The following is a 114244-nucleotide window of genomic DNA, read 5'->3' on the forward strand; positions in this document are numbered from 1 at the left end:
TGCGAGCGGAGGAGGCGGGTGCCGATCTCATTACCTTGCATCTACGCGAGGATCGGCGTCACATTCAGGATGCCGACGTCTTTGCGTTAAGGCCGTTGTTGCGCACCCGAATGAATCTGGAGTGCGCAATCACGCAGGAGATGTTGGAAATCGCTTGTAAGGTTTTGCCCCAGGATGTTTGTCTTGTGCCCGAGAAGCGCACTGAGCTCACGACTGAGGGTGGTCTCGATGTCGTGACGGGACATGTAGCCGTGAAGGCCGCAGTGGACCAATTGCAAGCAGACGGTATCCGTGTTTCGCTTTTTATTGACCCGGACCCTGCCCAAATTCAGGCCGCAGTCGATGTTGGGGCCAGTGTCATTGAACTGCATACTGGTGCCTACGCAGAGGCCTCAAATGCAGCGGTTGTAGCGCACGAGTTATCTCGCCTGCGCAGTGCGATTGCTGTTGCCGTCAAGCTCGGATTACGTGTGAATGCAGGGCATGGATTACATCTTGGAAACGTTGACGCAATCGCTGCAATGCCAGGACTCGCCGAACTGAATATTGGGCATGCGATTGTGGCGCAAGCAGTTTTTGATGGTTGGGAGCCAACCATACGCAATTTCAAGGCTCGTATGGTGCAGGCGTATTTACAAGCGCAACGTGCTGGCGTCGCTTCAGCTGCCGCGCATTAGTTAGGAGCTCTTGTGTCTGCAATTGCGGGTATCGGTACGGACTTGATCAAGATGGCACGCATCGAGCAAGCATGGCTGCGTCACCCTGACCGCTTTCCCAGAAAAATTCTAGGCCTTGAGGAGTTGCGTGTTTTCAACGCGCGCTCCTTACGTGATCGCTCGCGTGGCGTGCGTTATCTGGCCACACGATTTGCTGCTAAGGAGGCTTTTTCTAAAGCAGTTGGCTTAGGCATGCGCAGCCCGATGTGGTGGACACGGATGCAGACACTCAACGCGCCGGGTGGACGACCTGTTGTCGTCTTGGCTGAGCCCTTGGCGAGTTGGTACGCTGAACGTTTTGGTGTAGCTCACGTGTCGTTGACCGACGAGTCTGAATACGGTGCAGCGTACGTCGTCGTTGAATCGCGCGGCAATCCGGACATCTCTGTCTCTTCCCTTTTAGATTGATTTTTTCAAAGGCTAATTTTCCGATGACTTCTACAACGACCCAGCGTACACAAACAACGAGCCTTGGTCCTCTTATGGTCGATGTTCAAGGTTATGTGCTAACCGTTGCTGAGAAAAAGCGTTTGTTAAATCCACTCGTCGGGGGCGTCATCCTTTTTGCTCGTAATTACAAAGATCGGGCACAACTGACAGCATTAACTCGCAGCATCCATGCGCTACGTAGGCCAGCGCTGTTGATCGCGGTGGATCATGAAGGTGGTCGAGTACAGCGTTTTCGTACGGATGGCTTTACGACGTTGCCGAGTATGCGAAAGTTAGGTGAACTCTGGATGGAACAACCGCTTGAAGCGATGCGTAAGGCGACCGATGTGGGTTATGTGTTGGCGTCTGAACTGCGGGCTTGTGGCGTAGATTTAAGTTTCACGCCGGTGCTTGATTTAGATTACGGCGAAAGCACGGTGATTGGCGATCGCTCCTTTCATCGTGATCCCCGTGTCGTTGCGATGCTGGCGAGGGCATTGTCGCAAGGCTTGTCGTTTGCTGGAATGTCGTCGTGTGGAAAACACTTTCCGGGCCATGGCGCAGTTGCAGCGGATTCTCATCATGAAATCCCCCTTGACCACCGTACGCTCAAGCAGATCATGACCGAGGATGCTGCCCCCTATGATTGGCTAGGTGATCAAGTCATCGCCTCTGTCATGCCTGCGCATGTTATTTACAGCAAGGTCGATAGCAAGCCCGCTGGATTTTCTGCCAAATGGATTCAAGAGATTTTGCGCACCAAACTCAAATACGATGGGGTCGTTTTCTCTGATGACCTCACCATGGAAGGTGCTGCCGTTGCCGGCGACATTCATGCCCGCGCGCAAGCAGCGTTGCAGGCGGGCTGTGATATGGCCTTGGTGTGCAACCGCCCTGACTTGGCTGATGAATTGCTTGCTCGACTGCGCTGGAAATCGCCCGCGGTATCTGTCGCACGTATTCAACGCTTGATGTCAGGGTCAGTCGCGCCCGACTGGAAGGGCCTTCAGCGCCTACCCGCCTATCAGCAGGCGCTTGTTTCGGTTCGCGCACTCAATGAGCGAAGCTGAATCTAGCGCCTTCGATATCAAAGCCTATTTGGCGAAACTGCCGCATTTGCCCGGCGTGTATCGCCACATCGATGCGTCTGACGAAGTGCTCTATGTTGGTAAGGCACGTGATTTAAAAAAACGGGTGGCCTCGTATTTTCAAAAGACCCCATCGAGTCCCCGCATTGGTCATATGGTGGCGCGCGTTGTCCGTATTGAAGTTACGGTCACGCGCTCAGAGGCCGAGGCGCTGATCCTTGAAAACAATTTAATCAAGTCGCTTCGTCCGCGCTACAACATTTTATTTCGCGACGATAAGTCGTATCCCTACTTGATGTTGTCGGGGCATGCGTCTCCACGCATCGCGTACTACCGAGGTTCAACACAAAAGAAGGGCCAGTTTTTTGGTCCGTATCCGAATGCGTGGGCAGTTCGCGAGACTATACAAATTCTACAGAAAGTGTTTCGACTTCGTACCTGTGAAGATACGGTTTTTGCAAACCGTTCGCGTCCGTGCTTATTGCATCAAATCGGCCGGTGCTCTGCGCCGTGCGTCAATGAGATCAGCCCCGAGCGCTACAGTCAAGACGCAGAACGTGCTGCGCGGTTTTTAGGCGGTGAGACTCAGGAGATCATGGGTGACATCGAGCAGCGCATGCAAGCGGCGTCTGCGGCGTTAGAGTTTGAACAGGCAGCCATGTTGCGTGATCAGATGGGTGCGCTCGCCAAAGTGTTGCATCAGCAAACCATGGAGGACACCGATCACGGCGACACCGACATCATTGCTATTGTTGCCTCAGGGGGGCGCGTCTGCGTCAATCTCGCGATGGTCCGTGGCGGGCGGCATCTGGGAGATCGGGCTTTTTTCCCGACACACACAGACGGTGATTCGCTGTCCGATGTGCTCGAAGTGTTCATTGCGCAGCACTATATCGACCATCCTTTGCCGGCTACGGTCGTGGGCTCTCATGTTCTGCCTGATCCGGCCTTGATTGATTTGCTTGCCGAGTCGAGAGCGACAAAGTCTCGCTTTTTAAGTCGACCGCAAGGGATGCGGCGGGCCTGGCTCGAGCAGGCACTACGCAACGCGGAAATGGCCTTAGCCAATGCGTTATCGGAATCCGGTGCGCGTAGTGCTCGTACCTTAGCGTTGGCTGAGGCTCTGGATTTGGATACAGATCCGATGGCGCTTGAGGCCCTGCATATCGAATGCTTTGATATTAGTCATACCGCAGGGGAGGCCACACAAGCGTCTTGCGTCGTTTATGCGCATCATGCGATGCAGCCCTCGATGTATAGACGCTATAACATTGCTGGGATCACGCCCGGAGACGATTACGCCGCCATGCGTCAAGTACTGACTCGACGTTTTGGTAAGGTCGCCGATGGCGAGGCGGTGATGCCAGGTTTAGTGCTTATCGACGGCGGCAAAGGGCAGGTCGAGATCGCTCGCCAGGTTTTTGTAGAGCTCGGCCTGGCAATTGAGGTGCTCGTTGGTGTTGCCAAAGGCGATCACCGTAAAGTAGGTCTTGAGACCCTTGTTTTCGCAGATGAGCGAGAGGCGTTAGTGCTCGGTGAAACCTCTGCCGCACTGATGCTAATTGCTCAGATTCGGGACGAGGCCCATCGCTTCGCCATTACGGGCATGCGTGCCAAGCGGGCAAAGGCCCGGAATGTTTCGAGACTTGAGGATATTGATGGGATCGGTGCGAAGCGACGTCAGAGGCTGTTGGCACGTTTTGGTGGATTTAGCGGGGTAGCGAATGCCAGCATTGAGGATCTCGGCTCCGTCGAGGGGATATCCCCCGAATTGGCTGAGCGTATTTACTTTGCACTGCGTTAGTTGGGTTAGCATAGCGCTATGCCTTTTAATCTCCCTATCTTTTTGACTTGGTTGCGTATCGCAATGATCCCGTTGGTGGTGGGATTGTTCTATCTTCCTGAGTCTTGGTTAAGCGTACCCGCGCGCGACACGTGGGCCTGCATCGCGTTCATTGTGGCGGCGCTTACAGACTGGTTCGATGGCTGGTTGGCCAGGCGCTGGAATCAGACCTCGGCCTTTGGTGCATTTTTAGATCCTGTTGCAGATAAATTAATGGTTTCTGCTGCGCTCCTAGCGTTGCTTAACCTTGATCGTATCGATGTGGTGATTGCTCTGGTGATTATCGGGCGTGAAATCACTATTTCTGCCTTACGCGAATGGATGGCTCAATTAGGGGCGAGTGCAAGCGTTGCTGTGCACTGGTTGGGTAAATTTAAAACCGCATCGCAGATGATTGCGATTCCGTGTCTGCTCTACCATCGTGATGTGTTGGGGTTGCCGATCGCGTATATCGGCAAGATCTTGATCATCATTGCTGCTATTTTGACGGTCTGGTCAATGTTGTATTACTTGCGTCGCGCCTGGCCCGTGATTCGGGAAAAAACGCACTAGACCCCTGTTGACAGAAATATCAATCATCACTGCCGCGCACTGCGGTGCAGGCCCGGTTCAGGCATACCCACAGTCGCTCGCCAGGGATTAATGTCTAACCCTCCACGCCGAGTGTAACGGGCATAAACCGATAGCTTTGTTGGCATGCAACGTTGCATGATGTCAGTAAAGATCCGTTCTACACAGTGCTCGTGAAAGCCGCCGTGATCTCGAAATGACACAATGTATTTCAGCAGGCCTCTCAGGTCGATCTGTGGCCCGGTGTAGTCGATTTGTACGCACGCCCAGTCTGGCTGATTAGTGATTGGGCAGTTCGACTTCAGCAGACGAGAGTACACCGATTGCTTGACGACTTCAGTCGATGTGCTGCGCAATAGACTGTCGTCCGGTGTGTAGCAGTCGATCACCACGTCCTGATCGTCCAGACATATTCCGGTGGGTTCGCTAATCCGCTGCTCAGCAAAGTCAGCGCTCTCGATGAGGCTAAGCAGAACAGGGTTCCCGCACACGGCGGACAAGTCCTTGGCTAGTGTCTCTAGGAGTAACTGACTTGAAGAAAATCGTGTCTGATTCAAACTGTTTAAGTACAGCTTGAAGGATTTTGATTCGATGATGTTCGTGCTTAATGCATTGACTTGCACGCGCAGCAAGGCAACCCGGGGCAGCCCATTCGGGGTGAGCCATGAGACCTCATAGGCATTCCATAGGTCCCAGCCAACAAAGGGCAGGCCGTCTTGCGCCACACCCAGGTCGGCGCGACCCGTCTGGCGTGGAATTGGAAATAAGAGTCCAGGGTCGTATTCCGACGGATAGGCAGTTATTTTGCCCAACGCTAGGGCCTCAGTTGGCTTAATCATGAAAAATGCCAGAAAAATAAATTCGATTTTACCCACTTGATCTAGATCAAGGCGTATGCCGCTCAATAGCCCTACGATGCATACACCATGCCGACATCTATTTTTTCTATCAATCGTCCTCTAACTGCCAACGAACTGGCCGCACGAAGAACAGATCTAGTCCGTTTGGGTTTGGCATGGCTCGCCATGATGCAGGTCATGATGTTTGCTTTGCCTGGTTATTTGAGGATTGATGCTGGCCCGAACGATAGTATTGAAGTGCTCGATTGGGCGATCCTGCTAATGAATTGGGCGAGTTTGACGCTTTCGATTCCAGTGGTGCTGTATTCAGCCTGGCCAATTTGGGGAGGTCTGCGCAGAGCCCTAAAGCATCGTCGCGTCACGATGGATGTCCCAGTGTCTATTAGTATTGTGGCGGCTTTTATTCCTAGCGCAATTGCAACGGTGCGGGGTGAAGGGGAAGTGTATTTTGATTCGGTCACGATGTTCGTGGCGTTTCTTCTTACGGCCCGTTATTTTGAGCAGCGCGCCAGACAGTCTCTTCAGACCGGTGTCTTAGGTCGCTCGTTGCGCAGGCTGAGTGAGCCGTTGCGCATACAGTCAGACAGGGTGGCGACTGTGTTCGTACTCACCCAAATGGGTTTTGCCTTTGTGATCGCAGCACTTTGGTGGCTAACTCAACCCGAGCACGCGTTGGATATTCTGGTTGCGTTACTTGTTATGAGTTGCCCTTGCGCATTATCGCTAGCGGTACCGGCTTCTTTAGCCGCGACCCACGTTAGCCTCGCTGCACACCCAGATCTGTCAGAGGAAGAGCGGGCTCAACTTTTCGTACGGACCAGAACTGTTGCAAGACAAAACCTGTATGGCTCGCTCGGATGGCATATCTTGACCATGCCGTTAGCGGCAGTCGGGCTCGTGACGCCCTGGTTGGCGACCTTGCTGATGTTCATCTCTTCGATGGCCGTCATTTTCAATGCGTGGCGACTTTACCGATTACCAGAGCGCATGGTCAAGGCTCAACGTCGTGCGTTTGGCTCTACCGGGGCGACAGCGTAAACAAGACAAGGTGGGATGATGGAAATTCTCTATTTACTGCTTCCTCTGTCGCTGTTTGTAGTCGCGCTCATCGGTGGCGTGTTGTGGTGGGCTGTATTTTCTGGTCAATACGATGACCCTGATGCAGCGAGTTTGTCGATTTTGCGCGACAACGATTCGACTTCAACGCAAACGTCACACCTTTCCTCCTGAGGCTTGATCCAGATCAAAGCTTTAGCGAAGTCGATTAGGCATGATTCGGTTACGAAGAAAGTTTTCTAAAGGAACGCAGAAAATGGCTAGTTTGAGTGCGACGAAGGCAGAGACCTTTAATTACGGTGTGGTCAGGCAGTTTGCAATCATGACCGTCGTGTGGGGCATTGTCGGTATGCTGGTGGGTGTCATCATCGCAGCCCAGCTATTGTGGCCGCAGCTCAACTTTGATATTGCTTGGCTGACGTACGGGCGCCTCAGGCCTCTGCATACCAACGCCGTGATTTTTGCATTTGGTGGCAGTGCGCTCTTTGCCGCTTCGTATTATGTTGTTCAACGGACATGCCAGGCACGCTTATTTTGTGGTCCCCTAGCGGCTTTCACCTTTTGGGGTTGGCAGCTGATTATTGTGGGTGCTGCAATTACTCTGCCTCTGGGGATTACCACTTCAAAAGAATACGCCGAGCTCGAGTGGCCAATCGACATTCTGATCACGTTGGTCTGGGTAGCGTATGCGATTGTTTTTTTTGGCACGATCATTAAGCGTAAAGCAAAGCATATCTATGTAGCGAACTGGTTTTTTGGTTCATACATACTTACGATCGCGGTGCTGCATATTGTGAATAACATCGAGCTCCCGGTGTCGATGTGGAAGTCGTACTCCGCCTACGCCGGCGTGCAAGATGCAATGGTGCAATGGTGGTACGGCCATAACGCTGTTGGATTTTTCCTGACCACTAGTTTTCTTGGCATGATGTATTACTTCATTCCAAAGCAAGCACAGCGTCCGATCTACTCGTACCGCCTGTCGATTGTTCACTTTTGGGCGTTAGCTTTCACCTACATGTGGGCAGGGCCACACCACCTGCTCTATACCTCGTTGCCTGACTGGACCCAATCTCTGGGTATGGTGTTTTCGTTGATTCTGCTCGCACCGTCTTGGGGTGGAATGATCAACGGCATCATGACGCTCTCAGGCGCTTGGCACAAGTTGCGTACCGATCCGATTTTGAAGTTTATGGTTGTGTCGCTGTCGTTCTATGGCATGTCAACTTTTGAAGGTTCGATGATGTCAATTCGCACGGTCAATGCGCTTTCACACTACACCGATTGGACCATCGGTCACGTGCACTCTGGAGCGCTCGGTTGGGTGGCGATGATTACCTTTGGCATGTTGTATTACCTCATCCCTAGGCTGTGGGGTCGCGAAAAAATGTACAGCACAAAGTTAATCGAGGTTCACTTCTGGATCGCGACAATTGGTGTGGTGCTCTATATCGCCTCCATGTGGATTGCAGGTGTGATGCAAGGTTTGATGTGGCGTGCCACTGAGCCCGATGGCTCGTTGACCTACAGCTTTGTTGAGTCCGTGAAGTCAACCTTCCCGTTTTACGCAATTCGTCTAGCGGGTGGCGCACTGTATCTGTCCGGCATGCTCTTAATGGCCTACAACGTATTTAAGACCGTGATCGGTGAGAAGGCAGTGAATCCGGAAATTCCAGCGGATAGCGCGGCCGTACGCCCCATGTTGGCAACTGCGCCAGCCAGCGCCTAAGGAGAATTACATGGCTCAAGAAAATCACGGCTTTTTTTCACACCAGACACTTGAAAAGAACATTGGTTGGATGATTGTTTGTAGTATTTTGGTTGTGCTGTTCGCGGGGTTGGTGCAAATCGTTCCTTTGTTCTTTCAGCATTCGACAACCAAGCCGGCTGCGGGTGTGGAGCCCTATGATGCATTGCGTCTGATGGGGCGAGATCTCTACATTCGTGAGGGGTGTGTCGGTTGCCATTCCCAACAAATTCGTATGCTACGCGCGGAGGTCCAACGCTATGGACCGTACTCGTTGGCAAGTGAATCTGTTTACGAGCGCCCATTTTTGTGGGGATCAAAACGTACCGGACCAGATTTGACCCGTGTGGGGGAGCGTTACTCTGATGAGTGGCATCGCATCCATCTGCGCAATCCCAGAGTTGTCGTCCCTGAGTCCAATATGCCTGGTTATCCGTGGTTAGCACAACAACCTCTTAAACCGGACGATATCAGTGATCGTATGCGCACCTTAAGGGTGTTGGGGGTGCCCTATACCGAGGCACAAATCGCAGCGGCGCCGGATGCGCTGAAGGGAAAGACAGAGGAGGATGCCATGGTCGCGTACCTGCAGGGGTTGGGAACTGGTGCGCGCAAGGCGGCATTGGCAGCACAAGCCGCCACTAAGTCAGCACAAGGAGTGAAATGATGGTTGCCGTGCTTAACGCGATTTCAACTGTCCTTGCCATGGCAACATTTTTTGGCATCATTTTCTGGGCGTTTTCTAAAGGGCGTCGGCAGGCGAACGATGAGGCGGCCATGCTGCCTTTCGCGCTGCCCGATGAAGGAGCCAAGTCAGATACGGAGGGCGGACGGTCATGAGCGACTTTGTTAACGGTTTTTGGGGTTACTACATTGCAGCTGTCGTCCTGCTCGGAATCGCTTGGTGTTTGTGGCTATTGTTTTCGCAACGTAAATGGCTAGGGGCTCGCACGGGTGCAGTGCAAGACACAGGCCATGTCTGGGACGGCGATTTGCGCGAGCTCAACAACCCAGTTCCGCGCTGGTGGACCATGATGTACGTTCTCATGTGCTTTTTTGGATTAGGTTATCTGGTGTTGTACCCAGGGCTCGGCGCATTCAACGGTAGTTTGGGCTATACCTCTGCGCAGGAAGTTCGTCACGATCAGTCCGAACTGAATGCACAGGTGAAGCCTGTCTACGAAAAGTTCGCAAAAATGGATATTCCTGCGATTGCCGCGGATGTTGAAGCGCGTGTGATTGGACAGCGTCTATTTTTGAATAATTGCGCGCAGTGTCACGGCTCGGATGCGAAAGGTGCAACGAGCTTTCCGAATTTGGTTGAGGGTGATTCGCTGTACGGTCGAACACCAGAGGCCTTGCAGGCATCAATTACTAACGGTCGCAACGGCATCATGCCTGGCTTACAAGCGATAGTAGATGCGCGGATGGCCGGTGATATCGCCCAATATGTCCGCTCATTGTCTGGTCTCGCGCATGATCAGATTCGTGTCATTCGTGGCAAGCGCGAGTACCTCAATAACTGCGTGGCGTGTCATGGGGCTGATGGAAAAGGGAACAAAGCTTTAGGTGCCCCCAACTTAACTGATGATGTCTGGCTGTATGGCAGTTCTGAAGCAACGATTGTTCACAGCATTTTGAATGGTCGCAACAACCGTATGCCAGCGCAAGAGCATTTGTTGACGCCAGATCAAATTCGTTTGCTGACCGCATGGGTTTGGGGCCTATCCGGTGGACGCGATATAACGGGTTCTGTTGCGCAGAAAGCTGCCGCAGCCCAGTAAGGTTTACGCGTGTCGATCCATCCCAAAGCAGGCAGTACCGGTGCTGATGCGGTTGAGCCACTAGCTTGGCGGCCTCTCGGTGCAACGGATCGTGTTGACGACGCTGATACGGTTGAGCAAACGCTCGTAGACATTCGCCAAAAAATTTATGCGCGTTCAGTCCTTGGTTGGTTCGCACGCTGGCGCATCGCGTTGGTGGTGCTGACTCAGGCATTGTTTTACGGGTTGCCGTGGGTAAACTGGAACGACCGGCAAGCAGTGCTGTTTGATCTGGGTGCGCGTAAGTTTTATATCTTCGGTATGGTGCTCTGGCCCCAAGATGTAATTTATTTGACCCTCTTATTGATCATTTCCGCGCTAGGTTTGTTCCTGTTCACAGCCGTAGCTGGACGACTTTTCTGCGGCTATGCTTGCCCACAGACGGTTTATACCGAAATTTTTATGTGGATAGAGCGTCGTATCGAAGGCGATCGTATTGCACGTATTCGTCTAGACGAGTCGTCCCTATCGTTACATAAGGTACGGGTCAAGACAATCAAGCATTTGCTGTGGCTGGTAGTCGCTGTGTGGACCGGTTTCTCTTTTATTGGCTACTTTGCGCCTATTCGCGGTCTGATGGCTGATTTGATGGCCTTTGCGCTTGGACCCTGGCAATGGTTCTGGTTGTTGTTCTATAGCTTTGCCACCTGGGGCAATGCGGGATTTTTACGCGAACAAGTTTGCAAGTACATGTGCCCCTACGCACGATTCCAGAGTGTGATGGTTGATCGAGATACGCTTGTTGTCACCTACGACAAGGCGCGAGGCGACCCGCGCGGCGCGCGCTCCAAGAAAGTCGACTACAAGGCGCAGGGCTTAGGCGATTGCGTTGACTGCAGCATTTGCGTGCAGGTTTGCCCGACTGGGATTGATATACGTGACGGTCTGCAATACATGTGTATCGGTTGCGGAGCGTGCGTCGATGCCTGTAATGAGGTGATGAATAAGCTGGAGTACCCGACTGGGCTCATTCGCTATACCTCTGAGCGCGCTTTGCAAGAAAAGCTCACGGCCAAAGATGTTCGACGCCATTTATTGCGCCCTCGTGTATTGATTTATTCAGTTTTAATGTTGCTTCTCGTATCGGTATTTATTGCTGCACTTGCAACACGTACGACACTTAGAGTCGATGTCATTCGTGATCGGGGCATGCTTGGTCGAGAGGTTGCTGGCAGCTTGATTGAAAACGTCTATCGTTTGCAGATGCTCAATGCCTCTGAGGATGCGTTGCATTTAACGCTAAGCGTCGAGGGTGCTCCAGGCCTTGCATTGAAAATTGTTGATGGTGCTGTGTCGAGCACGACCCTCGAAATGGCGAGCGCCTCGAACCGTATCGTGGCAGTGGTGGTACGCGCTCCTGCAGGAACCATGGCGTCTGGCCCCCATTCGATCACCTTTGTCACAAAATCAACAACTCCAGACGGAAAGCTTTTGACAGAGATTCGTGAGAAATCGAGTTTTATTGTCCCTAACTAAGGAATCATCATGCAACGCGCGAGTACTGTAGTGACCTTAGCCTCTACCCCGCTCTCGGTGACGCCTTGGTGGCGCGAGCGCTGGCCGTGGTTGCTGATGGCGGGACCTGCTCTGGCGATTGTTGGGTGTGTGATCACAATTACCCTTGCGTTGTCCAATTTTGGTGATCAAGCGATTACTGAAGGTGGCATGAAACGTGGACTCGTTGTTGAGCAACACGCCGGCCCACCGCCGGCAACGCAAGCCCGTTAACCGGAGACTGCTATGAAATGGCGAGCGCTAATGTGGATTTTATGGCCGTCCTTTCTGATGGCTGGTGCAGCCAGTGCGGTAGTTTTTGCACTGGTTGATCCCTTGGATGTCGCGATTTTTGGATACATCCGACTAGAGCGTGATTTTTTATACGCGGCAGGGTTTTTCTTTTTTTGGCTTGTTGCTGCCGGGTCCAGTGCGTTAACGCTGTTTATGTCTCCGGTCAGCAACTCTGACTCGACTGACGCTTAGTGGCGCTCGCCGGCTAGCATTCTGACTGCCGTATAGGTCATCACGTCCACATTGTTTTGATTTTTAACATCCACACGTGAGGTGACGACGGCTCTGTTGTGCTTAGAGGTCGGACGGATCGCAGTGACCTCTACCTCGGCCCAGACTGTATCTCCGGCTATTACCGGATGCAAGATTTTTTTATGTACTTCGAGCAGCGCTAGACCTGTTCCTTGCACCATTCCTTGCATCAACAAACCCTCAATTAGGCCGTAGGTGAGCCCACCAGGCACGGGGCGACCTTTCATTGCCCCATGGGAGAAGGTCGTATCGATAAAAATAGTCTCGAGCATTCCCGTGACACTAATGAAATTGACAATATCCGTCTCGGTGATAGTGCGACGGTAGGTTCTAAACCTTTGTCCAACGGCCAATTCTTGCCAGATATATCCCGCACCTAATAGCTTAGTCTCACTCATGTCTTTATCCTTAGTGATTGGCCCCGGAGCACTCAAACCCATACAATCAGGGGTTGAATCGAGGTCTCTGTATTCCTAGTATATTGCGGCCAGATGTCTAAGGCATCCTCGGTCGAAGTTCCCTAATTTCCGGATACGTACGAATATGCTCACCGCATTAGAGTTCACCCAAGTTCCTGAACAAGAAAAAGCCTTCCGCGCCGAAGTGCGCGCATTTCTAACGCAGGAAATGCGAGATATTCCCGCTCACATCAAGTCGCGATCCTGGATGGGTACCGACGATGGGTTTAGTCGTCGCCTTGCCGCGAAGGGTTGGCTGGGTCTGACGATTCCTGCTGAGTATGGTGGGTCGGGTAAAGGGTTTTTCTCGCGATTCGTGCTGTCTGAAGAGTTGTTGGCGTCTGGCGCGCCAGTTGCTTCGCATTGGATCGCGGATAGGCAGAGTGGACCTCTGATTTTGCGGTACGGAACGGATACGCAAAAAGCTTTTTACATACCTCGCATCTGCCGTGGCGAAGCCTTTTTCTGTATCGGGATGAGCGAGCCGAGCTCGGGTTCTGATCTAGCAAGCATTCGTACGCGTGCCACGCCAACCGATGATGGGTGGTTGCTAAACGGCAGCAAGATCTGGACGACTAACGCCCACGGCTGCGATTACATGATTGCTTTGGTGCGTACATCGGGTGAGACCACCGACCGACAAAAAGGACTCTCTCAGGTCATTATTGATCTGAAGCTGCCCGGTGTCACGATAAGGCCGATTGTCGATATGGCCGGAGATGCGCATTTTTCAGAAGTGTTCTTTGATAACGTCAAGCTAGGACCTGACGCTTTAGTCGGTACGCAAGGGCAGGGATGGGAGCAGGTCAATGCTGAGCTCGCGTTTGAGCGCAGTGGCCCTGAGCGCATTTATTCGAGCATTGCTTTGCTCGACTGCTGGCTTGAGCAAGTGCGCGCACAAAACATAACCGACGGCGAGACGCAGGCCTTAGTGGGTGCACTGGCGGCTGAAATGTCTGTCCTTCGCGCGCTGTCCTTGGCTGTGACGCAAAAGCTCGTTGAAGGCGAGAGCCCTGCGATCGATGCATCCGTTGTTAAAGATTATGGTACGGATTTTGAGCAGCGGTTGATTCGTCAAATTGCGAATTGGTTGGGAGCTCGGCCAGACTTTATCGCCTCGAGTGATTTGTTGCGTACCCTAGGATACCTCGAACAAATGGGCGCGACTTTTTCCTTGCGCGGTGGTACGCGCGAAATTCTGCGTGGCATTATTGCCCGCGGCCTTGGTTTACGGTGATCCTCATGCAAAACTCCTTTTATGAATCGGCTGATCGTTTCTTCTCCCAAGAGTGCACCGGGAGTGTGATCCGCAGCGTCGAGCAGGGCAGTGCGGATCGCGCTGCTTTATGGGAAACAATGCTGTCTGCAGGTTTTGCCGATGCACTCGTTCCCGAGAGCGCGGATGGTGCCGGCTTAGCATTGGTTGATATCTGGCCCATCGTTTTTTGTATGGGTCGTCACGCAGTTCCGCTACCTTATGCCCATACGTTGTTTGCGCGTGCTTGGTTGAATCAAGCTGGTAAGTCTATCCCTGAGGGGTCAATTACCTTTGCTCCCTATCAAGTTCAGCGATCAGCGGGGTCTTTGACTGCCCGCGCCGTGAGCTTTGGTTTCACCGCGGATTGGGTACTGGTACAGCAGGACGATAACGTCTGGCTATGTCCCACAGCGAAAGCTGAAGTCATTCGTTCCGGCGGGCATGGTTCGCTCGATGCAGACTTGACATGGTCCGCTGAGGTGGTCAATGCATCCCACTTGGGTCGCTGGAACACGCCGCAGTTTGATCATGCACTTGCTTTGACGCTTGCCGTACTGATTGCAGGCGGAACAGACCGCGTCTTTGAGATGTCGCTGGCGCATGCCAATCAGCGTGAACAGTTTGGCAAGCCGATCGGGCGCTTCCAGGCCTTACAACAACAGATTAGTGAGGTGGCCGAGCTCGTGTTCGGTGCGCGCATGGCAGCAGAGATGGCATGTCGTAGCCAGTCTTGGGCGCCTATGCCCATGCTTGCAGCCCTCGCGAAAGCGCATACGAGTCAGGCAGTGGGTAAGATTGTTGCGGTATCGCACGCGGTGCATGGGGCGATTGGTGTCACGCATGAATACGACCTGCAACTCTATACGCGTCGTTTGAACGAGTGGGCACGCGCCGGCGGGGGAGCGACTTATTGGTCGCAGCAACTAGGTAAATCGATCTTGGACTCTAAGCAAACGACGCTAGATTTTTGTCGTGCTGAGCTATTTCTCGAGGACGTGTGTGCTTAGCAGGGTTTGCCGATAAGCTCGTTGAGCGCAGCCATGTCGGTAATCTTGATGTCACGCTGGTTGACAATAATGATGCCTTCTCGGGCAAATCGTGAAAAGAGACGGCTGACTGTCTCGAGGGTTAGGCCAAGATAATTGCCGAGCTCTTCGCGACTCATACGCATGATGAACTCACTCGGCGAATATCCTAATGCGGTCAGGCGTTGAGACAGATTCAGCAAAAAAGCGGCCAGTCGTTGCTCGGAGCGCATTGAACCCAAGGCCAAGAGCACTTGGTGAGAACGAGCAATTTCTCGGCTCATGAGACGTCGCACCTGGTGCTGCAAGGAGGGCACGTAGCGTGAGATCTCGTCGATATCTTGAAGCTTCACTACGCATGCTTCTGAGTCTTCCATGGCGATGGCGGTAGAGCTATGCTCGCCCTCAATCATTCCGTCGAGCCCTACGATTTCCCCAGGCAAGAAAAAGCCGGTTATCTGATGTGCGCCATTCGCCTCGTCGAGTTGTGTCTTAATAGAACCCGTGCGCAGGCCAAAGAGTGCATCTAGTTTTTCACCGTGTTGAAAGAGCGCTTGGCCTTTTTGCAATCGAATGCGATCCTTAACAAGGTCATCGAGCTTGGCCACCTCGCTAGCAGGCATTCCAACGGGTAAACAGACACTGCCCATCATGCAGGTGGAGCAATGTGTCGACTCAGCAGCAACCGGGATGTGTTTAAGCATGTCTACCAAGTGTCGAGTAAAAAAATAATTCAATAACTTCTTGATCAATTGTAGTCCTGTTGATTTGGATCAAGTCGATTTTTCCTTAGGAGGGCTAAGCTTTTGTGAGCCTAGTGGCATTTATCAAGTAAGCCATTGAAAAGTAGCGCTTTGGCCGCATCTTGTACGCATCAACTTTTGGCCACAAGCCATACCTCGTTAGGAGCACCACCATGCGTTTTGACAAACTTACGACCAAATTTCAGCAGGCGCTTGCCGATGCGCAAAGTCTGGCTGCGCGTCAGGAACATCCATACATCGAGCCGGCTCACGTATTATCTGCCTTGCTAGGCGACAGTGAGAGCGGCGCAGCAAGCCTACTCGCGCGAGCTGGCGTTGCGATCAACAAGCTGCAAACAAGCCTGGCAGCAACGCTTAAAGCCCTGCCCCAAGTCAAGGGTGGCGATGACAACATCCAAGTCAGCCGGGACTTGCAGGCCGTGTTCACGCGTGTCGATAAAGAGGCCTCAAAGCGGGGCGATACCTATATCCCGAGCGAACTGTTCTTGTTGGCCCTGGCTGACGATAAAGGCGATGTGGGCCGTGCGTTGAAAGAGGCAGGTCTGCAACGTAAAGCACTTGAGGCTGCGATTGATGCGGTACGTGGTGGCGAGACAGTAAAAGATCAAGAAGGCGAGTCCAATCGTGAAGCCTTGGCGAAATACACGATGGATCTGACCGAACGTGCGCGTCAGGGAAAGCTCGATCCCGTGATCGGGCGCGACGATGAGATTCGGCGCGCGATTCAGATTTTGCAGCGTCGCACCAAAAACAACCCCGTACTAATCGGTGAGCCTGGCGTGGGTAAGACTGCCATCGTCGAGGGATTGGCACAGCGTATCGTTAACGACGAGGTTCCAGAGAGCCTTCGGGGCAAGCGCGTGCTGTCCTTGGATTTGGCAAGCTTGCTTGCGGGCGCTAAATTCCGCGGTGAATTTGAGGAGCGCTTAAAGGCTGTGCTCAAAGAGCTGTCGCAGGATGACGGCAGTAGCATCATTTTTATTGATGAAATCCACACAATGGTGGGTGCTGGTAAAGCTGAAGGCGCAATGGATGCTGGCAACATGCTCAAGCCTGCCTTGGCGCGCGGTGAGCTGCACTGCATCGGTGCAACCACGCTGGATGAGTATCGCAAGTACATCGAGAAAGATGCTGCGCTTGAGCGTCGTTTTCAGAAAGTTATTGTGGATGAGCCCAATGTGGAATCGACCATTGCCATTCTGCGCGGCTTGCAGGAGCGCTATGAGTTGCACCACGGCGTTGAGATCACAGATCCTGCGATTGTGGCGGCTGCTGAGTTATCGCATCGCTACATTACCGATCGCTTTTTGCCGGATAAGGCCATCGACTTAATTGACGAAGCGGCTGCGCGTATTCGCATGGAAATCGATTCCAAGCCTGAAGTCATGGATCGACTCGATCGGCGCATTATTCAATTGAAAATTGAACGTGAAGCCGTTAAAAAAGAAACAGACGAAGGATCAATGCGTCGTCTACAAATTATCGAGGAAGAGCTCGAGAAGTTGCAACGCGAGTACAACGATTTTGAAGTGATCTGGAAGAGCGAGAAGGCTGCTGTGCAAGGGACGCAGTCGATCAAAGAAGAGATCGAACGCGCACGTGCCGAAATGGCTGAACTGCAACGCAAGGGTCAGTTCGATAAGCTCGCCGAAATTCAATATGGCAAATTGCCAGAGTTGGAAACGCGTTTAAAAGCAGCAGAGGGTGCCGGTGCTGTTGCAGGTGCCGGAGATAAGCCTCGCTTGTTGCGCACGCAGGTTGGTGCAGAAGAGATTGCAGAAGTTGTTTCGCGCGCCACGGGTATTCCTGTGTCAAAAATGATGCAAGGCGAGCGCGATAAGCTTTTGCAAATGGAAGACCGCTTGCACCAGCGCGTCATTGGACAAGATGAGGCGGTTGGGCTGGTCGCTGATGCAATCCGACGCTCGCGCGCCGGGCTGTCTGACGCATCACGTCCTTATGGTTCGTTCTTATTCCTTGGTCCGACCGGCGTCGGTAAGACGGAACTTACCCGGGCCTTGGCAGATTTCCTCTTTGATTCTGATGAACAGTTGATTCGTATCGACATGAGCGAGTTTATGGAGAAACACTCCGTTGCTCGTTTGATTGGCGCACCGCCAGGGTATGTTGGCTACGAAGAGGGCGGCTATCTGACGGAGGCTATACGTCGCAAACCTTACAGTGTTGTGTTGCTTGACGAGGTGGAAAAGGCGCATCCGGATGTTTTTAACGTACTTTTGCAGGTGCTCGATGATGGCCGTCTGACTGATGGGCAAGGGCGTACGGTCGACTTCCGTAACACGGTGATCGTGATGACCTCGAACCTTGGCTCGCAACATATTCAAGCCATGGTGGGCCAGCCCTACGAGGCGATCAAGGCGGTTGTCTGGGATGACCTAAAAAATCATTTTCGACCAGAGTTTTTGAATCGGATCGATGAGGTTGTCGTATTTCACGCCTTGGATAGTGCACACATCGAGAAGATCGCGGGCGTACAACTCCAGCGCTTGGCGAAGCGGATGTTGCAGCAGGAGATGATCTTAGAGGTCTCGCCTGTGGCGCAAGCCGAGTTGGCACGCACCGGGTTCGACCCTGTCTTTGGTGCAAGACCTCTGAAGCGGGCGATCCAGCAGCAACTGGAAAACCCAATAGCCAAACTAATTCTTCAAGGCAAGTTTGGTCCTCGGGATGTTGTTCCGGTCGACTGGCGAGATGGAAAGTTCGTGTTCGAACGAACTCTCCAGTAAGTTAATTAGACGGGCTGTAAGGTCTGGTCCACCCTGAAACATCTGGCGCTGTGATCTTCAGTTAGCCAGATTGTTTCAGGCAAGGCTTTTCTGCAATCGTCTGTTGCCAAGCTGCAGCGTTCGGCAAAGACGCAACCCGGCGGCAGGTTGCTCAGATCGGGAGGTGCACCTGGAATGGTCTCCAAGCGTGTTCCCTTCTTGACCGAACCGTGCGCCAAGCTTTTTAGTAAGGCCCGCGTGTAGGGATGACGAGGTGAGCGCATCAGTGTCCGCGTTGTGCCCTGCTCGACAATGCGCCCGGCATACATCACGGCAATACGATCTGCTACTTCAACTGCAGCACCAATGTCGTGCGTGACAAAAATAACAGATAGGCCAAGCTCACGCTGGAGTTCACGCAACAACAGCAGAATTTGAATCTGCACGGTTGCATCCAGAGCGGTGGTGGGTTCGTCTGCAAGAAGCAACTGCGGCTGGCTAGCAAGTGCTAGAGAAATCATGGCACGCTGACGCATGCCGCCCGACATTTCATGCGGGTAAGCATCGAGGCGTCGCTCGGGGCTCGGGATGCGGACACGTTCAAAAAGCGAAAGTGCGCGTGCGCGGGCCTGCTCCTTGCTTACATTTTCGTGACGAAGAATCGCCTCGATAATTTGCTCACCCACGGTGTAAACCGGATCGAGTGCTAATAATGGTTCCTGGAAAATCATTGAAGCGACTTTGCCACGGAAGTCTGACAATGCGCTAGCGGAAAGCTGCACGACGTCCTGATCGCCTACCAGGATTTGTCCTTCGAGCTTTGAGCGCGATGGGTTATGCAGACGCAAAATTGAGCGAAGCGTCACGCTCTTTCCTGATCCTGATTCACCGATCAGTGCGACGACTTCGCCTCGTTTAACCTTTAAGTTAACACCGGATACGGCACGTACAGGCTTTCGACCCCCGGTAAAAGTGACCGTAAGGTCACGGATATCAACGAATGTTTTTTCGTCGCTCATGCGACCTCCTGCTGAGCGCTTGGTGCGTCGGTGTGTCCACTTCCTGCAACGTGCATCAGACATGCGACGCCGTGCCCTGCTTGGTCGGAAACGAGGGCAGGCATCGTTTGCGAACAGATCGCCTGCGCATGCACGCAGCGTGTATGGAAGCGGCAGCCGGACGGAGGGTTAATCGGATTGGGTGGATCACCGGATAGCGGTGGCTCTTCTGTCCGATTATCTGGATCCATCGATGGTACGGAGGAGAGCAGGGCGCGCGTATAGGGATGTTTCGGTTGCTCGAACAGGGTTTCGCAATCGCCGATTTCAACAACCTGCCCAAGGTACATCACCATCACGCGATCGGAGATGTAGCGCACGACATTCAGATCATGGCTGATGAACACGTAGGTCAGTCCAAAATCCTCTTTTAAATCCAATAGCAAATTGAGCACTTGCGCTTCGACGGACTTGTCCAGTGCCGACACCGCCTCATCTAAGATGATTAGGCGCGGCTGCAGAGCAAGTGCTCGCGCGATGTTGACACGCTGCCGTTGTCCGCCAGACAGCTCGTGTGGATAGCGCTCTGCGAAGCGGTTGGGATCTAGGCCAACGCGCCTTAATAGGTCGCGTGCGCGTTCGACGGCATCCTCTTTGGATACGCCATGCACTTGCGGCGCGAAAGCCACGGAGTCTTCAATCGTGAGGCGCGGATTCAGGGACGCATAGCTATCCTGAAACACCATTTGTGCTTGCCGACGAAACTCTTTGAGAGACATGTCACGACTGCCGACGGAACGGCCATCAAAGATAATGTCGCCGTTATCGGGAGGTGTTAAGTTCATCAGGAGTCTAGCGGTCGTAGATTTGCCGCAACCGGACTCGCCGACGACTCCTAAGGTTTCGCCTTGACGCACGAGAAAGTCGATATCATCAACCGCACGCACTACGCCACCGCCTCGCCCAAACACATCCTTTTTTAAGGCAAAGTGCTTGATCAGATTCTTGACCATCAATAATGGTTGGGCTGAACCAGGAGCAGCTTCCTTCTTCACAGTCGTATCCATCAGTTTTTGATCTCCATGGCGGTACGCAATCCATCGGAGAGCAGGTTGAAAGCGATAGACGTGATGAAGATCATGACGCCTGGCAGTGCAGCAATCCAGGGCTGTACGTAAATAGCTGTGCGCAACGTGTTGAGCATTAGGCCCCATTCTGGCTCAGGCGGCTTGACGCCTAGACCAAGGAAGCTCAGCCCGGAGGCAAGAATCATCGACACTGCGATCAGACTGGTTGCATAAACAAAAATAGGTCCAAGCACGTTACCCAAAACATGCACACGCACAATCGTGAATGCGTTGGCACCTGAGGCGCGTGCGGCATCCACAAAATCGCGGCTACGAATTTGTGTGGTCACACTTTCGGCAACGCGAGCGATCGGTGGGATAAACACAATGGTCAGGGAGATCAATGAGTTTGTAATACCCGCACCCAATACGCCCGATAACGCAATCGCCAACAGGACGGAGGGGAAGGCATAAAACACGTCGATCGTACGCATGATGACGGTATTGACTGTACCGCCAGCATAGCCAGCGATCAGGCCAATGACTGAGCCAATACAGAAGGCAAAGATCACGGGGGTAATTCCCATAAAAAGGGAAAGCTTGGTGCCCACGATTAGACGAGTCAGCATGTCGCGACCGAGCTCATCTGTTCCCAGCAAGTGTCCAGGGAAGCCGATTGGCTTGAGCCGCTTCATGATCGACGAGGCAAAGGGATCGTAAGGTGCAAGCCAGGGCCCAAATATCGCCATGATTAGCAGTAACAAAATAACAAAACCAGCAAACATCGCTAGCTTGTCTCGCATAAAGCGCTGCCCGACATTACGCCAGTAGCCAGTGGATTTCTCCGTGACAACGGCGGGTACTTTAGAGGGGTCGACGGTAATGTTCAGCATGTCAGATTCCCTGTTCCATTAGCTACGCGCGATACGAGGATCGAGCAGGGTCTGAATGATGTCAACAATCATATTCAGAACAACGAAAAACATAGCGAGTACGAGAATAGTCCCTTGGAGCAGAGGGAGGTCGCGTTGAAAAATCGCCGAGTTCAACAAAAAGCCTGTGCCAGGCCAAGAGAAGACCGTTTCAATCAGAATCGATCCGCCAAGCAAATAGCCAAGTTGTAAGCCCATCACAGCCAGAGCAGTCGGGGCCGCGTTCTTGACGACGTGAATAAAGATGCCAACGTTGGTTAAGCCCTTGGCGCGCAGCCCCACAATGAATTCTTGCGCTAGGATATCGGCGACGAGTGCTCGCACGGTCCGGGCAATAATCCCCATCGGAATCACACTCATGGTCACTGCCGGTAGGATCAGATGCTTCATATGCTCCAGGTTCCAGACCCAGTCTGCAGAACCACCAGGACCCGCGCCACTAGGCGGTAACCACATCAGCGTTGAGCTGAAGATAATCACAAACACCATCCCCAGCCAGTAGTGCGGCACGCTCACGCCTAATACTGAAGTTAATGAGGCGGCTTTGTCGATCCAGGAATTTTGAAAGTAGCCCGCAACAAAACCAAAGAGGGATCCAAATACGAATCCGATGAGAGTCGCGAAAACGGCGAGTCGCAGTGTGTTGACGACGGCTTTCAGAACTTCGTCTGTCACTGGTCTGCTCGAGGCGATTGAGGTACCCAGATCGCCTTGTAGTGCACGCCAGACCCAGGAAAGGAATTGCTCTGGATATGAGCGGTTAAATCCGTAAAGCTCCATGAGCCGATCGCGCAAATCTTGCGAGGCATCGGGTGGGAGAATCGCCATCAAGGGGTCGCCCGGTGCGAGGTGCACCAAGGAAAAACAGACAAGCGCGACACCAAGCATGATTGGCAAGGTGTAAATCAGACGCCTCAGTAAAAAGCTAAGCATTAGAGGTGTGTCTCAATAAAATTGAATCGGAATAGTTATACGTAAACAACAAAAAAGCACGCCGCACCTACTGGCGCGGCGTGCTTCGTCTAGCTTACTGCACTTTCATTGTGGCAATGTCAATAAACCAGTTTTGTGGTTGTACAACACCTGTCACTTTCTTGTTCATGGCGCGTGGACCCACGTCATGTGCAATCCAGACGAACGGTGCGTCTTCAACAATGCGCGTGTGCAGCTTAGCCAAAGCTGCGTCACGTGCTTTGTCGTCAAACGTTGTGCGAGCCGTTGTTACCAAGGCTTCAACTTCTGGGCTGGCATAGTAGCCCCAGTTGTTCGACACGGGTGGGAAGGTACCCTTGCTGCTGAAACGCACCATACCGAAGAAGGGATCCATCGACGAGAAGCTGACGTTCGTTGCACTAGCGCCATTGGCCGAAGGATCTTTTGCACCCTTGCGCCAGTTGGTGAAGAGCGTGTTCCACTCGATCACGTCGAACTGAACGTCAAAGAAGCACTTCTTGAGCGACTGCTGAACGAATTCGTTCATTGGCAGAGGCTGCATTTGGCCCGAACCCGAAGCCGAGATCTGGATCTTGACTTTCAATGGCTTGGCTGCAGAGAAGCCAGCTTCTGTCATCAGCTTTTGCGAGCCTGCAACGTCATACTTGATGTCAAACGATGGCGTGCCGAACCAAGGGTGTCCTGGAGCCATTGTGCCTTTTGGAATGCCCATCAGGCCACCGAGCAATGTTTTCAAGCCCTCACGATCCACACATAGGTTCGCCGCGTGCCGTACGCGCTTGTCAAGCCATGGTGAACCTTCGGCGAAAGACAACTGCCAAGGCCAGACGTGCGGCTGTGGGTTGCTGTAAATGTTGAAGCCACGCTGTTTGATCTGGGGCAGGGCGTCCGGTGCGGGTGCCTCAATCCAGTCAACCTGACCAGAGAGCAATGCTGCTGTACGTGCATTCGCCTCAGGGATTGGCAGCAATACTACGCGGTCAATCTGTGTCTTGCGCTTGGCATCCCAGTAGTCTTTGTTCGCAACCATTTCCAGACGCTCACGTGGAACAAAACGCGCCATCTTGAAAGGACCGCTACCCGACGCATCGGCAGCGAAGGCTGCCCAGGCTTGTTTGGCGCGCTCAGCTGGAGCGGCTACCGAGGCAGGGACCGCCTTGAGCTTGGCATTCCAATGTGCTGGTGACGCGATGAACAGGTTGGTCAAGTTGATCGGCAAAAAGGCGTCTGGCTCGCTCGTGGTGAGTTCGACTGTCATGTCATCAATTTTCTTCGCGCTACGCAGCGTTGGCATACGTGAGGCAGTCACACCGACTTGTGAGGCATCAAAGTGTAGGGCGTCTTTATCAAGAACCTTTTGTACGTTCCAAACGATAGCGTCCGCGTTGACGGGTGAGCCGTCGTGAAACTTAACGCCTGGACGCAGTTTAAAAACCCACTTTGTTTTGTCGTTTGCGTCCACTGCCCACGAAGTAGCCAGGCCTGGGATGACTACGCTGGGGACGTCTGATTTGGAGAGGTCCCATTGTGTGAGGGCGTCGTACATTGGAATACCGGTAAACCGGTTTCCTTCAAAGCCTTGGTCAGGCTGACCAAGCGTACGCGGAATGTCGGCTGCAGTCATGCCAATACGCAAGACTTTTTCTTGAGCCGAGGCGGGCATCGCAGAGGCAACCGCGAGTGCGGCGGTGAGGACGGTAAGCCCTAAAGGCTTGCCCATTAAACGGGATATCAACGCCTGTTGTTTCATGAGTTCTCCAGAAGTACGATTGACGCGGTTAAATGTAAACATGTTGTGCAACAAAAAAACAAACCTAAAATATGTCAGTTCAAAGTGCCTTGCCTTATGAAACAAGCAATAATCGTGCCAAACCGAACTTAGTTCGGTCGGGTCTCAAAGCGTCCTAACAAAAGGTTCTAGCGAATCGAGTAAAAGGTTGCCTCAAGGTGGGTAGGCCTGAACTATTTTGGTGCAGCCGATCCATTTTGATGCATTTATATCCATACTGGTGCACGCAGTTCCACCCTCTAAGTTAAACCAATCCATGACTATGAAACTACTTCTCATAAACCCTAATACCTCGTCACCAATGACCCATGCTATTGCCCAGGGCGCCAAAGCAGTTGCCGCGCCCACGACGGAGATTGTTGCGGTGCAACCGAGTTTTGGGCCACTCTCAATTGAGGGGCACTATGACGAGGCGTTTGCCGCAGCAGGCGTGGCTGAACAGCTTCGTCTGGCGCAAGAGAGCGGGGCCAATCCTGCTCCAGATGCCGTGGTGATTGCGTGCTTTGGGGATCCTGGCTTGGAAGCCGCGCGAGAAATCACGCGGGCCCCGGTGCTTGGGATCGCGGAAGCTGGGTTTCATGCCGCCAGTATGCTTGCTACGGGTTTTTCGGTGGTCACCACGATGACGCGCACCTGCATCATTGCCGAACGCTTGGTGCAACGCTATGGGTTTGAGCATCAGTGTCGAGGCGTTCACGGCACGGATATCGCAGTGCTGGATCTCGAGGACGCGGGTAGCACGGTGATCGATCAAATCGAGCAGACTGCGCGTGAAGCGCTCAGTCGCGATCGCAGTGGAGCGATCGTTCTAGGATGTGCTGGAATGACAACCTTGTGCCAAACGCTGACAGAGCGCTTGGGCGTTCCTGTGATTGACGGTGTGGCCGTTGCGGTAAAGTTTGCCGAGGCCTTAGCAGCGTTGGGCTTGGGGACCAGCAAGCACGGAGATTATGCGACCCCATTGCCTAAGGTTTACACCGGCTGGGCGTCGCCGTTTGGCTGGCCTAAACGCTGAGTATCGAGACAACTCTTTGCTTACTCGGCCTCAGTCTCTCGTTGCGATTCATGTTGTTGCAGTGCTGTTTGGCGCCACCGGAATTTTTGGTGCCGTCATTGAGGCCAACGCCGCCGTGATCACGTGGGGGCGTGCCGTCTTCGCGGTGCTGACGTTGGTGCTGGTGGGTGGTGCGCTAGGAGAGCGTGGGTTCAAACAGGTATTTGCACAGGCGCATGGTTGGGCTTTGTTTGGTTCTGGCGCAATGCTCGCCTTGCATTGGGTAAGTTTTTTTATATCCGTGAAACTGGGCGGTATTGCGGTCGCAACCCTAGGCTTTGCGAGCTTTCCTGCCTTCATTACATTAATTGAATGGGGCATACTCAGAGAGCGTATTCAGCGTGTAGAGTGGGTGCGACTTTTTGTTGTGTCGTTGGGCTTGCTCTTAATTACCCCATCTTTTGACTTGCACGATATTGCAACGGAAGGCTTGTTGTGGGGGTTGCTGTCAGGCGCTTCCTTTGGTGTGTTGGCGGTGATGAATCGCCGCGTGCTCTCGGGGGTGAATGCGTTTCACGTCGCGGGCTTGCAGAATGTCGTCGTTTGCGTCTTGCTTACCCCTTGGGTCTTTTCCGAGCTGCGTACGGTCTCTGTAAATGACTGGTATCTGATCGCGGCACTCGGAGTCATTTGCACTGGGGTTGCCCACTTACTCTTCGTTTCAAGCCTGCGGTGTTTGCCTGCACGCACGGCTGGTCTGGTTGTCGCGTCCGAACCTCTCTACGCGATTGGATTCGCGTGGATTCTATTCGCCGAGGTTCCGAGCGCGCGGACCTTGGTTGGAGCGGTTATGATGGTAGGCGCAATCTTTAGTGCCAGTTTGGCGGTGCATCGCGCAAAACACTAGATCTCTATGAACTCAAACGATCAGTCTGTTTCTTCCTTGTCCGCTGTGCCCAGAGAGCTACGGGTGCGTGATGTCATGTCCGCCACGATTAGTTGCGTCGTACCGGCCTTTAACGAAGCGACGAACTTAGGTGTTTTGTTGCCACGTTTGCAGTCTGTATTGGCGCAGACGGGCGCCAGCTGGGAAATTGTCGTCGTTGATGATGGAAGCCGCGACAATACTTCGCAATTGATGGGGTCTTGGACTGCAAATCCTGGTTTCCGCTACGTTCAGCTCTCTCGTAATTTCGGGAAGGAGCCGGCAATTACCGCTGGTATTGAAGCGGCGATCGGCGATGTGGTCGTCATTCTGGATGCAGACTTACAACACCCGCCCGAGTTGTTGTCCAAGATGATCGAGCGTTGGGCTGTCGGTGTGGATATGGTCTACGCTGTGCGTGCAAATCGAGACGATGAAAGCTTTACCAAGCGTTTGGGTACGCGTGTGTTTTATTCGCTACTAAAAGGTGCCCGTGGCGTTCGTGTGCCTCCACACGCAGGTGATTTTCGGCTTATGGATCGCAGCGTTGTCGACGCTCTCTTGCGCTTGCCGGAGCGCAATCGATTCATGAAGGGTTTGTATGCTTGGGTCGGGTTTAATTCTGAGCCCATCGAGTATGTGCCGGACGCTCGTCAATATGGGGAGTCTCGCTTCGGTATCTTGAAGTTATTGCGTTTGGCGCTCACAGGGCTGACGGCATTTACGACTTGGCCGTTGCGCGCGGTTAGCTTGTTTGGCTTCCTCGTTTCAATGTGCTCATTTACGTATGGGCTGTACATTGTGATCGAGTACTTGTTGTTCGCCAACCCAGTGGATGGGTGGCCCACGATTGTCACAATTCTCTTGTTTTTCTCTGGTATCAATTTGATCTCTCTTGGAATCGTAGGCGAATACATTGCTGGGATTTTTGACGAGGTCAAAGGGCGTCCGCTGTATCTCGTGCGCCAAACGCAGGGCCGACCTTATACGCAGGGCGCAGAGCATGGCCGCGTCCTACCGCGCGAATGAGCGACAACACGACACCGATCGTGGTGTGTGCTGATGACTATGGGCTAGAACCTGGAGTCGATGAAGCGATTGTTGCCTTGGCAGCGCGCAGACGTCTTAGCGCGACCGGTTGCCTTGTTACCGCGACAGGTTTCGTGCATTCTGCCCCAGCACTAAAGGCTTTACCCATCGACGTGGGTTTGCACTTGAATTTCACGGAAGATGTTGGACCACCCGGCGCCTACCGTCCCCTGAGCTCGCTCATGGCGCTCGCTTACGCAAGACGCCTCGCCGCCACGACCGTCCGTCAACAGATTGAGCAGCAGTTGGACCTGTTTCATGACCACTTAGGACGTGCGCCTGATTTTGTCGATGGACATCTGCACGTGCATCAGTTGCCCGTGATCCGAGAAGAACTTGTAAGCGCCTTGCGCGTGCGGTACGGTGCTCGCCTACCGTGGTTACGCGACACACGCCCAACGCACCTCGCGTCCGCGCTGCCGTTGATGCAGCGCATAAAAGCCCATGTGATCGGAGCGCTCGGCGCCCGCGCATTTTCCGTTCTAGCTCGAGATCTTGGCGCGGAGCAAAACAATGGATTTGTTGGCGCCTATGATTTTTCGCGTGCTCACCCAGATTACGCTTGGATGTTAGAGCAATGGTTGCTCAATGTGCGCGCTTGGACTGTATTGATGACGCATCCCGCAATTAGCGCAAGCCCTAGGCTAGCCTTCGGTCAGGACCGCCGGCGTGAATTCCAGGTGCTCGCAAGCGATGGTTTTTCAGAGCTACTAGAGCGCTTTAATTTGCGTGTAGCGCGACTTTCTACTCGGACGTCTCAGGTCTAGGTTCTGAGAGCGCTTGAATCTCCTCTCGACCATAGAATTTAACGCCTAGAGCAATGCGCTCGCGCCCTTGTGCTCGGCGATGCCGATTGGTGTCGCGCAATGAGTACACACAGCCGCAGTATTCTTGTTGATAGAACTCTTCGCGTTTGCTTATTTCAATCATGCGGGCAGACCCGCCATGTTTGCGCCAGTTGTAGGTCCAATATGTAAGTGCGTCGTAGCGCGCGGCCGCTCTTTCACCGCAACCGTTGATCTGTTGCATGTCTTTCCAGCGGGAAATTCCCAAGGAGCTGGTGATAGTGTCGTAGCCGTGCTCGTAAGCGTATAACGCCGTTCGTTCGAAGCGCATATCAAAGCACTTGGTGCAGCGTTCGCCTCTTTCCGGCTCATTTTCTAAGCCCTTGATGCGGTCGAACCAATTGTCGACGTCGTAGTCGGCATCAATAAAGCCGATACCATTCTTTTCGGCAAATCGAATATTTTCGTTTTTTCGAATCTCGTATTCTCTTACCGGATGAATATTTGGGTTGTAAAAGAAAATATCGTACTGAATACCCGCTACAAGCATGGCCTCCATCACCTCTCCTGAGCAGGGGGCGCAGCAGGAGTGCAATAAAACCTTGGATTTACCCTCAGGCAGGGTTAAGGAGGGACGCAGGGTATCTTTCACGATGAAATCTGGCGGGAATAAAGAAGATGAGTTTAATCGTTATTCGCCCAAAACCGCCTCCCATAGTTCTCGGACAGCCGCTCGCGCTTCTTTGAGCTCTGAGGAGGGTACGCGCGCACGGTCTGCGCCCTGAAGGCGAACCTCGTGCTGCCTTCTACGCAAATCCCGGTAGGCGTCGGCTGCGCGAGCCGCGAGATCTTGGTCTAGCAGGCCTGCGTCGGCAGCAAGCCGCAGTAAAGCGATATTGCCTAGATTGCTGATCAACTCCGGATGATTTTTACTCTGCGTTAAAACCAAGTACTGCGTAACAAATTCTAAGTCGACCATACCCCCGGCATCGTGCTTTAGATCAAAATCAGGGCTTGGGTTCGGGTGGCCAGAGGTCATTTTTTCACGCATTTTTCGCACCTCTGCGATTAATGCAACAGGATCACGCGAGGCCGCCAAGACTTCTTGGCGAATTGCTTCGAAGGCGTCCCCAACGGCACGATTGCCGGCCGCATAGCGGGCCCGTGTGAGGGCTTGATGTTCCCAAGGCCAAGCGTGTTCTAGCTGATACTTGCGAAACGCTTCAACGGATACGGCCAATAGCCCCGCATCGCCGTCAGGACGTAGACGCAGATCCACATCATAAAGGCGCCCGGAAGAGGTCATTGTTGATAGCCAGGAGGTCATCCGCCGTGCGAGCTTGGCATAGACTTCTGCAGCATCCTCCCGAGGATCATCGTATAAATAGACGAGATCTAAATCCGAGGAGTATCCCAGCTCTTTGCCGCCGAGCCTTCCGTAGGCGATGATGGCCAAACGCAGGCTTGGGCAGGCCTGGCCCTCCTGGGGTTTGCACACCAAGGGCCAGACACGCGCCAGAGTCTCATCCAGAAGCATGTCGGCCAAGGCGGATAGTTGGTCTGCTAGGCTCTCAACCGAGAGAGCACCCTCAAGATCTTGCGCGAGCAGCTGAAAACTGAGTTGCCGTTGCATGTCTCGCATCAGGTTCATCTGCTGCTCAACATCAGGCGAGCCATCCGGCAAAACACATGCGTCAAGATCCGTGCGCATCGCCTGACCCGCTTGCTCATAGTTGATGGGGGTCATCAACGTGTGCCATGCAATCAAGCTATCAAGGACGACAGGATTTTGTATGAGATATTGCGCAGCCCACGGACTGGCGGCCATCATTCTGGCGATACGTGCAAGGGTCTCAGGGTATTCGGCAAGTAAGGCCAGGTAGGCGCTGCGTTGCGTGACCTGTTCGATCAAGTCGAGCATACGCAAAGCTGCCGTCATGGGTTGCGCTGTTTGATTGGCAGCGTCCAGGGCGCTCGGTAAGAGGGTGTCGATTCGCGCTTTGCTGGAGGCAGAAGCCGAGCGGACCCTGCTGCCATCTAGAAAGGCCTCCACCCGTTTGGTGAGGGCGCTTGCATCCTCACCGAAGTGGGATAAGCTCCTTTCCAATGCCGACAGGGTAGTACCGGAATCTCCGATTTCTGACGAGGACATCGCCGTTGTTTTCTTGGGTGGCGCAGGTTCGTCGCTGAGGCCAGCGAGTCGAAACGCATCTCGGAATGTGTACGCCACAAACTCGCGATGTTGCTCCAACGTTTGGGTGAACTCAGGCAGCGACATGCGCATGGCGTGTGCCAGTTCCGCCATACGTGAGGGATCGCTTGGGAGAAGGTGAGTTTGAGCATCTTCAGCGTATTGCAATGCATGCTCGGTGCGTCTTAAAAACACATAAGCTTCCGCGAGATGTTTCACGGTCAAGGCAGGCAAAATGCCTGCGCGGCGCTGCGCTTGTAGTGCATCGAGTAGGCCCCGTTGTTGAAGGGCCGGCATTTTGCCTCCACGAATCAACTGCGAGAGCTGAACGACAAACTCGATTTCGCGAATACCGCCTTCGCCGAGCTTGATATTAAGACGTGAGTCCACGCCTGGACGCGCCAACGCTTTGCGTTGCCAGTCTTGACGAATACGTTCTCGTAGCGACCGCAGTGCTGCTAGCGCATCAAAGTCAAAGTATTTTCGATAGACAAACGGGATGCGCATACTTTCTAAGTGCTGCACATTAAGTTTTGAGTCACTATCTGTGAACGCACGGGCTGGCATCGGCCTTGCTTTGAGCCATGCATAGCGCTCCCATTCACGGCCCTGTGTGAAGAGATACTGCTCAAACGCGTCTAGGCTCCAGGCAAGCGGACCAGAGTCGCCATCGGGTCGTAACCTCAAATCTGTCCGAAATACTTGGCCATCTGCGTCCATTTCGGAAAGAATGGGCATCATTCGTTGCGTCAATCGACTATAGAATTCGTGATAACTGATCTCTCGTGGACCGTCTGTTTCCCCTTCGTCGCCATACAACATCACAAGGTCAATGTCTGACGATACGTTTAGTTCACAGCCCCCGAGCTTTCCCATTCCGATGATGAGCATTTCTTGTGGAAGCCCTGTAGCCAGGTCACGGGGAATCCCATGTGCAGCCACCAGATCTGACATAACAGTCAGGTATGCCTGCTCGACGGACCAATCGGCTAGCTTTGTCATGGCAGTGACCACTTCGTCGATCGGGGCTAATCCACCCAAGTCTCTGATCATGGCGAGATAAAAAGTGCGTTGACGCAGTTGCCTGAGTACTTTGCGGCAAGTCGTCGGGTCCATTGCAACGCCCTCGGCGCCTAATCCCCGGAGTTCGGCGAACCACGTCTCAATGCGCGCGGCGGTAATTGGCTCTTGGCAAGACTGCTCCAACCATTCTGCAAAATCGGGTTTTGCTTGAGTCAGACGGCGCAGGACTCCAGACCAGGGAAGGGAGTGAGAGATCAGAGATTGGGTCATTCTGAATTTACGTTAGGACAGCTTCTTTAGTTTGGGTTATAAGTTTGCACAATACCGCACAGAACGTTGTGGACGAAATTTTGGCTTGTAAATAGTTTTGCGAATTATCAAAAATACCCTACGAATACTGGTAATAGCCATGCTGCTCGCTTATGGCCTAGCGGCGTTGGGCATGCTGGTCGTTCGGTTTTGGGTTGTACCCCATGCCAACGATTGGCGTCCCCAGATCGAACAGCGTTTATCTGTCGCCTTGGATGCAAAGGTCACGATAGATCAAATTTCGGCAAGTTGGTCAGGACTAAATCCTACTTTGGCTGTGCAGAACCTGCGGCTGGTTAGTCCCCAAGGTGAGGAGTTTTTACGCGTACCTGATGCGTTTGCTGTGATTGGCTGGCGTAGTTTGTTTGTTTGGGATCTGCGCCTAAAGCAGTTGGAGATCAACGGCTTCGAACTCTCCGCGGAGCGGCGCACGGATGGCTCTATCGTTATAGCGGGCCAGACGCTGAGCGAATTGCCCTCTCAACATGTTCAACTTGATGCAGAAGCCTTGGCGGTGAGGTGGCTGCTGGATCAAGGTCATATTCAGTTGCGTGACGCGCAACTGGTTTGGCATGACCGCCTGCGTGAGGCTCCCCCGCTCGAGTTGCACGGCATAGACGTTGACATTGTCAACAGCCTATTTTCGCATCAGTTGCGCATCCGTGCCTCGCTGCCAGCGTCTCTTGGTACTCGAATTGAATTTCTTGCCAAAACGCAAAATAAATTGAACCCGTTGGCCTCGCATGAAGCAGGGCAAGCAACACTTTTTTTTGAGTTAGATGATTTTCAACCGAGCGCGTGGGCACCTTGGCTAGATTTACCAAAAATAGAGGGGCGTATTCACGCGAGACTTTGGAGCGATGTGAGTGCGGGGCATCTGACAAATGCAACGGTTGAGCTTGCAGGCTCCTCCATCAGCATGTTGATCCCTGAGCCTACGCAAACAGGCTTGCAATTAGATCAACTGAAGATGCGTGTCGCTGGGTTTCCAGGAGATGTGTTTATCGGTGACACGTGGCCTATCTTTTCTCGCTCTCCCGATCGTTCTGGACTGACAATTTCTGCCTCGGGTAAGACCATACATTTACAAGGAGGGCTATTTGAGCCAGATCGCTTAACTGTTGATGACCTCGCGTTCCAGGGACAGCTTGTCCGCAATACAGAGGGCGTTCTATTGGTTACGGCCAAGCAACTAGGCGTCAAAACTGCAGGTTCCGATATCCTGTTGACGGGCACTTGGAGTCCAGGCGGCGACTCCGAGGCCGGATTGCTGGATTTAAATGGAACGCTGACCAATCTACCCGTTGCAAACTTGCACCAATACGTGACCACTGCCGTGGACACCGAGTCAAGGAAATGGTTGCGTGACGCTCTTAAGCTCGGTAGCCTGACCCAGGCTAGTGTGCGAGTGCAGGGCGACCTTACGCACTTCCCATTTAACCGCCCTGGTCAGGCCGGTGTGTTCAAGATTCAGGGTTCTGTTCAGGATCTCGTGATTGATTATGACGTCGAAAATTCTGGAAAATTAGGCTGGCCCGCTTTGATTCTTGAGCAAGGCGCGGTCACACTAGACAAGCTATCGTTAGATGTGCGTAGCAGCCGTGCCGCACTATTTGATGCGCACGGGGGACGCATTGCTGTTCAAAACCTTGCCGCCTCGGTTCCAGACCTTGAATCATCACTTTTATTGACTGTTCAAGCACAAACCCAGAATTTAGCCGAGGACTATTTGCGCGTGCTGCGTGGGACGCCTTTGGCTAAGGACATGCTTGGTGCTCTTGATGCAATAAAAGTGAGCGGCTCTATTGTTGTTCCTTTTTCCATGAAGGTGGATTTAATTGAACAGCAACCAACATTCGTGCAGGGCGCAGTCCAACTCCGTGAGAACGTCGTGAGTTACTCCGATGATTTTCGTTTAGACGCGGTCCAAGGCAGCATAGCTTTCACTGATGAGAGTTTCAATATTGAGGCGCTTAGAGCCCAGTTTTTAGGTGGTGCGGTGCGTCTCACTGGGGGCTGGGGTCGCGCGCAATCGGGTCTGAGTTTCGAGGGCGATTTGACGGCAGACGGGGTGCGCAAACTCAGTTCAGCCAAGACCCTGACAGTGTTTACTGGCAAGACAAAATATGCGGGCTCGATTAAGCCCCTGCCTAGGTCAGGGTTCGATGCGCAGCTCACGTCCTCTTTAGAGGGGATTGCGATTAAGTTGCCAGCTCCACTTGGTAAAGGCGCCACACAGCGGCTTGGATTGTCTGCGCGGTGGACACACACGCCTGCGCAGAAAGGTGTAGAGCATGCGCTGAGCGTATCTTTTGGCGATATTCTAAGCGGCAGGTTCGAGCGTGCAGCCGGAGCGCGTTCCACGACGTTTTTTAACCGAGCTGCGTTCGCAACAGGTGCCAAAGCGATTTTGCCGACGTCGGGCTTGGTCGTCGATCTTAAATTAGATCGGATCGACTGGGAGGACTGGAGGGTATTTTCGGAGAATCTCGGCGAGTCGACTTTCAGCAGACCGAGCGCCAACATTGTTCCTATGTTTCAACAGTTCAAGCTAACTGCGAACCAATTCCTTTGGGGTGAAATGCGCTTGACGAACTTGTCGCTTGCTGCAAATAAACAAGACAGGAATAAGTGGAGCGCGCAGTTAAAGTCTGAGGAGACTGAGGGCTTTGCCTCTTGGCAGGAGGCGCAAGGTGCGGTCTCTGGTCGCGCGTATGCGCGCTTCTCGAAACTTGCACTAGGTTCTGCGAGTACTAAGCAAGGGGAGCCTCCCAAGACGGACATGATCGACGAGAAGCAATGGTCCGAGATGCCTGCGGTAGACCTGACGATAGATGACTTCACTTTGTTTGGCAGTCGGCTGGGAACACTGCGACTCGTTGGCGCTACGGTGCGTCGTGGTGAAGATTGGAAAGTTGAGAACCTAGAAATAAAAAATCCCTATGCCACGTTATCGGCGAAGGGGGATTGGCGCCTGAGTGGTCCCAACCGCGGAGTGATCCTTGACGCGAAGGTTGATATCGTAGACCTTGGAAAGTTATCCGACATGATGGGTTACCCCGATCGAGTTAAGGGTGGACAAGGAACGCTAGCTGGGCGCGTTGATTGGGGCGATTTTCCCTGGGTGTATCGCTATGGTGGCTTGAACGGCAAGGTGAGTATTTCACTCAAAGACGGTGTCTTTGCTCATGTGACATCGCGAAGCGCTCGACTGTTAGAGTTACTTTCCCTTCAGTCCCTACAGCGACTGTTGAGTTTGAATTTCCGAGTAGGAGATGAGTTTAAGGACGGTTTTCCTTGGAATACGATCGATGGGAACCTGCTGATTGAGGCTGGAGTCGTTAAGTCTCAAGACCTGGTTGTCCGCAGCCCAGTTGCTTCGGTCGCCTTGACCGGTGGGTCAGACTTGGACAAGAAAGTTTGGGATATGCAGGCTGACGTCAAGCCACGCTTCGATTTAAGCGGTACTGCCGTGGCCACCGCGTTTGTCGTCAATCCGCTAGCGGGGCTTAGCGCCTTGTTAACCCAATACGTGTTGCGTAACCCGATCGAGAAGGCCATGAGCGTTCAGTATCAGGTGAGAGGACCTTGGGACGATCCTATCCTAGAGCCAATCGAGGCGCCGGCGTTGCCGCCAGCCCCCGCGGTGCCAGGCGGCTAATTATCTCTTCATCATATCGAAGAATTCAGCATTGTTTTTAGTCGAGCGCATCTTATCTAAGATGAACTCCATGGATTCGACTTCGTCCATGTCGTGAATAAATTTGCGTAACACCCAGATTTTTTGTAACAGCTCTGGTTTGATGAGCAGTTCTTCGCGACGTGTTCCCGATTTGTTCAGGTTGATCGCTGGGTAGACGCGTTTTTCGGCCAAACGGCGCTCGAGGTGAACCTCTGAGTTGCCGGTTCCTTTGAATTCTTCGTAGATGACCTCGTCCATACGGCTGCCGGTTTCGATCAGTGCCGTACCGATAATGGTGAGTGAGCCACCTTCTTCAAGGTTTCGTGCAGCACCAAAGAAACGTTTCGGACGTTGTAGCGCGTTGGCATCCACGCCGCCTGTCAATACCTTGCCAGAAGCTGGGACGACTGTGTTGTACGCGCGTGCTAGGCGCGTAATTGAGTCAAGAAGAATCACAACATCTTTCTTCATTTCAACCAGGCGTTTGGCTCGCTCAATCACCATTTCTGCGACTTGAACGTGACGCGTGGCAGGTTCGTCAAAGGTCGAGGCTACGACTTCACCGCGCACAGTGCGCTGCATTTCCGTGACTTCCTCGGGGCGCTCATCAACAAGCATAACGATCATGACTGCATCTGGGAAGTTCGTTGTGATGGCGTGTGCAATGTGCTGCATCATCACCGTCTTACCCGACTTCGGGCTCGCCACAATCAGTCCGCGCTGGCCTTTGCCAATCGGCGCGAAGACATCGAGGATGCGACCAGTCAAATTCTCTTCACTCTTGATGTCACGCTCCAGCACCATTACTTTGTCAGGGTGCAGAGGGGTCAAGTTTTCAAACATGATGCGATGTTTGATCGCCTCGGGTGGGAAGCCGTTGACTTTATCGACCTTGACGAGTGCGAAGTAACGCTCGCCGTCTTTGGGGGTACGCACTTCGCCTTCAATCGAGTCGCCAGTATGTAAGTTGAAGCGACGTATTTGGGATGGCGAAATATAGATGTCATCTGTACTTGCCAAGTACGAGGTGTCAGGCGAGCGCAAGAAGCCAAAACCGTCTGGTAGGACTTCTAGAACGCCGTCTCCAAATATTTGCTCGCCTTGTTTGGCTCGGCGCTTCATGATGGCAAACATCAGTTCTTGTTTGCGGAGCCGGTTGGCGTTTTCGATTTCCAGGCCTGCGGCCATTTCGAGCAGCTGCGAAACGTGCTGCGCCTTCAATTCGTTAAGGTGCATTGATGTGCTTATAGAAAAGTGACTTCAGTCAAGAAGCGGGATATGAAAGAGCTCAAGGGTATTTGATGCAGAACAGCTCGCGCTAAGCAGAGTCAGTGGCGGGCCTCGAAGGGGCCCGCGCGTGGAAGCGATTTAGATCGAGTCGTTCAGGAATGCGGTCAGTTGTGATTTTGATAAGGCGCCCACTTTTGTCGCTGCGACCTTGCCGTCTTTAAACAACATTAGTGTCGGAATACCGCGAATGCCAAACTTGGCTGCAGTTTCAGGATTTTCATCCACATTTAATTTGGCGATTGTGACTTTGCCGGCGTACTCTGCCGATACTTCTTCTAGCATTGGTGCAATCATCTTGCAGGGGCCGCACCAGGCTGCCCAGTAATCTACCAACACGGGTTGGGATGATTTAAGCACGTCCGCATCAAAGCTGACATCGCTCACGTTTTTGATGTGTTCACTCATGGTTTTCTCTTGAATTTGGTCGTGTCCGGCTCACAGGCTGGGACATCGTTTTGTCATTAAAGCATAACATCTCGTCTTCGTTTTGGCATTTTCCGTAAAATGACCCTCTTTTCTACTGCAGTAGGGGATAACTTGAGTAATCAGTCGTATAACGAAGCATCCATTCGGGTCTTAAAGGGACTTGAGCCCGTGCGCCAGCGTCCCGGTATGTACACCCGTACCGAAAACCCCCTACACATCATCCAGGAAGTGATTGATAACGCCGCAGACGAAGCGTTAGCCGGTCATGGCAAGCAAATTCAGGTCACCCTTCATACCGATGGCAGCGTGACCGTCGAGGATGACGGTCGCGGTATTCCCGTTGGGCTGCACCCCGAGGAGAAGGCCCCAGTCGCCGAACTTGTTTTTACGCGGCTGCACGCTGGGGGCAAGTTCGATAAGAAAGGAGGCGGTGCTTACGCTTTTTCTGGGGGGCTTCATGGTGTGGGTGTCTCGGTCACCAACGCACTGTCGAAACGGCTAGAGCTTGTGATTTGGCGAGACGGCGGTGCCCATCGCATGGTCTTCGGTGATGGTGCTGTGGTGGAGGCGCTCAAGCTTGCTCCGGAGCTATTGCGCAAAAAATCAGGCACACGCGTGCGAGCCTGGCCGGACGCGAGTTTCTTTGATTCCGCGACAATCCCACTGAACGAGCTCACCCATTTGCTGCGCAGCAAGGCCGTTTTGATGGCGGGTGTAAAAGTTAGCTTAACCAATGAAAAGACGGGCGATACTAAAACTTGGCAATATGAAAATGGCTTGGCCGGATATCTAACTGAGGCCCTCGATGGCACAGAGCTACGCGTGCCTCTTTTTGGCGGAGAGCAGTTCGCGGGAGCGGATCACGAGAGTTTTGCTGACGGGGAGGGTGCACAGTGGGTCGTGGCTTGGGCTGATGAGGGTAACGTCGTTCGTGAGTCGTATGTCAATCTGATCCCAACGCCAGCGGGGGGCACGCACGAGTCCGGCTTGCGCGAAGGGTTATTTGCTTCCGTGAAGTCGTTTGCCGAGTTGCACGGCTTGTTGCCTAAAGGCGTCAAACTGCTTCCCGAGGATGTGTTTGCTCGCACGAGTTTTGTGCTGTCTGCTAAAGTGCTAGACCCACAGTTTCAGGGGCAGATTAAAGAGAGGCTCAATAGTCGAGATGCAGTTCGTCTGGTCGGCGGTTTTGTGCGCACCTCGCTGGATCTTTGGCTTAACACGCACGTTGAGTATGGGAAAAAACTTGCCGAGTTAGCGATTCGCCAGGCCCAGGCGCGAGCGCGCTCTGCTCAAAAAGTAGAGAAACGAAAGAGCTCAGGTGTAGCCGTGTTACCCGGCAAGCTGACTGATTGCGAGTCGTCCGACGTATCACGCACAGAAGTCTTTCTGGTTGAGGGCGATTCGGCAGGGGGCTCTGCCAAAATGGGTCGAGACAAGGAGTTTCAAGCCATCTTGCCCTTACGTGGCAAGGTGTTAAATGCTTGGGAAGTCGATCGCGATCGTTTATTTGCCAACAACGAAATTCACGATATCTCTGTCGCAATCGGTGTGGATCCTCATGGCCCAACCGATTCGCCTGATCTTTCTGGCTTGCGTTACGGTCGTGTTTGTATCCTTTCGGACGCAGACGTGGATGGCTCGCACATACAAGTACTTTTGTTGACGCTGTTCTATCGCCACTTTCCGCGTTTGGTGGAGCTCGGACATGTGCACGTGGCTCGGCCGCCACTATTCCGCGTGGATGTGCCATCTTTGGGTAAGCGCCCCGCACGCAAAATCTATTGCCTGGACGCTGGTGAGCTTGACGTAGTGCAGGACAAATTACGTAAAGAAGGTGTGCGCGAAGGCTCCTGGGACATCAGTCGCTTCAAGGGGCTGGGTGAAATGAGTCCCGAGCAACTTTGGGAAACTACGATGAATCCGGATACCCGGCGTATGTTACCTGTGGGCTATGGATCGCTGGATCCTGAGGCGACCACCCGCATGTTTGATATGTTGATGGGCAAGGGCGAATCCGGTGCACGCCGGACGTGGCTAGAAGACAAGGGTAATCTTGCAGAGGTTGATATTTAAATGAATGATGGTTCTCAACCCGGGTTGTTTGACCCTTCCTCCCCCGCCGAGGATTCCCTGACTCTCGGGCTATACGCCGAGCAAGCCTATTTGGATTATGCCGTATCGGTGGTGCGTGGACGCGCCTTGCCAGATGTGGGTGACGGACAGAAGCCGGTCCAACGCAGGATTCTCTATGCGATGCAGGCCATGGGCCTGCAGTCCGGCGCCAAGCCGGTCAAGTCAGCCAGAGTGGTGGGTGATGTGCTTGGTAAATATCACCCTCATGGTGACCAGGCTGCCTACGATGCACTGGTGCGGATGGCACAGCGGTTCTCTTTGCGTTATCCCTTGATTGATGGGCAAGGTAACTTTGGCTCGCGCGATGGAGATAATGCCGCTGCCATGCGCTATACCGAAGCGCGTCTGACGCCTTTTGCACGGTTGTTGTTGGAGGAGCTTGACGAGGGCACGGTTGACTTCATCCCAAATTATGACGGCAGCCATCAAGAGCCTCAAATGCTGCCAGCGCGCTTACCCGTCATGTTGCTCAACGGCGCTTCGGGAATTGCCGTGGGGATGGCGACAGAAATCCCTGCGCATAACTTGCGCGAAATTGCTCAGGCCTGCGTGGCGTTGCTCAAGCAGCCGAACACGTCAGACGAAGCGTTGTTTGAAATGGTTCCAGGTCCAGACTTTGCTGGAGGCGGGCAGATCATTACCCCTGCAGCCGAAATCGCTCAAATCTATCAGTCGGGGCGTGGCTCAATCAAGGCGCGGGCAAGGTGGCAGTTCGAGGAAATGGCGCGTGGTCAATGGCAATTGGTGGTCCACGAGTTACCCCCAGGAGCCTCTTGTCAGCGAGTCCTTGAAGAGATCGAAGACCTCACTAACCCTAAGGTAAAGGCGGGCAAAAAGAGTCTCACGCCAGAGCAGCAGCAGACCAAGTCACAGATGCTGGCACTGCTAGATGCTGTACGTGACGAGTCGGGTAAGGACGCTGCCGTGCGTTTGGTTTTTGAACCGAAGACCTCCAAGATCGATCGCGACGAATTCGTCAACATCCTGCTTGCACAAACGAGCATGGAAACCAGTGTGCCGATCAACTTGGTTTGCATTGGCACGGATCACAGGCCACGCCAGAAGGGCTTGCGGCAGGCACTGCTTGAATGGATAGGCTTTCGCACTGACACGGTTCTTCGCCGCACTCAATATCGGTATGACAAGGTCAGCGACCGGATTCATGTGCTTGAAGGTCGGATGTTGGTGTACCTAAATGTCGACGAGGTGATCCAGACAATCCGTGAGTCTGACGAGCCACGCGCTGCGCTAATGAAGCGTTTTAAGCTCACCGAGCGCCAGGCCGATGACATTCTCGACATGCGCTTGAGGCAACTCGCGCGCCTTGAAGGAATAAAGATAGAGCAAGAGCTCTCTGAAAAGCGCGCAGAGCAAGAAAAGCTCAAAGAATTGATTGATCAGCCGAGTGCACTGAAGCGTCTCATCGTGAAGGAAATCGAGGCAGATGCTAAGCAATATGGGGACGATCGGCGAACGCTGATTAAAGTTGCTGAACGCGCCGTGATGGAAGTGCGCGTACTTGACGAACCCGTCACTGTGATCGTCTCGCAGAAAGGTTGGTTGCGTGCACGCCAAGGTCATGGGCATGATGCGTCCCAATTCAACTTCAAAGCGAGCGACGATTGTTATGGCGTCTTTGAGTGTCGCAGCACCGATACATTGATCGCGTTAGGAAGTAATGGGCGAGCCTATTCCGTTGCGGTCTCAGGTTTGCCCTCTGCCCGTGGGGATGGCGCACCCGTCACCTCCATGATCGATTTGGCGCCAGGTAGCCAGATCGAGCATATGCTTGCCGCTAGCGCGGAGTCGCGTTTTCTATTTTCGACCGCGCAAGGTTTTGGCTTTATCGCAAAAATTGCGGATATGGTGTCGCGGCAACGTGCGGGCAAGCAGTTCATCACACTGGAAGATAAGGATGCGTTGATCCGCCCGGTCCCCGTGTTTGACGGGGCGATTAATCTGGCTCTGATGTCGAGCCGCCAGCGACTCCTTGTCATTCCCCTCGACGAGGTCAAGACGCTCGCTTCAGGCGGGCGTGGCACGATCCTGATGGGGATTGACTCGCCCGATAAGCTTGCGCAATGTGTTCCGCTGTCCAAGGCTGGCATGCGAGTGGTCGGGCTCTACAGAAACAAGCAGGTAGAGGACATCGTTTCGGGAACTCAGTTGGGGGAGTATCTCTCTAAGCGGGCTCGTAAAGGTAAGTTATTAGACATTCGGTCAAAAAATCCGGTGCTTTCGCCTGTTCTTTGAAAGTAAAATGCACAGCTAGGTAATTCTGAATCTTTTAGGGCAGCAAGACTCATGACGTTTCAAGTCACTATCGCACCAAGCCAGCATCAATTTTCGGTGACTGCAGATCAGACCGTTTTGGACGCGGCGTTAGCCGCAGGAATACTCCTGCCTTACAGTTGCCGAAGCGGCGCATGCTCGACGTGCAAAGCTAAAATTGTTTCGGGTACCATCCAGCCTGTTCCGAGCGCAGAGGTGATCCTGACCCCAGAGGAGCACGAAGCGGGCTACACACTGCTGTGCCAGGCTCGTGCCACCAGCGATCTAGTAGTGGAGTCGCGCGAGATTCGCCTAGCCTCAGATATCCAGGTTCGTAAACTACCGTCACGCGTGACCTCGATTACACGTCCAGCCTCTGATGTTGCAGTCTTGCAGCTTCAATTGCCGGCGACCGAAACGTTTAAGTTTTATGCTGGTCAGTATGTTGAGTTGATTCTGAAGGACGGAAAGCGCAGAAGCTATTCGATGGCTAATCCACCTCACGCGTCTGCTGCACTTGAATTGCACATTCGCCACTTGCCTGGTGGCTTATTTACAGATCATGTGTTTGGTGTGGGTGCCACGCAGATGAAAGAGCGAGAGATTTTGCGTATTGAAGGGCCGATGGGTTCCTTCTTTTTACGCGAAGACAGCGACTTGCCGATAGTGATGGTTGCGAGTGGCACTGGTTTTGCCCCAATCAAGGCAATCATTGAACATATGGTGGAGCAGGGTATTAAGCGTCCGGTGACACTTTACTGGGGTGGACGACGTCCGGGCGACCTCTACATGCATGCCATGGCGCAAAACTGGGCAGCAACGATTCCGAATTTTCGCTACGTTCCTGTTGTATCAGACGCACTCCCCGAGGATGCATGGACCGGCCGCACAGGCTTTGTGCATAAAGCCGTCATGGCAGACTTCCCAGATTTGTCTGGCTATCAGGTCTATGCCTGCGGTGCCCCCATCGTGGTGGATTCCGCGCGTCGGGAATTCGTAGCGCAGTGTAAGTTGCCAGACGATGCCTTCTTTGCCGACTCGTTTACCTCTGAAGCCGATTTGGCCGCATTAAAATAGTCGTTATTTCGCAGTTCAGCCTTTTCTCAATAGGAAGTCTAGCGTGACGTTTCTCAAGCGTATTACAGCAGTCCTCGGTGTGAGCTGTTTGTTCAGCAGTGCCGTCCTTGCTAATCCCGTCGAAATTGAAGTTTGGCACACGCTGCGTGCGGCACATAAAACTGAGTTTGAGAAGTTGGCAAGGCAGTTCAATGGTGATCAGCGTGATGTCACTGTTGTGCTCAAAGCCTTTCCGGATCAAGCTGCTTTACGCAGTGAGGAAGCACGCGCTGCATTTGCGAAGAAAAAGCCCGCCTTAATTCAGCTCGAGGACAATCGCTCTCCCGAGATCATCGCGCAACACAAAGAAATCGTTCCTTTGTATCAGCTACTTAAGCAGTATCCGATCAAGGATTCAAAATGGTTTTTAAATCAAACCACTGGGTTTATGCGTGATGCCAAAGGTCAGTTAACAGCCTTTCCTTTTATGGCCGAAATCCCAGTGATGTTTTACAACAGGGATGGGTACAAAAAGGCGGGTTTAAATCCGGCACAGCCTGCTAAGACCTGGCCCGCTTTACAAGATCATCTACTCGCGTTGCGGGATAAGGCGCATTACGAGTGCCCCTTCGCGATCAGTTATCAAGTCAATACGCATCTTGAAAACCTGGCGCCCATTAACGGCTCGCTCTATGTGACCCCTACAAACGGTTTGGATAATGCCCGTGCTCCGCAACTCAATTTAAATGATGCCGTGTTTATGCGACACATCTCGATCATGGTGAGTTGGAAGCGTTCTGAATTGCTCATGCACAATGGTAATAGCAATGAAGCGGACCGCTTGTTTGCTGAAAATCGCTGTGCGGTAATTACCACAACATCTGGTGCGCTTGCACAAATGCAGAATACACGTGGTCTTAACTTTGGTGTGGCACCGATGCCTTTTTATGACCAGGTCACCCCAAAGGCAGGTAGTCCCTTTGTGAGCGGGTCTGCTCTGTGGGCAACAGCCGGTCAAAGTAAAGAGCATAACAAGGCAACAATGGCATTCCTGGCGTTTCTGTCGGAGCCCGTGATTGCGACAGCTTGGCATCAGCGCACAGGCTTCCTTCCGTTAACCGATGCGGCGTTTCGTGCGAGCGAAGGTGGTTTCTATGATCGCATCCCTGGCGCGAAACAAGTGGTGGATAGTATGCGTGAAGTGAATGACAAAAATAGCCGAGGCTTCCGGTTGCGCAACTATCCTCGCATCGAGCCGATCTTGAGCGGAGAGTTGGATGCTGCTCTCTCTGGCAAGACGCCACCTGTTGGTGCTCTGACAATGGCACAAGAGCAGTCAGTGCGTATTTCAAATGAGGGATTGCCGCCTGCCAAGCCGGCTGCACCCGCCCGCCGATAAGACCTTTGAAAGACTAAAAAAGGGAGCGCAATGTGCTCCCTTTTTTTATGGCACTTTAGTCCATTCGTGACCATCACAATTGTCACTTGCAGTGCCTCGCGACAAGATAGCGCTTGCTTCTTTTTCGCGACGCGCTATGTGGAACATATTAGGCCGAAATCTACTTTTATTCTTATGTCTTTGCATCTATGGATGTGCACGTATCGGCATCGATCGTGTTCCAGACCCAGAGCGTAGTGCTGAACAGCCAACGGGAAAGCTCGACTTCGGATGGCGACTATCGGGCGATCGTACCGTCGCGCCATTGCAGATTTTTTCCGATTCAACACGCACTTGGTTGCAGTGGAGTCCACAGCAGACGCTTCCCGCACTAATCGGTCAGGACCAACAGGGCGAGCGCGTCTTATCCTATCGACAACAAGGACCTTATACCGTGCTCGATGGGCAATGGATGCAACTGCAGTTTCGTGCCGGGACACGACAGGCGCGTGCTCGGCGTGTGCATGCATTGAGCTCTGCGGTCACAACACCAACCTCAAAATCAGATACTCCTCACGCACAGACACAGGAACAGGTTCAAGGGCCCCCTGCTAACGTCAAGTCTGCTGAGAAATTGCTTGATGCGTCTGCCGCTCCCCCATCTGTCCTCTATGTTGTCACTCCAAAAGATATCCATCTGCGGCAGGCGCTTGGACGTTGGGCATCTCTCGCGGGTTGGAAGTTTCAACCGGATCACTGGGTTGTTGATGTCGATATCCCGCTGACAGCCGGTGCGGTATTTAACGACGACTTTATTGAGTCTGTACGAGCATTGGTTGGCTCTACGGAGCTGTCTGATCGTCCTTTGCAGCCGTGCTTCTACTCGAATCAGGTGATGCGCATCGTTCCACTTTCGGAGCATTGTGACCGGACAGTTGAACAGGGAGGCTCAGCATGAAGTCAGGTCTCCGTGTTTCGGTGTGCCTAGTGCAAGTCTCGTTGCTCTGCGGTTGCGCACTGCACAAGCGGTTGCAAGACCAAGTTGATGTGGCTACGAAAGAGCAGTCCGAGATTACCCGTCAGCACCAGCAGTTTCGACGTATTGCTACCCACAAAAGTGAAAAGCATCGCTCCCAGCAAGTAAATCGTCCGTGGTTGGTGGGGCGCGCTGTCCCGCTAGCGCGGGAGTTCACCTTGCCTCCAGCATTACGTGCACGCATCGACACCACACTCATGTATCGCGATGGAAGAATCGATCTGCCCACGCTCGCTGAACGCATCACGCGCGCGACTGGAATTGCTGTCCGTATCAGACCAGAGGCCTTACTGCCCGCAGAAAACTTCTTGCCACGTTTAACAGTGACGCAAAGTAATGGTGCCGCGGCAATGCCACACACGATTACCTTATTGCAGGGGTCTTATCCATTAAGCGATGTGCTCGATACCGCCTCGCGCCGTTTGTCTGTGCATTGGCGTTATCACGATCGCGCGATTGAGTTCTTTCGTACACAAACGAGGGTTTTTGACTTGCGCTTGCTCACGCTTTCGGCACAGGCTGATGCGCGCTTGGGCCGTAGCGTTAGCGCAAAGGGCGCAGGCTTTGATCATTCTTCCCGAACATCACTGACCACCTCCGCACAGCATGTCATGGATGCCGTGAAGAGCCGTTTAGAGCCGTTCTTGAGTCGGGCTGCCGTTGTCGCTGCCCAGCCTGGGGCATCGAGCTCGATTGTCATCACGGACCTACCCGAGGTCCTGAGTCAAATCGCAACATATTTGGATCGAGAAAATCGAATTTTGACTAAACGCGTGCGACTCGTTTTTGAAGAGATCACGATTGTGACAAATGAGGATTCCGAGCTCGGACTGGATTGGGAGACCGTATTTGCACACGGAAAATTAGCGTTGGGTCTTGCGAGTTCTGCCGGTGCGGCATCGGTAACGAGTACACAAGCCCGTCTTGCAGCGAGTACTTCAGCCGCGCGTAGCCAAGCGGTCTTGAGTGCCTTGTCCAAGTATGGAACGATTTTGCGACACGTCACAATTCCTGTGCTGACGCTCAATCGGAGACCTGTGACACATGCAGTGCGTACGACCTTTACCTATATCGATCAAGTTAAGGCGTCTGCCCATGCAGCTTCTGGGCAGATAGCCAATCACTCCTCCAATCCCTCAGTTTCCGTTACACAAAAGGAAGAGACGGTTGGGGCTTTTTTAACGCTGCTGCCAGACGTGCAAGAGGACGACCAGATATTGTTATCGGTCGCGTACGACAACACGGTCGCGCAACCGTTGAAATCTATCGTAGTAGGTCAGGAAAGTAATCGCCTACAGATACAGCAAATCACGATTGATGGACATGGCACAGTGCAACAAGTTGCGCTGAAAGCAGGGCAACCCATGCTGATCTCTGGATTTGATTCTCAAAACGAAGCGACGGATCGCTCGCGCGTCGCAGCGCCAGCTCCGCTCGCATTTGGGGGCGGCGATCGCCTCAAGAAGGGACGTACCGTTACCTTGATCATGTTGACGGCCCACGTTGAGGAGGGCTTCTGAGATGCGTGACTTACAGCATCCACGCACTGCGGTAGCGCAAGCGCAGTCCCAGCTTATTATGACAAGCGAAGGCTCTCGTTTTCTTTTTGGTTTGCAATGGACGCCTCTCGTGGGGGGGAGGCCGTCGCAAATAGGCAGGGAGAGGGCGCGGGTACTAAATGCCTCGCACTACCTCATTAGAGGCGAGCCTGGAGCTGTCCTCGGCTACGCAAGTATGGCCGCCGCAAAGAAGCAAATAATCTATCCCTTGTACTCCGCAGCGATGCACTACGTCTGCACACAGCCGACAGGGACGGTCGCGTGCGTATTGCCACATAGGGAATATGGCTTCTGGGTCGTGGCGGCGCATGAGGGTACGGTGCTCGTGCAATCGGATAAATGGTTTCAGAGCTTGGAGCAAGCACAAGAGCTCATAAATGTGCTTACGGCTCGTTTTCCACAACTAACTGTTTGCTGGTTACCAACCTTTGAGCCGACGACCCCGCCGGACTGGCTGTGCGTGAGGCCCGACTCCCAAAGCCGCCTGTCCGCACTTGAACGTCCAGCACCATTCAAGCTTTCGTTTGCCCTAGGCTTGCTCACGCTGCTGATTGGATCGATTTATTACAGCACAAAGGATTCCGTGAATGACGCATTTGAGTCTGGACCGAACGCGTCTGCTCTCTGGAGTGAAGCAATGCAGCGTGTGGCATCCACCTATCCCCTTCACAGCTCAACGCATCTAGGTCGGGTAGTCGAGTATTGGCGTCAAGCCCCTTTGCGTGTTGCAGGCTGGAAGCTTAAACGAATCCAGTGCGAGCCAAAGGCATTGGAATGGCGTTGTATGGCACGTTATCAACGTGAGCATCGTCTTGCACTCAATAAAGGTCTGGAAGCAAACACACCTATTGGTTGGTCGTTTTTGCCGTTTGACCTAGACCATGCCTTGCTGACATGGACTGTCCAGGATGCCGCAAGCCACTTCGACTTGACTCTCGTGCATGAGCGTGAAGACTGGATGAGCTACTTACAGCAGATCACCCCAATTTTCGAGACTGTGCAAGTCGGCGTGGCAGCTAGGTTGGCGGTTGCTGCACCCCTGAGCGGGCAGGGTGCTCCTCTTGATCGACCTTCAACGATTCCTATTTGGCAGAAGCGGAGCTTTTCCCTGAAGGGGCCTCTGCGTTCAGTTGCCGCTCTGAGCGGATTACGCGTTCCGCTGCACTGGAAAAATCTTAGCCTAAGTGTTGATGCGGCGTCAGGGCATGGAATCGCACGTAGTCAGTTGGTTGTGCAGTTTGAGGGGGATCTATTTGAAACGAGTCATTAAACCGAGATGGGCCTTAGCATCGATAAAAAAATACCTATGCGTTGGTGGCTTGCTAGTTGTTGTGACTACCGCTTGCGCTAGTGATCCTAACCAATTGGTGCTTGTTGATGAATTATTGAAAATCGATACTCAGGCTGCACTTGTTGCGGCTCGACGAAGTATCGTCGGGACGCTTGAGCGTCCTGGGCCAGCGGTTGTCAATGACGGCGAGACAATACTGCTCGCGATTTACGGTGTAGGTAGTTCGCTTACCGCCGAGTTGTTGATCGACGCCGAACCACACGTGTTCCGTGCCACACGCGCACAGCCTGTGTTGGGGCGAACACGCAGATACACGCTAGAGCGCATAGCGCCACCCTGCATACATCTTCGAAAATCTGAGGCTTCCGAAGTTTTTTGTCTTGGGACAAAGCAACCATGATTGGAGACAACGCGGTTTGGACCCAACGTGTTTATCAGGAGTTGTCTTCACGCAGTGCCTTGCGTGCGCTCAAGCCCTCGTTTGTTAAGACCTTGATTGACGAGTTTGATGTGGCAGCGCTTCAGAACAGAATGTATCCAGTTTGTTTTGAGGACAACAGTGTGGGGGTCTTTGTCCTGGAGGCGTACCGAAATGAAGATCAGATACAGGCACTCTTCGATTTACTTGAGGCACGTCGACGACGCCTTATACGCCCTAGCTTGTATGTATTACCGCCCGCTCTGTTTCTCGCTGTCGCTCAAGGCGATGGATTGCAGCCCAGAGTCGTCAGGGAACCAAGCAGTCGCGAGCAGCTCAGTGGTGCTCTAAGCGCTGTAATGACCGAGATAATTGAATGGGCGGTCTCTGTCCGCGCCAGCGATATTCATCTCAACGTACAGCGCCTTTCGAGCGAGTCCAGTATCTGGTTCACCATTGCGGGACGTTATGTGTGCCCGGATCGATATGCACATATTCCGACAGCAACGATGTTGGATATGTTGTCAGTAACTTGGATGGAAGTGCAGGGTGGAAATGGCGCGGTGTTTGATCCCTCGATCGAGCAAGAGGGGCGATTTGTGCGTGTGTGTAGCGGTCAACGCCATGTCATTCGTTGGGCTTCACTTGCCACGGACGCTGGTCCATCCGTTTGTTTGCGCTTGTTGCGCCTCGACTCGGATGCATCGACTCCTGCGTTATCCGACTTGGGTTATTTACCGACTCAGGTGAGTGCTCTTGAGCAAGCGTGCGTGACGCAGGGGGGTGCGATTATTCTCGCGGGAACAGTTGGCTCTGGAAAATCCACAACGATCGCTTCGCTGTTGCATGCGATCCCAGCATATCGCAAGGTGATTACGCTAGAGGATCCTGTTGAATGCACGATTTCTAACGCGTTACAGAATACGGTGACTCGCAGCGTTCATGGCGACGATAGTTCTGTATTTGATCGAAAGTTGAAGGTGATCAAGCGTGCAGCAATGAACGATCTACTTATAGGTGAAATCCGTGATCAGGCGTCTGGACGAGCATTCGTCGATTTGGCCGCGACGGGTGTCAGTCTGTATACAACAGTGCATGCAGGTTCGGCTCTTTTGATACCAGAGCGGCTGTGTTCGAGCTTCATCGGTATTCCCAGAGATTTTTTATCCGCGCCAGGAGTGTTGAAACTTTTGGTGTATCAAGTTCTTCTGCGCAAGCTGTGTACGGAATGTGCGCTCGACTTTGAGCAGTTTTTGAGTGGAGGAGGTTTGGCTTGTGCGGGGCATATGCAGAGATCTAAGTCTTGGTGGATAAGATGGTCCGGCAGTGTTGAACGGCTATTCGGGATTTCTGCATCTTCGTTGCGCTTCTGCAATGCAGCGGGGTGCCGTCAATGCCAGAGTGACGTTCCGTTCATGTCCGGCACGGTCGGCCGAACGGTCGTGGCCGAGATGCTTTCAACAACACAAGATACCAAGCTTTTTTCTTTGCTCCATCGAGGTGATCAAACGCAGATGCATCGCTGGTTTCGAACACGACCCAAAACGTTGTTGACCGATCCGGATATGCAGGGAAAGTCAGCACTTGAATGTGCTTTGTACAAAATGAGCACTGGGCAAATCGACCCTAGAGAGGTCGAAGCAAACTTTGGTGTGTTTTTGTGCCGGGTATCTAGCGAGAGTAGTCATGCGTAAGTCGATTGTGCTCGCGGTGGTCCGAAGTGATTTATTGGAAGAAGTGTTTCAAGCGTCTTGGTTGAAATATCTAGCGTGGCGATTTCGCTCCCAACGCGCCGACTATTACTTGTATCTTGCAGACCTCATCGATGGAACGGGCGGTACCAAAACGTTGTTCTCAATATTTCAGGACGATGCCCAACGAATGCGCAAGCGTAACTGCCGAGGTGCGCTCAGCGAAGTTTGGCTTGAGCGATATCCCCTGGTTGGAGGAGACTTGTTTGCGACATGGTTTGGTTCGATTCCGCTGGAAGACCTTATCGCAATACAGAATGCGCAAAGCACGGGTGCCCAGGCGCTCGTGTCAACATTGCGAAAGCTTTCAGAAATGTGCAGACTCCTTGATCGCGCCAAAACAATATTCGTACAAACCGCTTTGGTTGGCTTTGTCGCTCTGCTGGTGGCGATAGGTGCCTTGATGTCAATTCCAATTTACACCGCAGAACATTTGGCTCGGGTTTTTTCGGCAGTGCCTGCTGAACTGTATGGTCAATGGACGAACGCTTTGCAACTTTGCGCTACGTGGTTGCGCGCATTATGGTTGCTCGCTCTGCTGGTGTTGTTTGGCATGATCGTTGGTGTGCTTTGGTCTTTGCCTAATGGGGTGGGTGTCTGGCGTCGCAAACTCGACCATTTTGGTGTTTGGCTCTTATATCGACGGTTGCACAGCATACGGTTCTTGTCTTTGCTTAGAGTGCTTCTTGATCGGCAGGGCAGTGCGGGAACTCGTCTACGGCATGCGTTGACATTACAGGCGAGGCATGTGAGTCCTTGGCTCGACTGGCATTTGCAGTGCATGCTCCAGGGTATTGACCAAGGTTGCTCGGTGATTGAGGCACTGGATACTGGCCTGATAGATTCTGACATCTGGTGGTATTTCGTGGATATGGTCTACACACTTGGACTGGATACCGCACTGGAGCGCACCGGTGAACGCTTAGCCTCAAATAGCTTACGTAGCATTCACAAGCAAGCTATTTTCTTACGGTGGACTTTGTTGTTTAGCGCGTTAGCTATCGTACTTGGCGTCTTGTTTTGGCACTTCCAAGTCTTTGATGAGCTTCGGTACGCGTTGACGATTCACTACGCGCACTGATTTTTTCGATTATTTTAATTAGGGGTGAAGATGGTTCAAATGTCGGGGGTGCCTGAGCTCAAGTTACACGACGTGCAAAAGAAGAGAGATAGACAGAGTGGGTTCTCGCTTATTGAGATTTCGATCGTGACGACAATCGTGATGTTGATTGCAATTTTAGGTATCCCGGCGATTCAGTCTTATGTGATTGAGAGCAAGGTGCCGCGTGTGGCCGAGGAGCTGCAGCGTTTCGTGGCGCGCATGAAGGCGACGACTCAAGGCTTTGGGATTGCACCCTATGACGGCATCAACACCGGCGTTCTGGCCAACGCCTTACGCACGTCGAGTGTGTTGCTAGTAAGTGGGGTGGGGTCAGGTGCCCGAGTCGTGCATGGTTTGGGTTCAGGGTCCTCGGGTAAGGGTGGGATCCACCTTGAGCCACATGCCTTGCCGGGAGGGCAGTCTGGGACTGCTTTCGCGCTTACTTTGCGTGATGTTAATCAAGCGGCATGCCCTGGCTTAGCGGCCATTTTGCAGCGGATTGCTGAGCATGTGACGATAGCCGGTACTAACGGTCCCGTCGCGGTGAAGAACACAATGGCTGAGCCATTCATGCCCTACAACCCGTTGCTGGCAGACGCGCAGTGCGCGGCCGGGGACAATAATGTATTCACGTTTGTGGTGCGCTAATGAGGCAGGCTGTTCCACGACCGGAGCTATCTGCTGTATCCCGTGCACGTCAGCGCGGCTTTAGTTTGATCGAGTTAATTGTCGTTATTGCGATCACCTCCTTGATCGGTACCTGGGCTGCGTCAACCTGGATGCAGCAAGCCGAGGATGCTGCGACGCGTGCGACAGGTGTCTGGCTGCTGAGTATCAAGCAGGCACTTGACCAGATGTTGCATCGACAGTCCGACGCCTTAGTGGGACTCGCAGAGCCTGGTGCGCGTGGCTCCGTGTATCGCGATGTGTGGCGTCCAACGCTTGATGAGTTAATTACCGCTGGACATCTTCCTCAAGGCTTTCCTTTGAAAGCGCCGCTTGCCTATTCTGTGTGGCTACGAGTCGATCCACCTCAGGGTGATTGTTTACGGCTTGGATGCAAAATTCTTGGTTCGCTAATTGCCGTACCGGAGGCGCTGGCAGGCAGCGACGCCGAAAAAGTAACGCGAGTCGGGCTTCTTTTATCGACGATTGGTGGCGCTGCGGCTGCGGTGACGTCGTTGTCGGAGTCGAGGGTTAGGGGGGCTACCATCGATGTGCTGAACCCGCCGTATCCGGATATGGCGCGACTGCCTCGTGGGTCGCTTCTGGTTCGGAGTTTCTATGACTCCACCCAATATGCTGTGTTTTTACGTCAAGATGATTTACGTGACGCATCGCTTAAAGGAAGTCTAAGTGTGGCCAAGGATTTGCAAATTGGTGGCGCGACCAAGGCGCAGGGACGCGTGTCGGCCGGTGAGTATTTGCAGGTCGGCGCATCGGCCGCAGCCGACGGTGTATGTGCCGAGGAGGGTCTGATTGCGCGGGGTCACGATTTTGGGTTGCTAGTCTGCCGAAATCGGCGGTGGGAGCGAGTGGATCGTGGAGGCGGCGGCAGCTATTTGGAGTTGTCGGGTTATCCGTGCTTCGAAAATGACGATTGGATCGTGAGAAAGCGCAACCCCAAAACCGGAGATTGCACCTGCCCGACCGGCTATGAGCCCTTTTTGATGTCTGTCTGGAAGCATCCCGTGCTTGCTCAGCATGAGTACAGCGCTTACCTTTGCCTGTGATGCCAGTCACCCTCAGGTTTGACTACTGCCAGAAGCGGGCCGTACCCGTATAATCGCCTCTCCACTCGCTTGCCCGTTTGAGCGGTGTTCGGTGGCCCGTTCGTTCGGTCCTTACAATTTTGAAGCCGCTTGCTGAAAATCGCACGATGAAAACGTCTGAAATCCGTCAAAAATTTCTACAATTTTTCCAATCCAAAGGGCATACGATTGTCCCCTCGTCGTCGCTCGTTCCGGGAAATGACCCCACCTTGCTGTTTACCAACTCTGGAATGGTGCAGTTCAAGGATGTATTCACAGGTAAAGACACCCGTAATTACACGCGAGCCACTTCTTCGCAGCGTAGTGTGCGTGCCGGCGGCAAGCACAACGACCTTGAAAACGTGGGTTATACCGCCCGTCATCACACGTTTTTTGAGATGCTGGGCAATTTCAGTTTTGGCGATTACTTCAAACGTGACGCCATTGCGTTCGCTTGGGAAATGCTGACAAAAGTATATGGTCTACCAGCAGAGAAGCTCTGGGTCACTGTTTATCAAGAGGATGATGAGGCCTACGGCATTTGGGAAAAAGAAATTGGTGTGCCCCGCGAGCGCATCGTGCGTATTGGCGATAACAAAGGTGCCCGCTATGCGTCGGATAACTTTTGGCAAATGGCTGACACGGGGCCATGCGGCCCTTGCACTGAAATATTCTTTGACCACGGTCCAGAAATTTGGGGTGGCCCACCCGGATCTCCAGAGGAAGATGGTGATCGCTACATTGAGATCTGGAATTTGGTGTTCATGCAGTTTGAGCGTGATGCGTCCGGCACGCTAACTCCATTGCCAAAGCCCTGTGTGGATACTGGGATGGGGCTTGAGCGTATTGCAGCGGTGCTGCAGCACGTGCACTCGAACTATGAGATTGATTTATTTGCGGCCTTAATTGCGGGCGCTGCTCGAGAGACCGGATGCAAAGACCTCACGGAAAACTCACTTAAAGTGATTGCCGATCATATTCGCGCTTGTAGTTTTCTCATTGTTGACGGGGTAATCCCGAGCAATGAAGGCCGTGGTTATGTCCTGCGTCGTATCGTACGCCGAGCGTTGCGCCATGGCTATAAGCTTGGTCAAACCAAGCCGTTTTTCCATCGGTTGGTGCCTGATCTTGTCATGCAAATGGGTGATGCTTATCCCGAGCTTGCAAAGAATGCTGCGCGTGTCGAGCAGGTTTTGCGCCAAGAAGAGGAACGTTTTGGCGAGACTCTTGAGCACGGCATGAAGATTCTGGACTCTGCGCTTGCAGCTTTGCCTGCTGCGGTTAAAGGCCAGGCTGCAACGCTTGATGGAAATACGCTCTTCACGCTCTACGATACCTACGGTTTTCCAGTCGATTTGACTGCGGACATTTGTCGCGAGCGAGGTGTTGAGATCGACCAAGCTGGGTTTGATGTCGCGATGGATCGTCAGCGTGATCAGGCTCGCGCAGCCGGTAAGTTCAAAATGGCCGAAGGTCTCGTGTACTCGGGTGCACAAACGGTGTTCGAGGGCTATGAGCATCTCGAACGTAAAGCAAAAGTGCTTGCACTTTATGTGGAAGGGACGCAGGTTCAGCGTGTCGCGGTAGGCCAAGATGCCATTGTTGTATTGGACTCCACACCGTTTTACGCCGAGTCGGGAGGGCAGGTTGGCGACGTGGGCGTCTTAACCTCTGGGACGACAACCTTCAAGGTCCTTGATACGCAGAAAATTCAGCCTGGTGTATTTGGGCATCACGGTCGCGTGCAAACTGGCGAGCTGACGGTAGGAATGCCTCTGCTGGCAACGGTTGATGCAGAGCAGCGTGCCCGAACGATTCGAAATCACTCTGCCACGCACTTGATGCATAAAGCGCTGCGCGAGGTGCTCGGTGGGCATGTGCAGCAGCGTGGTTCGCTCGTGGATGGGGATAAGACCCGTTTTGACTTCGCACATGACGCGCCAATGTCTGATGCAGATATTCAACGTGTTGAGCAAATTGTTAATGCTGAAATCCTGACAAACCAAGCCGCTAATGCTCAGGTCATGAGTTATGACGATGCGGTCAAGGGCGGCGCGATGGCCTTGTTTGGTGAAAAATACGGAGATACCGTTCGAGTCCTTGATATCGGGTTTTCACGCGAATTGTGCGGCGGTACACACGTCAGCCGTACGGGTGATATTGGTTTGTTCAAGGTGGTATCCGAAGGTGGGGTTGCTGCTGGCGTGCGTCGTGTTGAAGCCGTCACGGGTGCTAACGCATTGGCTTGGGTGCAAGCGTTAAATGCCACAGTGCAAAGAGCTGCTTCCGCGCTCAAGACCCAGCCTGCTGATCTGCCCGAGCGGATCGCCTTGCTGCAAGACCAATTGAAGTCCGTTGAAAAAGAGCTGGAACAAGCGCGTGCGAAGCTAGCCTCGAGCGCTGGTAACGCGCTAAGCGACCAAGCTGTTGTGTTGTCAGCAGGTGTCAAGCTGTTGGTGACTTCGGTGCAAGGCGTCGATCCTAAGGATTTGCGCAGTATGGTGGATCAACTGAAAGACAAGTTGAAGTCAGCCGTGGTGCTTTTGGCTGCTACCTCCGCGGACGGCAAGATCAGTGTCGTCGCTGGCGTTACTGCAGACTGGTCGGGCAAGGTTAAGGCTGGTGATCTGGTTGGGTTTGTTGCTGGGCAGATTGGCGGTAAAGGTGGTGGTCGACCAGATATGGCAATGGGTGGTGGTACGGATGCGCAAGCGCTACCGGGTGCTCTGGCCGGCGTTAAAGCTTGGGTTGAAGCAAAGCTTTAATACAGAGGTTTCGAATATATGACTGAGCCTGTCGTAGGTGTTGTGCCAAGCGAAGTGCATCAAACGGTTGATGCAACAGGGTTGGCTTGTCCGCTTCCCATTTTGAGAGCAAAAAAGGCGCTCGCGACACTCGCAAGCGGTGAGGTATTAAGGGTTATTACAACGGACCGGGGTGCCGTGCGGGACTTCCAGGCATTTTGTCGCCAAACTGGCAATGAATTGGTGGCGCAGCTCGACGAGAGCGAGAGTGTCACGCATTACTTGCGCCGCAGGCTCAAATAAATATCCCACATCGGACATTTTGCTTCTTTAGTGCTATACTTGTGGGCTTATCTCAGCAATCTAGCTGAGCATTTTTATTGAACATTTTCAAGGGATTACGTATGGTGGTGATTCGCCTAGCCCGTGGCGGCTCCAAGAAACGTCCTTTTTACAACCTCGTTGCGACCGATTCCCGTGATCGCCGCGATGGTCGTTTCATTGAGCGCGTTGGGTTTTACAACCCTGTTGCTAATGCAAACGAAGAGCGTCTGCGCATTGCGCTTGATCGCGTAAAACACTGGACTGGCGTTGGCGCACAACTGTCGCCTGCTGTTGCTCGTTTGGTTAAAGACTTTTCGGCCAAAGTCGCGACCGCGGCTTAATTGAACCGGCCTGTTCGTCATGGCTGATATTGGCGCAGCAAAAGCGCCAAATGACCTAGTTGAGCTAGGTCGTATCGTATCAGCCTACGGAGTGCGCGGTTGGGTTAAGGCTCAGCCGCACTCTTCGCAAAGCACGGTATTGCGCGCGGCACCGGTTTGGTGGCTTTGTCCACCTACGGGGCTGCTAAACGCGCCTCTCGACTCATCCCCAAGTACCAGTATCCCCTCGTCGCTTCTGGCTCGTTGCATCCCGCACGCTGTGAAACAGTGTCGCCCTCAAGGCTTGACTGTTGTTGCGGAGCTTGAAGGTGTGCCAGATCGCGATGCTGCGGAGTCGAAGCGGGGCTATACGATCTACGTATCGCGCGAGTATTTCCCGCAAGCGAAATCTGATGAGTACTACTGGGTTGATCTGATGGGTTGTCAGGTGTTCAGCGAGGGCAAGTTGATGGGTCAGGTACAAGAAGTGCTTGATAACGGTGCACATGCCATTTTGCGCGTTGAGCGCTTTGTCGATTCTGCTGGTTTGCAAGCGGACCCCAAGGAGACACCTTTACCGATGCTTGATGCTAAAGGCCGTCCACAAGAAGTGCTGGTCCCCTTTGTTGCTGCGCACGTGCAACATGTAGACATCAAAAAACGCCGCATCGAAACTGATTGGCCATTTGATCTTTAATTTCAAGGTGCTGCGTATGCGAATCGACGCGATTACGTTGTTTCCGGAAATGTTTGGTGTGGTCAGAGACTCGGGGATTACCGGTCGTGCGCACAAGCAAGGGCTCTGGTCGCTGCGAACTTGGAATCCGCGTGATTCTGCGCAAGATGTTCATCGCACCGTGGATGATCGTCCTTATGGCGGCGGCCCTGGCATGGTCATGATGGTCGAGCCCCTACTCAAGAGCGTGCAAGCAGTCAGGCATGATCGCGCTAAGCAGGACGCCTTAGACGAAGACGCCCCGGTCATTTTGCTGTCACCTGCAGGCGAAAAATTTGGTCAGCAGCATGCTGCAACATTAGCCGCCTCAAAGGGAGCTATTTTTGTGTGTGGTCGGTATGAGGGTATTGACCAGCGTTTCATACACCGCACGGTTGACGCGCAATGGTCGCTCGGTGACTTCGTCTTGTCGGGCGGAGAAATTGCCGCTCTTGCAATGATCGACGCAGCAGTGCGCTTGCTGCCAGGCGCGCTCAATCACGGTGACTCGTCGTTGCAGGATTCGTTTCAAGAGTCGCTGTCGGGTTTGCTCGATAGCCCGCACTACACGCGACCAGATGTATTCGACGGTGAGCCCGTCCCTCCGGTGTTGATGTCGGGTAACCATGCACTCATTGCACGCTGGCGCCGCGAGCAGTCTCTAATCCTGACACTTCAAAAGCGTCCTGACCTGATCGCTCAGGCGCGTGCGCGCGGTTTGCTCAGTGCGGCCGATGAAAAATTTCTGGCCGCACTGAGCTAATCCTCACTTTGCGCAGTGCCTTGCGTTAACCCAAGCGTGCGCGTTGGCTTTTCACTTGCCCGAGTGTTTCACCAAATTGCGCGACACGCTGTTTTTCTTGTTCTACGACTGCCGCCGGCGCGCGTGCAACGAAAGACTCGTTGGTGAGTTTGCTTTGCGCCTTGGCGATTTCGCCTTCGAGGCGGGCAATTTCCTTATCCAAGCGAACCTTTTCAGCAGCGACATCAATCTCAACCTTAAGCATAAGACGCGTGTTGCCAACAACCTGCACGGGTGCGCCGTCATCGGGTAGTGTGGCCACAACATTAACTTCTGATAGCTTGGCTAGCGCTGCAAGGTAGGGTGCGTGTTGCTCCAGCTGGTCTTTCCCGCCCTCAGCAATCAGAGGGATACGTGCGGCCGGAGACAGATTCATTTCTCCACGTAACGCACGCACAGCCTCTACTTGTGCTTTGAGCGCGTTCAGTTGCGTGGTCGCTGCCTCGTCAATTTTGCTGGCGTCACCAAGCGGGAACGGCTGGACAGACACGCTAGTGGTCTGGCTTGCCGTGCGAGATCCAGCGACCAATGCAACCTTTTGCCAAAGCTCTTCCGTAATGAAGGGCATGATTGGGTGTAGCAGTCGTAGGACTGTTTCGAGCACCTCAATAAGCGTGCGACGCGTTGCCCGTTGCTGATCAGCGTTGCCCGTTTGGATTTGAACCTTTGCGAGTTCGAGGTACCAGTCGCAATACTCATCCCAGACGAAGTGATAGAGCGCGTTGGCAATATTGTCGAAGCGGTAATCGGAAAAGCCTTTGGCGACATCGAGCTCAAGTTGTTGTAGTTGGCCCAGAACCCATTTGTCGACAAAGCTCAGCGCACTGGTCGGTGCTGCTGTGAGGTATTGTCCTTCTGTGTTCATCAGCACAAAGCGCGTTGCGTTCCAGAGCTTATTGCAAAAGTTTCGGTATCCTTCGCAGCGCTTGAGGTCAAAGTTAATGTTTCGACCGAGCGTGGCGTAGGCAGCCATCGTAAAGCGCAGGGCATCGGCGCCAAAGGCTGGAATTCCGTCTGGAAATTGCTTGCGTGTTGCCTTTTCGATGGAACCTGCTTGCTTTGGGTTCATCAGACCAAAGGTGCGCTTAGTCACTAAGCTATCCAAATCAACACCGTCGATAAGATCAACGGGATCTAGCGTATTTCCTTTGGACTTGCTCATCTTCTGGCCTTCCGCATCCCGGATAAGTCCATGCACATAAACATGCTTGAAGGGAACCTGGCCTGTTAGGTGCGTCGTCATCATGACCATCCGCGCCACCCAAAAGAAGATAATGTCAAAGCCCGTGACCAACACGCTTGAGGGCAGGTAGCGCTTGTAATCCGGAGTTTCTTGCGGCCAGCCCAGCGTGGTGAAGGGCACGAGCGCGGACGAAAACCAGGTGTCGAGCACATCTGGATCGCGCGAAAGTGCGCCCGTCACACCAGCGGCATGTGCCTGATCGTTCGCCTCTTTCTCGGTATGTGCGACAAACACTTGACCGTCTGGTGCGTACCAGGCCGGAATCTGATGCCCCCACCAGAGCTGTCGTGAGATACACCAGTCTTGAATGTTCTCAAGCCATTGGTTGTAGGTGGTCGTCCAGTTCTGTGGATAGAACTGGATGTCGCCTTTTGCGACCACATCAAGCGCGACTTCTGTGATGCTTTTCCCAGGGTGGAGTGTGTCGGCAGGGGCGGGCTTGCTCATGGCTACGAACCACTGGTCCGTCAGCATCGGCTCAAGCACAGCGCCCGTGCGATCGCCTCTGGGCTGCATCATTTTGTGCGCATCGACTTTGACCAGATAGCCCTTTTGTTCGAGCTCATCGACGACGGCTTTGCGAGCGTCGAACCGATCCATGCCTTTGAACTGGGCGGGTCCCTGATCGTTAATGCGTGCATCGAGCGTGAAGATTACGATCAGCGGCAGGTTATGGCGTTGTGCGCAGGCGTAATCGTTGAAGTCATGTGCGCCAGTAATCTTGACACAGCCCGTACCGAAGGCGCGATCGACAAAGTCGTCGGCAATAATCGGGATCTGACGATCGCACAGGGGAAGGTCGACCATTTTGCCCACAAGGTGCTTATAGCGTTCGTCTTCGGGATGCACACAAAGCGCGCCGTCGGCAAGCATGGTTTCGGGTCGTGTTGTGGCGATGGTCATCCCAGTGATGGTCTCTGAGGAGCCGTCTTCGTGGGTGATGGTTTGTGGCCCGTCCACGAAGGGGTAGCGGATGTGCCAGAGATGCCCGTCGGTCTCTACGGATTGCACCTCGAGGTCCGAGACTGCTGTGAGTAACTTTGGATCCCAATTGACCAGGCGTTTACCTCGGTAAATCAGCCCCTGCTTGTAGAGGCGAACAAAGGTCTCAACAACACCCGCAGACATCTGCTTGTCCATCGTGAAGTATTCACGCGGCCAGTCTGCCGAGGCGCCGAGGCGGCGCACCTGGCTGGTGATGGTGTTGCCCGAGAGTTCCTTCCATTCCCAGACTTTCTCAATAAACTTCTCACGCCCGAGATCGTGACGGGTGGTTTTTTGTGCGTCGAGTTGGCGTTCAACAACGATCTGTGTCGCGATCCCGGCATGATCGGTGCCCGGCACGAACACCGTGTCGTGACCTCGCATCCGGTGGTAGCGGATGAGACCGTCCATGATCGTCTGGTTAAAGGCGTGTCCCATGTGAAGGGTGCCAGTGACGTTCGGGGGTGGAAACTGGATGGCATAAGGGGCTCCGGCGGCATCGCCCTGAGCATGCTGACCCGCGGCAAAATAGCCTCTTTTTTCCCATTCGGCATACCAGCGGGCCTCTAGGTTTGCCGGTTCAAAGCTCTTGGAGAGTTCCCCATCGGGAAGGGTATTGGGCTGATTCATCAAGTTATCCACAAAAAATAGGGTGACGCAGGGGCGGCTCACTGAGAGAAGGTCTTAGGCCCCGGGCCAGAGTCTGGCAAAACCCCTCTATTTTAGGGCGTTGTGAGACTTAGTGGCGTGCTAGAATCGTGGGCTACGGTGGGCACAAGCAAAGTCCCTGTTTTTATTGAGAATTATTGGAGTTTTACATGTCTGTTGAACGTACCCTATCAATTATCAAGCCTGACGCAGTTGCAAAGAACGTCGTCGGTCAAATTGTTGCCCGTTTTGAGTCCGCTGGCCTAAAAGTGATCGCCGCTCGCATGCTGCAGTTGTCGCGTGCCGATGCTGAGCGTTTTTACGCTGTCCACAGCGCACGTCCATTCTTCAAAGACTTGGTCGACTTCATGATTTCCGGTCCGGTTTTCGTCCAGGCACTTGAGGGCGAGAACGCGATTCAAAAAAATCGTGATCTGATGGGTGCAACGGATCCTAAGAAGGCCGACAAAGGCACCATTCGCGCTGACTTTGCAGACAGCATCGATGCGAACGCCGTTCACGGTTCCGATGCGCCTGAAACCGCGCGCGTTGAAATCGCGTTCTTCTTCCCTGAAATCAATATCCACAGCCGTTAATCCGGCTGCTTGGCTCGTGGCTTACCCTGCATGCACCCTGAACCGATCAATCTGCTTGGGCTCGACGCTTCGGCACTGACCCAGCTGGTCGGGCAGTGGGGGGGTAAGCCATTTCGCGCCCGCCAATTGCAAAAGTGGGTGCATCAGCGGGGCGCGAGTGATTTCGATCTGATGACCGACTTGGCACGTGACTTCCGTGCCCAGTTGTCTGAGTCTTGCATCGTCCAAGCACCTGGCGTGTTGACGCAGCACCGCTCAGCAGATGGCACCCGCAAATGGCTGTTCGATGTTGGCCAGGGCAATGCAATCGAATCTGTGTTTATTCCCGAAGATGACCGCGGCACACTGTGCATTTCGAGTCAGGCGGGGTGTAACGTTGCGTGTACGTTTTGCTCGACCGGTCACCAGGGCTTTAATCGTAACCTGACAGCCGCCGAGATCATCGGTCAGCTTTGGTGGGCCAGGCATGAGTTGATGCAAGACACGGCCTCTGCGCGTATTGGCACGCAAGAGGGCTCGGAAGACGCGCGCTTGATTAGCAACGTTGTGATGATGGGCATGGGCGAGCCTTTGCTTAATTACGAGCCGGTGCTGGCGGCGTTAAGGATGATGCTTGACGATAATGCCTATGGACTGTCGCGTCGGCGTGTGACTGTCTCTACATCGGGCGTGGTTCCGATGATGGATCGCTTGTCTCAGGACTGTCCGGTAGCGTTAGCGGTGTCCTTGCATGCGCCCAATGATGCGTTGCGTGACACGCTCGTGCCATTGAATAAAAAATATCCGCTCCAAGAGTTGCTCGCAGCCTGTGAGCGTTACCTAGAGTTTGCGCCGCGTGATTTCATCACCTTCGAGTACGTCATGTTGGATGGTGTGAATGACTTGGATCAGCATGCGCGCGAACTGATACAGATTGCTCGGCGGATTCATTGCAAGTTTAATTTGATCCCCTTTAATCCCTTTCCTGGCTCCGGGCTTCAGCGCTCGTCCGCTTTGCGTATTCGTGAGTTCGCGCAACAATTGATGGATGCTGGGATCGTCACGACGGTGCGCAAGACGCGCGGTGATGACATTGACGCTGCCTGCGGACAACTAGCGGGTGAAGTGAAAGATCGAACCAAACTAAGTGAAAGAATGGCGCATAAAAAAACAATTGCCATTAAGGAGAGCCGCGCATGAGTGCCGAGGATTTCGGAAGTCCGCTTCGTGTCGAGTCACCCTCTGTTCCGGCAGAGCGTGCAGCGACGACTGTGTCGTTGCGAGCAGTGCGTGTGTCCAAGGGACTATCCCTTGAGGACGTCGCTGCTAGATTGAAATTCCCAGCACGCTACATCGAGGCGCTTGAATCGGAGCGCTTTGCCGAACTCCCCAAAGGGTTGGGTCTAAAGAGCCTCATCAAAAATTACACAAAGTTGTTGGGTATTGACTCCAAACCACTTGAGGACACGTTGCGTGTTTACGTCGGAGAAGTTGAGGGCGGAATAGGTAACCACAATTCCACACGGACCTTGGAGAGCCAAACGACCCCCACACTGCGACCCTCGGCTTCTTGGTTTTGGTGGGTCCTTATCGCAGCCGTTGTACTTGTTGCCGCTGTAGTCGCTTTGAGCCACGATGTTTTGCCTGCTTCTTGGATCCCCGTTTGGCTAGAAGGGTGGTTGAAATGAGTACGTTTGACTTGGATTCTCAGCCAGGCGTTGTAAAGCGTCATCCCACCCGCACGGTAGCCGTGTCCTGGGGGGCGACTCGAACGCTAATCGGCGGGACGGCTCCTGTCTTGGTTCAGTCGATGACCAATACAGATACTGCCGACGCGATTGCGACCGCTATTCAAGTCAAGGAACTGGCACTCGCTGGCTCAGAAATTGTCCGTATCACTGTTAACACGCCTGAGGCGGCTAAAGAAGTGCCGGCTATACGCGAGCAACTCGACCGCATGGGTATATCGGTCCCGTTATGCGGCGATTTTCACTATAACGGCCACAAGCTACTGACACAGTTTCCAGAATGCGCGCAGGCTCTGTCGAAATACCGAATCAATCCCGGCAATATGGGGGGTGGTAAGCGCCGCGATGACAATTTTGCCCAGATGATCGAGGTTGCATGCCGGCATCAAAAGCCTGTCCGCATCGGCGTAAACTGGGGCAGCCTCGATCACGAGTTGCTTGCGCGCATGATGGATGAAAACAGCAAGCTTGCCAAGCCCCGCGATGCACAAGCTGTGATGCGTGATGCCTTGGTTGTTTCTGCGATTAGTAACGCACAACGCGCTGAAGAACTTGGATTGCCTGGCGACGCCATCATCTTGTCTTGTAAGGTAAGCCATGTACAAGATCTGATCGCGGTCTACCGAGACCTCGCTTCGCGTTGCGATTATCCATTACATCTTGGCTTGACTGAAGCCGGAATGGGTAGCAAAGGAATTGTGGCCTCGACGGCCGCATTAAGCGTCCTGTTGCAAGAAGGGATTGGCGACACGATTCGTATTTCCCTGACTCCAGAACCCGGCGGGGATCGCACGCGCGAGGTTGTCGTCGGTCAGGAAATATTGCAGACGATGGGACTCAGGGCTTTTACCCCAATGGTGATTGCGTGCCCTGGCTGTGGCCGAACCAGCAGCACGGTGTTCCAGGAATTAGCTGATCGTATTCAAACGTACTTGCGCGACCAGATGCCAAGCTGGAGAAAGCAATATCCTGGCGTTGAGGCGATGAATGTCGCGGTCATGGGGTGTGTGGTGAACGGGCCCGGTGAGAGTCGTCATGCCGATATTGGTATCAGTTTGCCCGGAACCGGCGAAGTACCTGCGGCGCCAGTCTTTGTTGATGGTGAGCGTACCGTGACCCTGAAGGGCGATCATATCGCCGAAGAATTCCAAGTGATTGTTCAAGAGTATGTCGCACGTCGTTACGGTTCAGCACGCGCGGCGACGAGTACTAACTGAATTTATTTATGACACAAGCGTTTACAAAAGTTACGGCCATTCGTGGCATGAATGATGCACTGCCTGGGGTTGGTGCACGCTGGGAATCGCTCGAGGAGTATGTGCGCGCCTGGATGCGTGCCTATGGGTATCGCAACATGCGTACTCCTATCCTTGAGCACACGCGGCTTTTCACGCGCGGCATAGGCGAAGTGACCGATATCGTCGAAAAAGAGATGTACAGCTTTACCGATGCGCTTAATGGCGAGTCGCTGACAATGCGCCCTGAATTCACCGCAGGCATGGTGCGCGCAACCATTGAACATAATCTCATCTATGACCGTCCCCAGCGTGTCTATGCGATGGGGCCTGTCTTTAGGCACGAGCGTCCTCAACGGGGGCGTTACCGTCAGTTTCATCAAATTGACGTTGAAGCGCTTGGTTTGGCTGGTCCCGATATCGACGCTGAGATGATTGTTATGGTGGCACGCTTGTGGTCCTCGTTGGGAATACAGGATGTCAAGCTCGAACTGAACTCTTTGGGGCAAACTCAGGAACGTGCGGCCCACCGTGCAGCTTTGGTTCAGCACTTAGAGGCACACAAAGACGTACTAGACGAAGACGGCCTGCGTCGCATGTATACAAACCCTTTGCGTGTGTTGGATACAAAAAATCCTGCAATGCAGGCGATGGCAGATGCCGCGCCCAAGTTGTTTGATTTCCTTGGCGACGAGTCGCGTGCGCACTTCGAGGGCGTTTGTGCACGTTTGCAGGACGCAGGGATTGCTTACCGAATTAACCCACGCATGGTGCGAGGGTTGGATTATTACAACCTAACGGTCTTTGAGTGGGTGACAGATAAGCTGGGCGCGCAAGCTACCATATGTGGCGGTGGGCGTTACGACGGCTTGATTGAACTCGTCGGTGGTAAGCCCGCCCCAGCGGTAGGTTTTGCAATCGGCATGGAGCGTTTGTTGGACTTATGGGGGCAGTATCAACCTGAAACGTCGCAAAGTGAATGCGAGGTCTATTTTGTGCATCAAGGGGAGTCGGCACAGCGTCGCGCTGCCGTTCTGGCTGAAGCGCTGCGTGACGCTGGAATTTCAACGATCGTACACGCGGGTGCAGGGAGCTTTAAGGCGCAATTCAAGCGGGCTGATACAAGCGGTGCGGCGATTGCGGTTATTCTTGGGGATGACGAGTTGGCGGCAGGCGTGGCGTCAGTCAAGATGTTGCGCGCCCAGGGTACAAACGCACCGACAGAACAGCAACAAGTGTCACTGGATAATTTAGTGGCTTTTTTGAAAGAGAAGGTTAAATAAGTATGGCTTACGATCTTGACGAACAAGAACAACTAGACCAGCTCAAGGCTTGGTGGAACAAATATGGCACGTTGGTCGTGACCTTGCTGGTTATCGCGACTGCCGTTGCCGGAAGCTGGCGCGGATGGCAGTGGTACGAGGGCAATCAAGCCGTGCAGGCCCGAGGCTATTTCGAGGCGCTTGAAGAGGCTGGCCGCCAAAAAGGGGATGAGTCGGTTGCGCGTATCAATGCAGCGATGCAAACTTTACGTGCGGATTATGCTGGCACTGATTATGCTGCGCGCGGCGCACTCGTTGCTGCTTCGTCACTGGCCGAGCGTAATGACTTGGTCGCGGCACGCTCACAGCTTGAATGGTTGGTGAAGTCCAAACATGCAGCGCTGGTGCCCGTGGCTAAACTACGATTGGCCGGTTTGCTGTTTGAACAAAAAGAGTTCGATGCGGCCATGGCGCAGTTGACAGACCCCGCTGCCTCTTTTGCAGGACTTTACGCCGATAGACGTGGTGACATCCTGGCCGCACAAGGGAAAAGCGCTGAGGCGCGTAGCGCCTGGAATCAGGCGATTGAGTTGCTAGGAGCGATCAATCCTTTGACCCCGATTGTCAAGCTCAAGTTAGATGCGCTAGGAGCCTAAGATGAATTTTTCGTTCACAACTCGTTTGGTTCGTTTGGGTGCCGCAGCGTGCTTTTTTGCAGCGTTGACTGGATGTGCCCTCATTACCGGCGATGATGGACGATACAAGCCCTCAGTGCTGACAACGTATCCGGCTGGGCTTGCTGTCCAGGTCGGGTGGAAGATACAAGTTGGCAGCGGTTCGGGAATTGGCTTTGCTCCAGCCATTGTTGGTTCCGCAGTGTACGGCGCTGCGAGCAATGGTGCTGTAGGCAAATATGACCTAAGTAATGGTAGCGTTCTCTGGACGACGAAGCTCGACCTGCGTCTGACTGCTGGGGTGGGTAGTGATGGAAAAACTACGGCGGTCGTCGCGCGGGATGGCACAGTGATTGCGCTGGATGACACAGGTGCTGTGAAATGGCGCTCCAAGGCCACAAGCGATGTGTCGGTGCCGCCCGTGGTTGGTTACGGTGTTGTAGTGGTACGCAGCGGTGACTATCGGATTCAGGCTTTCAATGCAGAGACGGGCGATCGCATCTGGAATGTCCAACGTCCTGGTCCGGCACTGGCTCTGCGTGCCCCGGCGCGAATTGCTTTGTTTGATGGTTTGATTATCACTGGAATTCCCGGCGGCAAGTTGATCGCGATTAATGCCGTGTCAGGAGATGTGCAGTGGGAAGGTATTGTTGCTTCGCCTAAAGGAGCAACGGACCTAGAGCGCGTCAATGACGTCGTTGGCTTGCCCGTTATTGCACCCCCAATTTTGTGTGCCGTTGCCTTTCAAGGTCGTATTCTGTGTTTCGATTTGGCCTCTGGAGGCCGTCCCATCTGGAGCAAGAACTTTTCTAGTGCGGTCGGTCTAACAATAGACGCCAATCAGGCTTACAGCCCAAGTCAATCTGATGCGGTATCTGCTTTTGCGTTGAAAGATGGAAAGTTGAACTGGACGCAAGATGCGTTGCGTTATCGGCAGTTAACAAGCCCCGCTGTATTCGGCAGTGCGGTGGCTGTCGGTGATTACGATGGGTATGTACATTTCATGGCTGCGGATGATGGACGTTTACTCGCCCGCATAGCCGTTGGGGGAGGCAAGATTAGCGCTCCTCTGATCGCGACACCGCAGGGTGTGCTCGTTAAGACCGGCGACGGTTCTCTTGTTTTGATTGTGTTGAAATAAATATTGTGTCTGTAAAACCTGTCGTTGCCCTTGTAGGACGCCCGAATGTTGGAAAGTCGACACTATTTAATCGGCTCACGCGTTCGCGTTCGGCGTTGGTTGCCGACTTTTCTGGTTTGACCCGCGACCGTCATTACGGGGAAGGTCGCGTTGGGGATACGCCGTTTATCGTGGTCGATACCGGTGGTTTTGAGCCAGTTGCGAAGTCAGGGATCTTGCACCAAATGGCACGCCAGACCAAGCAGGCGATTGCAGAAGCTGATGTCGTTGTGTTTTTGGTGGATGCCCGTGCCGGTTTGAATGCACACGACCACGATATTGCGCGCCTCTTGCGTAAGCTCGGACAAAAAGTTGTCCTGTGCGTCAATAAAGCGGAGGGGATGCAACATGGCAGCGCCGTAGCGGAGTTTCACGAGCTGGGGCTTGGATTGCCTTGCCCTATCTCAGCCGCCCATGGGGATGGCATTGCAGATTTGATTGAACACGCTCTTGAGGGACTCGGCGAGAAAGTTGAGGACGAGGTTTATGAGGCTGATGAGACTGAGCCAAGTCCTGATGCGTTAGCGAGTGATACGGCTGATGCGATAGAACCTGTTATTCATCACCGCATTAAGCTAGCAATTGTGGGTAGGCCCAACGTTGGAAAGTCCACCTTGATCAACACACTGCTCGGTGAAGAGCGGGTGATTGCGTTTGACATGCCTGGAACCACACGTGATGCGATCGAGATTGAGTTCGATCGTGGTGGCAAACAGTACACGCTGATTGATACGGCCGGTCTGCGCAAGCGTGGCAAGGTCTTTGAGGCGATCGAAAAATTTTCAGTGATTAAAACACTGCAAGCAATCGAAGCGAGTAATGTCGTGCTCTTGATGATTGACGCTCAGCAGGAAGTATCTGAGCAGGATGCGCACATCGCAGGTTTTATTCTCGAGACTGGGCGTGCGCTAGTGGTTGCAATTAACAAATGGGATGGGCTCGATTCTGAGCATCGTGAACGCATCCAACGCGAGTTCGATCGTAAGTTACGATTTCTTTCTTTTGCACGCGTGCATACCATTTCGGCCTTGCGCGGTCAGGGGATTAATACCGTTTTGCGCTCGGTGAACGCCGCGCATGCCGCCGCGTTCACCAAGTTGTCAACGCCGCGCCTGACACGTGAGTTACAAGCTGCGATTGAGCAACAACCACCACCCCGTAGAGGTATCTTCCGCCCCAAAATGCGCTATGCGCACCAGGGTGGGCAGAATCCTCCTCTCATCATCATCCACGGTAATGCGCTTGATGCGATCTCGGATTCTTATCGGCGCTATCTTGAAGGGCGCTTTCGAGATGCCTTCGAATTAGCTGGTACACCTTTGCGTATTGAATTCAAGTCGTCGTACAACCCTTACGCTGATAATTAATGTTAACGCGCTAACAGCGAGCCCTTATGAGTCGTTTCTGGAATAGCCTAGTATCCAAGTTAGAGCCCTATGTGCCCGGTGAACAACCGCGCGTTCAAAATCTGATTAAGCTCAATACAAACGAGCATCCCTATGGGCCATCGCCTAAGGTATTGGCGGCTATCGCTGGGCAAACCAATGACAACCTGCGTTTGTATCCCGATCCTACGGCGCAAGAACTGCGCGAGGTTATTGCGAGACGTTTTGGTTTGACTGCCGCGCATGTGTTTGTCGGCAACGGATCGGATGAAGTGTTAGGTCATGCGTTTCATGCCCTACTCAAGCATGAAGCGCCGATTTTGTTTCCGGACATCACCTATAGTTTTTATCCGGTGTATTGCGGACTCTATGAGATTGCTTATAAGGCCATTGCTCTGGATGAGGAATTTAAAATTCGGGTGCAAGACTATCTACCCGATGGGCAAGCAAAAGCGGGTGGGATTATTTTTCCAAATCCTAATGCACCCACTGGGATTGCCCAGCCTCTGACCCAGATCGAACGCGTGATAGCGGGTAACCCGGATATTGTGGTGGTGGTGGACGAGGCTTACGTTGACTTCGGTGCGCAAACTGCGGCGGGACTCATCGCCCGCTACCCTAACTTGCTTGTCGTGCACACCATGTCCAAAGCCTACTCACTTGCTGGTTTGCGCGTAGGATTTGCACTTGGACATCCTGATCTGATTCAGGGTCTAGACAGAGTTAAGAATAGCTTTAACTCATACCCACTTGATCGACTTGCGCTAGCTGGGGCACAGGCGGCAGTGGAGGATCAGATTTACTTTGAACAGGCGCGCGATGCGGTGGTACGCAGCCGAGAAGCACTCACGCGCGATTTACAAAGCTTGGGCTTCGTGGTGTTGCCCTCGGCGGCAAACTTTATTTTTGTACGCCATCCGGCGCATACTGGTGAATCGTTGGCGAGTGCCTTGCGGGCCCGTCATATTCTCGTGAGACATTTCAAGCTTCCGCGCATCTCGAATCATCTGCGTATCACGATCGGAACAGATGAGCAGTGCAATCAATTGGTAGCTGCTTGTCGAGAAATATTAAAGTAATTTATTAAAATATAATTATAAGTTATTGATTTAAATATATATTAATCATGTAAAGTGTAAGTGAGCTTTAGTGAGTATATTTAGTAATAATTTGTGTATGTCACTAGCATCCCGAGGGAAAACCCTGTAGAGTATTACTTAAGATTTCGTCGCACAACGCAGCTTAGGTGAGGCGTAGTCGCTAACAACAATATAAGGAGCCTGCCAATGAGCAACAAAGGGCAAACTTTGCAAGATCCCTTCTTGAACGCTTTGCGTAAAGAGCACATCCCAGTGTCTATATATCTGGTGAATGGGATCAAACTCCAGGGTCAGGTCGAGTCCTTCGACCAGTACGTTGTTCTACTGCGCAACACGGTAACCCAAATGGTGTACAAGCACGCAATCTCGACAGTAGTACCTGCACGCGCTGTCAGTCTGCCCACAGAGGGCGTTGGCGAAACTGCTGCTGAATAACTCGTCCGGAGTCAGCGCATGCGTGCGTTGATTGTTAGCGTCGACCTTGGTTCGCCAGATTATCAGGCACATGCACAAGAGTTCGAAATGTTGGCGACTGGTGCCGGGGCTGTGCTCGTCGGTACGCTTAAGGCTCGGCGTCAGCGTCCTGACGCAGCCTACTTCATTGGGTCGGGCAAGGTGCAGGAAGGTGTCCTGCTTGCCGAACAGGGCGAAGCTGAAGTGGTCTTGTTTGACCAGCCTTTGTCTCCGGCCCAGCAGCGCAACCTAGAGCGGCAATTTAATTTGCGTGTGGTTGATCGCGTCGCTCTAATTTTGGATATTTTTGCACTGCGTGCCAAAAGCCATGAGGGAAAGCTTCAAGTCGAGCTTGCTCAGTTACAGCACCTGTCTACACGATTGACGCGAATGTGGTCCCACCTCGAGCGTCAGCGCGGTGGCATCGGAATGCGAGGTCCGGGCGAATCCCAGCTCGAGATGGATCGCCGGATGATCGGCGCCAAAGTGCGGGTATTACGCGAGCGACTCGAACGTGTCCAGAGGCAACGCACCACACAGCGTCGCTCTCGTGCTCGCGGTGCGACACTTTCTGTATCGTTGGTGGGTTACACCAACGCAGGTAAATCAACGTTATTTAATGCGATGACGCGAGCAGGTGCTTATGCCGCGGACCAGCTCTTTGCCACGCTTGACACGACAACGCGACGCGTATGGATTGAGGGGGCAGGGCAAATTACCCTCTCGGATACTGTGGGCTTTATTCGCGATTTACCCACTACACTGATCGCCGCTTTTAGAGCAACGCTCGAAGAAGCCATTCACGCGGACTTATTGCTGCATATTGTTGATGCCGCAAGCCCTCAGCGCGATGAGCAGATTCACGAAGTGAACAAGGTTTTAAGGGAGATCGGCGCAGCGGATATCCCTTGTATCTTGGTCTACAACAAGATCGACCTGGTAGGGCTTGAGCCGCGGGTCGAGCAAGATGAGCATGGTACGATTTGCCGTGTGTTTTTAAGTGCCCAGCAACGCGACGGCCTAGGTGGCTTACGCGAAGCAATCAGTCAATTTGCTTTACTTTCGGATAACAATGCGATTTCTAACCAGAATATTCAACCTGAATGATCCCGGCTGGGGCCGTGGCCAGAATGGTGGGGGCAATGAGCCTCCCAAAGACGGGAATCAGCCGCCCCGTCGTCCGTCACAACAAAATGGCCCCCCAGACTTGGACCAAGTTTGGCGAGATTTCAGTGAGCGTTTGGGCGGTTTGTTTGGTCGCAAACAAGGTGGCGGCAATCGAGCTCCTTCGCAGGGACCGAGCGGCCCAACGCCTCGCCAATCTAAAATTGGTCTGGGTGTAATCGCTGCTGCTGCGTTGGCCTTGTGGTTGGCGAGCGGCTTTTTTATTGTTCAGGAAGGTCAGGTCGCGGTCTTGACCCAGTTCGGTAAATACAAGTCGACGGCCTTGGCTGGCTTCCAATGGCGTATGCCTTTCCCGATTCAGGCTCACGAAATCGTCAATCTGTCCCAGTTGCGGACGTTCGAAGTGGGTTTTCGCAGCACGGCGCGCAATCGTGTGTTGCCCGAATCTTTGATGTTGACTGATGACGAGAACATTGTTGATGTTCAATTCGTTGTGCAATATCGTCTGCGTGCTGACGGCGCGCCAGACTATCTCTTTAAGACCAAAGATCCAGACGAGTCGGTGCGTCAAGCCGCACAGACCGCAATGCGGGAAGTTGTAGGTAAACGTCCGATGGATGTTGTCCTTTACGAGGGACGTACTGCTGTTGCAGTGGATGTACAAAAGCTGATGCAACAGATCCTAGATCGTTACGAAACGGGTGTTCAAGTTAGTAGCGTGGCCATCCAAAACGTACAGCCACCGGAGCAGGTTCAAGCGGCATTTGATGACGCGGTGAAAGCAGGGCAAGATCGCGAACGTCAGATCAACGAAGGGCAAGCCTATCGTAATCAAATCGTTCCGATGGCTGCCGGACAATCTTCACGGATGCTTGAGCAAGCAGAAGGCTACCGTGCACGTATCGTCGGTAATGCGGTGGGTGACGCTGCACGCTTTACAAGCGTCTTAGCGGAATACAAAAAATCGCCTTTGGTGATTCGTGAACGTATGTATCTGGAGACGATGCAACAGATGTACACCAGTGCAAGCAAAATATTGGTGGATACCAAGGGGTCGACCAACATGCTTTATTTGCCGCTGGATAAGTTGGCTCAGCAAGCGGCACAGGGCGCAGCGCGTCCCGTGACAGCGCCTTCGATGCCGTCTACCGCTCCGGTTATGCCACCACCTTTTGTTCCGCCCGCTCCCGCACAGCGTCCGGCGGCGCAAGGTCCCACCAACACACTGACGCGTGATCGCGGCAGTCGCTAAGCAGAGGATCGATCATGAATAGATTACTTCCCCTGTTGATCGCTTTAGTTATTGCGGTCGTCGCTTTTTCCTCGTCGGTGTTTGTCGTGCGCGAACGCGACTACGCTCTGGTGTTTGCATTAGGTGAGGTCAAGAGAGTTATTTCTGAGCCTGGTCTCTATTTCAAACTGCCACCGCCTCTTCAAAATGTGGTTACTCTTGATAAGCGTTTGTTGACGATCGACTTGCAAGAAGCCGAGCGGATTCAAACCTCGGAAAAGAAGAACCTTCTTATCGATTCGTTTGTGAAGTGGCGCGTTGTGGATCCGAGGTTGTATTACGTGACCTTCGGTGGCAATGAGCGCGCAGCGCGTGAGCGTCTGCAGGCGCAGATCCGCGACGCATTGAACGCTTCGGTCAACGTGCGCACGGTGAAAGATGTGGTTTCATTAGAGCGTGATGTCATCATGCAAGAAGTGCTCACCAACGTAGCAAAACGTGCCGAAGGGCTGGGGGTACAGATCGTAGACGTGCGCCTCAAGCGTATTGAGTTTGCGCCAGAAATTGCTGAGTCCGTGTATCGGCGGATGGAGTCTGAGCGAATTCGAGTCGCTAACGAGCAACGTTCAATTGGTGCAGCCGAGGGCGAAAAAATCCGTGCTGAAGCGGATCGTCAGCGTGAGCAGATTGTCGCTGAAGCGTACGGTCGCGCTCAAGCCATCATGGGCGAGGGCGATGCCCAAGCTGCAGGGATTTACGCAAAAGCCTATGGCGAAGATCTTGGCTTCTACAGCTTTTACAAGAGCTTAGAGGGTTACAAAGCATCTTTTGGTAAGCCTGGTGATGTCTTGGTCGTTGACCCGAGCTCCGACTTTTTCAAGTACTTAAAGTCATCTTCGGGTAAGTAGAAAAGGGGGCTTTAGCCCCCTTTTCGTTTGTCCAAACAGAGCGCACATAATAGGTATAATGCGCTGTAAGCTTTATCGATTGTTCTGGCGGCTTGCCGGGCTTACGCCCCAAGCCGCTTTTGTTTGGGTATTCGTTTTATGAAAGGCAATTGGTTGCTGCCCGAAAGTCTGGCTGATATGTTGCCAGCCGAGGCACGACGCATCGAAGACCTGCGACGCATACTACTTGACTCGTTCCGTACCTACGGCTTCGAGCTGGTCGCGCCGCCCTTGGTCGAATACATTGAGTCGCTGCTTTCCGGCACGGGCAGCGACCTGAATCTGCGCACCAGCAAGTTGGTGGACCAGTTATCTGGTCGCACCTTAGGGATCCGCGCAGATATGACACCGCAAGTCACTCGCATTGATGCCCATTTGCTCAATCGGTTAGGCGTCACGCGCTTGTGTTACTGCGGCCCCGTGTTACATGCTCGTCCCGCCGGCTTGCTCGCAAACCGTGAGCTGCTCCAGATCGGGGCTGAGATATACGGCCACGCTGGGTTCGAGGCGGACCTCGAGATTATTCATTTAGCGCTTGATAGCGTGCGGTTGGCCGGAGTCCAGACTTTGCGCCTTGATCTTTGTCATGCAGGTCTGGTGCGCAGTTTGATTGAAACAGATCCTAAGGCTGTGTCTCGTGCGGACGAGATCATGGCGTTGCTGCGTGATAAAGACCTACCTGGGTTGACACAGTTAGGTACGGGCAGCGACGCCTTATTGCCCGCAACGGTTGGGGCATTGGTCCGTTTGCCTCAGCTCTATGGCGATTTAACGGTGCTTGAGCGCGCGCGCAAAGAGCTTCCGCGTTTGCCTGGTGTTGTTGCGGCGCTAGACACACTCGAGCACCTGCTGGGTGCGCTCGATGATGTATCTGTCGGTATTGATCTGGCGGATGTAGGCACATATGGCTATCACTCGGGCGTAACTTTTTCCGTTTATGCACAAGGCTGGCACGATGCGATCGTACAAGGCGGACGTTACGACGACGTGAGCCGCGCCTTTGGACGCGCACGTCCCGCAACGGGCTTTAGTCTGGATCTACGAAAGCTTGTAGATGGTTTGGTACCTGCGCGCCCAGCACCAGCAATTCGTGCGCCGGCAGGACAAGATGCAGCATTGCGACAGGCTATTTACGCTCTGCGCCAGACTGGCAATATTGTCGTTCAGGTCTTTCCTGGCGAGGTTGCTACGCATGATGAATTTATGTTTGACCGACAGCTTGTCTTGCTCGATGGTCAATGGGTTGTGCAACAGGTTTTATAGGCCCCGAGGCCATTCACTGCATAGCTTTGCGGTGAACTCTCGGTGAGAACGTTAGTTCAAAACTTAACTGATTTTTCTTTGTGATATGAGCAAGAACATCGTAGTGATCGGCACCCAATGGGGTGACGAAGGCAAGGGCAAAATTGTTGACTGGTTGGCTGAGTCAGCGCACGGAGTCGTGCGCTTTCAAGGTGGTCACAATGCTGGGCATACGCTATGGGTGAATGGCAAGAAGACTATTCTGCGCCTCATCCCATCGGGCATCATGCATCCCTCGGTCACCTGCTACATCGGTAACGGTGTTGTGCTGTCCCCCGAAGCACTGCTCAAAGAAATCGCCGAGCTCGAAGCAGCTGGCTTAGATGTGCGATCGCGTTTAAAGATTTCCGAAGCATGTCCTTTGATTCTGCCCTATCACGTTGCCCTCGATCAGGCCCGCGAGGCGCGTCGTGGTGATGCAAAGATTGGGACGACTGGTCGCGGCATCGGACCCGCCTACGAGGATAAGGTCGCACGGCGTGCGTTGCGTGTGCAGGATTTGTTCGATCCCGTCGGGTTCCGCGCAAAAGTCGAAGAAGTGCTTGATTTGCACAACTTTGTTCTGACGCAGTATCTTGGTGCTAAGGCTGTGGCGATTGATGAGGTTGTTGACCAAGCCATGGCGTTGGCGCCTGCTATTGCACCGATGGTGGGTGACGTCAGCAGTGCTTTGTTTGCTGCCCAGCAGGCCGGGAAAAATCTGTTGTTTGAAGGTGCGCAAGGTGCTTTGCTTGACGTAGATCACGGCACTTATCCCTACGTCACCAGCAGCAACTGTATTGCCGGGGCAGCCGCGGCCGGTGCGGGTGTAGGCCCTCAAACCTTGAACTATGTACTCGGCATTACAAAGGCCTACGCAACGCGCGTGGGCTCGGGGCCTTTTCCGACTGAGTTATTGGATGAGACCGGTGCGCGCCTTGCGAGTGTGGGTAAAGAGTTCGGTTCAGTTACGGGTCGCCCCCGTCGCTGTGGTTGGTTTGATGGTGCGGCGCTTAAACGTTCAGTTCGATTGAATGGTATTTCTGGCTTGTGTATTACCAAGCTTGATGTACTGGACGGCTTGCCAGTATTGAAGATGGGCGTTGGGTACGAGTTGGACGGTGAGCCATGTGATGTGCTGCCTTATGGTGCAGCAGCGGTTGCGCGTGCTAAGCCTATTCTCGAAGAGATGCCCGGCTGGACAGAGTCCACTGTAGGGGTGACACAGTTTGATAAGCTTCCTCTTAACGCGCAACGTTACTTGAACAGAATGTCCGAGGTCTGTGGCGTGCCGATCGATATGGTTTCGACAGGGCCCGATCGAAACGAAACCATTTTGTTGCGTCATCCTTTTAAGTCCTGATGAGCTCAGCCGAACAAAGCAACACCGACCTGTGGGTGGATTGGGATCAGTATCATCGTTTGATCGAGCAGTTGATCGTCCAGGTACACCAGTCTGGCTGGGAGTTCGATCAGATCCTCTGTCTGGCGCGCGGTGGGATGCGCGTTGGGGATATTTTCTCGCGTGTATTTGATCGACCTCTGGCGACACTCGCTACGAGCAGCTACCGGGAAGAGGCGGGTACGAAGCAAGGTAGTCTGGCCATAGCGCCTTTTGTGACGATGGCGAATGGAACCTTGACTGGCCGGATTTTGATCGTTGATGATATGGTCGATTCTGGGCAAACCTTCGATCTGATCCGAGCACACTTGTTACGAACCTATCCGTCGATCACCGAATTGCGCTCTGCCGTGCTTTGGTACAAAGCGCACTCGGTGGTTACACCTGATTATTTTGTGCAAAAACTGGACCATAATCCCTGGATTCATCAGCCCTTTGAGGCCTATGACGAGATGGATGTGCAGGATTTAGTCAAAAAGTGGTCTTAACCCCTGCGAAATTAGCGGTTTCATGCTATGATGACAGGCTATTTTGCTGTTTAACCGTTGTTATTTTTACGTCAAGCATCCTATGCCTATCGTTCGTCTGAAAGAAAACGAGCCCTTCGAAGCCGCACTGCGTCGCTTCAAGCGCACCATCGAAAAAACCGGTCTGTTGACTGAGTTGCGTGCTCGCGAGTTCTACGAAAAACCCACTGCTGAGCGCAAGCGCAAGCAGGCTGCAGCCGTTAAGCGTCATTACAAGCGCATCCGCAGCCAGCAATTGCCTCCGCGCATGTACTAATCCTCGGCGCAGCTCTTGCGCCGATCACGTATGGTCTGATCGTTGATCCCAGATTCCTTTATCCAGGATCTCCTTAACCGCGTTGACGTCGCGGATGTGGTCGGACGGTATGTTCAGTTAAAGAAAGGCGGTATTAACCTTCTCGGTTTGTGCCCCTTTCATAACGAAAAATCCCCTTCATTTACTGTTAGCCCAACTAAGCAGTTCTATCACTGTTTCGGTTGCGGAGCCCATGGTAGTGCCATCACGTTCTTGATGGAACACACGGGCGCGAGTTTTCCTGAGGCGGTGCGCACACTTGCGGGCGCCATCGGGATGACGGTACCTGAAGAAAATCGCAGCCCTGGTCAGCAGGCTGCAACGGCCCGTCGGCGTGAAGAGGTGTCCCAACACACTAAAGCGCTCGATGCCGCCCAAAAGCATTATCTGGCTCAACTTCGTGACAGCCCCGCGGCCATTCGCTATCTCAAACAGCGCGGTCTGACTGGAATCATCGCGAAAGAGTTTGGGCTAGGGTGGGCGAGTGCTGATCGGCAGGCCTTGTCAAAGGTTTTTCCCCACTACGACGATCCAATCCTTGTCGAGTCCGGTCTTGTGATCGAGTCAGAAGACGGTCGGCGTTATGACCGCTTCCGCGAACGTGTCATGTTTCCGATTCGTAACGTGAAGGGCGAGATTGTTGGATTTGGCGGACGCATTATCGGAAAAGGTGAGCCCAAGTACCTTAACTCCCCTGAGACCCCGGTTTTTTCTAAGGGTAATGAGCTCTACGGTCTGTTTGAGGCCCGTGCTGCGATCCGCTCTGAAGGGGCGGTGATCGTCGTTGAGGGCTATATGGATGTGGTTGGGCTTGCCCAGCTTGGTGTGCGGAATGCGGTGGCCACCTTGGGTACGGCCACGACACCCACGCATATTCAGAAGTTATTGCGCGCAAGCGACAAAATAATATTTAGTTTTGATGGTGACTCTGCTGGTAAGCGTGCCGCCTGGCGCGCCTTGCAGGCATGTCTTCCCTTGCTGCGTGATGATATTTCTATCCGGTTTTTATTTTTACCAACAGAGCACGATCCAGATAGTTATATCCGGGAATTTGGCGAAGAAGCGTTTCGTGCTTGCCTCAAGGAATCGGATGCGTTGTCGACGTTCTTTCTGAATGAGTTGGCCTCGCGGCATTCGGTTAAAGAGGTGGAGGGGCGTTCGGCGCTGGTGCATGAGGCGCGCCCACTGCTTGCGCAGGTGCCGGCTATAACGCTCAAAATTCAATTGCAGAACGAACTGGCGCGGCTGGTGCAACTGACGCCGGAAGAGTTGGCTCAGTTAATGGCCCAGCTGCCGCCCCCTACGATGGCCGGCTTGCCCGATGCGGGTGGGGCACGTTTTGGCTCTGACCGCACAGGCTACCCGACAGGGAATCGCAACCCAGAGCAAGAAGCGGCACGTGGGCAGGACCCTGCTGAGGCGGGTGCCTATCGGGGTGAGCCCCTTGGTGGGCGCGAGTCCTTCGGTGGGCGTTCAAACGCTCGGCAACGAGGGGGCCCTGCGGTTGGAACCAGCAGGCGTTCAGTGACACCGCTTGCTCGGCGATTGCTGCGCTTGTTTTTGACGCACCCGGAGCTGATTGATGATTTAGGCGAGCAACAGCTTGAGATTCTCCATCGAGGCCCCAACTTAGAGATGGTACGAGAGTTAATCGTGTTGGCTCAGGCCACTGGAGCGCGCCACGTGGGGGCTCTCATACAAGTGGCAGACCCAGGGGCTGATCTTGGTGTGTTGCTGGCGTCGGTTGCGGCCGACTTGATGGCTCAGGAAACCTTGCCCAACCCTCAGGCAGAATGGGAAGATGCAGTCCGCCGTATCGAATTAGAGAGTTTGAAGGCTGAGCAAGAGGCATTAATTGCACAAGGTTTAAATAATTTGCAATCTCAGCAAAATTATCAGGAACTTTCTGGACGCATCTCCCGTCTAATAAAGGTAATCGAATCAGTGAAGGCTAGCTGATTCGGTTAAAATCAAAGGCTTTCTCGGCACATCTCACAGACAACTCAGACAAGAGCAATCATGACTCAGCACGTTGGCAAAAAAACATCTCTGGCAGCCGCAAAGCCTAAACCCAAAGCGGCCGTCAAGCCAGCGGCAAAAAAGCCCGCAGCAAAAGCGGCGAAACCTGTGCCGAAGTCGTCAGCCAAATCCCCCAAGGCAAGCAAGCCCGCGGCAAAGCCAGTGGCCAAGCCCAGTAAGGGGACTGCTGCCAAACCGAATAAACCAGCGGCTAAGCCCTCAGCGGCAAAGCCTGTTTCAAAAACGGCAAAACCTGCCGCTAAATCAGTTAAGGATTCAATGAAGTCGGCTTCACCCAGCAAATCAAAACCCGTTGCGCCCAAAGCACCTGCCGCCAAGACGCCTGTAAAGGTCGGCGTTGCAAAAGCAGCATCCAAAGCCCCAGCTAAAACACCCGCCAAAACACCGGCTCCTGTCGCAAAAACTGCGGCAGTCAAAACTGCAGTTAAGCCCGTTGCAAAAGCAGTCGCGAAGGACTCCCCAAAAGTTGAACCAAAAGTGGTCGATGCCAAGCCGGTAGCAAAACCCGCTGCCGGTAAGACCGCGGTTGCCAAACCTGCGCCCGATCGTGTCGCGCCTGCCGCCCCTGTATCCGCTAAGGCTCCCGGCAAAGTTGATGTGTCCAAGCCTGCTCCGGCACCGGACGATGGTTCGCCCCCCGCCAAGAAAGCGGGACGCCCGCCCGGCGGTACAGGACGGCGTCCAGGACGTCCTTCCAAAAATCCGAATAACGGGGATGGTGACTTCGGTGATGCCGGTGATGGTGAGCACGAAGTTGAAGTTATTCCAGACATCAAGCCTGTCAAGCGCGGTAAACGCGGTAAAGGCGATGCGAAGGACCTGATTGCACGTGGTCCCGTTACGCCTGAAGAATACGAGGCACGTCGTAATCGTCTCAAGCTTTTGATCAAGCTCGGTAAAGATCGTGGTTACCTCACTTATGGCGAGATTAACGATCACCTGCCAGACGATCTGGTCGATGCAGAAGCTATCGATGGCATTATCAGCACGTTTGGCGATATGGGCATTGCCGTGTATGACCAAGCCCCTGATGCAGAAACACTGTTGCTAGGTGAGAACGCACCGGTTGCCACCTCCGACGATGATGTCGAAGACGAAGCCGAAGCTGCGCTCACCACAGTGGATTCCGACTTTGGTCGTACGACTGACCCTGTTCGTATGTATATGCGAGAGATGGGCACTGTCGAACTCTTGACACGTGAAGGCGAAATTGAAATCGCCAAGCGTATTGAGGGTGGCTTAAAAGATATGGTCAAAGCGATCTCGACATGTCCCACCACAATCAACGAGATCTTGAACCACGTGCAGCGCGTGCGCGAAGCACAGGCTCAGATTGATGAAGTCGTAGACGGTCTGGTCGATGACGACGGCGCAGAATACGCCGGTGCAGGTGTCTCTGACGAAGCCGATGAAGATGGTCCAGCAGGTGGGATGAGCAGTAAACAGCTCGAAGATCTGCGCATCAAAGGCCTGGCCAAGTTTGAGACCGTCGCGACCCATTTCGTGAAGATGCGCGCAGCCTACGAGAAAGACGGCTACCGCTCCAAGCCTTACATGGCTGCGCAGGAAATCATTCAGAATGAATTGATGGGCATTCGCTTTACCGCCAAAATGGTTGAGCGTTTGGCTGATACCTTGCGCCAGCAGGTTGAAGAGGTTCGCAAGATTGAACGTGCTGTACTGCACACCTGCGTTGACCGCGCCGGTATGCCACGTACCCACTTCATTAAAGTGTTCCCAGGTAACGAAACAAATCTTGAGTGGGTCTTGGGCGAGATCGCTGCTGAGGCAGAGTACGCCCATACGCTCAAGCGTCATGTCCCTGCGGTTCAGGAGCTCCAGCAAAAGTTGATCGACTTGCAGGTGAGGGTGGTATTGCCACTCAAAGACCTGAAAGACGTCAACAAGAAAATGGCAACCGGCGAAGCGAAGGCACGTAAAGCTAAGCGCGAAATGACGGAAGCCAACTTGCGTTTGGTGATCTCGATTGCTAAAAAATACACAAACCGCGGTCTGCAGTTCTTGGATCTGATTCAAGAAGGCAACATCGGTTTGATGAAGGCGGTCGATAAGTTCGAATACCGCCGTGGTTACAAGTTCTCAACGTATGCAACATGGTGGATTCGTCAGGCCATCACGCGCTCGATCGCTGATCAGGCCCGCACGATCCGTATCCCTGTGCACATGATCGAGACGATTAACAAGATGAACCGTATCAGTCGTCAGATTTTGCAGGAGACAGGTGCTGAGCCGGATCCCGCAACACTGGCCTCCAAGATGGACATGCCTGAAGACAAGATCCGCAAGATCTTGAAGATCGCAAAAGAGCCGATTTCGATGGAAACACCGATTGGCGATGATGACGATTCACATTTAGGTGATTTCATTGAGGACTTGGCGACCCTGGCGCCCGCCGATGCGGCTCTGCATGGTTCGATGCGCGATGTGGTCAAAGAAGTCCTCGACTCCTTGACGCCACGCGAAGCGAAAGTGTTGCGCATGCGTTTCGGTATCGAGATGAGCACTGATCAGACCTTGGAAGAGGTAGGTAAGCAGTTTGACGTGACCCGTGAGCGCATACGCCAAATAGAGGCTAAAGCGTTACGTAAGCTGCGTCATCCAAGCCGCTCTGATAAATTGAAGAGTTTTCTCGAAGGGCAATAAGTCCTTCGATTAAAGCCCCCCTAGCTCATGCTTGGTTAGAGCAGCGGACTCATAATCCGTTGGTGCCGTGTTCGACTCACGGGGGGGGCACCAGTACACAAAGGCTCACAGCGATGTGGGCCTTTTTTATTGATATCGACACATTGGATCGTTAGGCAGTGGATGAATTTAAGCATCAGCACTTGACAGACATAAAATAAGTGGATATCTTTTAGATATCTAATAGTGAGGATCCTATGCCTGCACGTGCCATGACCAACCAAATTGCCTTTCGTTATCGAAGTGTCGATAGCGCAACTGGTATTACGCGAGAAACAGCTAAACGCCTGGCCGAGCAACTTGGAGTTGATGAGACACAGGCAATCCATAGGGCGTTGCATGACTTGGCGGTCAAACTGCTGCCTCAGTACGAGGCCGATGATGGGTCTTTGACAAGCGCTCAGGTCCGTCAGATCAAAAAGAGTGTGCCGCAGGGTGTTAAGCGTTCGGTACGCTCAAGCCTGTTTGACAGCGAGGCTGCATGACAGTGGCTTGGTGGCCAGAGCCAACGGCCGGTGATATCGTGTGGTGCCATTTTCCAGACAACATCAATCCCAAGCCCAAACCTCGGCCTGCACTGATTCTTAAAGTATTTGATGACGAGACGCCGCAGTTTCACGTAAGCGTTGCGTACGGTACGAGTCAGCGGACCACGACTCTTTATGGCGGTGAGTTTTCGATTTTGAGAGAGCGTAATCCTACGGCTTATCAAACAGCCGGGTTGAGCTACGACACCAAGTTCAATTTGAAGCAAGCGATCGATCTACCGTACAACACGGACTGGTTCTCGGTACCACCCGCAGCACCCCAGGGGCAGATACCCAATCTCGGTACGTTGCATGCTTCGCTCGTGCCGGCGGTTCAGGCTGCTTACCGCGCAGCAAGAGCCTGAGTCTGCTTAGACTCTCGCATGAAGGCATTACAGTTTGCCCTTTAAACTGTCTTACAACTCATTAATTTATCGGAAATTTTCATGACTTCAATCCCCGTTACCGTTGCAGAGTACGTTGTTAACCGTTTGGCGGATCTAGGTATCGATCGGGTCTTTGGGGTTCCGGGCGATTATTCGTTTCCCTTTGATGATGCCATTGAGGCGTGCGAGCGCCTGCAGTGGATTGTTTGTGCCAATGAGTTAAACGCTGCGTATGCGGCGGATGGCTATGCAAGGATCAATGGGGTGTCGATTTTGTCTACCACCTATGGGGTAGGCGAGCTCAGTGCTTTGAATGGTGTGATGGGAGCCCGGGCACAGCGTTTGCCAGTTTTCCATATTGTTGGCGCACCGAGTACGCAAATTCAAAGACAAGGTTTGATTACGCATCACACCTTAGGTGACGGCGTATTTAATAACTTCAAGGCTGCCTCTGAAGCTGCCTGTTGTGTCTCGGCCAATCTGACTCCCGACAACGTGATTGAAGAGATGGAGCGTGTCATTCGTGAAGCCTTGCGTTTAAGTGCTCCAGCCTATATTTCAGTTCCCATGGATTTGGGGAAAATGCCCATCATCGGCAAGCCAGTCAAAGGTGTGTCTCTATCGCAAATCAAAAGGACCCATAGCGATCCGGCGGTATTGGCTGCTGCCATTGATTTTGTTATCAACAAACTGCAGGCAAGCAAGAACACCATCGCGTTGCCCACGCAGTTTGTGACCAATTACGGGTTAACAACTGCTTTGCTAAATTTTCTGAATACCTCAAATCTCCCTTTTGCCACCACTCCGATGGACAAGGGTGTTTTGTCCGAGTCACATCCAGGCTACTTGGGCATCTATAGCGGGATGGGTTCCAGCCCAGTAGATTTGAAAGCGACGGTTGAAGGTGCAGAGCTGGTGCTGGATATTGGTGGTGTGGTGTTTGAAGATTTCAACACGACGTTTTGGACTGACAATATCGCCTCGACAAAATTGATCGTCTTGGGCGATCAGTTCGTTCGCATGGGCAGCACTATTTTCACAGGTGTTACCTTGGGTGACATGCTCGAAGGTTTAACTAAGCGTGTGAGTGCTAGGCCTAACTTGTCCGTCAAGTCTTCCCAGTCTGTCATGCCAATCGTCGGTGCAGATACCGATCCAACATCATCAGATAATTTCTATCCTCGCTTACAAAGCCTGTTGAAGTCGGGCGACGTCTTAGTTGTCGAGACGGGCACCTGCATTATGTATACCACCCCCATGTTATTGCCTGACGGAGTGGGTTTTCAAACGCAGACCTTATGGGGTTCTATTGGTTGGGCGACGCCGGCAGCAGAGGGCGTCTGCATGGCTAATAAAAATGGTAGAACGATTCTGGTGACAGGCGATGGGTCTCATCAGTTAACCGCAAATGAAATCGGTGTGATGGGGCGCTATGGGATTAAGCCGATCATTTTTGTGTTGAATAACAATATTTTTGGCGTCGAGAACGTGCTCAGCGAAATAGGGCCTTCTTACGATGAATTGGCAAAGTGGAAGTATGCACAGATCCCCGCTGCAATGGGTTGCGATACTTGGTTTGCTGCAAGGGTGAGCACAGTGGCGGAGCTAGACGCTGCAATCAAAAAAGCTAATACGTATGACGGGGCCTCGTACATTGAGGTGATGATTCCGGCTTCAGAGAGTCAGCCCATACCTTTAAACGTTCAAAATCAAATTTATAAAACTAATATTCCAGGAAAGTCATAAGAATGCGCCAGTCATCACGACGTGATTTCATAAAAGGCTCTGCTGCATCTGTTGCTGCGGTCGCTAGCACGCAGGCCTTAGGTCAACCCACAACTCAAGCATGCACAAGCACTGCTGATTTTCAGGCAGCAGCGGCGAAGCAGCTTCAGGCGACGACCTCTGGGTGGAACGATGGCCTAGCTCATCCCATTCCGTACAAAAACGCTCCGGGTCAGGGCAAAGACAGGGCAATTGTTCTGGGTGGCGGTTCAGAGTACATGAGTTCCTTTTTAGTCGGGTATTTCCATGCCATGCTAAGCAACGGTGTCGATCTACGTTTGGCGGATATTGTGGTGGGAACATCAGCGGGTGCAGTGTTGGGTAGTGCTTTACTGGGCGGTCGCCTTGATCTTTTTTCTGCAGAGTTTAATCTTTTGGCTTCCTATCCAAAGATCATGGCTAAGTTAGTGCCAACAAAGTCCTTCTCGCCTAGCCAAGAGCGTGTGATGAAGATGGGTATTGAAGCTAAAGACGGAAGCCCATCCACCATTCAGGCAATTGGACATGCGGCCATGGCGGCCAAGTCTATTTCTTCAGAAAAGTTTGAAACGAATATCAAAGTTTTTTTGGGTGATATGAAACATATGCCTAAAAAAATGTACATCACAACGATCGATTGCTATACCGCTGAGCGTTTAGTTATTGCACCTGACTCAGGTGTTTCCGTCATTACAGCATGCTCAGCCAGCGCGTCCGCGCCAGGTGTGACTGGTCCGACTTGGGTGAAAGATCGCGTCTGCATGGATGGCAGCATCGGTTCAACCGAAACACATTGCGATATCGTGGCAGGCTCAAAGAGGGCACTGGTGGTTGCCTTAGCCGATACGATTGAGCAGGAAAAAGAAGGGCTTCGTTTAAATCGGTTGCCTAATACGATTTTGCAGGAAGTTAAAGATCTCGAGGCAGCTGGCACCAAGACAAAGCTCGTCGTTGTTGGAATGCTACCCGGCAGAAAAACACTCAGTGTTGTCGACCCAGAAATCATGGAGCCTGCAATCAAATACGGGTATGAGCGCGGAATGCAAGATTTACCCGAGATGAAGCGGTTTTGGATGTCGGCGTAAAGTCATTTTTTCTAGCGTAGATGCCCGCTGGAGCTATTTGTATGTAGTTTGATTTGCGTCAATTGTGCTTTGTGTGGAACCAATAGAATGGGTTCTACCTAGCACTTCCGGCTTTAGTCAGAAATGCGCCGTAGTCAATTAGTGACGGAGCTCAACATGACAGACGGATACAAACTGCTCGATACGCCGAATTACAAGCAAAGCCGGCGACAATTCATGATGTATTCGGTCAGTAGCATTGCCTTGTCTTATTCTGGCGTGACTGTGGCGGAAGCAACCAAGCAGGTAACCACATATCCAATCTCGGATGAAGTGTTGACCTCGGTCGATCGAATGCTGTCATTTTTAATGCCAGAGAAGCTCAAGAAATCTGACGTCGAAAAAGGGCTTATTCCCACTGAACTCCATCATGTAGATCAATATCGCCACTATGGTTACGGTGACTATACCTACGGCCCAGGTTTGCCGATTGAGCGCCGCTTTGATTTGATGCCTGCCGGCTATAAGGCGCAAGATGTCAATCAACTCAGTCGCCTAAGTTCATTCTTTACCTTGAGCGACATTCATTTAACCGATAAGCAGGCGGGTAATCAGCTTATTGCTATTCAGCAGCTAGATGCTGAATTTGGCGCGCCGATGACCTCCATCTACTCACCCACCATGCTCACCACTACCCAGGTGCTGGATGCTGCGATTCAAACAGTGAACGCCTTGCATGCCGTGGCATCTTTTGATTTTGGTCTCTCACTGGGCGATACCTGTAACTCAACGCAATATAACGAGACACGTTGGTACTTAGATATTTTTGATGGAAAAGTCATTCATCCCAACACAAGTGACGATGCTTCTCAAGATGGAGTCTCCTATCAACGGCCTTTTAAAGCAGCAGGCCTATCGCCTGATATTGCGTGGTACCAGGTAAACGGCAATCACGATCTATTTATGATTGGAAGCGTCGCTGTCGATGCGGATCCAACGTTAAAGCTACGAGAGTCTTACCTCAGTAATCAGATTTGGGCGATAGGCAATGTGCTTCAGCCCATCAAGGGATTTCCATACTTTCCATGCTTGTTTGATACGACTAAGGCCTTAAAGTCGCCTGCTATTTATATGGGTACCATTAATGGTGCCTCTGAGGTAGGTGAGATTGTTGGGGCTGGGCTGGTCAGTGGCTTTAACACGCCACCCATGAATTCACCTAATTCAAATCGTCGCTCTCTAACTAAAAAAGAATGGATTGCTGAATTTTTTAATACAAGTTCGTTGCCCAAGGGGCACGGGTATCACTTGGTGGATCCTCAATACGCCCAAGAGGAGCCGGACTTTTCTTGTTATAGCTTCTTGCCGAAGGCGGACGTACCCTTGCGAGTGATCGTGTTGGATAACGTACAAGACCCCAGGGATCAGAGTCATGATATTCATGGCCATGGCTATTTGAGTGCCACGCGCGTTAAGTGACTACGTAACGAGCTGAAGCAAGCCAAGCAGCGTAATGAACTCATCATCATTGCCTCGCATGTTCCGCTTGCCGTCGCACCAATCGGTAGTGAAATGGAATGGTGGGAATCTGCTCGCGATCCGAATGCAATATTACATAATGCAACAACCCTATCAGACTTAATTGAGGACATTCAAGAAAATGGTAATGTGATCTGTCTGCTCGCTGGTCACCGTCACGTCAACACGATTAAGGCATTTAAGGCCCCGCCTGAGGCGCCACCCGAGTATGGGTTTTGGCAAATTGAAACGAGCTCTCTGCATGATTTTCCACAACAGTTTCGCACGCTACAGGTTTACTTAAATAGCGACTACACAGTCTCAATCGTTACTGTCAATGTCGATCCTGCAGTCAGAGAGGGCACCCCCGCTGACAGCGCAAGACGCATGGCTATTGCTGCGCAGCAGATTATTCAGAATGATATGCGACCCAATACACCTAATTTGGAGCGAGCCTTTGGGGCCATTCCCGTCTCATCAATGGATCCCACTCGACCACAGAACAACTCAGTCGATGAATCAATTCGGTATGGCGAGGTAGCTGGCATACCTTATTGCGCTTCGTACAACGCTGAACTGTTCAAGCCGCTTAGTCCGAACATGGTTCAGATATTAAAAAAGAGATTTGCTTAATGAGACGAGGTCTTGGCTTTAACGTTGTAAGAACGCCGTTTGCGACGCGGACTAAGTTGACGATACGGTTGGCTGAGTTGCTCTTTCTTTTAGTTGGAATATCTGCTGGTGGAGGCCTATGGGCAGGGGCTCCATCTGATCCGTTAACTGCAGGACAAAGTCTGGGCATTTACATGGGAATGAAATTGTTGCTCAACCCGATAGGATTCCTTCAGCTGTTAACTATATTAGGTTGAACGTGATGGAGGATGAGAATTTAATCGTAACGCCTGCTCAAATAGAAGCGCTGTTTAAGAATCCTAAACTGACAAATGAAAATTTGGATGGGTCGGTTGGTGTTGAGGCGAGCTTTCTTGCACTTTATAAGGACCTAGTGTCGTTACCTAGTGCGCAGTAATGAATATTTATTACCTATGCACGAAAAAGAGTCGAGTGAATTTATCTTGGGCGGAGGTGACCCTGGCATACCAGATGCGCTGTTTGGGGTGAAGAAAAATTATTTAGAATCTTCTTTTGCTGAGGTGTATCGGCGCTACGGTACGATCGAACGCTATTTCTCAGAGGGATTAAAAATCAATTCCAAACAGCAACAACAACTGCAAGACCTGTACTTAGTCGTCCTAAGCCATCAATAAGGTGCTGGAGCACATTGGTCTGAGGGCAAGGTGGACGGATTATGTCGCGCTTCGGCTATCACTCAGGTAGGATGTAAACTCTTAAAAACCTGCGGAGATACGCATGAAACGGTTGAAATTACTGGTGTGTTGTGTCGCCTTAGCCTTGGCGGGTTGTGCTGACGTTGCGAACTATCAAGCCAACCTGCAAACCTGGGTTGGACGCAGCGAGCAAACGCTAGAAGCCACCTGGCGAGCTCCGACGTCTATCACGCAGAATGGGAATGTTCGAATGGTTTAATCACCCACGCGCAGTTCGAAGGCAATGAGTGCGTTGCATACTAACAATCCTGCTTACTCAGGTACGACCCGGTAGTGCAAGCCGTTCTGGCCGTAGAGTGGGCGTACACGATAGCCTGCACACTGATAGAAGTTAATGTTGTTGCGCGGCGCCAATACACAGCCTGCGGGCAATGTCGGATAGATTGAGCCAATAGGTGGAACTGAGCTGTACTCCACGACGGGTGCCGGTGGTGCGTAGGGTGGAGCCGCAACGACTGCGCCACCGACCGCACCGGCTACCACTGCTGGGGCGACCCAACCAGGACCGGCCCAGCCAGGACCGCGCCAGCCAGGGCCGCCGCAGCGCCAGCCGCATCCCCAGCCTGGATGATAGAAGCCACCACCACCCCAGTAGCGTCCATGCCAATAGGCTTGAGCTTCGTTAGGCATTGTCGTGAGACCTGCGAGCGCCAGCAAAATAAATGCGAATAGCTTTTTCATGTTTTTTCTCCTTGGCGACTAATTTAGGGGCGCATCAATACGCGCGAAGTCGACTTTGATGGCATCCTTCACTTTCTCGAGGCTGAACCGCTTTGGATCGACCGAGTGATTGACTTTCCAATCCCTAAATTCGAGTGTGACGCGAGGGCGATTAGGCTCTTTGGTGTAGATCATCGTCATCATGTAGGGCAGCTTATCTTGCGAGCCAATCCAGAATTGGCCTTCGACACCGCTACCGGCTAGGACGACAACATCGGTTTCGACGCCACCAACTAGTTTCGATTTTTCGACAATGAAGGCAGCGCGCAGATCACCTGTGATGTTGGCGTAGGGGTCAGACAGCAGGATCATGCCGCCGGGGAAATAAATGCCGGCCTTTTCAAAAATGAACTGCGCCATGGCATCAATGTCGCTCGGCGCCTTGCTGAATGCGACAAGATCTGAATCTGGTGTGATGACCGCAACGGATTTCCCGTCATAGATCAACTCGCTAGGATTACCTTGGCCAGTGCGGACAGCTGTTAATTTGTTTGGGCGCTGCAAGGTAAATTCAGAATTCGAGGTGTAGATCACCGCGATGCCATCAATGGATGGTGCTTCTGACTGAACGCGTACCTGAAACTGAAGTGTTTTTGCGCCCGCCAGTTTTGCACTCATGCCCTTGACGATATCCAGAGCACCTTGCTCAATCGCTGGAATTTGCTTGGGTGGAGCCTTCAATGCAGGTGCTGCCTGTTGCGCCATGGTCGAACCCATGCCAAAACTCGTCGCGAGTATGAGCGCTACGCCAGCCAGTCTCATCGATTTCATAGCCTTCATCGGTGTCTCCTTAAAGAGTCCTTCTTGCTTGCGTGATTATCCACGTAAGAAGTAGGGTTGAATGTAGCACCGGTTCAAGGTCTGGCCGTTGGGCTTTACCCTTGGTTGAACAAATAATGGTGTTGTATTTCGATTTAAAAGTTATTCAGGTAACTCAATCCCGCAATAAGCATAGCCGCCATCTACCCGCAAGACAGTTCCCGTCATGTAGCTCGATGCCGTCGAAGCAAGCAAGAGTAGAGGACCTGCCAATTCGGATGGCTCTGCAGCACGCCCCATGGGAATGGCGGCACGCCAATTCTTACCGTTTGGTCCATTTAGTATTCCTTCAACCATCGGTGTATTCATCCAGCCAGGTGCTAAGCAATTTACGCGGATTTGATATTGGACCAACTCCATCGCCATGTTACGTGTCAGGTGCTCCACCGCAGCTTTAGAGCTTGCATAGGGCACGCGCTTGAGTTGTGCGCGCAATCCGAGCGAAGATGAAATGTTGATAATTCTGCCCTTGATATGCTGCGCAACCATATATTGAGAGATGTGGGTGGCGGCCATCCAGCTCCCTTTTAAGTTCACATCAAAGACGCGATCCCAATCTTCTGCCGTCTGATCGAATAACGCTGCATCCGAACCCAACACGCCCGCACAGTTAACCAAGACATCAATTCTTTTGAAATGATTGTTTGTCTGCTCAATCAGAAAAAGAATATCCTGCTCGTTGGTCACGTCGCATTGTTGAATGCGCACTCTCTCGCCCGAAGGATCGGTTGCCTGTAAGAGCAATCGCAGGCTCGCTTCATCCGTATCCGCAAGAACCAGATACGCGCCAGCATCGAATAATATTTTGACGAGTTCTCGGCCTAATCCCCCTGCGGCACCTGTCACGACGGCGACCTGATTTTCCAGGGAAAATTGTTTTATCCAGTTCATCGAGGTTGGCCTTTTAGGGTTCGTGGATGCGGTTGACGCCCCGATTATTCCTGCAATCGCCGCTTTAGTATGCGACAACCTGGGAACGATTTCTTTAGGGCAGGGCGGAGAGGCATAAGAATGCGCCAAATACGCTTACTCGCGCGGCAGTAGTCGTTCGACCGCGATACACACGGGTGTCAGATCAGGGATGATGAAACGCGTGAAGTGATCCAAGGCAGGGCGCATAGCTTGCACGTTAGCTGGTGCTGCCGGGACGGAGGGTAACATCGCCATTGCCTCGGTCTCTGCTGCGCGGCAGGCCGACGTGCTTGCTGCCAGCATAGCGGAGGGTGTGTATAAAGGCGCCAAACCGCTCGGAAAGTAATCGATTAATGCGGGCCAGCGTGCAAGTTCTAAATAAAGGCTCGGAATAATCCCCCCTTGTGCGCCGTCGTGCCGCAGTGCGAGCGCTTTGATGGCTTGTGCACGCTCCGGATCCAGAGAGTCGATGCGAGGTATGGGAGGCAAGGGCGCGGCAGCCTTTGGTGGTTCCGCAGAGACAAACACAGGCGTGGCACCTACAGCACCATCCAGCTTCAGTCTCAGCGCTGTGAGTGCGATCAGGTTGGTGCAGTTACCGCGCACATAGTTAGCAATCAAGTCGCGAAAATCATTCAGATCGGCGTCACTCAGACCCATGGCACGCCAAGCATCGATTGTTAGCGGATTGAGAGTAGGCAAGGCAATGTTTGCCATCACGCGTTGACGGGCAGCAATCATTTGTTCGGAAGCCACTAGCGGCCGCACAGCATCCCAGGCCCAGTCAAGCACGCCAGGAAGTGCGGCGAAGTGCCGCCAGATCAGATTGACGAGCGATAAGCCGGAGGTCAGTCGGATATCGGCGTAGATCGCAGCGATTTCAGGAGGGGCGTTAAGAGGGTGGATTTCTGGGAGGTTGTTCATTTTGGGGCTTTAGTGAGATAAATCGTTCAGAGACGGATTTGACTAAGCGTACGCTTTTGCGTACTATACAGGAAAAAGAGGTGAACTTATGAACACAATAACCGCAAGCGAAGCAAGAGCAGGCCTTTATCGTTTGATTGATCAGACGGCGGAGTCACATAAGCCAGTCATCATTTCTGGTAAGCGGACAAATGCTGTTTTAGTTTCTGAGGAAGATTGGAGCGCGATCCAAGAAACGTTGTATCTGTTAGCCATTCCTGGGATGCGAGAGTCGATTAAAGAAGCGATGGCTGAGCCTCTTGCAAAAAGTAAAAGGACGCTCAAATGGTAGTTTGGGAGTTGGTTTATTCCAAATATGCCATTAAGGACGCAAAAAAACTCTCTGGGGCAGGGCTTAAAGCCAAAGCGCAGGCTTTGCTAGATATTTTAGAAGTTGATCCACTACAAAATCCTCCGCCCTTTGAAAAGTTGGTGGGAGACCTGAATGGTGCATATTCACGTCGAATTAATATTCAACATCGCTTGGTATATGAAGTTTTTCGCAAAGAAAAGATAGTGCGTGTTTTGCGAATGTGGTCTCACTACGAATAAAGTGGCTCTCGCGAGCTATCCGCGCAGTGTAGAATTTTAAGACCTTTGATCCCTGTAGCCCAGATTTATATGATGAAACGCCATTCCTCTCGCATGGATGCGGTTGACGCACCGATCATTCCCGCAATCGCCGCCTTGGTGCGCGACAACCCGGGAACGATTTCTTTAGGGCAGGGCGTTGTGAATTACGGCCCACCAGCCGAGGCCATTGCTGCGCTACCCAGTGCCATGGGGGATATTAATCTCAACAAATACCAGTCAGTCTTTGGAATGCCGAGTTTGATTGAGGGGCTACAAACGAAACTCGCCACAGAAAATGACATCGTTGTCGGGTCTGATTCCATTGTGATGGCGACGGCAGGCAGCAACATGGCCTTCCTGAACTGTGTCATGGCCGTAGGCGACCCAGGCGATGAATTTATTTTGCCGATGCCGTTTTATTTCAATCAAGAAATGGCGATTCGAATGGTGGGCTGTGTGCCGGTCCCTGTGCCGACGAATGCAGACTGGAGTTTGAACGTAGAGGCGTTAGCTGCGGCGATCACACCGCGCACCCGTGCAATTATCACGGTATCGCCTAACAACCCCACCGGTGCGGTCTATTCGCAAGAATCGCTCACTGCGGTCAATGCACTGTGTGCAGCGAAAGGTATCTATCACTTTAGCGATGAAGCCTACGAATACTTTACGTATGAAGGCGTCAAGCATTTTTCACCCGCATCGCTTCCTGGCGCGCAGAAGCACACGCTGTCGTTCTTTTCAATGTCCAAGAACTACGGTATGGCCAGTTGGCGGTTAGGTTACGTTGTCTTTCCTGCCGACTTGTTCGATGCAATGAATAAAGTGCAGGATACAAACTTAATCTGCGCACCGATTCCATCCCAAATCTTGGCAGCCGAGGTCTTAAAGTTTGGTCGCGCCTGGGTGCAGCCCAAAGTGGACGCGTTGTCGAGCGTACGTAAAGACGTCTACGGCCTCTTAAGTGGCCTCGGTGAGCTGGCACAGTTTCCGCAAACGCAAGGCGCGTTTTATGTATTGATGAAACTGCCTGGTTTACCGAAGGGACAAGACCCGCTAGCTTTTAATCGTGCGATGGCAGAAAAGCACAAGGTTGTTTCCATACCCGGTTTCGCGTTTGGTTTGACGGATACGAGCGCAGCGAACTACCAGCGTTTGTCCTACGGTGCGTTGCAACCCGCCACTGTTACCCAAGGCGTTGAGCGCTATGTTCAAGCTGTGAAAGACTGGTACAAAAATTAACTCTTTTAGAAAGGTCTTGTCCTCATGACGCCTTTAAGCGCTTCGGTTCTACCCTCGGGCGTGCGGTCGCGCTTTATACCGAACGTCAATGGCATCACGTTTCATGTGCTTGAAGCCGGCTTTGAGACGCCAGAGCGTCCTTTGGTGCTGTTACTGCACGGGTTTCCAGAGCTTGCTTATAGTTGGCGTAAAGTCATGCAGCCGCTTGCGCAAGCAGGCTATCACGTGATCGCACCAGATGTGCGAGGCTATGGTCGCAGCGGTGGGACCGAGATCAAGTATGGCGACGATATGCGTCCCTTTGGGTCGCTGAATAAAATCAACGATATGCTCGCCTTAGTCGCGGCACTCGGTTACAAGACTGTTGCAGGCGTGTTTGGTCATGATCAAGGCTCGCCTCTTGCAGGGTGGTGTGCGCTGACCCGACCCGATATCTTTCGCTCGGTCATTCTTATGAGCTCGCCTTTTCGTGGTGCGCCAGATCCGTGGCCGTTCGATACGATCAATAAGCCGGCTGCACCCGCCACCCCGAATCCGATCAATGAAGATTTGGCCAAACTTTCGCCGCCACGCAAGTATTACCAGGTGTACTACGCCACAGAACCTGCTAACGAAAACATGTGGCACGCCAAGCAAGGGCTGCATAGTTTTTTGCGTGCCTACTATCACGTCAAAAGTGCGGATTGGCTTGAAAATAAGCCTTTCCCGTTGAAGGCGTTGATCGCAAGCGAATGGGAAAAGCTGCCTCGGTACTACGTAATGGATTTAAATCTGGGGATGGCTGAGTCCGTAGCTCCTGATATGCCCTCGGAGGCTGCGATCGCCGCCTGTAAGTGGCTACCGGACGCTGAACTGAAGGTCTACAGCGAAGAGTACGGTCGCAATGGCTTTCAGGGCGGCTTGCAAGGCTATCGAGTTGGGCGGCTTGACCGAGAGTTGCGAATCTTCGCTGGTCGCACAATCGATGTGCCGTGTATTTTCATCGGCGGCAAAAGCGACTGGGGTGTGTATCAGACACCTGGTGGTCTTGAGTCGGTACAAAAAACCTTGACCACCCAAATGCAAGGCACCCATCTGATCGAGGGTGCCGGGCATTGGGTGCAACAAGAACAGCCAGAGAAAGTCAGTGCGTTGTTTATTGACTTTCTCAGGCGTAACGTCTCTACATCTGGTTCGGTAACCAGGTGACGATTTCTGGGAAGATCATCAGGAATATGGTGAAGAGGATGATGATAATCGCGTAGGGTAGAGCACCCCACATGACGTCCTCAATACCACCTTTGTCTGGTCGAATGCCATGCACGACAAACAGGTTCATACCGACTGGGGGTGTGATCAAGCCTAGTTCGCACATCAGAATCACAAAGATGCCAAACCAGATGGGATCAATGCCTAGTGCAACAGCGATCGGGTAGGTCACGGGAATCGTTGCCACCATCATCGACAGCACATCCATGAACATACCCAAGAGCAGATAGAACAAGATCAATCCGAGTATCAGTGCCGTCGGAGACAGTCCCAGACCGGTTACCCACTTTGTCATGACTTCAGCGACACCCGTCAGGCTGATAGTCAGATTCAAAATAAACGCGGCGGCAATAATCAGGAGAATCATTCCCGACACACGAGCGGTCGAGATAAAACAGCCTCGTAAGAGTGCCCAATTTAAGCGGCCTGACTTCAACACAAACAAAACAACAGTAGTGACACCTAAGGCGGCACTCTCAGTCGCTGTCGCAATACCAAAATATAGACTTCCCATCACAACACCAAAAACAATCATCGGTGGAATGAGATGCACAGATGCTTTTAACTTGTACTCGAGCGAGACTTTCTCCTCCCGCATGGCATTACCGCTAAGCAGACTAGTAATCGCGATGTACAGCATGAAAGAGCCGGTTAGTAATAACCCAGGAATGATGCCGGCAATGAACAGTTTGCCGATCGAGTTGCTCGTCAACGAGCCGTAGATAATCATGTTGACGCTAGGTGGGATAAGAATCCCCAGAGTCCCACCTGCCGCGATAGAGCCCAGCGACGGTCGAATCGGATAGCCGCGCTTCATCAGTGAGGGCAAAGCAACTGTCGAAATCGTTGCAGCCGTCGCCACCGACGACCCGGAGGTTGCAGCAAACAACGCGCAACTACCGATGTTTGTGTGTAGTAACCCACCAGGCAGTCGACCAAACCAAGCAGAAAGTGCTAGGTACATTCTGTCTGCAATACCGGACCGAAGCAAAAGCTCCCCAAGCAAAATGAACATTGGAATGGAGGTCAGCAGATTCTCGTTTTGAACACCCCAAAGAACGGGCGCGATCGAGTTCATAAACGGTAGACCATAGACGGCCACGCCACCGACGATACCGACTAGGGCCATTGAGACAGCAATGGGGACGCCAGCGATCATCATGAAAACCATGATCAAAAACGCAATAATGATAATCGTTGGGCTCATGATTTGTTTGTCAACTCGGAAATGTTGGATCTTTGTGCAAGGTCATCAAGCTCTTCTTTTATTTCTTCCTTGGCACTTTTCGGCTGGAACTCTTCATTGAGCTCGCTCAGTTGTCCCTTCGCTAAGAGAAGGGTGGCGCGGATCGCCCAGACGGTTGTGACACAGGCGAATATGACTAACCCGGCGTACCAGATTGATTGTGGATAAATTAGTGGAGTTGCCCAAGGCGTTTGCGCCGTACTGCTGTAGGCGATGGTGTCTGTTAGCACGTTGATCGTGACATAACATAAGAATATTGCGAATACAGCCATGCTAGTGGCCGCGAACCAATTCATCCATGCCTTCATACGAGGAGAATAGCGCTCGTACAGAACGTCGACACGGATGTGATTTCTGCCAAACACGGCTAGACTGAAAGCGAGCGTTGAACCAACGGCTAACGCATAGCCTCCAAGTTCATCAGCACCTTGTAAGGAGACGTTAAAAACTTTTCGGACAATTGTCTCAATGGTGATAACAATCACCAAGAGTCCAAAAATCCCGCCAAACAAGATACTTAAGATACTTTCTAGCCGTGTTTTCATGCTGCTACCTTATTTCACGCCAAGGATTGGACCAACGGCCTTCTTCCAATCTGCTGAGCAGGTTGGATTGGTCTTGTCGCATACTGGTGCCCAAGCAGGGAACGACAGTCTGTCCACCACACTACCAACAAGCTTGATGTCAGCTGGGGATACGGGCGATGTGATCACTTTAAACTTTTTACCTGTTGTGCAGGGATCCTTGCCTTCGTTACAACGCAACGCGTCTTGATATAGCTCTTCGGAGTATTTCCAAATATCATTGGTCAACTCTGTAAACGCTGCTTGCAGTTTGACTTGCTGGTCCGGTTTCAGACGGGTCCATGTTTTGAGTGAAATGGCATACCCGTTAAAGCCCATTTGGAAACCGAGCGGTAACTGATGGGTGACAATTTCAGTCCATGAAGCCGAGTTTGCTGAGCTTGGGCCGGTGACGGCACAATCGACAACACCCAACGACAGTGCCTGATGCACATCGCTAAAGCCCATTGGTACAGGTGTGGCACCCAGTGACTCTAGGAACTTAGCCATGATTTGGTCGGTTACTCGGACTTTCATCCCTTTTACGTCAGAAAGCTGAGTGATTGGTTTTTTACAGAACAACATTTGGGGGCCAAAAGGCCAGTGGCCGAGCAGCTTGATGCCGAATTGCTTTTGCAGGCGTGCATCGAGCACAGGAGACCAAGCGTCAGCTGCTTTGCGGCTCGTGGCGTAGTCTGGGCTACCACCAACTAGGTCTAAACCAATCAAGGAGGGCTCATCGCGAGAGTTCTGTGAAAAACGTAGCGAAACCAAGTCAAACAAGCCGGTCTTCATCACACGCAACTGCTCAGTATCTTTGATTCCAAGCGTATCCATGGGCTTGTATTCAACGGTGATGGGCAGACCAGTTTTGGCAGCCAGCTGTTCAAAGAACGGTTGCTCACGGTTCTTTTGAATGTTGCCAGTCGCCAGAGGCTGACCAATCACTTTGATGGTGATGTTTTGAGCATAAGTCGTTGGCATTGCTAGAACCATGCTGCTCAACGCAAGTGGTGCGAGATATCGTTTAATCAAAGACATAAAGAACTCCGGTGAGGGAAGGGAATATTGTCAGTAACCCATTGCGCGAGGCAGGGTCGTCACAATCGCAGGAAAAAACAGGCAAAGCAAAAGAACGGCATACATCCATGCAACAAAAGGCCAAATATTTGTGACGAGCTCACGCATACGCACGCCAGTGACGCCACAGACAACAAAGAGTACAACGCCAACAGGTGGCGTAAGCATCCCAATAACCAAGTTAAGAACAAAGAGGAAACCGAAGTGCAAGGGGTCAATGCCGTACTGAATCGCAATGGGATGCAGCAGCGGAACGAGCATGATGTAGGCAGAGTTTGACTCGAGGAACATGCCGACAATGAAGAGCAGGACCGTCACCAAAAGTAGATAAATGATCGGATCTTTCGTAATAGAGAAGAGCAGTGCTGATAGCTTTTGTGGCATGAGATCGACCGTCATCAAGTAAGTGATGACGGAGGCGAACGCAATTAACGCGCACACAACGGCTGTTGTGATGGCGGCACGCAAAATGATGCCAGGTAAATCGGAGAGTTTTAGCGTCCTGGTGATACCAAACCCTAGAATCAAGGCGTAAATCACTGAGACGGCAGAACCCTCCGTTGCAGTGAAGGCGCCGCCGATAATCCCACCGATAATGAGCAAGGGCATAAACAACACAATAGCGGAGCGCTTGAGTTCGCTAAAAAGCCGTCCCCATTTAAATGCTTCGCCCGTAGTAGTCCAACCCCGACGCGTCGCAATCCACGAACACAATCCCATGAACCCTATGGTAATCAATACGCCCGGCACGACACCTGCCATGAACATCCCGCCAACGGATACAGAGGGTCCCGCCATAAACGCATATACGATCATTGCAGCGGAGGGGGGAATGATTGGTCCCAGGTTAGCCGCGGCAGCAACGATGGCCGTGGCGAAACCCTTGTCGTAGATTTTTGATAATGAGGGGACAAGGATTGCAGACAACGCGCTGGCGTCAGAGACTGCAGTGCCCGATACGGTGGCCAGACCAGCGCCCGATAACATTGTGACGTGTGCAAGCCCACCGCGTACTCTCCCTACGAGAGCGTTGGCAAATGAGATCAAGCGCTCTATGATGCCCGCCTTGATCATTAACTCACCGGACAGCATGAAAAAGGGGATGGCCATTAGCGGGAAAGAGTTGACCGAGTACATCATCCTCTGCGGAATGATCGATAGGTCAATGCCGGCAAACCAGATGGCGATAATGGCACTCAATCCCATCGCGAAAGCGATCGGAACGCCGAGCAGTGCAATGGCCATAAAGCCAACAACGACGAGCGTACTCATTCAGCGTCTCCCAATTTCTTTAAGGGAGGGGCTGTCAACGCAATACGCGTCAGATGCAAGGCTGTCATTACCATGCCTAAACCGACTGGAACAAAGAAATAGGCGACGCTTATGTCGAGAGTTGCCATTTTTTCATCCCACTGATCTTTGCAGAGTTCGATGCAGGACCAAGCAATGGCATAGCAGAGAGCCGCACACAGACCACAGGATAGTTTCCTAATGATGGCCTGGTGGGTCGGTGAAAATTTGTCAACAAATAAATCTATCCCAATATGCGCCCCGTGAGAGGCGGCTACTGGTATAGCAAGAAAAACGACCCAAACGAATGCGAGGCGCCCAGATTCGTCAGCCCAGTCGATGGACATGTTGAGTCCGTAGCGCAAAGCGACTTGCGCTGAGACGATACCAACCATAAAGCAAAAAATTGCGACAATTGCAGCGATGAGTACGAAGTCAATGCCCTTGAACAACTTGCCAAGTAACGTCGTCGTGTCATAGGGCATCGAAATCGTATTCATTTTCTAATCTGCTTATGCTGTATTTATTTCGATGTCTCGGCTAAAACCTGGTTTACCAGATCTGCGCCCGCTCTCTTTTTGACACTCTCAACAACGGGGGCCGTTAATTCACGCATTTTTGCGAAAGTTTCTGGTGGGATTTCTGTATAGGTCATTTTTGTTTTGAGGTTATCTAACGCTTTTTGCTCGTCTTCTGCAGCCAGGCTACGTTGATACGCAACCGTTTTTGCCATTGCCTGCCGCACGGCAGTTTGATTGGCAGGACTCATTTTGTCGAACACGCGCTTACTAGCGACCACAACAATAAAGTCAAAAAAGTGTGATGAGTTCGATAGGTGTCTTTGTACTTCGGCAAAACGGTTGGCATTAATCACTGTATAGGGGTTCTCTTGGCCGTCTACCACTTTCTGCTCGAGGGCTGAATAGAGTTCCTTCACATCCATTGCAATCGGGTTCGCTCCAAGGGCCCTAAACGAAGCAAGGTGTGTTTCGTTTGGCTGCATGCGAATCTTCATGCCTTTCAAGTCATCGACAGTCTTGATGGGGCCTTTGCTGTTGGTCACATGACGCATGCCAAGTTCCATCCAGCCGAGTACAACGAAGCCTTTCTCGAGCAGTTTTTGATCAATTGCCTTACCGACAGGACCATCGATTACACGGTAGGCGGACTCACGATTCTTGAAGACGAAGGGAAGGCTCACTGCTTCAATCTCAGGTGCGATACGTGACATGAAAGCCGCGCCCACCCAAGTCAAGCCTAAGGTTCCTGCGCGCACGCCGTCGACGTTCTCTTTTGCCCCACCTAGCTGCATCGCGGGAAATACATCCACCTGAAGGGTATTGTTAGTGAGGCGTGCGACTTCGGCTTTGAATATTTTTTCGACCGCAACACTGCTTGGGTGAGATGTTGCAAAGTTACCAGCAATCTGCAGCTTGTCTTGCGCGATGGCTTGTAGGCAGGTAGCCGAAAGTAGCAGTGCCCCGATGGTAGCAGTTAGACGGGTAACGGCGGTAGGTTGGCTGTTCATGATGCGTCCTTTAAGTTGGCTTGAAGTCGTTGGTGCCCGTTCGTGAGCAAAGTGTCGATCGAGGTTGGTAGGCCTGCGTTCGGTTTTTGTGGAGGTGGTGAAAAGCTACCTATGGTCGTTTGCCCAGCGTTTAGGCGAATGAGAGTTTCGGCATGCCGAACAGCGCTAGACACCCCATCCACGACAGGTACAGGAAGTTTTCCCGACAAGCTGCGCGCAAGCCCTGCCAAGGGGGCACCCGCTAAGATAATGACATCGGCACCGTCCTCACTGACACAAAGGTTTGCAGTGGCAAGAAGACTGGCTGCTTTATCTTCCTGAACCGACCCAATGTTAGGAAGGGGTTCGTCAAGGCTGCGGATACTGACAAGCCGGCTACCCAACCCATAAGAATCGACGGTTTCTTGATACCAGGCGCGGATGCGGCGCGAAATTGCGACAATGGAGATGCGGTTGCCGAGCAAGCAGGCACTCGCGAGTGCGGCTTGTGTCAGTCCAACGACAGGACAGGGAAGTACCTCTTTCAGGCCGGTAAGCCCTGGATCTCCAAAGGCTGCAACCACCACCGCATCATAGTTGCCAGCATGCTCTCCGGCGAGTTGGGCGGCTGCATAAGCACCAATGAGTGCTTCAAAACGGGTTTCGATATACGCAACGCCGAAGGAAGCGGTAACGGTTTGAATGGCTGTATCCGCGGATGCAGATCGCTTTGCTTCTGCGTCGATCAGTTCCGAAACGCTTGCGGAAATGTTTGGATTGATCAGCAAGATACGCATCATGTCTTCCTAGCGAGCAGAGGTCATGAGGGTTGGCTTGCCGCAGGTCAGGAATTTCCCCTTGCCTAAGCGTGGCAGGAAATTTTTACCATCCCACACCACTTCACCGTTACTGAGTGTTAAACCTGGCCACGCCTTTAATTGGATGCCCTCATAAGGGGTGTAGTCGACTGCATGATGCAACGCGCTGTTATGGATCGTGATGTCTTTCTCGTCCCAGATGACAAGGTCTGCATCGGCGCCGGGCGCGATGGTTCCTTTGCGTGGGTGCAGTCCGTAGGCTTTTGCAGGATTGGTGGAAGTTAGTTCGACAAATTTATTCAAAGAGAGTCGGCCAGTCAGTACGCCTTCGGAATACAGTAAAGGCATACGCGTTTCGAGTCCGGGTATGCCGTTGGGTATGTGGCGAAACGGTTGCTCTTTCCCGTCAAGCTTTTTACCTTCTGGGCTGTCGTAATTGAAGGGCGCGTGATCCGAGGAGAAGACCGAAAACAAGCCATCTCTCAACGCGTTCCAAATGACTTCTTGATTGCTCCGGTCTCTGGGAGGTGGACTGCAGATACATCGTGCACCCACATAACTATCATCGATGCCCAAGTCCTCGGCGGTGAGGAACAAGTATTGGGGACAGGTTTCAGCAAAGATCTGTAGGCCATGGCCGCGAGCCCATCGGATTTGCTCGACGGCCTCTTTGCCCGAGACGTGGACAATCAGGATAGGCACATCGACCAACTCAGATAGGGCGATTGCGCGGTGTGTGGCTTCACGCTCGACAAGCATGGGCCGTGAGTGTGCGTGAAAACGGGGCGCAGTTTGCCCTGCCGCCTCAAGCCTGCGAGTCAGCCATTCGATGCAGTCTGCGTTCTCGGCATGAATCATTGCCATCGCGCCGTGTTGTCTGGCCACAGACAGCACATCTAGAATTTGACCATCGTTGAGCTTGAGGTCGTCATAGGTCATGTAGATCTTGAAAGATGTGTACCCCTCTGCAATCAATGCAGGGAGTTCTTCGTTAAGCACGGCGGGTGTTGGGTCACTGACGATAAGGTGGAAGGTGTAGTCAACGTGGGCGCGGCCGTCGGAGCGGCGATGATAGTCCCGAACGGCGTCGCGAAGTGACTGGCCTTTTTCTTGAGCCGCAAAGGGAATCACCGTCGTTGTGCCGCCACAGGCTGCCGATCGTGTGCCGGTCTCGAAGTCATCGGCCATTTTCATCGGAGCGGGCATTGGCTGGTCAAGGTGACAGTGCGCATCGACCCCGCCTGGTGTGACGACTCGGCCTGCCGCATCGATTGTTTTCTTTGCGGGAGGCAGGAAGCTACCTACGACGACGATTTTGCCGTCTTTGATCCCGATGTTGGCGTCAAAGGTATCGGCTGCAGTGGCGACGCGGGCATTGGTAATGACGAGATCTAGTAAATCAGACATACGAGAATTTTCCGTTTGTAGCGGGCACGGGTGCTGGATTCCCCATTTTGGGGCAGATAAATGTCAACAACAGTGCATACATAATGATGTTTCATTTCCTGTTACGAGTGCCACGTCATGCGTGAGACCTTCAAACAGTTGGCACAGCATTTGCTTGGAATACACAAGCAAAAGCCGTGCCAGAGCATGGTATGTTGAATAGTAATTAAGTAATATATTGTCGACAATGGTATTTACACTAATGTTGACATATTTGGAGTGATTGTGGATAAGCCAATTCGAATTGGGGTGCTGACCCCTTCTTCCAATACCGCACTAGAGCCTTTGACGAGTTCGATCGTTTCGGTGATTCCTGGCGTAACGGCGCATTTCGGTCGCTTTCGAGTTACACAAATATCTCTTTCAGATCAGGCACTTGGGCAATTTGATGATAGTAAAATCTTAAGTACTGCAGAACTGCTCGCCGATGCAAATCCTGACGTGATTACCTGGAGTGGAACGTCCGCTGGTTGGATGGGCTTCGAGAAAGACGCTCTACTGTGTGACAGGATTACTGAGCGCACAGGGATTCGTGCGTCGACGGCAATTCTTGCATTAAATGAGTTGTTGGCGATTAAGAAGGTCAAGCGTTTGGGTTTAGTGACACCGTACACCAGTGACGTCCAGGAAAAGATTATTGCGAATTACGCGAAGATTGGGATCGAAGTGGTCGCAGAGACGCACCGTCAGATTTCTGTGAACTTTGACTTTGCGTTGGTTGAGCCCACAGACATAGAGTCTGATTTACTGCAAGTTAGCCGGGCGCAGCCCCAAGCGATCGTGACGTATTGCACGAACTTGCGGGCCGCTCACTTAGCCGATCGGTTTGAGTTCCAAACCAGTATTCCATTACTCGACACCGTGAGTACGACGGTTTGGGGTGCACTGCGCGCCGTGGGCGCGGATCCAGCTGGCATAAAAGGCTGGGGACAATTATTTGAATGGAAGTAGGCCTGTGATGAAAACAAGCAACGCTCGAGGCGACTATGCAATCTAAGGTAACGGCTCGATTGCAGAGAGAGAACACGCAAGACGAGATCTATGAAAAGATTTACGGTGCGATTCTCGAACATCGTTTGCATCCCGGGACCAAGCTCGTAGAGGAACGGTTGGCGGAGATATTTAAGGTCAGCCGAGCCCGGATACGTGAGGTGCTTGCGCGCTTGGCGCATGAGCAAGTTGTTGATATGTATCCGCAGCGTGGCGCGTACGTCGCACGTCCGACGATCGAGCAAGCTGTCCATGTGTTTGAGGCACGTCGCCTCATCGAGCCTGAACTGGTCCGACGTCTAATAGAAAATCTCACGCCGGAACGTATCGAGCGGTTGCGGCAGCACTGCTCGCTTGAGCAAGACGCCCGGCGTCGTGAAGACAAGCGCATGATTGTTCGTCTGTCTGGCGAGTTTCATATGCTGATCTCTGAGTTAGCAGGCAATCAGGCGTTGATGCGAACGATGCGCGAGCTTTCTTCTCTGACCTGCCTGATCATTATCTTGTACGACGCACCGACTGCGTCAAGTTGTCGCGCGGATGAACATAGTCTGATCACGGATGCGATTGCTAAGCGTGACATCGAGGGCGCACAAAAGATGATGCTCGAACACCTTGCACATATTGAAGGCAGCTTGAACTTAGAGCCAGCCGATTCCGAAGTCGACCTTGCAACCATTTTTGCTGAATGATCATGAAAATCCTTTTGATTAATCCAAATACGAGCCAGCATGTGACCGAGCGCATGCGAGCCAACGCCCAGCAGGCTGTGGGTGAGGCGGCGACAATTCATGCCTTTACCGCGCAATCGGGCCCGGCGATTATTAGTAGTCGTTCAGAGAATGCGATTGCTTTGGCCGAGATGCTCCGATTAGCGGCGTGTCATCAGGACGGGCATGATGCACTCATGCTTGGAGTGTCGATTGACACGGGCCTGCAAGCGCTGCGAGAGATGTTGGATATCCCGGTGGTGGGAATGGCGGAGGCTGCACTGCTCACGGCTAGTATGTTGGGTGGGAAAATCGGTTGTTTAACGCTTGGTGCTGCGATGGTGCCGGTCTATGAAGAACTGACTGCTAGTTACGGCTTGTCCTCGCGCGTATCAAAATGGCGTGCGATAGAGGTGCCTAGTGCTTTTAAAGTGACGGATGCCGATCCAGTAGTCGAGCGAGCTTTGATTGAAGCCTCAAAGCAATTGGTGCAACAGGATGGTTCAGACGTCATTATTCTGTGCGGTGCGGTGCTTGCTGGCTACGCACGACAAGTCTCAACAGCGGTTGGCGTTCCTGTTGTTGATCCGGCTCAAGCCGCCGCACTACAAGCGCTGACGTTGGCGAGAATGCGGCCGGCTAAGCAGGTTAGTGGAAGCTTCGCACGCCCGAAGGGTCGACTATTTTCTGGAATCGATCCTGATATTGCCGCGTTATATAAATAGCAATCAGACAAGCGTAGAGGTCATGAGGAGCGCATGATGGATCGTAGAGATTTGTATGGGTACCGAGACCAACGTCCACAGGCACAATGGCCTGGTGGTGCAAGCGTTGCGCTGAACTTTGTGCTCAACGTAGAAGAGGGCGCGGAGTTGAGTCTCGCTGATGGTGATGCATCTAACGAGCCTATGCATGAGGTCACTAGCAAGGTCACGACCGAACCGGATTTGTGTCGGGAGTCGCATTTTGAGTTTGGCTTGCGAACAGCCTACTGGCGCGTATTGCGTGAGTTTGATGAAGCTGGTCTGCCCTGTACCCTAAACGTGTGCGGACGCGTGGCAGAGCGCACCCCAGCGTTGTTAAAAGAGGCCGTCGGCCGCGGCCATGATGTTTGTGCGCATGGTTGGCTCTGGCAATCGCCGGCTGGCATGAATAGAACTCAAGAGCGTGCCATGATGCTCAAAACTTTGGATGCGATCGAGCTTGCGAGTGGGGTGCGACCCACAGGCTGGCATTGCAAATCAACGCCAACGGTCAACACGCGCGAACTCGCGTGCGAACTTGGTCTGCTGTATGACAGTGACGCCTACAACGACGAGCTACCTTATTGGGCCCCCATCGGGCAGGGACAGGCACTCGTCTTGCCGTATCAGTTTGATACCAATGACATGCGTTTTTTTGGTGAGTCTCCCGCCTTTGTACAGGGGCGCGATTTTTCAAACTATGTGATCGAGACGCTTAAGCGCCTACTGTACGAGGGTGACAAGTGGCAGTCTCAGTCGATGCTGACCGTTGGGCTACATCTGCGCATTATTGGCAGGCCTGGGCGGGTGCAGGCGTTGCATGACATTCTTAACTTTGTCCGCAGTGATGCGCGTATTTGGACGACGACTCGTACATCTATTGCGCAACACTGGCTATCGCATCACCCAGTTCGCTAGGGTTTGACGCGCGGGAACCGTTCAATGAGTCTAGCGCGCCAGGCGGCGTTAGGCTTTAGTAGCTTATGCAGTGCTGTCGTGTCATCTTCGGCACCTTTAGCCATCTGATTGATTTGCCAAGCCATACAGAAATTTGAAGAGATCGCGGGCATTCCTAAATCAGACAATGTCATGATCGGACCGAGAGTGGGCATACCTGCGCCCGCTAGCAAGATGAGGTCTGGCTTGTGCACGAGTAGTCGCTTCGCAGCATCCAGTACTGACGCATTGCGCATGGTGTAAATGTTGTGAAATCCACCTGGTGTTTCAGGCCCGTCGATGGCGCAAATCTCTACACCACAGCGTTTCCAGTACGTCGCACTTTTTTGTGTCAACCAGTCAGGGTAGGGGCTCACCAACCCGATTCGCTTTGCATTAAGGCATGCGAAAGCTCTGCGAATTGATTGTGCCGCCGAGACCACTGGATACCCATAACGTGTGCTTAACGCAGCGAAATGTGCATCTTCTTGCTCAGGCGTGAGGTGATAGGTTGAGCCGGTAATCAGGAAGCCCAGACCACTGAGTGGTGCGTTAGAGAATGTTGATACAAATCCATCGATGCCCGTCAAGAAGTCTTCGAGCCGTTCCTTCATTTCTGGTTGCGGGCTTGTCAGACGCCCAGTCAGTAGGGCAATATCCGTATCAAGCAGTGCCTGCACCTCTGGTTCGGCCGTTGTGTTGGCTTGAGGTACGAGTAACCCTAAGGTTCCTCGGGCGCCGTATTCGACTTCATCGGTTAATGTAGGCATTTAGGAGACTCTCGAAATGAAAAAAATAATTATGTGTACGGTCGCTGCGCTCGGTGCACTGCTGGCTGCCACAGCTACGGCCCAAACCTGGCCTTCCAAACCCATTCGTTTGATCAATCCGTACGCTCCGGGTGGCTTTGGGGACACAGTGGCCCGGCCGATGTTTGATCAGTTGGCGCAGTCACTTGGGCAACCCATCATAGTTGAAAGCCAGGCGGGCGCCAACGGCACACTGGCGTCGAACGTCGTTGCCAAAGCGGCACCGGATGGTTACACGATACTGATTGCAAACCTTGGGCCGATCGCGATGAATCCGGTGTTGTATCCCGCGACCACAGCCGATCCACTAAAAGTCTTTGTTCCGATCACGCAATTGGTGTCGGGGCCGCTTGTGATCCTCGCACATCCCGATTTTCCCGCCAAGACCTTGCAGGAGCTGATGGACTACGCGCGCGCTAATCCCGGCAAAGTGAGCTATGGCTCGGTCGGCCCCGGCAGTACGACGCATCTAGCGGGCGAACTACTCGCGCTTAAGGGTAAGTTAGATTTATTGCATGTTCCGTTTAAGGGGGCTGCACCCGTCATTACCAACTTGCTAGGTAAACAAGTCGATATCGGGATTGTGAATATCTCTCTGGCCAAGCCACACATTGATGCCGGTCGACTACGACCCATTGCGGTGACCACGCTCAAACGCTCTAGCATTTTTCCTGCAGTGCCCACGGTCGCTGAGGCGCTACCAGGGTTTGAGGTGAATCCCTGGTGGGGGCTGATGGCCCCGGTTGGAACACCCAGTCAGGTCATTACACGGGTCGAGCAAGAGATGATTCGTATTCTAAAAATTCCCGCGATCGCAGCAAAGTTACGTGAGAGCGGCTTGGAGCCTGAGGGAACCACGGCGTCAGCGTACGGCAAAGTGATTGCGGCGGACATCGATCAGTGGCGCGAGGTTGTGAAAGCGAACAAGATCTCCTTGCAATGATTCGCGCGCGCTACTTTTTAAACCATGTCCCCATGGCCACTGCGTAAAGGATGATTGCGCCGTAAAGAAACATGGCGATCGCAGAGATGGCATAGAACCAGGTGAGTGACCCACCCAAGTGGAGCACCCACCAGCCGCCCAGTACTGCGATCGCGATTCGAACCCCACCTGCTGCCAAGGGCCAGACGAGCTTGCGTGCGCCCTGCGATGCAAAATAAAGCGTGAAGCCTAGACCAAAGAATCCGAAGACTGGTCCGACGATTTGTAGGTAGATCACGCCTGTTTCGACCATTGCTGGTTCGGTGCCAAAGAGATTCATCCAGGCGTAGGGCCAAAATGCAGCACTCAGGCCAATGATTTCTGCCACGACAAAGGCCATGGCACCACCCGTTAATGCGATGCGCAGCGCGCGCTCCGGTTGGCCTGCACCAAGGTTCGAGGCCACCATTGCAACGAGTGGTGCACCGATGCCGAAGGCAACGGGAAAAATCAGATATTCGAGTCTGGCCGCCGTGCCGTAGCCTGCCAAGGCGATTGTTCCAGCATACGCACCGATCAGTGCCGTCGTGGAGGCAATCAAGCCATTGGTGAGCAGCGGGTTGATTATTGCAAAGCCACCTACGCCAAGGATGTTGCGCATGGGGGCCCACGATATGCTGCCGAGCTCGAGCCGAGCGAGACTTCTACCGCTTACGCAATACCAAAGAAGAATCGCGCAGCCAACACCGAAATAAATCATCAGTGCCCAGCCCGCTCCTGCAATGCCTAGGGCTGGCACGGGGCCCCAGCCAAAGATGAGGCCAGCCGAAACAGGCACCAGCGCAATGGCACCACCACAGATGACAGCGCCCGGGATCATCATGTTGCCCGTGCCCCGAATTGCGCTGGCTAACGCGTTCATGATCCACATCAACGTTAACGCGCAGTAGGCAATGCCCGAATACGTCATTGCTGCCTCTAAGGCAGCGCCACTTGCACCCATTAACGTGAACACGGGTTCGCGAAAGATCCACAGTGTGGCTGAACAGAGCACACCAAGCCCAGCGGTTAAGACAACGGCATGAAGCACCAGGCGATTGGCAAGTGCCTGATCACCCGCGCCGAGTGCGCGCGCCACTGCGGCAGAGATCCCGCCACCCATGGCGCCTTGTGACATGCTTTGCATCAGCATAAGGATGGGCATGACTAGCGCCGCACCCGCTAAGGCGTCAACACCTAGGTGTGAGATGAACCAGGTCTCCAGTAAGACGGTGCTGGATTGGGCCACCATCATTAACAGATTGGGCCAGGCAAGCCCAAGCAGCGTCAAAAAGATTGGCCCGCTCAGCATTGCCTGCAGGCGGGCATCACGCTTACTCATTTGCCGGATTGCACGCGGCGCTGTCGTTGCATCAGGCTGCACCAATCTGCGTTCTCGAGGCCCATGGCCGATACGTCCGACAGAAGTTGTGCAACCAGTCCCGTGACAGGGAGCGACACATCCGCACGGCGTGCTTCGTCCATGACCAAGCCTAGGTCTTTACGCATTAGGGTCGTTGAGAAACCAAAATCAAACTTTCCCTCAATCATGGTCTCAGCGCGGTTTTCCATCATCCAGGAGGTCGACGAGCCTTTGAGCATGACGTCCAGGACCTTGCGCGGATCGAGTCCGTTATGCTCGGCAAAAGCAAGACCTTCTGCCAGTGCTTGGCCAATGCCGGCAACACATATTTGGTTAGACATTTTGGTGAGCTGCCCCGCTCCTGGCTCGCCGATCAAGGAGCAGCGCTGAGCGTAGGCGGCCATGACGGGTTCGACGACCTTCCAGGCAACGGGGTCTGCGCCAGCCATGATGGCCAAGGTGCCTTTCTCTGCTCCGACCGTACCGCCCGAGACGGGTGCGTCAATAAAGTGGCGTCCTTCAGCAGCAGCGATTTTGGCCAAGCGTCTGGCGATTTCAGCTGAGGTGGTTGAGTGGTCAACCCAGATGGCGCCGGGTGCCAGGGTGGGTTGGGCTAGTTCCCAGACGGCGGAGAGCGCCGCATCGGCAGGTAAGGAGGTCATCACGAGCTCTGCACGTATGACCGCTTCGGCAATCGATGCGGCTGCGTGGCCGCCAAAGGCCTTCGCCCAGTCTGCGGGCAAGGTGGGTGAGGTGTCGTAGACAGATAAGGTGTGACCCGCACGCTGCAGATGTGCTGCCATATGCCAACCCATTCGTCCCAGGCCAATAAATGCGATCTTCATAGCAGTCTCTCAAAGCGATCAGGTAAACCAAGATGATAGTAGGGTTAGTAGGGTGAGCAAGCGAGAAAGTATAGGAAACAGACTTTTTTAAACCGTTTGTGCTTATATTTCTTTTGGTTATAAGAAGATGATAAAAATATCCTTTTGTGCAAGTTGTTTTATGGGCACAATCGACACACTGTTTTTTAATTTCCCCTATGTAGCAGCCAAAAAATGAAAAAAATTGCATTAGCCGTCATGGCATTGTTTGCCTCTTTTTCTGTCTGGGCAGCAGAGCCCTTGCTCAATCCTCAAGCGGTAAAAGCTGCACAAGCGGACGCGAAGACGCGAGTATTGGATATTCGCGATCCGAAGTCCTACGCTGCGAATCACATCCCTGGTGCATTAAATGCGCCGTATGGGTCATGGCGCGGTCCTGAATCCAATCCAGGCGAGCTACCGAGCGTGGAAAAACTTGCCGCGAATGTGCAGCGTTTGGGTATCACGCCTGACACCCACGTGATCGTGGTGTCTAGCGGCGCAAACGATACGGACTTCGGTGCGGCTGCTCGGGTGTATTGGACACTCAAGGTACTGGGTGTCAAAAACCTGTCGGTCTTGAATGGGGGACTCAAAGCATGGCAGGCAGCGGGATTATCGTTAGATAACCAACCCGTGAGCGTACAGCCCAGCACGTTCTCCCCAAAGATCGATCAAAGCATGATTGCAACGCGTGAGGACGTGATCAACAGCACCAAAACCGGTAAGACGTTGCTGGTTGATGCGCGTCCAGCAGCTTTTTATGATGGTTCAACACGTCACCAAGTCGCAAAGACACCCGGCACACTTAAGGGCGCGGTAAACGTTGAGCACTCCACCTGGTTCGAGCCAAAGAGCTCATTGGTTGTGTCGGCGAGTGAAGCCAAGAAACTTGCCGCAGCAACTCCTTTGAAAGACGATACCGAGACGATCTCGTTCTGTAACACTGGGCACTGGGCGGCGACAAACTGGTTTGTCATGTCAGAACTCGTTGGGCAAAAGAACGTGAAGTTGTATGCTGGTTCGATGGTGGACTGGACGCGCTCAGACAGTCCCTTGCCGATGGATAACGTGCCTAATCGTGTTAGACAGTTGTTAATTGATTTTCAGCTCTACACCTCGAAGTAATTTTGTATGAAACGTCTGCCACTGAGTTTTGCGCTTCTCGCTTTTTTTGTTTACTTAGCACTAAGTGTCTCAATTCGGCAGGCGGTTTTGTTCTTGGTTGGGATTGGAATGGGTGCCGCACTGGCGGGCGCCCGTTTTGGTTTTACGACGGGATGGCGGCAGCTCCTTGAGCAGCGTGATCCACGTGGAGTGACTGGTCAACTCGTGTTGTTGGCGCTTGCCTCGGTCTTATGTTTGCCTCTTCTTTCCCAGTACCCTGAGCTCACCGCAGCCCTGGGGCCACCCAGCGTCAGCTTATTGATTGGCGCTTTTGTGTTTGGCTTAACCATGCAAATCGCGGATGGCTGTGGCTCAGGCACCTTATACAAGGCGGGTCTGGGGATACCCCTCAATATGGGCATCCTTCCTTTGTTTGCGTTTGGAAGCTTTTTAGGTTCGGTGCACGTGGGTGACTGGTTAAGTCTCGGGCAACTCGAGCCGATTGGTCTGGTGGCCGTTTTTGGTGGTTCCCAGGCTTTGCTCATCACGCTCGCGGGTTTGCTTGTTGCTGGCTTGCTAGTGCGCGCGTGGGTCGGACCTGGACGCGCTTGGTGGGATCGCAAGTGGTTGTTGGGCGCCGTGGCCTTAGCTGTCTTGGCTGCACTTAACCTTGTGATCGCAGGTCAGCCCTGGGGAGTTGTCTATGGCTTTGGTTTGTGGGCCGCAAAGATTGTGAATGCGGCGGGTTTTTTTGACCCGACCGCCAATGCGTTTTGGAGCCAAGCCGGTAACGCTCAGCGTTTGACTGAGTCTGTGCTGATGGACATCACCTCCATTACAAATATTGGTATCTTGGGTGGCGCTCTGTGGATCTCTGCCAAGGCAACGACGGCAGCACAGCCCTTGACGACTCAACAGTGGGCTGTTGGATTGCTTGCAGGATTTTTAATGGGCTATAGCTCCAGGCTGGCATTCGGCTGCAATATCGGGGCGATGCTCAGTGGTATCTCTACGGGCAGCGTGCACGGATGGATTTGGGTGCCACTCGCTTTGATGGGCACGATGATCGGCATAAGAGTTCGCCGTCACTATCAGTTCTAGGTTTAGGTGACTAAGATGACGAAAGTATCCAACACAAAACTGAGCGTGGTCTTTTGGAGCGTCTTGGTGCTGTTTCTTGCGTGGGACACGGTCGTATCTGCACCGATTGACCTACGCAATGAACCACCGCTGATCGCTGCGGGTTCAGGTAAGGCGTCCGTTGGCGGTCATTGCGCAATTGCGAAATGACCGTTCGGGATAATTACTGCGCTTTAAACCCGCTCGCCTCAATGATACGTGCCCAATTCTTCGTGTAAGCGCTCTCACGTTGAGAGAGTGCTTGGCTTGACATGTATTCCACAGTCAGCCCCATTGCCACGAGGCGTTGTCTCACCTGAGACATCTCCAGCACCTTTGCAAGTGCGTTACCTAAGCGCTCAATGGTAGCGGGTGGTGTTCCCTTGGGTGCAAAAATACCGTAGTAGGGTAGGTCTTCAAATCCTTTAATGCCAAGCTCCGCAAAAGTGGGCGTGTCTGGAATTACGTCCTGACGTTTAGAACCCATTACAGCCACCATGCGTACCTTGCCGGCTTTTTGAAACTCGATGAAGTCTGGTACGGAAGCAACCCCTGCCGGAATTTGATTCCCCAGCATATCCGCCAACATGGGGGCGCTGCCGCGATAGGGTACTGAGACTAGATCGACCTTGTATTGTGCGGCTAATACTTTGACAAGAAACTCTGGAACAGAATTCGGTGCGGGCACTCCGATAGAGGCCTTGCCCTGTCGCTGCTCACGGACCGCTTTGATAAATTGTTCGAGTGAGGTGTCAGGTACTGCGCCTGATAGTGCGATACCGTTAGCAAAGGTCGCGAAGCCCGCGACGGGTACAAAGTCAGTGTCTGGCTTAAACCCGGGTGCCTTGGTGACTAGAGGCAGGATTGATATGGTGTGATCATGCGATAAGAATAATACCGTGCCATCAGCGGGAGCCGCCTTGAGTGCCTGCGCGGCAATTTGACCGCCGGCTCCTGCGCGATTATCTACAACGACTGGGGTACCAAGTACTTGGCTCAGCTGCTCACCGAGTACACGGGCAATAACGTCTGTACCACCCCCTGGGGGGAAGCCTACCATCAGCTTAATGGAGTTACTCTGGGCAAAACTCGTTGCGCTGGTGAGCAAAAGCGCACAGCTAACCGCATTGAATATTTTGCGTTTTAGTGGGCTTGTAAGCAGAGAAGACATGTGTGCTCCCGAGGTCGGTAGATTGTTAGAGAAAAGGGGTCTTGGTCTGCACGGCTACCGCCTCACGCGATCAGGATGTTCGCCATAAGGCGGTCCGTAAATCACGAGCACGCGAGCAGGTTCGTCGCTAGTTACTGAAAATACATGCATCGCATCGGCAGGAAAAAAACAAGTGTCGCCTGCAACCATGTCGAAAGCTTCACCGTTGACCTCGACACGGGCAGTGCCGTGCAGCAAGTAACAAACCTGCTCCAGTCCAGGGTGTGCATGAGGTAGCGCACCACCGCCACGCGAGATGGTGCCGAGAATCATCTCAAGGTTCTTCGCGCCAACATTATCAGCGCCAATCAAGCGGCGATTACTGGTTTCGTGGTGATTCGCGGGCGAGTAGGCTTGAACTGAATCTTCGCGGATGAGATATTTTGAAGTCATGGTTATGGACATTTATTACTGTGGTTTCACGCCAGCGTTGCGAAGCATTTCACCCCAGTGCTTGAGTTGAAAGTCGACGTATTTCGCAAACTCTTCTGGTGTCTTTGTTGGGTCAAGCTCGAAACCTGTTGCAGCAATTTTTGCCTGGAAGTCCTTGTCTGCAAATACGGCCTGCATCTCTGTGTTGATTTTGTCGACAATGGGGCGCGGTAGATTGGCTGGTCCGAATATGCCATTCCAGGAAACTAAGTCAAAGCCCTTGACGACACTTGCGATCGCTGGCGTGCCGGGAAAGCTTTGAGATCCTTTAGCGGTTGTCACTGCCAATAAACGGACGCGATCTGATTTGAGTGATGCCATGCCTGAGCCGAGGTCGACGACATAGACCTGCACCTCACCAGAGATGAGGTCTGTCATGGCCTGCGGGCTTGCTTTGTACGGGACACCTACGATATCCAAACC

110 protein-coding genes and 1 tRNA gene (2 of these 111 only partly in view) are annotated in these 114244 nt (G+C 52.9%); 79 read left to right on the plus strand and 32 right to left on the minus strand.

Features of this window, described 5'->3' with window-relative positions; all coding sequences use genetic code 11:
* The 5 genes in view from KZZ10_RS02300 to pgsA are tightly spaced (at most 23 nt apart) and all read left to right on the plus strand, a layout consistent with a single transcriptional unit that may run on beyond the window.
* Positions 1 to 677, plus strand: partial view of a pyridoxine 5'-phosphate synthase gene (locus KZZ10_RS02300; protein ID WP_259659890.1) — the 3' portion only. The gene continues 88 nt to the left of window position 1, outside the view; the window shows 677 of its 765 coding nt (coding positions 89-765); its start codon lies beyond the left edge, outside the window; its stop codon occupies positions 675 to 677.
* 12 nt (positions 678 to 689) lie between these two features.
* Positions 690 to 1124 carry a holo-ACP synthase gene (gene acpS, locus KZZ10_RS02305; protein WP_259659891.1) on the plus strand — a complete coding sequence of 145 codons (435 nt, stop codon included), beginning with the start codon at positions 690 to 692 and terminating at the stop codon, positions 1122 to 1124.
* Positions 1125 to 1147: 23 nt separating this feature from the next.
* On the plus strand, positions 1148 to 2215 hold the full coding sequence (gene nagZ, locus KZZ10_RS02310) for a beta-N-acetylhexosaminidase (protein WP_259659892.1): 1068 nt from the start codon (positions 1148 to 1150) through the stop codon (positions 2213 to 2215).
* Positions 2202 to 4037, plus strand: a complete 1836-nt coding sequence (uvrC, locus tag KZZ10_RS02315) for an excinuclease ABC subunit UvrC (protein WP_259659893.1) — start codon at positions 2202 to 2204, stop codon at positions 4035 to 4037. The genes nagZ and uvrC overlap by 14 nt, the downstream gene beginning before the upstream one ends.
* A gap of 18 nt (positions 4038 to 4055) precedes the next feature.
* Positions 4056 to 4628 carry a CDP-diacylglycerol--glycerol-3-phosphate 3-phosphatidyltransferase gene (gene pgsA / locus KZZ10_RS02320; RefSeq protein ID WP_259659894.1) on the plus strand — a complete coding sequence of 191 codons (573 nt, stop codon included), beginning with the start codon at positions 4056 to 4058 and terminating at the stop codon, positions 4626 to 4628.
* Between the two features lie 26 nt (positions 4629 to 4654).
* Here the strand turns inward: pgsA and queF are convergent, their stop codons facing one another.
* On the minus strand, positions 4655 to 5485 hold the full coding sequence (gene queF / locus KZZ10_RS02325) for an NADPH-dependent 7-cyano-7-deazaguanine reductase QueF (protein ID WP_259659895.1): 831 nt from the start codon (positions 5483 to 5485) through the stop codon (positions 4655 to 4657).
* A gap of 87 nt (positions 5486 to 5572) precedes the next feature.
* Here queF and KZZ10_RS02330 point away from each other — a divergent pair, with 87 nt between their 5' ends.
* The 9 genes from KZZ10_RS02330 (at position 5573) to KZZ10_RS02370 (ending at position 12112) form a co-directional block, all read left to right on the plus strand.
* The gene (locus tag KZZ10_RS02330; RefSeq protein ID WP_259659896.1) at positions 5573 to 6544 is read left to right on the plus strand and encodes a P-type ATPase actuator domain-containing protein; all 972 of its coding nucleotides are present in this window, start codon (positions 5573 to 5575) and stop codon (positions 6542 to 6544) included.
* Between the two features lie 18 nt (positions 6545 to 6562).
* A complete protein-coding gene (ccoS, locus tag KZZ10_RS02335; RefSeq protein ID WP_259660015.1) occupies positions 6563 to 6736 on the plus strand; it encodes a cbb3-type cytochrome oxidase assembly protein CcoS in 174 nt (57 codons plus the stop codon).
* Positions 6737 to 6818: 82 nt separating this feature from the next.
* Positions 6819 to 8291 (plus strand): cytochrome-c oxidase, cbb3-type subunit I, encoded by a 1473-nt coding sequence (gene ccoN / locus KZZ10_RS02340; protein ID WP_259659897.1) that lies wholly within the window; start codon positions 6819 to 6821, stop codon positions 8289 to 8291.
* A 10-nt stretch (positions 8292 to 8301) separates the two neighbouring features.
* Positions 8302 to 8976 (plus strand): cytochrome-c oxidase, cbb3-type subunit II, encoded by a 675-nt coding sequence (gene ccoO, locus KZZ10_RS02345; protein WP_259659898.1) that lies wholly within the window; start codon positions 8302 to 8304, stop codon positions 8974 to 8976.
* Positions 8976 to 9149, plus strand: coding sequence for a cbb3-type cytochrome oxidase subunit 3 (locus tag KZZ10_RS02350; RefSeq protein WP_259660016.1), 174 nt, complete (start codon positions 8976 to 8978; stop codon positions 9147 to 9149). The genes ccoO and KZZ10_RS02350 overlap by 1 nt, the downstream gene beginning before the upstream one ends.
* Positions 9146 to 10093: a cytochrome-c oxidase, cbb3-type subunit III gene (ccoP, locus tag KZZ10_RS02355; protein ID WP_259659899.1), complete on the plus strand. Its 948-nt coding sequence runs from the start codon at positions 9146 to 9148 to the stop codon at positions 10091 to 10093. Before KZZ10_RS02350 ends, ccoP begins: the two co-directional genes overlap by 4 nt.
* A 9-nt stretch (positions 10094 to 10102) precedes the next feature.
* A complete protein-coding gene (ccoG, locus tag KZZ10_RS02360; protein WP_259659900.1) occupies positions 10103 to 11608 on the plus strand; it encodes a cytochrome c oxidase accessory protein CcoG in 1506 nt (501 codons plus the stop codon).
* A 9-nt stretch (positions 11609 to 11617) separates the two neighbouring features.
* Complete coding sequence (locus tag KZZ10_RS02365; RefSeq protein ID WP_259659901.1) at positions 11618 to 11860, plus strand: FixH family protein; 243 nt, start codon at positions 11618 to 11620, stop codon at positions 11858 to 11860.
* 12 nt (positions 11861 to 11872) lie between these two features.
* A complete protein-coding gene (locus tag KZZ10_RS02370) occupies positions 11873 to 12112 on the plus strand; it encodes a hypothetical protein (protein WP_259659902.1) in 240 nt (79 codons plus the stop codon).
* Here KZZ10_RS02370 and KZZ10_RS02375 read toward each other — a convergent pair.
* Positions 12109 to 12570, minus strand: a complete 462-nt coding sequence (locus KZZ10_RS02375; RefSeq protein WP_259659903.1) for a MaoC family dehydratase — start codon at positions 12568 to 12570, stop codon at positions 12109 to 12111. The genes KZZ10_RS02370 and KZZ10_RS02375 overlap by 4 nt on opposite strands.
* Before the next feature lie 145 nt (positions 12571 to 12715).
* Here KZZ10_RS02375 and KZZ10_RS02380 point away from each other — a divergent pair, with 145 nt between their 5' ends.
* Positions 12716 to 13867 (plus strand): acyl-CoA dehydrogenase family protein, encoded by a 1152-nt coding sequence (locus tag KZZ10_RS02380; RefSeq protein WP_259659904.1) that lies wholly within the window; start codon positions 12716 to 12718, stop codon positions 13865 to 13867.
* Positions 13868 to 13872: 5 nt separating this feature from the next.
* Positions 13873 to 14895: an acyl-CoA dehydrogenase family protein gene (locus tag KZZ10_RS02385; protein WP_259659905.1), complete on the plus strand. Its 1023-nt coding sequence runs from the start codon at positions 13873 to 13875 to the stop codon at positions 14893 to 14895.
* On the opposite strand, the gene KZZ10_RS02390 is transcribed toward KZZ10_RS02385, so the two are convergent.
* A complete protein-coding gene (locus KZZ10_RS02390; protein ID WP_259660017.1) occupies positions 14892 to 15617 on the minus strand; it encodes a helix-turn-helix domain-containing protein in 726 nt (241 codons plus the stop codon). The two genes, KZZ10_RS02385 and KZZ10_RS02390, sit on opposite strands and share 4 nt — an antisense overlap.
* 212 nt (positions 15618 to 15829) lie before the next feature.
* On the opposite strand from KZZ10_RS02390, the gene clpB reads away from it, so the two are divergent.
* Positions 15830 to 18424 (plus strand): ATP-dependent chaperone ClpB, encoded by a 2595-nt coding sequence (clpB, locus tag KZZ10_RS02395; RefSeq protein WP_259659906.1) that lies wholly within the window; start codon positions 15830 to 15832, stop codon positions 18422 to 18424.
* A gap of 5 nt (positions 18425 to 18429) precedes the next feature.
* Here clpB and KZZ10_RS02400 read toward each other — a convergent pair whose 3' ends face one another.
* The 5 genes from KZZ10_RS02400 to KZZ10_RS02420 form a co-directional block, all read right to left on the minus strand.
* A complete protein-coding gene (locus KZZ10_RS02400; RefSeq protein ID WP_259659907.1) occupies positions 18430 to 19422 on the minus strand; it encodes an ABC transporter ATP-binding protein in 993 nt (330 codons plus the stop codon).
* The gene (locus tag KZZ10_RS02405) at positions 19419 to 20468 is read right to left on the minus strand and encodes an ABC transporter ATP-binding protein (RefSeq protein WP_259659908.1); all 1050 of its coding nucleotides are present in this window, start codon (positions 20466 to 20468) and stop codon (positions 19419 to 19421) included. The genes KZZ10_RS02400 and KZZ10_RS02405 overlap by 4 nt, the downstream gene beginning before the upstream one ends.
* Complete coding sequence (locus tag KZZ10_RS02410) at positions 20468 to 21361, minus strand: ABC transporter permease (RefSeq protein ID WP_259659909.1); 894 nt, start codon at positions 21359 to 21361, stop codon at positions 20468 to 20470. The genes KZZ10_RS02405 and KZZ10_RS02410 overlap by 1 nt, the downstream gene beginning before the upstream one ends.
* An 18-nt stretch (positions 21362 to 21379) precedes the next feature.
* Complete coding sequence (locus tag KZZ10_RS02415; RefSeq protein WP_259659910.1) at positions 21380 to 22333, minus strand: ABC transporter permease; 954 nt, start codon at positions 22331 to 22333, stop codon at positions 21380 to 21382.
* A 94-nt stretch (positions 22334 to 22427) separates the two neighbouring features.
* A complete protein-coding gene (locus KZZ10_RS02420) occupies positions 22428 to 24017 on the minus strand; it encodes an ABC transporter substrate-binding protein (RefSeq protein WP_375372527.1) in 1590 nt (529 codons plus the stop codon).
* Positions 24018 to 24405: 388 nt separating this feature from the next.
* On the opposite strand from KZZ10_RS02420, the gene KZZ10_RS02425 reads away from it, so the two are divergent.
* Genes KZZ10_RS02425 through KZZ10_RS02440 form a run of 4 tightly spaced genes read left to right on the plus strand, consistent with a single transcriptional unit; the run spans position 24406 to position 27918 of the window.
* Complete coding sequence (locus KZZ10_RS02425) at positions 24406 to 25158, plus strand: aspartate/glutamate racemase family protein (RefSeq protein ID WP_259659911.1); 753 nt, start codon at positions 24406 to 24408, stop codon at positions 25156 to 25158.
* Positions 25139 to 26044 carry a DMT family transporter gene (locus tag KZZ10_RS02430; RefSeq protein ID WP_259659912.1) on the plus strand — a complete coding sequence of 302 codons (906 nt, stop codon included), beginning with the start codon at positions 25139 to 25141 and terminating at the stop codon, positions 26042 to 26044. Before KZZ10_RS02425 ends, KZZ10_RS02430 begins: the two co-directional genes overlap by 20 nt.
* Positions 26045 to 26050: 6 nt before the next feature.
* Positions 26051 to 27091, plus strand: a complete 1041-nt coding sequence (locus KZZ10_RS02435; RefSeq protein ID WP_259659913.1) for a glycosyltransferase family 2 protein — start codon at positions 26051 to 26053, stop codon at positions 27089 to 27091.
* Entirely contained in the window at positions 27088 to 27918 is an 831-nt protein-coding gene (locus KZZ10_RS02440; RefSeq protein WP_259659914.1) for a ChbG/HpnK family deacetylase, read from the plus strand. The genes KZZ10_RS02435 and KZZ10_RS02440 overlap by 4 nt, the downstream gene beginning before the upstream one ends.
* Here KZZ10_RS02440 and KZZ10_RS02445 read toward each other — a convergent pair.
* Positions 27896 to 28588: an epoxyqueuosine reductase QueH gene (locus KZZ10_RS02445; protein ID WP_259659915.1), complete on the minus strand. Its 693-nt coding sequence runs from the start codon at positions 28586 to 28588 to the stop codon at positions 27896 to 27898. The genes KZZ10_RS02440 and KZZ10_RS02445 overlap by 23 nt on opposite strands.
* Positions 28589 to 28627: 39 nt before the next feature.
* Entirely contained in the window at positions 28628 to 31420 is a 2793-nt protein-coding gene (glnE, locus tag KZZ10_RS02450; protein WP_259659916.1) for a bifunctional [glutamate--ammonia ligase]-adenylyl-L-tyrosine phosphorylase/[glutamate--ammonia-ligase] adenylyltransferase, read from the minus strand.
* Between the two features lie 97 nt (positions 31421 to 31517).
* Here glnE and KZZ10_RS02455 point away from each other — a divergent pair, with 97 nt between their 5' ends.
* A complete protein-coding gene (locus KZZ10_RS02455; protein WP_446001713.1) occupies positions 31518 to 35120 on the plus strand; it encodes a YhdP family phospholipid transporter in 3603 nt (1200 codons plus the stop codon).
* Here the strand turns inward: KZZ10_RS02455 and rho are convergent, their stop codons facing one another.
* Both rho and trxA read right to left on the minus strand, forming a co-directional pair.
* A complete protein-coding gene (rho, locus tag KZZ10_RS02460) occupies positions 35121 to 36377 on the minus strand; it encodes a transcription termination factor Rho (protein ID WP_259659918.1) in 1257 nt (418 codons plus the stop codon). It abuts the gene before it with no gap.
* Positions 36378 to 36509: 132 nt separating this feature from the next.
* Positions 36510 to 36836 (minus strand): thioredoxin TrxA, encoded by a 327-nt coding sequence (trxA, locus tag KZZ10_RS02465; protein WP_259659919.1) that lies wholly within the window; start codon positions 36834 to 36836, stop codon positions 36510 to 36512.
* Positions 36837 to 36935: 99 nt separating this feature from the next.
* On the opposite strand from trxA, the gene KZZ10_RS02470 reads away from it, so the two are divergent.
* The 17 genes from KZZ10_RS02470 to trmD all read left to right on the plus strand — a co-directional run bounded on the left by KZZ10_RS02470 (position 36936) and on the right by trmD (position 57469).
* The gene (locus tag KZZ10_RS02470) at positions 36936 to 38930 is read left to right on the plus strand and encodes a DNA topoisomerase IV subunit B (RefSeq protein ID WP_259659920.1); all 1995 of its coding nucleotides are present in this window, start codon (positions 36936 to 36938) and stop codon (positions 38928 to 38930) included.
* Positions 38931 to 41243 (plus strand): DNA topoisomerase IV subunit A, encoded by a 2313-nt coding sequence (parC, locus tag KZZ10_RS02475; protein ID WP_259659921.1) that lies wholly within the window; start codon positions 38931 to 38933, stop codon positions 41241 to 41243.
* Positions 41244 to 41294: 51 nt separating this feature from the next.
* A complete protein-coding gene (locus tag KZZ10_RS02480) occupies positions 41295 to 42338 on the plus strand; it encodes a CDP-6-deoxy-delta-3,4-glucoseen reductase (RefSeq protein ID WP_259659922.1) in 1044 nt (347 codons plus the stop codon).
* 43 nt (positions 42339 to 42381) lie between these two features.
* Complete coding sequence (locus tag KZZ10_RS02485) at positions 42382 to 43716, plus strand: extracellular solute-binding protein (RefSeq protein ID WP_259659923.1); 1335 nt, start codon at positions 42382 to 42384, stop codon at positions 43714 to 43716.
* A gap of 136 nt (positions 43717 to 43852) precedes the next feature.
* Positions 43853 to 44653, plus strand: coding sequence for a TrbG/VirB9 family P-type conjugative transfer protein (locus KZZ10_RS02490; protein WP_259659924.1), 801 nt, complete (start codon positions 43853 to 43855; stop codon positions 44651 to 44653).
* Entirely contained in the window at positions 44650 to 46251 is a 1602-nt protein-coding gene (locus KZZ10_RS02495) for a hypothetical protein (RefSeq protein ID WP_259659925.1), read from the plus strand. Before KZZ10_RS02490 ends, KZZ10_RS02495 begins: the two co-directional genes overlap by 4 nt.
* A gap of 1 nt (position 46252) precedes the next feature.
* Complete coding sequence (locus tag KZZ10_RS02500) at positions 46253 to 47560, plus strand: type IV pilus inner membrane component PilO (RefSeq protein WP_259659926.1); 1308 nt, start codon at positions 46253 to 46255, stop codon at positions 47558 to 47560.
* On the plus strand, positions 47544 to 47981 hold the full coding sequence (locus KZZ10_RS02505; RefSeq protein WP_259659927.1) for a hypothetical protein: 438 nt from the start codon (positions 47544 to 47546) through the stop codon (positions 47979 to 47981). Before KZZ10_RS02500 ends, KZZ10_RS02505 begins: the two co-directional genes overlap by 17 nt.
* Positions 47978 to 49693, plus strand: a complete 1716-nt coding sequence (locus KZZ10_RS02510) for an ATPase, T2SS/T4P/T4SS family (protein WP_259659928.1) — start codon at positions 47978 to 47980, stop codon at positions 49691 to 49693. Before KZZ10_RS02505 ends, KZZ10_RS02510 begins: the two co-directional genes overlap by 4 nt.
* Complete coding sequence (locus KZZ10_RS02515) at positions 49686 to 50831, plus strand: general secretion pathway protein (RefSeq protein WP_259659929.1); 1146 nt, start codon at positions 49686 to 49688, stop codon at positions 50829 to 50831. The genes KZZ10_RS02510 and KZZ10_RS02515 overlap by 8 nt, the downstream gene beginning before the upstream one ends.
* Before the next feature lie 39 nt (positions 50832 to 50870).
* Positions 50871 to 51500, plus strand: coding sequence for a pilus assembly FimT family protein (locus KZZ10_RS02520; RefSeq protein ID WP_259660019.1), 630 nt, complete (start codon positions 50871 to 50873; stop codon positions 51498 to 51500).
* Complete coding sequence (locus KZZ10_RS02525; RefSeq protein WP_259659930.1) at positions 51500 to 52585, plus strand: type II secretion system protein; 1086 nt, start codon at positions 51500 to 51502, stop codon at positions 52583 to 52585. The genes KZZ10_RS02520 and KZZ10_RS02525 overlap by 1 nt, the downstream gene beginning before the upstream one ends.
* A gap of 146 nt (positions 52586 to 52731) precedes the next feature.
* Positions 52732 to 55368, plus strand: coding sequence for an alanine--tRNA ligase (gene alaS, locus KZZ10_RS02530; protein ID WP_259659931.1), 2637 nt, complete (start codon positions 52732 to 52734; stop codon positions 55366 to 55368).
* Between the two features lie 18 nt (positions 55369 to 55386).
* Positions 55387 to 55650 carry a sulfurtransferase TusA family protein gene (locus tag KZZ10_RS02535; RefSeq protein ID WP_259659932.1) on the plus strand — a complete coding sequence of 88 codons (264 nt, stop codon included), beginning with the start codon at positions 55387 to 55389 and terminating at the stop codon, positions 55648 to 55650.
* Between the two features lie 101 nt (positions 55651 to 55751).
* Positions 55752 to 56012: a 30S ribosomal protein S16 gene (gene rpsP, locus KZZ10_RS02540; protein WP_259660020.1), complete on the plus strand. Its 261-nt coding sequence runs from the start codon at positions 55752 to 55754 to the stop codon at positions 56010 to 56012.
* Between the two features lie 19 nt (positions 56013 to 56031).
* The gene (rimM, locus tag KZZ10_RS02545) at positions 56032 to 56688 is read left to right on the plus strand and encodes a ribosome maturation factor RimM (protein ID WP_259659933.1); all 657 of its coding nucleotides are present in this window, start codon (positions 56032 to 56034) and stop codon (positions 56686 to 56688) included.
* A gap of 16 nt (positions 56689 to 56704) precedes the next feature.
* Complete coding sequence (trmD, locus tag KZZ10_RS02550; protein ID WP_259659934.1) at positions 56705 to 57469, plus strand: tRNA (guanosine(37)-N1)-methyltransferase TrmD; 765 nt, start codon at positions 56705 to 56707, stop codon at positions 57467 to 57469.
* Positions 57470 to 57494: 25 nt separating this feature from the next.
* On the opposite strand, the gene KZZ10_RS02555 is transcribed toward trmD, so the two are convergent.
* Positions 57495 to 60365 (minus strand): valine--tRNA ligase, encoded by a 2871-nt coding sequence (locus tag KZZ10_RS02555; RefSeq protein WP_259659935.1) that lies wholly within the window; start codon positions 60363 to 60365, stop codon positions 57495 to 57497.
* A 188-nt stretch (positions 60366 to 60553) separates the two neighbouring features.
* Between KZZ10_RS02555 and ndk the strand changes: the two genes are divergently transcribed.
* The 18 genes from ndk (at position 60554) to dnaG (ending at position 78762) form a co-directional block, all read left to right on the plus strand.
* Positions 60554 to 60979 (plus strand): nucleoside-diphosphate kinase, encoded by a 426-nt coding sequence (gene ndk, locus KZZ10_RS02560; RefSeq protein WP_259659936.1) that lies wholly within the window; start codon positions 60554 to 60556, stop codon positions 60977 to 60979.
* Between the two features lie 30 nt (positions 60980 to 61009).
* The gene (gene rlmN / locus KZZ10_RS02565) at positions 61010 to 62158 is read left to right on the plus strand and encodes a dual-specificity RNA methyltransferase RlmN (protein ID WP_259659937.1); all 1149 of its coding nucleotides are present in this window, start codon (positions 61010 to 61012) and stop codon (positions 62156 to 62158) included.
* Positions 62155 to 62646: a helix-turn-helix domain-containing protein gene (locus KZZ10_RS02570; RefSeq protein ID WP_259659938.1), complete on the plus strand. Its 492-nt coding sequence runs from the start codon at positions 62155 to 62157 to the stop codon at positions 62644 to 62646. Before rlmN ends, KZZ10_RS02570 begins: the two co-directional genes overlap by 4 nt.
* The gene (ispG, locus tag KZZ10_RS02575) at positions 62643 to 63923 is read left to right on the plus strand and encodes a flavodoxin-dependent (E)-4-hydroxy-3-methylbut-2-enyl-diphosphate synthase (RefSeq protein WP_259659939.1); all 1281 of its coding nucleotides are present in this window, start codon (positions 62643 to 62645) and stop codon (positions 63921 to 63923) included. Before KZZ10_RS02570 ends, ispG begins: the two co-directional genes overlap by 4 nt.
* An 8-nt stretch (positions 63924 to 63931) precedes the next feature.
* On the plus strand, positions 63932 to 65224 hold the full coding sequence (hisS, locus tag KZZ10_RS02580; protein ID WP_259659940.1) for a histidine--tRNA ligase: 1293 nt from the start codon (positions 63932 to 63934) through the stop codon (positions 65222 to 65224).
* Between the two features lie 2 nt (positions 65225 to 65226).
* Entirely contained in the window at positions 65227 to 65859 is a 633-nt protein-coding gene (locus KZZ10_RS02585; RefSeq protein ID WP_259659941.1) for a YfgM family protein, read from the plus strand.
* A gap of 1 nt (position 65860) precedes the next feature.
* Positions 65861 to 67018: an outer membrane protein assembly factor BamB gene (bamB, locus tag KZZ10_RS02590; protein WP_259659942.1), complete on the plus strand. Its 1158-nt coding sequence runs from the start codon at positions 65861 to 65863 to the stop codon at positions 67016 to 67018.
* A 5-nt stretch (positions 67019 to 67023) separates the two neighbouring features.
* The gene (gene der, locus KZZ10_RS02595; protein ID WP_259659943.1) at positions 67024 to 68424 is read left to right on the plus strand and encodes a ribosome biogenesis GTPase Der; all 1401 of its coding nucleotides are present in this window, start codon (positions 67024 to 67026) and stop codon (positions 68422 to 68424) included.
* Positions 68425 to 68450: 26 nt separating this feature from the next.
* Entirely contained in the window at positions 68451 to 69521 is a 1071-nt protein-coding gene (hisC, locus tag KZZ10_RS02600; protein ID WP_259659944.1) for a histidinol-phosphate transaminase, read from the plus strand.
* A gap of 207 nt (positions 69522 to 69728) precedes the next feature.
* Positions 69729 to 69977, plus strand: a complete 249-nt coding sequence (hfq, locus tag KZZ10_RS02605) for an RNA chaperone Hfq (protein ID WP_259659945.1) — start codon at positions 69729 to 69731, stop codon at positions 69975 to 69977.
* Positions 69978 to 69995: 18 nt separating this feature from the next.
* Positions 69996 to 71102 (plus strand): GTPase HflX, encoded by a 1107-nt coding sequence (hflX, locus tag KZZ10_RS02610; protein WP_259659946.1) that lies wholly within the window; start codon positions 69996 to 69998, stop codon positions 71100 to 71102.
* Complete coding sequence (hflK, locus tag KZZ10_RS02615) at positions 71068 to 72372, plus strand: FtsH protease activity modulator HflK (RefSeq protein WP_259659947.1); 1305 nt, start codon at positions 71068 to 71070, stop codon at positions 72370 to 72372. The genes hflX and hflK overlap by 35 nt, the downstream gene beginning before the upstream one ends.
* 14 nt (positions 72373 to 72386) lie before the next feature.
* Positions 72387 to 73259 (plus strand): protease modulator HflC, encoded by an 873-nt coding sequence (hflC, locus tag KZZ10_RS02620; RefSeq protein WP_259659948.1) that lies wholly within the window; start codon positions 72387 to 72389, stop codon positions 73257 to 73259.
* Between the two features lie 138 nt (positions 73260 to 73397).
* The gene (locus KZZ10_RS02625; protein ID WP_259659949.1) at positions 73398 to 74561 is read left to right on the plus strand and encodes an ATP phosphoribosyltransferase regulatory subunit; all 1164 of its coding nucleotides are present in this window, start codon (positions 73398 to 73400) and stop codon (positions 74559 to 74561) included.
* An 85-nt stretch (positions 74562 to 74646) separates the two neighbouring features.
* Complete coding sequence (locus KZZ10_RS02630; protein WP_259659950.1) at positions 74647 to 75942, plus strand: adenylosuccinate synthase; 1296 nt, start codon at positions 74647 to 74649, stop codon at positions 75940 to 75942.
* Positions 75942 to 76469: a phosphoribosyltransferase gene (locus KZZ10_RS02635; RefSeq protein ID WP_259659951.1), complete on the plus strand. Its 528-nt coding sequence runs from the start codon at positions 75942 to 75944 to the stop codon at positions 76467 to 76469. Before KZZ10_RS02630 ends, KZZ10_RS02635 begins: the two co-directional genes overlap by 1 nt.
* A gap of 82 nt (positions 76470 to 76551) precedes the next feature.
* Positions 76552 to 76764: a 30S ribosomal protein S21 gene (rpsU, locus tag KZZ10_RS02640; RefSeq protein WP_028817338.1), complete on the plus strand. Its 213-nt coding sequence runs from the start codon at positions 76552 to 76554 to the stop codon at positions 76762 to 76764.
* Positions 76765 to 76806: 42 nt separating this feature from the next.
* The gene (gene dnaG, locus KZZ10_RS02645) at positions 76807 to 78762 is read left to right on the plus strand and encodes a DNA primase (protein WP_259659952.1); all 1956 of its coding nucleotides are present in this window, start codon (positions 76807 to 76809) and stop codon (positions 78760 to 78762) included.
* 65 nt (positions 78763 to 78827) lie between these two features.
* On the opposite strand, the gene KZZ10_RS02650 is transcribed toward dnaG, so the two are convergent.
* Positions 78828 to 79124, minus strand: coding sequence for a hypothetical protein (locus KZZ10_RS02650; protein ID WP_259659953.1), 297 nt, complete (start codon positions 79122 to 79124; stop codon positions 78828 to 78830).
* Here KZZ10_RS02650 and rpoD point away from each other — a divergent pair.
* The 10 genes from rpoD (at position 79102) to KZZ10_RS02700 (ending at position 88353) form a co-directional block, all read left to right on the plus strand.
* Entirely contained in the window at positions 79102 to 81507 is a 2406-nt protein-coding gene (gene rpoD, locus KZZ10_RS02655; RefSeq protein WP_259659954.1) for an RNA polymerase sigma factor RpoD, read from the plus strand. The two genes, KZZ10_RS02650 and rpoD, sit on opposite strands and share 23 nt — an antisense overlap.
* 14 nt (positions 81508 to 81521) lie before the next feature.
* A tRNA-Ile gene (locus KZZ10_RS02660) sits at positions 81522 to 81600 on the plus strand.
* A 143-nt stretch (positions 81601 to 81743) separates the two neighbouring features.
* Positions 81744 to 82031: a hypothetical protein gene (locus tag KZZ10_RS02665; RefSeq protein ID WP_259659955.1), complete on the plus strand. Its 288-nt coding sequence runs from the start codon at positions 81744 to 81746 to the stop codon at positions 82029 to 82031.
* Positions 82028 to 82438 (plus strand): putative type II toxin-antitoxin system PemK/MazF family toxin, encoded by a 411-nt coding sequence (locus KZZ10_RS02670; RefSeq protein ID WP_259659956.1) that lies wholly within the window; start codon positions 82028 to 82030, stop codon positions 82436 to 82438. Before KZZ10_RS02665 ends, KZZ10_RS02670 begins: the two co-directional genes overlap by 4 nt.
* Positions 82439 to 82519: 81 nt before the next feature.
* The gene (locus KZZ10_RS02675) at positions 82520 to 84205 is read left to right on the plus strand and encodes an alpha-keto acid decarboxylase family protein (RefSeq protein WP_259659957.1); all 1686 of its coding nucleotides are present in this window, start codon (positions 82520 to 82522) and stop codon (positions 84203 to 84205) included.
* Positions 84206 to 84207: 2 nt separating this feature from the next.
* On the plus strand, positions 84208 to 85308 hold the full coding sequence (locus KZZ10_RS02680) for a patatin-like phospholipase family protein (protein ID WP_259659958.1): 1101 nt from the start codon (positions 84208 to 84210) through the stop codon (positions 85306 to 85308).
* Between the two features lie 156 nt (positions 85309 to 85464).
* Positions 85465 to 86766, plus strand: coding sequence for a TIGR03768 family metallophosphoesterase (locus KZZ10_RS02685; RefSeq protein ID WP_259659959.1), 1302 nt, complete (start codon positions 85465 to 85467; stop codon positions 86764 to 86766).
* A gap of 93 nt (positions 86767 to 86859) precedes the next feature.
* Positions 86860 to 87438, plus strand: coding sequence for a metallophosphoesterase family protein (locus tag KZZ10_RS02690; protein ID WP_259659960.1), 579 nt, complete (start codon positions 86860 to 86862; stop codon positions 87436 to 87438).
* Between the two features lie 386 nt (positions 87439 to 87824).
* Entirely contained in the window at positions 87825 to 88073 is a 249-nt protein-coding gene (locus KZZ10_RS02695) for a tyrosine-protein phosphatase (protein WP_259659961.1), read from the plus strand.
* A gap of 103 nt (positions 88074 to 88176) precedes the next feature.
* Positions 88177 to 88353, plus strand: coding sequence for a hypothetical protein (locus KZZ10_RS02700; protein ID WP_259659962.1), 177 nt, complete (start codon positions 88177 to 88179; stop codon positions 88351 to 88353).
* A gap of 53 nt (positions 88354 to 88406) precedes the next feature.
* On the opposite strand, the gene KZZ10_RS02705 is transcribed toward KZZ10_RS02700, so the two are convergent.
* The 4 genes from KZZ10_RS02705 to KZZ10_RS02720 all read right to left on the minus strand — a co-directional run bounded on the left by KZZ10_RS02705 (position 88407) and on the right by KZZ10_RS02720 (position 91529).
* Positions 88407 to 88835 (minus strand): hypothetical protein, encoded by a 429-nt coding sequence (locus KZZ10_RS02705; RefSeq protein ID WP_259659963.1) that lies wholly within the window; start codon positions 88833 to 88835, stop codon positions 88407 to 88409.
* A gap of 18 nt (positions 88836 to 88853) precedes the next feature.
* The gene (locus KZZ10_RS02710) at positions 88854 to 89654 is read right to left on the minus strand and encodes a DUF2092 domain-containing protein (RefSeq protein ID WP_259659964.1); all 801 of its coding nucleotides are present in this window, start codon (positions 89652 to 89654) and stop codon (positions 88854 to 88856) included.
* A gap of 141 nt (positions 89655 to 89795) precedes the next feature.
* Positions 89796 to 90584 (minus strand): SDR family NAD(P)-dependent oxidoreductase, encoded by a 789-nt coding sequence (locus KZZ10_RS02715; protein WP_259659965.1) that lies wholly within the window; start codon positions 90582 to 90584, stop codon positions 89796 to 89798.
* 135 nt (positions 90585 to 90719) lie between these two features.
* Positions 90720 to 91529, minus strand: coding sequence for a halocarboxylic acid dehydrogenase DehI family protein (locus KZZ10_RS02720; protein WP_259659966.1), 810 nt, complete (start codon positions 91527 to 91529; stop codon positions 90720 to 90722).
* Between the two features lie 88 nt (positions 91530 to 91617).
* Here KZZ10_RS02720 and KZZ10_RS02725 point away from each other — a divergent pair, with 88 nt between their 5' ends.
* The 4 genes from KZZ10_RS02725 (at position 91618) to KZZ10_RS02740 (ending at position 94568) form a co-directional block, all read left to right on the plus strand.
* A complete protein-coding gene (locus KZZ10_RS02725; protein WP_259659967.1) occupies positions 91618 to 91860 on the plus strand; it encodes a type II toxin-antitoxin system Phd/YefM family antitoxin in 243 nt (80 codons plus the stop codon).
* Positions 91854 to 92120, plus strand: coding sequence for a Txe/YoeB family addiction module toxin (locus KZZ10_RS02730; protein WP_259659968.1), 267 nt, complete (start codon positions 91854 to 91856; stop codon positions 92118 to 92120). Before KZZ10_RS02725 ends, KZZ10_RS02730 begins: the two co-directional genes overlap by 7 nt.
* Before the next feature lie 69 nt (positions 92121 to 92189).
* Positions 92190 to 93380: an aminotransferase class I/II-fold pyridoxal phosphate-dependent enzyme gene (locus KZZ10_RS02735; protein ID WP_259659969.1), complete on the plus strand. Its 1191-nt coding sequence runs from the start codon at positions 92190 to 92192 to the stop codon at positions 93378 to 93380.
* Positions 93381 to 93404: 24 nt separating this feature from the next.
* On the plus strand, positions 93405 to 94568 hold the full coding sequence (locus KZZ10_RS02740; protein ID WP_259659970.1) for an alpha/beta fold hydrolase: 1164 nt from the start codon (positions 93405 to 93407) through the stop codon (positions 94566 to 94568).
* Here KZZ10_RS02740 and KZZ10_RS02745 read toward each other — a convergent pair.
* Genes KZZ10_RS02745 through hydA form a run of 8 tightly spaced genes read right to left on the minus strand, consistent with a single transcriptional unit; the run spans position 94543 to position 102578 of the window.
* Positions 94543 to 95835, minus strand: coding sequence for a TRAP transporter large permease (locus KZZ10_RS02745; protein WP_259659971.1), 1293 nt, complete (start codon positions 95833 to 95835; stop codon positions 94543 to 94545). The genes KZZ10_RS02740 and KZZ10_RS02745 overlap by 26 nt on opposite strands.
* Complete coding sequence (locus KZZ10_RS02750; protein ID WP_259659972.1) at positions 95832 to 96419, minus strand: TRAP transporter small permease subunit; 588 nt, start codon at positions 96417 to 96419, stop codon at positions 95832 to 95834. The genes KZZ10_RS02745 and KZZ10_RS02750 overlap by 4 nt, the downstream gene beginning before the upstream one ends.
* Before the next feature lie 9 nt (positions 96420 to 96428).
* Positions 96429 to 97478, minus strand: a complete 1050-nt coding sequence (locus KZZ10_RS02755; RefSeq protein WP_259659973.1) for a TRAP transporter substrate-binding protein — start codon at positions 97476 to 97478, stop codon at positions 96429 to 96431.
* 30 nt (positions 97479 to 97508) lie between these two features.
* The gene (locus KZZ10_RS02760; protein WP_259659974.1) at positions 97509 to 98789 is read right to left on the minus strand and encodes a TRAP transporter large permease; all 1281 of its coding nucleotides are present in this window, start codon (positions 98787 to 98789) and stop codon (positions 97509 to 97511) included.
* Entirely contained in the window at positions 98786 to 99307 is a 522-nt protein-coding gene (locus KZZ10_RS02765) for a TRAP transporter small permease (RefSeq protein WP_259659975.1), read from the minus strand. The genes KZZ10_RS02760 and KZZ10_RS02765 overlap by 4 nt, the downstream gene beginning before the upstream one ends.
* Positions 99308 to 99330: 23 nt before the next feature.
* Positions 99331 to 100335, minus strand: a complete 1005-nt coding sequence (locus KZZ10_RS02770; protein WP_259659976.1) for a TRAP transporter substrate-binding protein — start codon at positions 100333 to 100335, stop codon at positions 99331 to 99333.
* The gene (locus KZZ10_RS02775; RefSeq protein WP_259660021.1) at positions 100332 to 101111 is read right to left on the minus strand and encodes an aspartate/glutamate racemase family protein; all 780 of its coding nucleotides are present in this window, start codon (positions 101109 to 101111) and stop codon (positions 100332 to 100334) included. Before KZZ10_RS02775 ends, KZZ10_RS02770 begins: the two co-directional genes overlap by 4 nt.
* A gap of 9 nt (positions 101112 to 101120) precedes the next feature.
* Entirely contained in the window at positions 101121 to 102578 is a 1458-nt protein-coding gene (hydA, locus tag KZZ10_RS02780) for a dihydropyrimidinase (protein WP_259660022.1), read from the minus strand.
* A gap of 225 nt (positions 102579 to 102803) precedes the next feature.
* Between hydA and KZZ10_RS02785 the strand changes: the two genes are divergently transcribed.
* Genes KZZ10_RS02785 through KZZ10_RS02800 form a run of 4 tightly spaced genes read left to right on the plus strand, consistent with a single transcriptional unit; the run spans position 102804 to position 105939 of the window.
* Entirely contained in the window at positions 102804 to 103529 is a 726-nt protein-coding gene (locus tag KZZ10_RS02785; RefSeq protein WP_259659977.1) for a maleate cis-trans isomerase family protein, read from the plus strand.
* A 35-nt stretch (positions 103530 to 103564) separates the two neighbouring features.
* Positions 103565 to 104260 carry a GntR family transcriptional regulator gene (locus KZZ10_RS02790; protein WP_259659978.1) on the plus strand — a complete coding sequence of 232 codons (696 nt, stop codon included), beginning with the start codon at positions 103565 to 103567 and terminating at the stop codon, positions 104258 to 104260.
* 2 nt (positions 104261 to 104262) lie between these two features.
* On the plus strand, positions 104263 to 105003 hold the full coding sequence (locus tag KZZ10_RS02795) for an aspartate/glutamate racemase family protein (protein WP_259659979.1): 741 nt from the start codon (positions 104263 to 104265) through the stop codon (positions 105001 to 105003).
* A gap of 33 nt (positions 105004 to 105036) precedes the next feature.
* Positions 105037 to 105939, plus strand: coding sequence for a polysaccharide deacetylase family protein (locus KZZ10_RS02800; RefSeq protein ID WP_259659980.1), 903 nt, complete (start codon positions 105037 to 105039; stop codon positions 105937 to 105939).
* Here KZZ10_RS02800 and KZZ10_RS02805 read toward each other — a convergent pair.
* The gene (locus tag KZZ10_RS02805) at positions 105936 to 106727 is read right to left on the minus strand and encodes a maleate cis-trans isomerase family protein (protein ID WP_259659981.1); all 792 of its coding nucleotides are present in this window, start codon (positions 106725 to 106727) and stop codon (positions 105936 to 105938) included. The genes KZZ10_RS02800 and KZZ10_RS02805 overlap by 4 nt on opposite strands.
* A 16-nt stretch (positions 106728 to 106743) precedes the next feature.
* Here KZZ10_RS02805 and KZZ10_RS02810 point away from each other — a divergent pair, with 16 nt between their 5' ends.
* A complete protein-coding gene (locus tag KZZ10_RS02810; protein ID WP_259659982.1) occupies positions 106744 to 107709 on the plus strand; it encodes a Bug family tripartite tricarboxylate transporter substrate binding protein in 966 nt (321 codons plus the stop codon).
* A gap of 10 nt (positions 107710 to 107719) precedes the next feature.
* On the opposite strand, the gene KZZ10_RS02815 is transcribed toward KZZ10_RS02810, so the two are convergent.
* Positions 107720 to 109069 carry an MATE family efflux transporter gene (locus tag KZZ10_RS02815; RefSeq protein WP_259659983.1) on the minus strand — a complete coding sequence of 450 codons (1350 nt, stop codon included), beginning with the start codon at positions 109067 to 109069 and terminating at the stop codon, positions 107720 to 107722.
* Positions 109066 to 109935, minus strand: a complete 870-nt coding sequence (locus KZZ10_RS02820) for an NAD(P)-dependent oxidoreductase (protein WP_259659984.1) — start codon at positions 109933 to 109935, stop codon at positions 109066 to 109068. Before KZZ10_RS02820 ends, KZZ10_RS02815 begins: the two co-directional genes overlap by 4 nt.
* A gap of 213 nt (positions 109936 to 110148) precedes the next feature.
* Here KZZ10_RS02820 and KZZ10_RS02825 point away from each other — a divergent pair, with 213 nt between their 5' ends.
* From KZZ10_RS02825 to KZZ10_RS02835, 3 genes are read left to right on the plus strand one after another with little or no spacing between them, the layout of a single operon-like run.
* Positions 110149 to 111081, plus strand: a complete 933-nt coding sequence (locus KZZ10_RS02825) for a sulfurtransferase (RefSeq protein WP_259659985.1) — start codon at positions 110149 to 110151, stop codon at positions 111079 to 111081.
* Between the two features lie 6 nt (positions 111082 to 111087).
* Complete coding sequence (locus KZZ10_RS02830) at positions 111088 to 112161, plus strand: YeeE/YedE thiosulfate transporter family protein (protein ID WP_259659986.1); 1074 nt, start codon at positions 111088 to 111090, stop codon at positions 112159 to 112161.
* A 15-nt stretch (positions 112162 to 112176) separates the two neighbouring features.
* The gene (locus tag KZZ10_RS02835) at positions 112177 to 112350 is read left to right on the plus strand and encodes a hypothetical protein (RefSeq protein ID WP_259659987.1); all 174 of its coding nucleotides are present in this window, start codon (positions 112177 to 112179) and stop codon (positions 112348 to 112350) included.
* A 13-nt stretch (positions 112351 to 112363) separates the two neighbouring features.
* On the opposite strand, the gene KZZ10_RS02840 is transcribed toward KZZ10_RS02835, so the two are convergent.
* The 3 genes in view from KZZ10_RS02840 to KZZ10_RS02850 are tightly spaced (at most 54 nt apart) and all read right to left on the minus strand, a layout consistent with a single transcriptional unit that may run on beyond the window.
* Complete coding sequence (locus KZZ10_RS02840) at positions 112364 to 113350, minus strand: Bug family tripartite tricarboxylate transporter substrate binding protein (RefSeq protein WP_259659988.1); 987 nt, start codon at positions 113348 to 113350, stop codon at positions 112364 to 112366.
* A 54-nt stretch (positions 113351 to 113404) separates the two neighbouring features.
* Positions 113405 to 113782 carry a cupin domain-containing protein gene (locus tag KZZ10_RS02845; protein WP_259659989.1) on the minus strand — a complete coding sequence of 126 codons (378 nt, stop codon included), beginning with the start codon at positions 113780 to 113782 and terminating at the stop codon, positions 113405 to 113407.
* Positions 113783 to 113797: 15 nt separating this feature from the next.
* On the minus strand, positions 113798 to 114244 hold the 3' end of the coding sequence (locus tag KZZ10_RS02850; protein ID WP_259659990.1) for a Bug family tripartite tricarboxylate transporter substrate binding protein. Its footprint extends 513 nt past the window's final position; only the last 447 of its 960 coding nucleotides appear in the window; its start codon lies off the right edge, out of view; its stop codon occupies positions 113798 to 113800.

The organism is Zwartia hollandica (assembly GCF_019923725.1).
Classification (GTDB): Bacteria; Pseudomonadota; Gammaproteobacteria; order Burkholderiales; family Burkholderiaceae_B; genus Zwartia; species Zwartia hollandica.

Coding starts and splice junctions, on each gene's coding strand:
- hisS (WP_259659940.1), top strand. CDS start 63,932: ATGACACAAGCGTTTACAAAAGTTACGGCCATTCGTGGCATGAATGAT.
- KZZ10_RS02470 (WP_259659920.1), top strand. CDS start 36,936: ATGACCCTCTTTTCTACTGCAGTAGGGGATAACTTGAGTAATCAGTCG.
- KZZ10_RS02670 (WP_259659956.1), top strand. CDS start 82,028: ATGACAGTGGCTTGGTGGCCAGAGCCAACGGCCGGTGATATCGTGTGG.
- KZZ10_RS02760 (WP_259659974.1), bottom strand. CDS start 98,789: ATGAGTACGCTCGTCGTTGTTGGCTTTATGGCCATTGCACTGCTCGGC.
- hfq (WP_259659945.1), top strand. CDS start 69,729: ATGAGCAACAAAGGGCAAACTTTGCAAGATCCCTTCTTGAACGCTTTG.
- KZZ10_RS02440 (WP_259659914.1), top strand. CDS start 27,088: ATGAGCGACAACACGACACCGATCGTGGTGTGTGCTGATGACTATGGG.
- KZZ10_RS02715 (WP_259659965.1), bottom strand. CDS start 90,584: ATGAACTGGATAAAACAATTTTCCCTGGAAAATCAGGTCGCCGTCGTG.
- queF (WP_259659895.1), bottom strand. CDS start 5,485: ATGATTAAGCCAACTGAGGCCCTAGCGTTGGGCAAAATAACTGCCTAT.
- KZZ10_RS02410 (WP_259659909.1), bottom strand. CDS start 21,361: ATGCTGAACATTACCGTCGACCCCTCTAAAGTACCCGCCGTTGTCACG.
- KZZ10_RS02420 (WP_375372527.1), bottom strand. CDS start 24,017: ATGCCCGCCTCGGCTCAAGAAAAAGTCTTGCGTATTGGCATGACTGCA.
- rho (WP_259659918.1), bottom strand. CDS start 36,377: ATGCACCTTAACGAATTGAAGGCGCAGCACGTTTCGCAGCTGCTCGAA.
- KZZ10_RS02330 (WP_259659896.1), top strand. CDS start 5,573: ATGCCGACATCTATTTTTTCTATCAATCGTCCTCTAACTGCCAACGAA.
- KZZ10_RS02555 (WP_259659935.1), bottom strand. CDS start 60,365: ATGAATCAGCCCAATACCCTTCCCGATGGGGAACTCTCCAAGAGCTTT.
- clpB (WP_259659906.1), top strand. CDS start 15,830: ATGCGTTTTGACAAACTTACGACCAAATTTCAGCAGGCGCTTGCCGAT.
- KZZ10_RS02720 (WP_259659966.1), bottom strand. CDS start 91,529: ATGAACAACCTCCCAGAAATCCACCCTCTTAACGCCCCTCCTGAAATC.
- KZZ10_RS02435 (WP_259659913.1), top strand. CDS start 26,051: ATGAACTCAAACGATCAGTCTGTTTCTTCCTTGTCCGCTGTGCCCAGA.
- KZZ10_RS02630 (WP_259659950.1), top strand. CDS start 74,647: ATGAGCAAGAACATCGTAGTGATCGGCACCCAATGGGGTGACGAAGGC.
- KZZ10_RS02405 (WP_259659908.1), bottom strand. CDS start 20,468: ATGGATACGACTGTGAAGAAGGAAGCTGCTCCTGGTTCAGCCCAACCA.
- KZZ10_RS02365 (WP_259659901.1), top strand. CDS start 11,618: ATGCAACGCGCGAGTACTGTAGTGACCTTAGCCTCTACCCCGCTCTCG.
- KZZ10_RS02350 (WP_259660016.1), top strand. CDS start 8,976: ATGGTTGCCGTGCTTAACGCGATTTCAACTGTCCTTGCCATGGCAACA.
- KZZ10_RS02390 (WP_259660017.1), bottom strand. CDS start 15,617: ATGCTTAAACACATCCCGGTTGCTGCTGAGTCGACACATTGCTCCACC.
- KZZ10_RS02755 (WP_259659973.1), bottom strand. CDS start 97,478: ATGTCTTTGATTAAACGATATCTCGCACCACTTGCGTTGAGCAGCATG.
- KZZ10_RS02495 (WP_259659925.1), top strand. CDS start 44,650: ATGAAGTCAGGTCTCCGTGTTTCGGTGTGCCTAGTGCAAGTCTCGTTG.
- hflC (WP_259659948.1), top strand. CDS start 72,387: ATGAATAGATTACTTCCCCTGTTGATCGCTTTAGTTATTGCGGTCGTC.
- KZZ10_RS02400 (WP_259659907.1), bottom strand. CDS start 19,422: ATGAGCGACGAAAAAACATTCGTTGATATCCGTGACCTTACGGTCACT.
- KZZ10_RS02375 (WP_259659903.1), bottom strand. CDS start 12,570: ATGAGTGAGACTAAGCTATTAGGTGCGGGATATATCTGGCAAGAATTG.
- KZZ10_RS02570 (WP_259659938.1), top strand. CDS start 62,155: ATGAGTGCCGAGGATTTCGGAAGTCCGCTTCGTGTCGAGTCACCCTCT.
- hisC (WP_259659944.1), top strand. CDS start 68,451: ATGAGTCGTTTCTGGAATAGCCTAGTATCCAAGTTAGAGCCCTATGTG.
- parC (WP_259659921.1), top strand. CDS start 38,931: ATGAATGATGGTTCTCAACCCGGGTTGTTTGACCCTTCCTCCCCCGCC.
- KZZ10_RS02510 (WP_259659928.1), top strand. CDS start 47,978: ATGATTGGAGACAACGCGGTTTGGACCCAACGTGTTTATCAGGAGTTG.
- KZZ10_RS02825 (WP_259659985.1), top strand. CDS start 110,149: ATGAAAAAAATTGCATTAGCCGTCATGGCATTGTTTGCCTCTTTTTCT.
- KZZ10_RS02805 (WP_259659981.1), bottom strand. CDS start 106,727: ATGCCTACATTAACCGATGAAGTCGAATACGGCGCCCGAGGAACCTTA.
- nagZ (WP_259659892.1), top strand. CDS start 1,148: ATGACTTCTACAACGACCCAGCGTACACAAACAACGAGCCTTGGTCCT.
- KZZ10_RS02500 (WP_259659926.1), top strand. CDS start 46,253: ATGCGTGACTTACAGCATCCACGCACTGCGGTAGCGCAAGCGCAGTCC.
- KZZ10_RS02730 (WP_259659968.1), top strand. CDS start 91,854: ATGGTAGTTTGGGAGTTGGTTTATTCCAAATATGCCATTAAGGACGCA.
- ccoP (WP_259659899.1), top strand. CDS start 9,146: ATGAGCGACTTTGTTAACGGTTTTTGGGGTTACTACATTGCAGCTGTC.
- hflK (WP_259659947.1), top strand. CDS start 71,068: ATGCGATTTCTAACCAGAATATTCAACCTGAATGATCCCGGCTGGGGC.
- bamB (WP_259659942.1), top strand. CDS start 65,861: ATGAATTTTTCGTTCACAACTCGTTTGGTTCGTTTGGGTGCCGCAGCG.
- KZZ10_RS02415 (WP_259659910.1), bottom strand. CDS start 22,333: ATGCTTAGCTTTTTACTGAGGCGTCTGATTTACACCTTGCCAATCATG.
- KZZ10_RS02515 (WP_259659929.1), top strand. CDS start 49,686: ATGCGTAAGTCGATTGTGCTCGCGGTGGTCCGAAGTGATTTATTGGAA.
- KZZ10_RS02705 (WP_259659963.1), bottom strand. CDS start 88,835: ATGAAAAAGCTATTCGCATTTATTTTGCTGGCGCTCGCAGGTCTCACG.
- rimM (WP_259659933.1), top strand. CDS start 56,032: ATGGCTGATATTGGCGCAGCAAAAGCGCCAAATGACCTAGTTGAGCTA.
- rlmN (WP_259659937.1), top strand. CDS start 61,010: ATGCACCCTGAACCGATCAATCTGCTTGGGCTCGACGCTTCGGCACTG.
- KZZ10_RS02370 (WP_259659902.1), top strand. CDS start 11,873: ATGAAATGGCGAGCGCTAATGTGGATTTTATGGCCGTCCTTTCTGATG.
- KZZ10_RS02710 (WP_259659964.1), bottom strand. CDS start 89,654: ATGAAGGCTATGAAATCGATGAGACTGGCTGGCGTAGCGCTCATACTC.
- KZZ10_RS02380 (WP_259659904.1), top strand. CDS start 12,716: ATGCTCACCGCATTAGAGTTCACCCAAGTTCCTGAACAAGAAAAAGCC.
- KZZ10_RS02635 (WP_259659951.1), top strand. CDS start 75,942: ATGAGCTCAGCCGAACAAAGCAACACCGACCTGTGGGTGGATTGGGAT.
- KZZ10_RS02840 (WP_259659988.1), bottom strand. CDS start 113,350: ATGTCTTCTCTGCTTACAAGCCCACTAAAACGCAAAATATTCAATGCG.
- KZZ10_RS02665 (WP_259659955.1), top strand. CDS start 81,744: ATGCCTGCACGTGCCATGACCAACCAAATTGCCTTTCGTTATCGAAGT.
- KZZ10_RS02525 (WP_259659930.1), top strand. CDS start 51,500: ATGAGGCAGGCTGTTCCACGACCGGAGCTATCTGCTGTATCCCGTGCA.
- trxA (WP_259659919.1), bottom strand. CDS start 36,836: ATGAGTGAACACATCAAAAACGTGAGCGATGTCAGCTTTGATGCGGAC.
- KZZ10_RS02535 (WP_259659932.1), top strand. CDS start 55,387: ATGACTGAGCCTGTCGTAGGTGTTGTGCCAAGCGAAGTGCATCAAACG.
- KZZ10_RS02795 (WP_259659979.1), top strand. CDS start 104,263: ATGAAAATCCTTTTGATTAATCCAAATACGAGCCAGCATGTGACCGAG.
- KZZ10_RS02830 (WP_259659986.1), top strand. CDS start 111,088: ATGAAACGTCTGCCACTGAGTTTTGCGCTTCTCGCTTTTTTTGTTTAC.
- KZZ10_RS02520 (WP_259660019.1), top strand. CDS start 50,871: ATGTCGGGGGTGCCTGAGCTCAAGTTACACGACGTGCAAAAGAAGAGA.
- KZZ10_RS02625 (WP_259659949.1), top strand. CDS start 73,398: ATGAAAGGCAATTGGTTGCTGCCCGAAAGTCTGGCTGATATGTTGCCA.
- rpsP (WP_259660020.1), top strand. CDS start 55,752: ATGGTGGTGATTCGCCTAGCCCGTGGCGGCTCCAAGAAACGTCCTTTT.
- trmD (WP_259659934.1), top strand. CDS start 56,705: ATGCGAATCGACGCGATTACGTTGTTTCCGGAAATGTTTGGTGTGGTC.
- KZZ10_RS02745 (WP_259659971.1), bottom strand. CDS start 95,835: ATGAGCCCAACGATTATCATTATTGCGTTTTTGATCATGGTTTTCATG.
- KZZ10_RS02750 (WP_259659972.1), bottom strand. CDS start 96,419: ATGAAAACACGGCTAGAAAGTATCTTAAGTATCTTGTTTGGCGGGATT.
- ccoS (WP_259660015.1), top strand. CDS start 6,563: ATGGAAATTCTCTATTTACTGCTTCCTCTGTCGCTGTTTGTAGTCGCG.
- KZZ10_RS02740 (WP_259659970.1), top strand. CDS start 93,405: ATGACGCCTTTAAGCGCTTCGGTTCTACCCTCGGGCGTGCGGTCGCGC.
- pgsA (WP_259659894.1), top strand. CDS start 4,056: ATGCCTTTTAATCTCCCTATCTTTTTGACTTGGTTGCGTATCGCAATG.
- ispG (WP_259659939.1), top strand. CDS start 62,643: ATGAGTACGTTTGACTTGGATTCTCAGCCAGGCGTTGTAAAGCGTCAT.
- uvrC (WP_259659893.1), top strand. CDS start 2,202: ATGAGCGAAGCTGAATCTAGCGCCTTCGATATCAAAGCCTATTTGGCG.
- KZZ10_RS02765 (WP_259659975.1), bottom strand. CDS start 99,307: ATGAATACGATTTCGATGCCCTATGACACGACGACGTTACTTGGCAAG.
- KZZ10_RS02385 (WP_259659905.1), top strand. CDS start 13,873: ATGCAAAACTCCTTTTATGAATCGGCTGATCGTTTCTTCTCCCAAGAG.
- KZZ10_RS02835 (WP_259659987.1), top strand. CDS start 112,177: ATGACGAAAGTATCCAACACAAAACTGAGCGTGGTCTTTTGGAGCGTC.
- rpoD (WP_259659954.1), top strand. CDS start 79,102: ATGAAGTCGGCTTCACCCAGCAAATCAAAACCCGTTGCGCCCAAAGCA.
- KZZ10_RS02845 (WP_259659989.1), bottom strand. CDS start 113,782: ATGACTTCAAAATATCTCATCCGCGAAGATTCAGTTCAAGCCTACTCG.
- KZZ10_RS02680 (WP_259659958.1), top strand. CDS start 84,208: ATGCGCCAGTCATCACGACGTGATTTCATAAAAGGCTCTGCTGCATCT.
- KZZ10_RS02585 (WP_259659941.1), top strand. CDS start 65,227: ATGGCTTACGATCTTGACGAACAAGAACAACTAGACCAGCTCAAGGCT.
- rpsU (WP_028817338.1), top strand. CDS start 76,552: ATGCCTATCGTTCGTCTGAAAGAAAACGAGCCCTTCGAAGCCGCACTG.
- KZZ10_RS02790 (WP_259659978.1), top strand. CDS start 103,565: ATGCAATCTAAGGTAACGGCTCGATTGCAGAGAGAGAACACGCAAGAC.
- KZZ10_RS02775 (WP_259660021.1), bottom strand. CDS start 101,111: ATGCGTATCTTGCTGATCAATCCAAACATTTCCGCAAGCGTTTCGGAA.
- glnE (WP_259659916.1), bottom strand. CDS start 31,420: ATGACCCAATCTCTGATCTCTCACTCCCTTCCCTGGTCTGGAGTCCTG.
- alaS (WP_259659931.1), top strand. CDS start 52,732: ATGAAAACGTCTGAAATCCGTCAAAAATTTCTACAATTTTTCCAATCC.
- ccoN (WP_259659897.1), top strand. CDS start 6,819: ATGGCTAGTTTGAGTGCGACGAAGGCAGAGACCTTTAATTACGGTGTG.
- KZZ10_RS02725 (WP_259659967.1), top strand. CDS start 91,618: ATGAACACAATAACCGCAAGCGAAGCAAGAGCAGGCCTTTATCGTTTG.
- ndk (WP_259659936.1), top strand. CDS start 60,554: ATGTCTGTTGAACGTACCCTATCAATTATCAAGCCTGACGCAGTTGCA.
- KZZ10_RS02480 (WP_259659922.1), top strand. CDS start 41,295: ATGACGTTTCAAGTCACTATCGCACCAAGCCAGCATCAATTTTCGGTG.
- ccoO (WP_259659898.1), top strand. CDS start 8,302: ATGGCTCAAGAAAATCACGGCTTTTTTTCACACCAGACACTTGAAAAG.
- KZZ10_RS02735 (WP_259659969.1), top strand. CDS start 92,190: ATGATGAAACGCCATTCCTCTCGCATGGATGCGGTTGACGCACCGATC.
- KZZ10_RS02490 (WP_259659924.1), top strand. CDS start 43,853: ATGTGGAACATATTAGGCCGAAATCTACTTTTATTCTTATGTCTTTGC.
- KZZ10_RS02425 (WP_259659911.1), top strand. CDS start 24,406: ATGAAACTACTTCTCATAAACCCTAATACCTCGTCACCAATGACCCAT.
- KZZ10_RS02685 (WP_259659959.1), top strand. CDS start 85,465: ATGACAGACGGATACAAACTGCTCGATACGCCGAATTACAAGCAAAGC.
- KZZ10_RS02800 (WP_259659980.1), top strand. CDS start 105,037: ATGATGGATCGTAGAGATTTGTATGGGTACCGAGACCAACGTCCACAG.
- KZZ10_RS02700 (WP_259659962.1), top strand. CDS start 88,177: ATGAAACGGTTGAAATTACTGGTGTGTTGTGTCGCCTTAGCCTTGGCG.
- hflX (WP_259659946.1), top strand. CDS start 69,996: ATGCGTGCGTTGATTGTTAGCGTCGACCTTGGTTCGCCAGATTATCAG.
- KZZ10_RS02810 (WP_259659982.1), top strand. CDS start 106,744: ATGAAAAAAATAATTATGTGTACGGTCGCTGCGCTCGGTGCACTGCTG.
- KZZ10_RS02820 (WP_259659984.1), bottom strand. CDS start 109,935: ATGAAGATCGCATTTATTGGCCTGGGACGAATGGGTTGGCATATGGCA.
- KZZ10_RS02815 (WP_259659983.1), bottom strand. CDS start 109,069: ATGAGTAAGCGTGATGCCCGCCTGCAGGCAATGCTGAGCGGGCCAATC.
- KZZ10_RS02690 (WP_259659960.1), top strand. CDS start 86,860: ATGGAATGGTGGGAATCTGCTCGCGATCCGAATGCAATATTACATAAT.
- KZZ10_RS02770 (WP_259659976.1), bottom strand. CDS start 100,335: ATGAACAGCCAACCTACCGCCGTTACCCGTCTAACTGCTACCATCGGG.
- KZZ10_RS02675 (WP_259659957.1), top strand. CDS start 82,520: ATGACTTCAATCCCCGTTACCGTTGCAGAGTACGTTGTTAACCGTTTG.